Annotated in this window: 112 protein-coding genes, 1 tRNA gene, 1 pseudogene, 1 riboswitch and 1 other annotated feature (2 of these 116 running past the window's edge); of the genes and pseudogenes, 98 read left to right on the plus strand and 16 right to left on the minus strand. The window is 46.9% G+C overall.

All coding sequences use genetic code 11. The annotated features are described in order from the left end of the window. From OCV70_RS05690 to OCV70_RS05730, 9 genes are all read left to right on the plus strand, one after another. A protein-coding gene (locus OCV70_RS05690) for a peptide chain release factor 3 (protein ID WP_262579356.1) crosses the window boundary here: on the plus strand, window positions 1-871 show its 3' portion. The gene continues 719 nt to the left of window position 1, outside the view; only the last 871 of its 1,590 coding nucleotides appear in the window; its start codon lies off the left edge, out of view; it ends in the stop codon at window positions 869-871. A gap of 107 nt (window positions 872-978) precedes the next feature. Then, complete coding sequence (locus OCV70_RS05695; RefSeq protein ID WP_021924457.1) at window positions 979-1,365, plus strand: Asp23/Gls24 family envelope stress response protein; 387 nt, start codon at window positions 979-981, stop codon at window positions 1,363-1,365. Between the two features lie 104 nt (window positions 1,366-1,469). Beyond that, window positions 1,470-2,027, plus strand: a complete 558-nt coding sequence (gene nusB, locus OCV70_RS05700) for a transcription antitermination factor NusB (RefSeq protein ID WP_173766435.1) — start codon at window positions 1,470-1,472, stop codon at window positions 2,025-2,027. Continuing rightward, complete coding sequence (xseA, locus tag OCV70_RS05705) at window positions 2,020-3,234, plus strand: exodeoxyribonuclease VII large subunit (RefSeq protein WP_173766437.1); 1,215 nt, start codon at window positions 2,020-2,022, stop codon at window positions 3,232-3,234. The genes nusB and xseA overlap by 8 nt, the downstream gene beginning before the upstream one ends. Then, the gene (gene xseB, locus OCV70_RS05710; protein WP_021924454.1) at window positions 3,227-3,451 is read left to right on the plus strand and encodes an exodeoxyribonuclease VII small subunit; all 225 of its coding nucleotides are present in this window, start codon (window positions 3,227-3,229) and stop codon (window positions 3,449-3,451) included. Before xseA ends, xseB begins: the two co-directional genes overlap by 8 nt. Then, window positions 3,435-4,331, plus strand: a complete 897-nt coding sequence (locus OCV70_RS05715) for a polyprenyl synthetase family protein (RefSeq protein WP_173766439.1) — start codon at window positions 3,435-3,437, stop codon at window positions 4,329-4,331. Before xseB ends, OCV70_RS05715 begins: the two co-directional genes overlap by 17 nt. Window positions 4,332-4,344: 13 nt before the next feature. Further along, entirely contained in the window at window positions 4,345-6,207 is a 1,863-nt protein-coding gene (gene dxs, locus OCV70_RS05720; protein ID WP_195587499.1) for a 1-deoxy-D-xylulose-5-phosphate synthase, read from the plus strand. A gap of 4 nt (window positions 6,208-6,211) precedes the next feature. Next, entirely contained in the window at window positions 6,212-7,039 is an 828-nt protein-coding gene (locus OCV70_RS05725; RefSeq protein ID WP_117851578.1) for a TlyA family RNA methyltransferase, read from the plus strand. 8 nt (window positions 7,040-7,047) lie between these two features. Further along, on the plus strand, window positions 7,048-7,926 hold the full coding sequence (locus OCV70_RS05730) for an NAD(+)/NADH kinase (RefSeq protein WP_021924450.1): 879 nt from the start codon (window positions 7,048-7,050) through the stop codon (window positions 7,924-7,926). Here the strand turns inward: OCV70_RS05730 and OCV70_RS20110 are convergent. Continuing rightward, the gene (locus tag OCV70_RS20110; RefSeq protein WP_416795303.1) at window positions 7,817-8,095 is read right to left on the minus strand and encodes a DUF6783 domain-containing protein; all 279 of its coding nucleotides are present in this window, start codon (window positions 8,093-8,095) and stop codon (window positions 7,817-7,819) included. The two genes, OCV70_RS05730 and OCV70_RS20110, sit on opposite strands and share 110 nt — an antisense overlap. On the opposite strand from OCV70_RS20110, the gene argR reads away from it, so the two are divergent. After that, window positions 8,058-8,513 carry an arginine repressor gene (gene argR, locus OCV70_RS05735; protein WP_021924449.1) on the plus strand — a complete coding sequence of 152 codons (456 nt, stop codon included), beginning with the start codon at window positions 8,058-8,060 and terminating at the stop codon, window positions 8,511-8,513. The two genes, OCV70_RS20110 and argR, sit on opposite strands and share 38 nt — an antisense overlap. Before the next feature lie 174 nt (window positions 8,514-8,687). Beyond that, complete coding sequence (gene recN, locus OCV70_RS05740) at window positions 8,688-10,370, plus strand: DNA repair protein RecN (protein ID WP_173766445.1); 1,683 nt, start codon at window positions 8,688-8,690, stop codon at window positions 10,368-10,370. A gap of 356 nt (window positions 10,371-10,726) precedes the next feature. On the opposite strand, the gene spoIVB is transcribed toward recN, so the two are convergent. Then, window positions 10,727-11,941: a SpoIVB peptidase gene (spoIVB, locus tag OCV70_RS05745; protein WP_173766447.1), complete on the minus strand. Its 1,215-nt coding sequence runs from the start codon at window positions 11,939-11,941 to the stop codon at window positions 10,727-10,729. A gap of 538 nt (window positions 11,942-12,479) precedes the next feature. Between spoIVB and spo0A the strand changes: the two genes are divergently transcribed. The 10 genes from spo0A (at window position 12,480) to xerD (ending at window position 22,891) form a co-directional block, all read left to right on the plus strand. Next, window positions 12,480-13,286 (plus strand): sporulation transcription factor Spo0A, encoded by an 807-nt coding sequence (gene spo0A, locus OCV70_RS05750; protein WP_021924445.1) that lies wholly within the window; start codon window positions 12,480-12,482, stop codon window positions 13,284-13,286. Between the two features lie 65 nt (window positions 13,287-13,351). Next, complete coding sequence (gene glgA, locus OCV70_RS05755) at window positions 13,352-14,797, plus strand: glycogen synthase GlgA (RefSeq protein WP_021924444.1); 1,446 nt, start codon at window positions 13,352-13,354, stop codon at window positions 14,795-14,797. A 240-nt stretch (window positions 14,798-15,037) separates the two neighbouring features. After that, window positions 15,038-15,223 (plus strand): hypothetical protein, encoded by a 186-nt coding sequence (locus tag OCV70_RS05760; RefSeq protein WP_195587497.1) that lies wholly within the window; start codon window positions 15,038-15,040, stop codon window positions 15,221-15,223. Between the two features lie 12 nt (window positions 15,224-15,235). Further along, window positions 15,236-15,484, plus strand: coding sequence for a spore coat protein (locus OCV70_RS05765; RefSeq protein ID WP_021924442.1), 249 nt, complete (start codon window positions 15,236-15,238; stop codon window positions 15,482-15,484). 696 nt (window positions 15,485-16,180) lie between these two features. After that, window positions 16,181-17,257: a recombinase RecA gene (recA, locus tag OCV70_RS05770; protein WP_021924441.1), complete on the plus strand. Its 1,077-nt coding sequence runs from the start codon at window positions 16,181-16,183 to the stop codon at window positions 17,255-17,257. Continuing rightward, window positions 17,258-17,761: a regulatory protein RecX gene (locus OCV70_RS05775; RefSeq protein ID WP_243000206.1), complete on the plus strand. Its 504-nt coding sequence runs from the start codon at window positions 17,258-17,260 to the stop codon at window positions 17,759-17,761. It begins immediately after the preceding gene. A 697-nt stretch (window positions 17,762-18,458) separates the two neighbouring features. Further along, on the plus strand, window positions 18,459-19,061 hold the full coding sequence (locus OCV70_RS05780; protein ID WP_117851589.1) for a site-specific integrase: 603 nt from the start codon (window positions 18,459-18,461) through the stop codon (window positions 19,059-19,061). Window positions 19,062-19,354: 293 nt separating this feature from the next. After that, on the plus strand, window positions 19,355-20,899 hold the full coding sequence (rny, locus tag OCV70_RS05785) for a ribonuclease Y (RefSeq protein WP_408610292.1): 1,545 nt from the start codon (window positions 19,355-19,357) through the stop codon (window positions 20,897-20,899). A 187-nt stretch (window positions 20,900-21,086) separates the two neighbouring features. Further along, a complete protein-coding gene (locus OCV70_RS05790; protein ID WP_173766830.1) occupies window positions 21,087-21,686 on the plus strand; it encodes a hypothetical protein in 600 nt (199 codons plus the stop codon). A 323-nt stretch (window positions 21,687-22,009) separates the two neighbouring features. Next, window positions 22,010-22,891 carry a site-specific tyrosine recombinase XerD gene (xerD, locus tag OCV70_RS05795; protein WP_021925503.1) on the plus strand — a complete coding sequence of 294 codons (882 nt, stop codon included), beginning with the start codon at window positions 22,010-22,012 and terminating at the stop codon, window positions 22,889-22,891. Here the strand turns inward: xerD and OCV70_RS20115 are convergent. The 3 genes from OCV70_RS20115 to OCV70_RS05805 form a co-directional block, all read right to left on the minus strand. Further along, entirely contained in the window at window positions 22,845-22,946 is a 102-nt protein-coding gene (locus tag OCV70_RS20115; RefSeq protein ID WP_416795304.1) for a DUF6783 domain-containing protein, read from the minus strand. The genes xerD and OCV70_RS20115 overlap by 47 nt on opposite strands. Before the next feature lie 195 nt (window positions 22,947-23,141). Continuing rightward, window positions 23,142-24,173 (minus strand): 3-deoxy-7-phosphoheptulonate synthase, encoded by a 1,032-nt coding sequence (locus tag OCV70_RS05800; protein WP_021925504.1) that lies wholly within the window; start codon window positions 24,171-24,173, stop codon window positions 23,142-23,144. A gap of 91 nt (window positions 24,174-24,264) precedes the next feature. Then, window positions 24,265-25,608, minus strand: a complete 1,344-nt coding sequence (locus OCV70_RS05805) for a polysaccharide biosynthesis protein (protein ID WP_021925505.1) — start codon at window positions 25,606-25,608, stop codon at window positions 24,265-24,267. 197 nt (window positions 25,609-25,805) lie between these two features. Between OCV70_RS05805 and nifS the strand changes: the two genes are divergently transcribed. The 3 genes from nifS to OCV70_RS05820 all read left to right on the plus strand — a co-directional run bounded on the left by nifS (window position 25,806) and on the right by OCV70_RS05820 (window position 30,300). Continuing rightward, complete coding sequence (nifS, locus tag OCV70_RS05810) at window positions 25,806-26,993, plus strand: cysteine desulfurase NifS (protein WP_021925506.1); 1,188 nt, start codon at window positions 25,806-25,808, stop codon at window positions 26,991-26,993. A 28-nt stretch (window positions 26,994-27,021) separates the two neighbouring features. Further along, window positions 27,022-27,468 (plus strand): Fe-S cluster assembly scaffold protein NifU, encoded by a 447-nt coding sequence (gene nifU / locus OCV70_RS05815; protein WP_117851605.1) that lies wholly within the window; start codon window positions 27,022-27,024, stop codon window positions 27,466-27,468. A 255-nt stretch (window positions 27,469-27,723) separates the two neighbouring features. Continuing rightward, on the plus strand, window positions 27,724-30,300 hold the full coding sequence (locus tag OCV70_RS05820) for a cation-translocating P-type ATPase (RefSeq protein WP_243000207.1): 2,577 nt from the start codon (window positions 27,724-27,726) through the stop codon (window positions 30,298-30,300). A gap of 145 nt (window positions 30,301-30,445) precedes the next feature. On the opposite strand, the gene OCV70_RS05825 is transcribed toward OCV70_RS05820, so the two are convergent. Next, window positions 30,446-31,279, minus strand: a complete 834-nt coding sequence (locus tag OCV70_RS05825; protein WP_021925495.1) for a histidinol-phosphatase HisJ family protein — start codon at window positions 31,277-31,279, stop codon at window positions 30,446-30,448. A gap of 287 nt (window positions 31,280-31,566) precedes the next feature. Here OCV70_RS05825 and gap point away from each other — a divergent pair, with 287 nt between their 5' ends. The 4 genes from gap to OCV70_RS05845 all read left to right on the plus strand — a co-directional run bounded on the left by gap (window position 31,567) and on the right by OCV70_RS05845 (window position 36,989). Continuing rightward, window positions 31,567-32,586: a type I glyceraldehyde-3-phosphate dehydrogenase gene (gap, locus tag OCV70_RS05830; protein ID WP_117851616.1), complete on the plus strand. Its 1,020-nt coding sequence runs from the start codon at window positions 31,567-31,569 to the stop codon at window positions 32,584-32,586. A 146-nt stretch (window positions 32,587-32,732) separates the two neighbouring features. Beyond that, window positions 32,733-33,926, plus strand: a complete 1,194-nt coding sequence (locus tag OCV70_RS05835) for a phosphoglycerate kinase (protein ID WP_195588231.1) — start codon at window positions 32,733-32,735, stop codon at window positions 33,924-33,926. Between the two features lie 147 nt (window positions 33,927-34,073). Next, on the plus strand, window positions 34,074-34,826 hold the full coding sequence (gene tpiA, locus OCV70_RS05840; protein ID WP_117851624.1) for a triose-phosphate isomerase: 753 nt from the start codon (window positions 34,074-34,076) through the stop codon (window positions 34,824-34,826). A gap of 354 nt (window positions 34,827-35,180) precedes the next feature. Then, a complete protein-coding gene (locus tag OCV70_RS05845; protein WP_195588230.1) occupies window positions 35,181-36,989 on the plus strand; it encodes a Na/Pi cotransporter family protein in 1,809 nt (602 codons plus the stop codon). A gap of 187 nt (window positions 36,990-37,176) precedes the next feature. Here the strand turns inward: OCV70_RS05845 and OCV70_RS05850 are convergent, their stop codons facing one another. After that, window positions 37,177-37,479: a helix-turn-helix domain-containing protein gene (locus tag OCV70_RS05850; protein WP_173766838.1), complete on the minus strand. Its 303-nt coding sequence runs from the start codon at window positions 37,477-37,479 to the stop codon at window positions 37,177-37,179. 179 nt (window positions 37,480-37,658) lie between these two features. Here OCV70_RS05850 and OCV70_RS05855 point away from each other — a divergent pair, with 179 nt between their 5' ends. The 6 genes from OCV70_RS05855 to OCV70_RS05880 all read left to right on the plus strand — a co-directional run bounded on the left by OCV70_RS05855 (window position 37,659) and on the right by OCV70_RS05880 (window position 45,208). Continuing rightward, window positions 37,659-37,871, plus strand: coding sequence for a hypothetical protein (locus OCV70_RS05855; RefSeq protein WP_173766840.1), 213 nt, complete (start codon window positions 37,659-37,661; stop codon window positions 37,869-37,871). A gap of 173 nt (window positions 37,872-38,044) precedes the next feature. Further along, on the plus strand, window positions 38,045-39,346 hold the full coding sequence (locus OCV70_RS05860) for a homoserine dehydrogenase (RefSeq protein ID WP_195588229.1): 1,302 nt from the start codon (window positions 38,045-38,047) through the stop codon (window positions 39,344-39,346). 133 nt (window positions 39,347-39,479) lie between these two features. Continuing rightward, entirely contained in the window at window positions 39,480-41,021 is a 1,542-nt protein-coding gene (gpmI, locus tag OCV70_RS05865) for a 2,3-bisphosphoglycerate-independent phosphoglycerate mutase (protein ID WP_173766843.1), read from the plus strand. A 210-nt stretch (window positions 41,022-41,231) separates the two neighbouring features. Beyond that, window positions 41,232-42,572, plus strand: coding sequence for an MATE family efflux transporter (locus OCV70_RS05870; protein WP_173766845.1), 1,341 nt, complete (start codon window positions 41,232-41,234; stop codon window positions 42,570-42,572). Window positions 42,573-42,908: 336 nt separating this feature from the next. Further along, complete coding sequence (locus tag OCV70_RS05875) at window positions 42,909-44,879, plus strand: L,D-transpeptidase family protein (RefSeq protein WP_021926876.1); 1,971 nt, start codon at window positions 42,909-42,911, stop codon at window positions 44,877-44,879. 32 nt (window positions 44,880-44,911) lie between these two features. Next, a complete protein-coding gene (locus tag OCV70_RS05880; RefSeq protein ID WP_021926875.1) occupies window positions 44,912-45,208 on the plus strand; it encodes a DUF3784 domain-containing protein in 297 nt (98 codons plus the stop codon). Window positions 45,209-45,422: 214 nt separating this feature from the next. On the opposite strand, the gene OCV70_RS05885 is transcribed toward OCV70_RS05880, so the two are convergent. Beyond that, a complete protein-coding gene (locus OCV70_RS05885; protein ID WP_021926874.1) occupies window positions 45,423-46,037 on the minus strand; it encodes an HAD family hydrolase in 615 nt (204 codons plus the stop codon). Between the two features lie 208 nt (window positions 46,038-46,245). On the opposite strand from OCV70_RS05885, the gene sfsA reads away from it, so the two are divergent. Genes sfsA through OCV70_RS05900 form a run of 3 tightly spaced genes read left to right on the plus strand, consistent with a single transcriptional unit; the run spans window position 46,246 to window position 49,038 of the window. Beyond that, window positions 46,246-46,935, plus strand: a complete 690-nt coding sequence (gene sfsA, locus OCV70_RS05890; protein WP_021926873.1) for a DNA/RNA nuclease SfsA — start codon at window positions 46,246-46,248, stop codon at window positions 46,933-46,935. A gap of 34 nt (window positions 46,936-46,969) precedes the next feature. Further along, window positions 46,970-48,025: an A/G-specific adenine glycosylase gene (gene mutY / locus OCV70_RS05895; protein WP_021926872.1), complete on the plus strand. Its 1,056-nt coding sequence runs from the start codon at window positions 46,970-46,972 to the stop codon at window positions 48,023-48,025. Beyond that, window positions 48,022-49,038 (plus strand): glycosyltransferase family 2 protein, encoded by a 1,017-nt coding sequence (locus OCV70_RS05900; RefSeq protein ID WP_021926871.1) that lies wholly within the window; start codon window positions 48,022-48,024, stop codon window positions 49,036-49,038. The genes mutY and OCV70_RS05900 overlap by 4 nt, the downstream gene beginning before the upstream one ends. 101 nt (window positions 49,039-49,139) lie before the next feature. Here OCV70_RS05900 and OCV70_RS05905 read toward each other — a convergent pair whose 3' ends face one another. Both OCV70_RS05905 and OCV70_RS05910 read right to left on the minus strand, forming a co-directional pair. Beyond that, window positions 49,140-49,829 carry a phosphatase PAP2 family protein gene (locus tag OCV70_RS05905; RefSeq protein WP_021926870.1) on the minus strand — a complete coding sequence of 230 codons (690 nt, stop codon included), beginning with the start codon at window positions 49,827-49,829 and terminating at the stop codon, window positions 49,140-49,142. Between the two features lie 30 nt (window positions 49,830-49,859). Beyond that, on the minus strand, window positions 49,860-50,792 hold the full coding sequence (locus tag OCV70_RS05910) for a diacylglycerol/lipid kinase family protein (protein WP_173766847.1): 933 nt from the start codon (window positions 50,790-50,792) through the stop codon (window positions 49,860-49,862). A 175-nt stretch (window positions 50,793-50,967) separates the two neighbouring features. Here OCV70_RS05910 and OCV70_RS05915 point away from each other — a divergent pair, with 175 nt between their 5' ends. From OCV70_RS05915 to OCV70_RS20120, 9 genes are all read left to right on the plus strand, one after another. Beyond that, window positions 50,968-53,157: a DNA topoisomerase III gene (locus OCV70_RS05915; protein ID WP_173766849.1), complete on the plus strand. Its 2,190-nt coding sequence runs from the start codon at window positions 50,968-50,970 to the stop codon at window positions 53,155-53,157. A gap of 245 nt (window positions 53,158-53,402) precedes the next feature. Then, window positions 53,403-54,074 (plus strand): YkgJ family cysteine cluster protein, encoded by a 672-nt coding sequence (locus OCV70_RS05920; protein WP_173766851.1) that lies wholly within the window; start codon window positions 53,403-53,405, stop codon window positions 54,072-54,074. Window positions 54,075-54,528: 454 nt separating this feature from the next. Further along, the gene (locus OCV70_RS05925; RefSeq protein WP_173766853.1) at window positions 54,529-56,013 is read left to right on the plus strand and encodes an AAA family ATPase; all 1,485 of its coding nucleotides are present in this window, start codon (window positions 54,529-54,531) and stop codon (window positions 56,011-56,013) included. A 23-nt stretch (window positions 56,014-56,036) separates the two neighbouring features. Beyond that, on the plus strand, window positions 56,037-56,543 hold the full coding sequence (locus tag OCV70_RS05930; protein WP_021926865.1) for an NUDIX hydrolase: 507 nt from the start codon (window positions 56,037-56,039) through the stop codon (window positions 56,541-56,543). A gap of 132 nt (window positions 56,544-56,675) precedes the next feature. After that, a riboswitch (TPP riboswitch) is annotated at window positions 56,676-56,782 on the plus strand. 146 nt (window positions 56,783-56,928) lie between these two features. After that, window positions 56,929-57,225, plus strand: a complete 297-nt coding sequence (locus OCV70_RS05935; protein WP_021926864.1) for a thiamine-binding protein — start codon at window positions 56,929-56,931, stop codon at window positions 57,223-57,225. Then, window positions 57,194-57,976, plus strand: a complete 783-nt coding sequence (locus tag OCV70_RS05940) for an ABC transporter permease (protein ID WP_021926863.1) — start codon at window positions 57,194-57,196, stop codon at window positions 57,974-57,976. Before OCV70_RS05935 ends, OCV70_RS05940 begins: the two co-directional genes overlap by 32 nt. Beyond that, complete coding sequence (locus tag OCV70_RS05945) at window positions 57,969-58,976, plus strand: ABC transporter substrate-binding protein (protein ID WP_262579368.1); 1,008 nt, start codon at window positions 57,969-57,971, stop codon at window positions 58,974-58,976. The genes OCV70_RS05940 and OCV70_RS05945 overlap by 8 nt, the downstream gene beginning before the upstream one ends. A gap of 84 nt (window positions 58,977-59,060) precedes the next feature. Next, a complete protein-coding gene (locus tag OCV70_RS05950) occupies window positions 59,061-59,813 on the plus strand; it encodes an ABC transporter ATP-binding protein (RefSeq protein WP_262579370.1) in 753 nt (250 codons plus the stop codon). 73 nt (window positions 59,814-59,886) lie between these two features. After that, window positions 59,887-60,018 (plus strand): DUF6783 domain-containing protein, encoded by a 132-nt coding sequence (locus OCV70_RS20120; RefSeq protein ID WP_416795305.1) that lies wholly within the window; start codon window positions 59,887-59,889, stop codon window positions 60,016-60,018. A gap of 10 nt (window positions 60,019-60,028) precedes the next feature. On the opposite strand, the gene OCV70_RS05955 is transcribed toward OCV70_RS20120, so the two are convergent. After that, on the minus strand, window positions 60,029-60,490 hold the full coding sequence (locus tag OCV70_RS05955) for a TspO/MBR family protein (RefSeq protein WP_262579372.1): 462 nt from the start codon (window positions 60,488-60,490) through the stop codon (window positions 60,029-60,031). Between the two features lie 380 nt (window positions 60,491-60,870). Here OCV70_RS05955 and OCV70_RS05960 point away from each other — a divergent pair, with 380 nt between their 5' ends. The 24 genes from OCV70_RS05960 (at window position 60,871) to OCV70_RS06075 (ending at window position 82,599) form a co-directional block, all read left to right on the plus strand. Continuing rightward, window positions 60,871-62,235 (plus strand): MFS transporter, encoded by a 1,365-nt coding sequence (locus tag OCV70_RS05960; protein ID WP_262579374.1) that lies wholly within the window; start codon window positions 60,871-60,873, stop codon window positions 62,233-62,235. Window positions 62,236-62,252: 17 nt separating this feature from the next. Beyond that, a complete protein-coding gene (locus tag OCV70_RS05965) occupies window positions 62,253-63,269 on the plus strand; it encodes an alpha/beta fold hydrolase (protein ID WP_262579376.1) in 1,017 nt (338 codons plus the stop codon). Between the two features lie 250 nt (window positions 63,270-63,519). Further along, window positions 63,520-64,023: a gamma carbonic anhydrase family protein gene (locus OCV70_RS05970; protein WP_262579378.1), complete on the plus strand. Its 504-nt coding sequence runs from the start codon at window positions 63,520-63,522 to the stop codon at window positions 64,021-64,023. A 446-nt stretch (window positions 64,024-64,469) separates the two neighbouring features. Next, window positions 64,470-65,918: a ParB/RepB/Spo0J family partition protein gene (locus tag OCV70_RS05975; RefSeq protein WP_262579380.1), complete on the plus strand. Its 1,449-nt coding sequence runs from the start codon at window positions 64,470-64,472 to the stop codon at window positions 65,916-65,918. Between the two features lie 283 nt (window positions 65,919-66,201). After that, window positions 66,202-66,543 carry a DUF7768 domain-containing protein gene (locus OCV70_RS05980; RefSeq protein WP_262579381.1) on the plus strand — a complete coding sequence of 114 codons (342 nt, stop codon included), beginning with the start codon at window positions 66,202-66,204 and terminating at the stop codon, window positions 66,541-66,543. Next, window positions 66,543-67,256: an antirestriction protein ArdA gene (locus OCV70_RS05985; protein ID WP_262579383.1), complete on the plus strand. Its 714-nt coding sequence runs from the start codon at window positions 66,543-66,545 to the stop codon at window positions 67,254-67,256. The genes OCV70_RS05980 and OCV70_RS05985 overlap by 1 nt, the downstream gene beginning before the upstream one ends. 133 nt (window positions 67,257-67,389) lie before the next feature. After that, entirely contained in the window at window positions 67,390-67,779 is a 390-nt protein-coding gene (locus OCV70_RS05990) for a PcfB family protein (RefSeq protein WP_470255697.1), read from the plus strand. Further along, window positions 67,766-69,601: a VirD4-like conjugal transfer protein, CD1115 family gene (locus tag OCV70_RS05995; RefSeq protein ID WP_262579387.1), complete on the plus strand. Its 1,836-nt coding sequence runs from the start codon at window positions 67,766-67,768 to the stop codon at window positions 69,599-69,601. The genes OCV70_RS05990 and OCV70_RS05995 overlap by 14 nt, the downstream gene beginning before the upstream one ends. A gap of 95 nt (window positions 69,602-69,696) precedes the next feature. Next, window positions 69,697-69,909 carry a Maff2 family protein gene (locus OCV70_RS06000; RefSeq protein ID WP_117471222.1) on the plus strand — a complete coding sequence of 71 codons (213 nt, stop codon included), beginning with the start codon at window positions 69,697-69,699 and terminating at the stop codon, window positions 69,907-69,909. Between the two features lie 11 nt (window positions 69,910-69,920). Beyond that, entirely contained in the window at window positions 69,921-70,787 is an 867-nt protein-coding gene (locus OCV70_RS06005) for a VirB6/TrbL-like conjugal transfer protein, CD1112 family (RefSeq protein ID WP_262579388.1), read from the plus strand. Window positions 70,788-70,802: 15 nt separating this feature from the next. Next, window positions 70,803-71,534: a septation protein SpoVG family protein gene (locus OCV70_RS06010; RefSeq protein ID WP_003020333.1), complete on the plus strand. Its 732-nt coding sequence runs from the start codon at window positions 70,803-70,805 to the stop codon at window positions 71,532-71,534. Then, window positions 71,524-72,303: a DNA-methyltransferase gene (locus tag OCV70_RS06015; RefSeq protein ID WP_262579395.1), complete on the plus strand. Its 780-nt coding sequence runs from the start codon at window positions 71,524-71,526 to the stop codon at window positions 72,301-72,303. Before OCV70_RS06010 ends, OCV70_RS06015 begins: the two co-directional genes overlap by 11 nt. 2 nt (window positions 72,304-72,305) lie before the next feature. Next, complete coding sequence (locus tag OCV70_RS06020) at window positions 72,306-72,875, plus strand: MT-A70 family methyltransferase (protein ID WP_262579455.1); 570 nt, start codon at window positions 72,306-72,308, stop codon at window positions 72,873-72,875. Between the two features lie 3 nt (window positions 72,876-72,878). Next, entirely contained in the window at window positions 72,879-73,268 is a 390-nt protein-coding gene (locus tag OCV70_RS06025; protein ID WP_173865444.1) for a PrgI family protein, read from the plus strand. Further along, a complete protein-coding gene (locus OCV70_RS06030) occupies window positions 73,225-75,585 on the plus strand; it encodes a VirB4-like conjugal transfer ATPase, CD1110 family (protein WP_330385688.1) in 2,361 nt (786 codons plus the stop codon). The genes OCV70_RS06025 and OCV70_RS06030 overlap by 44 nt, the downstream gene beginning before the upstream one ends. Further along, window positions 75,566-77,284: a C40 family peptidase gene (locus tag OCV70_RS06035; RefSeq protein ID WP_262579403.1), complete on the plus strand. Its 1,719-nt coding sequence runs from the start codon at window positions 75,566-75,568 to the stop codon at window positions 77,282-77,284. The genes OCV70_RS06030 and OCV70_RS06035 overlap by 20 nt, the downstream gene beginning before the upstream one ends. Before the next feature lie 14 nt (window positions 77,285-77,298). Further along, window positions 77,299-77,553, plus strand: coding sequence for a DUF4315 family protein (locus tag OCV70_RS06040; RefSeq protein ID WP_014080213.1), 255 nt, complete (start codon window positions 77,299-77,301; stop codon window positions 77,551-77,553). A gap of 2 nt (window positions 77,554-77,555) precedes the next feature. After that, window positions 77,556-78,305, plus strand: coding sequence for a DUF4366 domain-containing protein (locus OCV70_RS06045; RefSeq protein WP_014080212.1), 750 nt, complete (start codon window positions 77,556-77,558; stop codon window positions 78,303-78,305). Window positions 78,306-78,482: 177 nt separating this feature from the next. Further along, window positions 78,483-78,836: a cysteine-rich VLP domain-containing protein gene (locus OCV70_RS06050; RefSeq protein WP_173687167.1), complete on the plus strand. Its 354-nt coding sequence runs from the start codon at window positions 78,483-78,485 to the stop codon at window positions 78,834-78,836. A gap of 179 nt (window positions 78,837-79,015) precedes the next feature. Further along, the gene (locus OCV70_RS06055; protein WP_207697792.1) at window positions 79,016-79,975 is read left to right on the plus strand and encodes a hypothetical protein; all 960 of its coding nucleotides are present in this window, start codon (window positions 79,016-79,018) and stop codon (window positions 79,973-79,975) included. 13 nt (window positions 79,976-79,988) lie between these two features. Next, entirely contained in the window at window positions 79,989-80,573 is a 585-nt protein-coding gene (locus OCV70_RS06060; protein WP_262579407.1) for a defense against restriction DarA-related protein, read from the plus strand. A 12-nt stretch (window positions 80,574-80,585) separates the two neighbouring features. Next, window positions 80,586-80,750: a hypothetical protein gene (locus tag OCV70_RS06065; protein ID WP_014080207.1), complete on the plus strand. Its 165-nt coding sequence runs from the start codon at window positions 80,586-80,588 to the stop codon at window positions 80,748-80,750. Next, the gene (locus tag OCV70_RS06070) at window positions 80,747-81,094 is read left to right on the plus strand and encodes a plasmid mobilization protein (RefSeq protein WP_003020363.1); all 348 of its coding nucleotides are present in this window, start codon (window positions 80,747-80,749) and stop codon (window positions 81,092-81,094) included. Before OCV70_RS06065 ends, OCV70_RS06070 begins: the two co-directional genes overlap by 4 nt. Window positions 81,095-81,252: 158 nt before the next feature. Then, window positions 81,253-82,599: a relaxase/mobilization nuclease domain-containing protein gene (locus OCV70_RS06075; RefSeq protein ID WP_262579457.1), complete on the plus strand. Its 1,347-nt coding sequence runs from the start codon at window positions 81,253-81,255 to the stop codon at window positions 82,597-82,599. A gap of 202 nt (window positions 82,600-82,801) precedes the next feature. Here OCV70_RS06075 and OCV70_RS06080 read toward each other — a convergent pair whose 3' ends face one another. Beyond that, a complete protein-coding gene (locus tag OCV70_RS06080; RefSeq protein WP_054754179.1) occupies window positions 82,802-83,161 on the minus strand; it encodes a helix-turn-helix domain-containing protein in 360 nt (119 codons plus the stop codon). A gap of 151 nt (window positions 83,162-83,312) precedes the next feature. Between OCV70_RS06080 and OCV70_RS06090 the strand changes: the two genes are divergently transcribed. The 21 genes and pseudogenes from OCV70_RS06090 to OCV70_RS06190 all read left to right on the plus strand — a co-directional run bounded on the left by OCV70_RS06090 (window position 83,313) and on the right by OCV70_RS06190 (window position 104,548). Then, window positions 83,313-84,260, plus strand: coding sequence for a sigma-70 family RNA polymerase sigma factor (locus tag OCV70_RS06090; protein ID WP_317259453.1), 948 nt, complete (start codon window positions 83,313-83,315; stop codon window positions 84,258-84,260). A gap of 77 nt (window positions 84,261-84,337) precedes the next feature. After that, window positions 84,338-84,976, plus strand: a complete 639-nt coding sequence (locus tag OCV70_RS06095; protein ID WP_262579410.1) for a DNA alkylation repair protein — start codon at window positions 84,338-84,340, stop codon at window positions 84,974-84,976. 506 nt (window positions 84,977-85,482) lie between these two features. Beyond that, the gene (locus tag OCV70_RS06100; protein ID WP_262579411.1) at window positions 85,483-85,884 is read left to right on the plus strand and encodes a sigma factor-like helix-turn-helix DNA-binding protein; all 402 of its coding nucleotides are present in this window, start codon (window positions 85,483-85,485) and stop codon (window positions 85,882-85,884) included. 116 nt (window positions 85,885-86,000) lie between these two features. Further along, on the plus strand, window positions 86,001-86,294 hold the full coding sequence (locus tag OCV70_RS06105; RefSeq protein WP_262579413.1) for a hypothetical protein: 294 nt from the start codon (window positions 86,001-86,003) through the stop codon (window positions 86,292-86,294). Continuing rightward, a complete protein-coding gene (locus tag OCV70_RS06110; protein WP_262579414.1) occupies window positions 86,266-88,677 on the plus strand; it encodes an AAA family ATPase in 2,412 nt (803 codons plus the stop codon). Before OCV70_RS06105 ends, OCV70_RS06110 begins: the two co-directional genes overlap by 29 nt. A gap of 246 nt (window positions 88,678-88,923) precedes the next feature. Continuing rightward, window positions 88,924-89,724, plus strand: coding sequence for an MBL fold metallo-hydrolase (locus OCV70_RS06115; RefSeq protein WP_262579416.1), 801 nt, complete (start codon window positions 88,924-88,926; stop codon window positions 89,722-89,724). A gap of 32 nt (window positions 89,725-89,756) precedes the next feature. Then, complete coding sequence (locus OCV70_RS06120) at window positions 89,757-90,581, plus strand: sugar nucleotide-binding protein (RefSeq protein WP_262579417.1); 825 nt, start codon at window positions 89,757-89,759, stop codon at window positions 90,579-90,581. Window positions 90,582-90,743: 162 nt separating this feature from the next. After that, window positions 90,744-90,971 (plus strand): hypothetical protein, encoded by a 228-nt coding sequence (locus tag OCV70_RS06125; protein WP_262579418.1) that lies wholly within the window; start codon window positions 90,744-90,746, stop codon window positions 90,969-90,971. A gap of 66 nt (window positions 90,972-91,037) precedes the next feature. Then, entirely contained in the window at window positions 91,038-93,431 is a 2,394-nt protein-coding gene (locus tag OCV70_RS06130) for an AAA family ATPase (RefSeq protein ID WP_262579419.1), read from the plus strand. Next, window positions 93,428-94,480, plus strand: coding sequence for a 5-methylcytosine-specific restriction endonuclease system specificity protein McrC (gene mcrC, locus OCV70_RS06135; protein WP_262579420.1), 1,053 nt, complete (start codon window positions 93,428-93,430; stop codon window positions 94,478-94,480). Before OCV70_RS06130 ends, mcrC begins: the two co-directional genes overlap by 4 nt. Beyond that, window positions 94,477-95,073 carry a class I SAM-dependent methyltransferase gene (locus OCV70_RS06140; RefSeq protein WP_262579422.1) on the plus strand — a complete coding sequence of 199 codons (597 nt, stop codon included), beginning with the start codon at window positions 94,477-94,479 and terminating at the stop codon, window positions 95,071-95,073. The genes mcrC and OCV70_RS06140 overlap by 4 nt, the downstream gene beginning before the upstream one ends. Before the next feature lie 40 nt (window positions 95,074-95,113). Further along, window positions 95,114-95,422: a helix-turn-helix domain-containing protein gene (locus tag OCV70_RS06145; protein WP_021925057.1), complete on the plus strand. Its 309-nt coding sequence runs from the start codon at window positions 95,114-95,116 to the stop codon at window positions 95,420-95,422. Window positions 95,423-95,514: 92 nt separating this feature from the next. Continuing rightward, entirely contained in the window at window positions 95,515-95,664 is a 150-nt protein-coding gene (locus OCV70_RS06150) for a hypothetical protein (protein ID WP_021925058.1), read from the plus strand. Then, window positions 95,610-95,954, plus strand: coding sequence for a hypothetical protein (locus OCV70_RS06155; protein ID WP_021925059.1), 345 nt, complete (start codon window positions 95,610-95,612; stop codon window positions 95,952-95,954). Before OCV70_RS06150 ends, OCV70_RS06155 begins: the two co-directional genes overlap by 55 nt. Window positions 95,955-96,053: 99 nt before the next feature. Further along, a tRNA-Ser gene (locus OCV70_RS06160) sits at window positions 96,054-96,127 on the plus strand. Between the two features lie 393 nt (window positions 96,128-96,520). Next, window positions 96,521-97,081 (plus strand): annotated as a pseudogene (locus OCV70_RS06165) (HAD hydrolase-like protein); the annotation flags it as partial. Window positions 97,082-97,208: 127 nt separating this feature from the next. Next, window positions 97,209-98,912, plus strand: a complete 1,704-nt coding sequence (locus OCV70_RS06170) for a hypothetical protein (protein WP_262579424.1) — start codon at window positions 97,209-97,211, stop codon at window positions 98,910-98,912. A gap of 386 nt (window positions 98,913-99,298) precedes the next feature. Beyond that, window positions 99,299-99,775, plus strand: a complete 477-nt coding sequence (locus tag OCV70_RS06175; protein WP_173765590.1) for a low molecular weight protein-tyrosine-phosphatase — start codon at window positions 99,299-99,301, stop codon at window positions 99,773-99,775. A 228-nt stretch (window positions 99,776-100,003) separates the two neighbouring features. Beyond that, window positions 100,004-100,281, plus strand: a binding site (T-box leader). A 154-nt stretch (window positions 100,282-100,435) separates the two neighbouring features. After that, entirely contained in the window at window positions 100,436-101,386 is a 951-nt protein-coding gene (locus tag OCV70_RS06180) for a bile acid:sodium symporter family protein (RefSeq protein WP_021925063.1), read from the plus strand. A gap of 291 nt (window positions 101,387-101,677) precedes the next feature. Further along, window positions 101,678-103,282 carry a phosphoenolpyruvate carboxykinase (ATP) gene (gene pckA, locus OCV70_RS06185; protein ID WP_117854402.1) on the plus strand — a complete coding sequence of 535 codons (1,605 nt, stop codon included), beginning with the start codon at window positions 101,678-101,680 and terminating at the stop codon, window positions 103,280-103,282. A 276-nt stretch (window positions 103,283-103,558) separates the two neighbouring features. Beyond that, window positions 103,559-104,548 (plus strand): DUF5688 family protein, encoded by a 990-nt coding sequence (locus OCV70_RS06190; protein WP_021925532.1) that lies wholly within the window; start codon window positions 103,559-103,561, stop codon window positions 104,546-104,548. 117 nt (window positions 104,549-104,665) lie between these two features. On the opposite strand, the gene OCV70_RS06195 is transcribed toward OCV70_RS06190, so the two are convergent. From OCV70_RS06195 to OCV70_RS06205, 3 genes are all read right to left on the minus strand, one after another. Beyond that, complete coding sequence (locus OCV70_RS06195; protein ID WP_021925533.1) at window positions 104,666-105,460, minus strand: ABC transporter ATP-binding protein; 795 nt, start codon at window positions 105,458-105,460, stop codon at window positions 104,666-104,668. Continuing rightward, window positions 105,453-106,379, minus strand: a complete 927-nt coding sequence (locus tag OCV70_RS06200; RefSeq protein WP_021925534.1) for an ABC transporter permease — start codon at window positions 106,377-106,379, stop codon at window positions 105,453-105,455. Before OCV70_RS06200 ends, OCV70_RS06195 begins: the two co-directional genes overlap by 8 nt. 187 nt (window positions 106,380-106,566) lie before the next feature. After that, window positions 106,567-107,544: an ABC transporter substrate-binding protein gene (locus tag OCV70_RS06205; RefSeq protein ID WP_021925535.1), complete on the minus strand. Its 978-nt coding sequence runs from the start codon at window positions 107,542-107,544 to the stop codon at window positions 106,567-106,569. A 146-nt stretch (window positions 107,545-107,690) separates the two neighbouring features. Between OCV70_RS06205 and OCV70_RS06210 the strand changes: the two genes are divergently transcribed. Continuing rightward, window positions 107,691-108,455 carry an N-acetylmuramoyl-L-alanine amidase gene (locus tag OCV70_RS06210; protein ID WP_173765582.1) on the plus strand — a complete coding sequence of 255 codons (765 nt, stop codon included), beginning with the start codon at window positions 107,691-107,693 and terminating at the stop codon, window positions 108,453-108,455. A 153-nt stretch (window positions 108,456-108,608) separates the two neighbouring features. Further along, window positions 108,609-109,211: a YdcF family protein gene (locus tag OCV70_RS06215; protein ID WP_173765580.1), complete on the plus strand. Its 603-nt coding sequence runs from the start codon at window positions 108,609-108,611 to the stop codon at window positions 109,209-109,211. 104 nt (window positions 109,212-109,315) lie between these two features. Here the strand turns inward: OCV70_RS06215 and OCV70_RS06220 are convergent, their stop codons facing one another. Beyond that, window positions 109,316-110,602, minus strand: coding sequence for an HlyC/CorC family transporter (locus OCV70_RS06220; protein ID WP_173765578.1), 1,287 nt, complete (start codon window positions 110,600-110,602; stop codon window positions 109,316-109,318). Window positions 110,603-110,982: 380 nt separating this feature from the next. Here OCV70_RS06220 and OCV70_RS06225 point away from each other — a divergent pair, with 380 nt between their 5' ends. The 5 genes from OCV70_RS06225 to secD form a co-directional block, all read left to right on the plus strand. Beyond that, a complete protein-coding gene (locus OCV70_RS06225; protein WP_173765576.1) occupies window positions 110,983-113,028 on the plus strand; it encodes a hypothetical protein in 2,046 nt (681 codons plus the stop codon). Window positions 113,029-113,103: 75 nt separating this feature from the next. Then, the gene (locus tag OCV70_RS06230) at window positions 113,104-113,454 is read left to right on the plus strand and encodes a TIGR04086 family membrane protein (protein ID WP_173765574.1); all 351 of its coding nucleotides are present in this window, start codon (window positions 113,104-113,106) and stop codon (window positions 113,452-113,454) included. A gap of 71 nt (window positions 113,455-113,525) precedes the next feature. Beyond that, window positions 113,526-113,666 (plus strand): six-cysteine ranthipeptide SCIFF, encoded by a 141-nt coding sequence (scfA, locus tag OCV70_RS06235; protein WP_021926839.1) that lies wholly within the window; start codon window positions 113,526-113,528, stop codon window positions 113,664-113,666. Between the two features lie 102 nt (window positions 113,667-113,768). Further along, window positions 113,769-115,136 (plus strand): thioether cross-link-forming SCIFF peptide maturase, encoded by a 1,368-nt coding sequence (scfB, locus tag OCV70_RS06240; RefSeq protein WP_021926840.1) that lies wholly within the window; start codon window positions 113,769-113,771, stop codon window positions 115,134-115,136. A gap of 72 nt (window positions 115,137-115,208) precedes the next feature. Then, window positions 115,209-115,343, plus strand: partial view of a protein translocase subunit SecD gene (gene secD, locus OCV70_RS06245; RefSeq protein ID WP_173765572.1) — the start only. 2,289 nt of this gene lie beyond the right edge of the window; 135 of the gene's 2,424 nt are visible here — the first part of the coding sequence; it begins with the start codon at window positions 115,209-115,211; its stop codon lies off the right edge, out of view.

The raw sequence follows: 115,343 nt of genomic DNA on the forward strand, positions 1-115,343 counted from the left end.
TCAGGAGATGGTAAGTAAAGGAGAACTGACTCCTGTATTCTTTGGATCAGCTCTTACCAACTTTGGTGTGGAGACTTTCCTGGAGCATTTCCTGAAAATGACCACATCCCCTCTTCCAAGAATGGCAGACTGCGGCCTTGTAGATCCTATGAGCGATGATTTCTCCGCTTTTGTATTTAAGATTCAGGCCAATATGAACAAGGCACACCGTGACCGAATTGCCTTTATGCGTATCTGCTCCGGCAAATTTGACGCTTCCCAGGAGGTTTACCATGTGCAAGGCGAGAAGAAGATGAGACTTCTCCAGCCCCAGCAGATGATGGCAGAATCCCGCCATGTGGTAGATGAAGCTTATGCAGGAGATATTATCGGTGTCTTTGACCCGGGTATTTTTTCCATTGGTGATACCATCTGTGCACCGGGAAATAAATTTGCTTTCGAGGGAATCCCGACTTTCGCACCGGAGCATTTTGCAAGGGTAAGACTTCTGGATACCATGAAGAGAAAGCAGTTTGTAAAGGGCATCAACCAGATTGCGCAGGAAGGTGCCATCCAGATTTTCCAGGAGCTTTACGGAAATATGGAAGAGATCATTGTGGGCGTTGTAGGTGTGCTTCAGTTTGATGTTTTGAAATATCGTCTGGAAAATGAGTATAACGTGGAGATCCGCCTGGAGAACCTGCCTTATGAGCATATCAGATGGATCGCAAACAAAGAGAAAGTCAATGTGGACAAGATCGCGGGAACCTCTGATATGAAGAAGGTTACCGACCTGAAGGGCAATCCGCTGCTTCTGTTTGTCAATGCATGGAGCGTGGGCATGACAGAGGATCGAAATCCAGACTTAATATTAACAGAATTCAGTAAATAACTCTTTTCATTTTTGCGGCATTTTGCTATAATAGGAATACTTAGATGGTTCGCAGCTGTGGATGTGTGAAGCAGCTGCGATGGATTAAACCTAGGAGGTTTTGAAATATGGCAGAGAAGAGAACAACATATAAGATACAGGATCTTGAGGGAATCGGCGAGGTTCAGATCGCAGATGAGGTGGTTACTATTATTGCCGGACTTGCAGCTACAGAGGTAGACGGCGTTGCTTCCATGGCAGGCAACATTACCAATGAGCTGGTAAGCAAGCTTGGAATGAAGAATCTTTCCAAGGGCGTGAAGGTAGAAGTTCTGGACGGCGTTGTAACCGTTGATCTGACACTGAACATTGAGTACGGCATGAACATCCTCGAGACCAGCAAGAAGGTCCAGGAGAAAGTCAAGGCAGCCATTGAGAACATGACCGGCCTTGAAGTGGCAGACGTCAATATTCATATTGCAAGCGTAGATATGGAGAACGAAAAAGGAAAGTAAACCTTTCCTTTTTTTACTATGACTTTCATAGTAAAAAAAATAAAAATGTCTGCGTCAGCAGACATTACCCTGTAATTATCCGGGAGTCATAAATAGGAGGAACCATGAGAAGAAGGGAACAGAGAGAACACATTTTCAAGCTGCTTTTTATGAGCGAATTCAATTCACAGAAAGAGATGGAAGAGCAGCTTGCTTTATACTTTGCTGATATTGAGAATCTGGAAGAGAAGGATAAGGAATACATCAGCAAAAAATATATGAGCATTATGAACCATACCGATGAGCTGGATGCCAAGTTAAACGGCATCAGCATGGGATGGAAGACCAGCCGTATGAACCGCGTAGACCTTACCGTGCTTCGTCTGGCTGTCTATGAGCTGGAATATGAGAAAGAAGAAGTGCCTGTAGGAGTTGCCATCAATGAGGCAGTAGAGCTGGCCAAATGCTTCGGCTCCGAGGAGTCTGGCGCATTCGTAAACGGTATCCTTGGCAAGATCGCCAATCCGGATAAGAAGGTTGCTGCAAAGAAATCCCCAGCTAAATCCCAGGAGAAATCCCCTGCAAGACCGAAGTCCGGCTTCAAGGTGAAGGATCCGTCCAAGACCATCGTTGTCGTGAACTCCAATGTGAGATCCAAGGCACCGGAAAATAAGAATGAATAATGTATATTCTGTAGCGCAGGTAAACCGTTATGTAAAGAACATGTTTACCCAGGACTATTTTTTACAGAATATTTATGTAAAAGGCGAGGTATCCAACTGCAAATACCACACAAGCGGCCACATCTATTTTTCCCTGAAGGACGAAAGCGGCACCTTAAGCTGTGTTATGTTCGCAGGCTCCCGTAAGGGACTGGCCTTCCGCATGAAAGATGGGGACAAGGTTGTGGCAGGCGGCAGAGTGGATGTGTATGAGAGAGACGGACGCTACCAGTTTTATGCCAGGGAGATTACCCTGGAAGGGGCTGGTGCCCTCTATGAGCGTTTTCTTGCCCTGAAGCAGGAGTTAGAAGATATGGGCATGTTTGCACAGGAATACAAGCAGCCTATTCCGGAATTTGCCAGCAGGGTGGGAGTGGTTACTTCCCCTACAGGTGCAGCCATCCGGGACATTGCCAATGTTTCCACCCGGCGCAATCCATTTGTCCAGACTATTCTTTATCCTGCACTTGTGCAGGGGGAGGGGGCGGCTGCCAGTATTGTAAAGGGAATCCAGATGCTGGATGAAGCCGGCGTGGATGTGATCATTGTAGGCCGGGGCGGCGGTTCCATTGAGGACTTGTGGGCTTTTAATGAGGAAGAGGTGGCAAGGGCAATCTTTGAATGCCGTACGCCAGTGATCTCCGCAGTGGGTCACGAGACCGATTTTACCATTTCGGATTTTGTGGCGGATCTTCGTGCACCCACTCCGTCAGCAGCGGCTGAACTTGCTTATTTTGACTGCAGAAGCTTTCTGGATGCCATGCAGGGCTACCAGGAGCGAATCGAACGTGCTATATGGAACCGGATCGATGTGAACCGGGCGAAGGTGGAGCGTTACCAGACACGCCTTCAGTACCTGAATCCGGAGAGCAGGTTAAGAGACCAACAGCAGTATGCGGCGGACATGCAGGAGCGGATTTCCTCTGCTATGGAACAGAAGATAAAGGATAAAAGACACAGACTGTCTCTGTATCTGGAACGGTTTTACGGACTTTCCCCACTTCGCAAGCTGAATCAGGGCTACTCCTATGTTTCAGATGAGAAGGGAAAGACCGTCACATCTGTTTCCCAGGTAAAACAAGGGGATAGTCTGCTGGTTTATGTGACAGACGGCACCATCCGTGCCGCTGTTCAGGATACAAGAAAGGAGGAGCGGGACGATGGCTGAGAACCAAAAAGAAGAGAAAACTCTGGAGGAGGCATTTTCAGAGCTGGATGTTCTGGCTGACAAGCTGGAAGACCGTGAGACCTCTCTGGAGGATTCCTTCCGGCTTTACAAGCAGGGAATGGGGCTTCTGAAATTTTGCAATGACAAACTTGACACTGTGGAAAAGAAAATGCTTCAGATGAATGAGGATGGTAGCCTTGGTGAATTTTCAAGATGAATTAAAGAAAAGAACAGAAGAGATCGAAGCTGTGTTAAAGTCCTATCTTCCTAGGGAGGAGGGCTTTGCCAAAACTATGGCACAGGCCATGAATTACAGTGTACTGGCAGGAGGCAAGCGTCTTCGCCCTATGCTGATCCTGGAGACCTGCAGAATGTTTGGCGGTGAGGACAAGCTGGCTTATCCTTTTATGGCGGCTATGGAGATGATCCACACCCATTCCCTGGTCCATGATGACCTGCCTGCTCTTGACAATGACGATTACCGCAGGGGGCGTCTGACCACCCACAAGGTTTACGGGGAAGCAATGGGCGTTTTAAGCGGCGTGGCACTTCTGAACTATGCCTATGAGGTGATGCTGACCGCTTTTGATCTGGCTGAGGACGAGAAGGCCAGAGCGCGTGTGATCAACGCGCTGAAGGTAATGTCCCACAAGACCGGACTTTACGGAATGCTGGGCGGCCAGAGCGTGGACGTGGAAAATGACGGCAAGCCTATGAGCCGTGAAATGATCAACTATATTTACGAGAACAAAACTTCTGCCCTGATCGAAGGATCCATGATGGCAGGCGCCATTCTTGGCGGCGCTTCAGCAGAAGAAGTGGCTGTGGTGGAAAAGGCAGCTTCCGGAATTGGACTTGCATTTCAGATCCAGGACGATATCCTGGATGTGACAAGCACTGCCGAGGAGCTTGGAAAGCCTATCCACAGCGATGAGAAGAACCATAAGACCACTTACGTGACCCTGATGGGAATCGAGAAGGCGTCACAGCAGGTGGCAGAGCTGTCAGAGGAAGCGGTGAAGCTTCTGGAAGGGCTGAATAAGAAAAATGAATTCCTGTTTACCCTGGTGAAGGAGCTGGTGGGACGCAGGAAGTGAAAGAAGGATACAAATGATTCTGGAGAAAATAAAAAAGCCCAACGATATTCACAAGATTCCTCTGGCGGAATTTCCGCAGCTGGCTGATGAAATACGAAGCTTTTTGATTGAATCCGTCAGCAGGACAGGAGGACATCTGGCATCCAATCTTGGCGTGGTAGAGCTTACACTGGCACTGCATAATGTACTGGATTTTCCAGATGACAAGCTGATCTGGGATGTGGGGCACCAGGCTTACACTCACAAGATCCTCACTGGCCGCAAGGACGAATTTGAGACTCTGCGCAAGGAAGGCGGCTTAAGCGGTTTTCCAAAGCGTGGAGAGAGCAGCTGTGATTCCTTTGATGCAGGGCACAGCTCAGATTCCATTTCCGCAGGCCTCGGCTATGTGAGAGCCAGGGATATTCTGGGTGAGAAATACCATGTGGTTTCTGTGATCGGAGACGGAGCCCTTACCGGCGGAATGGCATATGAAGCCCTTAATAACGCAGCGGAGCTGGAGACGAACTTTATCATTATCCTGAATGATAACAATATGTCCATTTCCCCCAATGTAGGCGGAATGTCCCACTATCTTAGCGCCATCCGTACCGCAGAGGCGTACACCGGAATGAAAATGAGCGTTAACAAGGCTGTGAAGAAGATTCCACATGTGGGAACTGCCATGGTGGATGCCGTGCGAAGAACCAAAAGCAGCATCAAGCAGTTGTTTATCCCGGGAATGCTTTTTGAGAATATGGGCCTTACCTATTTAGGACCTGTAGACGGGCACAATATGCGCCAGATGATGCGTCTTTTCAATGAAGCCAAGCGTGTGAAAGGACCGGTTGTGGTTCATGTGCTTACAGAAAAAGGCCGGGGCTATGAGCCGGCCAGACGCAATCCGGATATGTTCCACGGAATCGGGCCTTTTGATTTGAAGACAGGCAGACCTACGGAGCAGAAGTCCTGTCCGGGATATACAGATGTGTTTTCTGAGGCGCTTTGCCAGGAGGCAGAGGAAGAGAAGAAACTGGCTGCCATCACAGCAGCCATGCCGGGAGGAACCGGGCTTAAGAAGTTTTCCCAGAGGTATCCGGACCGTTTCTTTGATGTGGGAATTGCGGAGGAGCATGCGGTTTCCTTTGCCGCAGGACTTGCCCTTGGGGGCGTGGTTCCGGTTGTGGCAATTTATTCCTCCTTTTTGCAGCGCGCTGTAGATCAGATGCTTCATGATGTGTGCATGCAGAAGCTCCATGTGATTTTCGCAGTGGACAGAGCGGGACTGGTAGGGGCTGATGGAGAGACCCATCAGGGGAATTTTGATATTTCCTATCTTGGCATGATGCCGGGAATGACGGTCATGGCGCCAAAGAACGACTGGGAGTTAAGGGAAATGCTGCATTTTGCAGTGAAGGCCGAAGGCCCGGTGGCAATCCGCTATCCAAGAGGAAATGCGTACCAGGGAATGAAGGAGCATCAGGCTCCCATCTGCCTTGGCAAAAGCGAGGTTTTAAGAAATGGAAGCCAGATCGCGGTTCTGGCCATTGGAAGCATGGTGGAGGTCTGTCAGAAGGTCTGCGAGAATCTCAGAAACGCAGGCAGTGATCCGACCTTTGTGAACGTGCGGTTTGTGAAGCCTATGGACACAGAGCTTTTGGATCAGCTGGCGAAGAACCATGATCTGATCGTAACCGTAGAGGAGAATGTGCAAAACGGCGGATTCGGGGAACATGTATGCAGCTATATGGAAGAACACCATCCAGACTGCCATGTGCTGCCAGTGGCAATCCCGGATCGTTTTGTTGCCCACGGCGGCGTTGACAGCCTGAGAAAGCAGCTTGGGCTTTGTCCGTTTGCCATTACCGAAAGAATTAAGAATTACCGGAAGGAATAAGAGAATGAAGAAAAGATTGGATATGATGCTTGTGGAACGCGCTCTTGCACCTTCCAGAGAAAAAGCAAAAGCATACATTATGGCCGGACAGGTTTATGTGGACGGCCAGAAAGAAGATAAAGCAGGCTCCATGTTTGCAGATACCGTAAAGGTAGAGGTCAGGGGCAATACCCTTCCCTATGTCAGCCGCGGCGGTCTGAAGCTTGAGAAGGCCATGAACGAATTTGATGTGAGCCTGTCCGGCAAGGTCTGTATGGACGTTGGTGCATCCACCGGCGGCTTTACAGACTGCATGCTCCAGAACGGCGGCGTCAAGGTGTATTCTATTGATGTGGGATACGGACAGTTAGACTGGAAGCTTCGCAATGACCCAAGAGTGATCTGCATGGAGAAAACAAACATCCGTTACGTAGTGCCGGAGGACATTCAGGAAAGACCTGCTTTTTCCTCCATCGACGTTTCCTTTATCTCCCTGACCAAGGTACTGCTCCCTGTGAGAAATCTGCTTACCGAGGACGGCGAGATCGTCTGCCTGATCAAGCCCCAGTTTGAGGCTGGCAGGGAAAAGGTTGGCAAAAAAGGGGTTGTCCGCGACCCTGCCGTTCATGAGGAAGTCATCGAGAAGGTAAGGGATTACGCCATGAGCATTGCCCTTGAGCCATGTCACCTTTCTTTTTCCCCGATCAAGGGACCGGAGGGAAATATTGAATACCTTCTTCATCTGAAGAAAAGACCGGAAGGAACCCAGGTTCCGGACAGCCTGACTGTGAAGGTGGAGGATGTGGTCGCACAGGCTCACGGAGCACTGGACAAACCGGGAGCAGCGAACTAAAACCAGTTATGAATAACTTTTATATTATAACCAACAGTGAAAAAGATAATAATCTGGAATTTACCGATCATGTGGTAGATTACCTTGGAAAACGGGGCGAACACTGTGAAGTGCAGCTTGCCGGACGGCAGGAGGAAGGTCCGTTCCACTATACAGACCCCAGGAAAATCCCGGAGGAAACACAGTGTATTATTGTGCTTGGCGGTGACGGAACTCTTCTGCAGGCCGCCAGGGATATTCAGGCAGCCCATGATGAGAAGCGCAGCCAGATTCCTCTTCTGGGTGTGAACCTGGGCCATCTTGGCTTTCTGGCAGAGGTGGACCGGCAGTCTGTATACCAGGCACTGGATAAACTGATCGCAGATATTTATGAGGTGGAGGAGCGGATGATGCTGTCTGGTACGGTATACCGGAATGGGGAAGCCATCGGGGAAGACATTGCCTTAAATGACATTGTTATTTCCAGGGAAGGCTCTCTTCGTGTGGTAAGGTTCAAGAACTTCGTCAATGATGAGTATCTGAATTCCTACAACGCAGACGGCATTATTATTTCCACACCTACAGGCTCCACAGGATACAGCCTTTCTGTAGGCGGTCCCATTGTTTCCCCAAGCGGGGAGATGACCATTATGACGCCCATTGCACCCCACACCCTGAACACCAGAAGCATTGTTTTTCCGGCGGAGGATGTGATCACAGTGGAGATGGGCGAGGGACGCCACAATGACTGCGAGAAAGGACTGGCATCTTTTGATGGGGATTCCGAGATTCCCATGATCACAGGAGACAGGATCGTGATCCGCAAGGCTGAGGTGAAGACCAGGATTCTGAAGCTGAATCACCTGAGTTTTGTTGAGGTGCTGCGCCAGAAGATGAGGGACAGCTGATCAGAGTGTGCCCCAAAATCATTCCCGCAATCTGCACGCCCCACTTTGCGGTATATGGCAGAACGGATATCATTTTGAGACAATTGCAGATCATCTGAGAATTGGACGGATATCTGCAGGGAGGTTGAGACGTGAAATTAGCAAGACATGAAAAGATTATCGAACTGATTCAGGAATATGACATAGATACACAGGAAGAGCTTGCAGCCAGATTAAATGAAGCCGGTTTTAAGGTGACACAGGCAACGGTTTCACGGGATATCCGTGCCCTGAAAATGACCAAGGTTGCAGGAAAGGACGGGAAATCCCGTTATGCGATCCTGCAGGACACACAGCCAGGACTGGGAGACCAGTACACAAGGGTGCTTAACGATGCCATTGTCTCCATTGACGTGGGACAGAATCTTGTGGTGATCAAGACCGTTACCGGAATGGCAATGGGAGTTGCCACTGCCCTGGATGCCCTGAAGTGGCCGGAAATCCTGGGCTGCATCGCAGGAGATGACACCATCATGTGCGCCTGCAAAAGCACCGAGCTGGCCGAAGGCGTTATGGAGAAGCTTGGCGGTATTTTGAACAGAAGATAAAAAGGGACGATTTGGTCAAAAGAGTTTGGAACGTTTCCGCAAAAAATAAATCGGGCAGGAATTTCCTGCTCGATTGTTGTCTGAAAAAAGCATTATCTGAAACAGCTGCCGCCGATTGTTTTTGAGGGTTTGGCTTTGGCAGCATAATATGAGCGAATCGTAAGGAGGTCAGCTTTGTTAGTACATTTACACGTAAAAAACCTTGCACTCATAGATGAAATTGAAGTGGAATTCGGGCCTGGACTTAATATCCTCACTGGTGAGACCGGTGCTGGTAAGTCCATTCTTCTTGGTTCCATGCAGCTGATCCTGGGAGGAAAGACATCCAGAAGCATGATCAGGGAAAATGCTCCCTATGCGCTGGTGGAGCTTTTGTTCCAGGTGGAGAATACGAAAGCAAAGGAGGCGCTTGCCGCACTGGATATTTACCCGGAGGACGGACAGGTATTGATGTCCCGGAAGATCATGGACGGCAGGAGCATCAATAAGATAAATGGGGAGACAAGTACGGTAAGCCAGATGAAGGCTGCAGCGGCATGTCTTCTTGACATTCACGGACAGCATGAGCACCAGTCCCTTCTTTACGAGGAGAAGCAGCTGGAGATTCTGGATGCCTACGGCCGTGAGAGGATTTTCCCGGAAAAAGAAAAGGTGAAGGAAGCCTATCAGGAATACCGGAAGTGCCAGGCAGAGTTGAAATCCCTTGATATGGACGAGGAGCAGAAGAACCGGGAGATGGCTTTTCTGGAATTTGAGATTAATGAGATCGAGAAAGCAGCCCTGGTTCCGGGGGAAGATGAGGAACTGGAGAAGCAGTACCGGAAGCTTTCCAATGGACGGAGAATTATCGATTCCCTCCAGAGTGCCCACGCCCTTACCGGGTATGACGGTCAGGGAGCGGGAGAAGCTGTGGGAGAGGCTCTTCGTGAGCTTTCCAGAGTGACGGAGTATGATGATCAGCTGGAATCCCTTTCCCAGACTTTAAGCGAGGTGGACGGGCTTCTCAACGACTTTAACAGGGAACTGTCCTCTTATATGGATGATATGACTTTTGACGAATCTGTTTTTTATGAGACAGAGCGCCGTCTGGATCTGATCAATGGCCTAAAAGCAAAATACGGACAGCGGATCGAGGAAATCCAGGAATACCAGAAAAAGCAGCAGGAGAAGCTGACGAAGCTTCAGAAATATGAGGAAATTTTTGAGGCAGCCAAGGCGGAATTAGTTAAGGCCGAGAAGAAGCTGGAAGCAGCCTGCGGCCGTCTTTCTGAAGTGCGAAGGGAATACAGCCATCAGTTGGAGGAAAAGGTGATCCAGGGCCTGAAAGATTTGAATTTCCTGGATGTGCAGTTTGCCATCACCTTTGCCAGAAGAAGCAGCTTCACAGACAACGGTTTCGATGAGATTCAGTATGAGATTTCTACCAACCCAGGGGAGACCTTGAAGCCTCTTGGCAAGATCGTATCCGGCGGTGAGCTTTCCAGAATCATGCTGGCGTTGAAGGCAATCCTTGCCGACCGTGACCAGATTGAGACTCTGATCTTCGATGAGATCGACACCGGAATCAGCGGCCGCACCGCCCAGAAGGTATCCGAGAAAATGGCAGTGATTGGCCACCACCATCAGGTGCTCTGCATCACCCACCTGCCCCAGATCGCAGCCATGGCAGATTCCCATTTCGAAATCGAGAAGCAGGTAGAAGGCACCAAGACCACCACCCAGATACATACCCTGGACCAGGAGTCCTCCATCCGCGAACTGGCCCGCCTGTTAGGCGGCGCCCAGATCACCGACGCCGTCCTCGAGAACGCAAGAGAGATGAAAAAGCTGGCAGGAGAGTGCAAGGCAGGTCTGTAGAAATACAGAACTCTTTTCATATTGGAACAGACAGAGATACTTGCAAAATGCAGGTATCTCTATTTTTTTACTTATTTTTCAGAAGAATTTTTGCAGCGGTCGGTTTCTCTTTTTATGACATAAAAGGTTACATGTGCTTCTTCGTCTGTCAGCGGGATGTTAACCCGGTCTGGGTAGCCATCCTGGACGGCGGCGAGAGCCTGTTCTTCTCCCATTACGATCCGAAGACCGTGGAGTGGTTTATGTCCATTCTGTAAAAAGATAATGGAATAAGGTTCCTATGAAATTAGGCCCGCCAGCCTGGAGTGTGCGAAACAAACTTCGGGCTGGCGGGCTTTTACTGTTTTTTTGAGCATTTATGTGTCCAGCATATTTTCAATAAAAATCCCATATCCGCTTGCCGCATCCTGAACGAAAACGTGTGTGATGGCGCCCACTACCTTGCCGTTTTGCAGCACCGGGCTGCCGGACATTCCCTGGACGATGCCGCCGGTGGTGTCGATAAGCTCAGGGTCTGTTACCTGGATTACGAAGCTTTTGTTGGAGTCCTCGTGGTTCATATCGATTCGGGTGATTTTGGCGTCATATTCCTTCACGCCGTCACCTACGTTGCACAGGATAGAGGCAGGACCGACTTGAAGTTCCTGCTTGTATCCGATTTTCATTTTTCTCAAAGCGATTGACTGCTGGGAATCACTGCCGAAATTCCCCGTAAAATTTCCATAAATTCCATTCTCAATATTAGAGTTAATTGTCCCGATCACATTATCATTCCGATACCGTATCAGCCCAGAAAGCTCTCCGGGCTTTCCCTTGGCACCTTTTTGCACTCCGAGAATCTGCGCGCAGTAAAGCTTTCCGCCCTTAATAGAAAGAAGATTCCCGGTATCCACATCACTGATCCCATGTCCCAGTGCACCGAATTTTCCATTCTCTGTAACAAAAGTCAAAGTTCCGATTCCCTGGGTATCATCCCGTACCCAGATGCCGAGCTTGTATTTGCCCGAAGAATCCTGCACAGGCGTGAGAGACACCGGAACCAGGCTGTTTTCCCTTCGGATACTCACCGTAACCGCGCTGCCGTCCAGATCCTTCAGATCGTCGATCAGGTCCTGCTTGCAGGATATTTTCTGCTGGTTCAGGGCAACAATATAGTCACCAGGCTTCAGAAGATTTTTCGCAGGATCCTGAATCTGTCCGTCGCTGGAAAGAATTTCCCCGGTGTCGATCACCAGCACGCCCGAGGTTTCCATGTAAATTCCCACGCTGCTCCCGCTGACCAGAATGCTGTCCGCCTCCGTGGGTGTCACTTTGATATCCTTAAAATGTATTTTCCCCAAAAGCGTGCAGGGCAGCTGATAGCTTCCTTCTCCCGACACCGTAATGGTATCCCCGAAAGAAACAAAAGGGATCCCGGAAAGACTGGAAAAATCCAGTCCCGAATTTCTGTCAATGTGGATTTCATCCGGAATTTTCCGGTCCAGATAACGATAGCCGAGAAATACCACTGCAAGAAGATCCAGGACCAGACAAAACAGGATAAAATGTCTGTATTTTCGTTTCTGGTTCATGTCTGTCACATCCTTTTCTTTTGTTTGTCAGATCAAATGAAGTTAGGGTCAAAAGGTCTTTTGTCCTTAACTTGATATCTGCTTCTTCGATTCTTTTTTAGTATGTGGGAAAATCATAATTTCAGTCTTGTATTTTTATGAACGGATTCCATTTCTTTCAATCATAAAATGCGAAAAATGACAAACAAAGGTTAAAATGAGACACTGTGGGGAATGCTGTCACATTATAAAATTTAATTGGGAAAATGCCTTTTTTCTGTCTGGAAAATGAGCAAAAAACCTCGAAACAAATCGAACGAAAATCCAGTAAAATCGGCAGTTTCGGCTTGATTTCCCCATGGCTGTTCCACTATAATAGACGTTGTTACAGCAAAGGAAAATTTTTCTGAAAAATGTGCAAGAGCAAACAGGGCCCAGATGTTTTGTACAAGCAATCATAGGATGCCGGACTGGTAGAAAGTGACTTTTTACCCCGGCATCAATATATCTCCGACAGAAGCCTGTTGGAGGATTTTCGAAATAGGAGGAGAATAGCCTCATGGAAAAATTGAATGTGGCAATCGCAGACGACAATGAGAAAATGGTGGAAGTACTAAGCAGGATCATTGATCAGGACGAGGATCTGAAGCTGGTTGGAAAAGCACATAACGGAGAAGAAATCTGTAATATTATAAAAGAAAAGCAGCCGGACGTGGTTGTTCTGGATATTATCATGCCCAAGCTGGACGGGCTTTCTGTAATGGAACGGTTAAGTCATGACGACAATCTGAAAAAGGTTCCCTCTTTTATCGTAGTTTCTGCTGTGGGACAGGAACGGATCACAGAGGATGCTTTTGATCTTGGGGCGGACTATTTTATGCTGAAGCCCTTTGACAACAAAATGCTTCTGAACCGGATCAAGCACATCCGCCGGGCTGGAGAACGCCGGATGAAGGAAGTGAACCGCCCCAGAAAAAGAGAAGAGGAAGGTACATACAATCCCGGAAATCTGGAAACGGACGTGACGGACATTATACATGAGATCGGAGTTCCCGCCCATATCAAAGGCTATCAGTATCTGCGGGATGCCATTATTTTATCCGTAAATGATATGGAAATGCTGAACTCCATTACCAAAATTCTCTATCCCACCATAGCCAAGCGTCACCAGACCACCCCAAGCCGTGTGGAGCGTGCCATCCGCCACGCCATCGAGGTAGCCTGGAGCCGGGGAAAAATGGACACCATTGACCAGTTATTTGGCTACACAGTAAGTAATGGGAAGGGAAAACCTACTAATTCTGAATTTATTGCCCTGATTGCGGATAAAATCCGGCTGGAATATAAAAATCGTTCTTTCCAATAGGAGGAAAATAGGGTATAATGTAATCTATAAGAAGCTATTTGCTATTACTAAGGAGGGTTTTTTGAATGAAAAGAATTCTTTTTGCAACATCAGAAGCAGTGCCTTTTATTAAAACCGGGGGATTAGCTGACGTTGCTGGCTCACTTCCGAAATGCTTTGATAAACGCTATTTTGACATTCGCGTAATTTTACCGAAATATGCCTGCATGAAACAGGAGTGGAAGGACAAAATGGAATATGTCACACACTTCTACATGGATCTGGGCTACAAGAACTGCTATGTAGGTGTTCTACAGATGGAATATGACGGTATCCAGTTCTACTTTATAGATAATGAATATTATTTCAGCGGCCCGAAGCCGTATGACAGCGCTCCGTGGGATCTGGAGAAATTCGCATTCTTCTCCAAGGCAGTGCTCTCCGTACTTCCGGTGATCGGCTTCCGTCCTGATATTATCCACTGCCATGACTGGCAGACAGGCCTTGTTCCTGTTTACCTCCATGACAGCTTCCAGCAGAATCAGTTCTTCTGGGGAATCAAGACCATTATGACCATCCACAATCTGAAATTCCAGGGCGTGTATGATGTGAAGACCATCAAGGAGATTACCGGACTTTCCGATTATTACTTTACACCGGATAAGCTTGAGGCATACAAGGACGGCAATTTCCTCAAAGGCGGTATCGTATTTGCGGATGCGGTTACCACTGTAAGCAATACCTACGCAGATGAGATCAAGACACCGTTCTACGGCGAGGGACTGGACGGACTGCTCCGCGCACGTTCCAACAGCCTTAGAGGTATTGTAAACGGTATTGACTACACAGATTTTAACCCGGAGACAGACCGCAATCTGACTGCATGCTACAATGCAGCTACCTTCCGCAAGGAGAAAGTGAAGAACAAGATCCAGCTTCAGAGGGATTTAGGCCTTGAGGAAGATCCGAAGGCCATGATGATCGGTATCGTTTCCCGTCTGACAGACCAGAAGGGATTTGACCTGATCGCCTATATTATGGATGAGCTTTGCCAGGATTCCGTACAGATCGTGGCACTTGGTACAGGTGATGAGCGTTATGAGAATATGTTCCGTCACTTTGACTGGAAGTATCATGGCAAGGTATCTGCACAGATTTATTATGATGAGAGCATGTCCCACAGAATCTATGCAGCTTCCGATGCGTTCCTGATGCCGTCTCTGTTTGAGCCATGCGGCTTAAGCCAGCTGATGAGCCTTCGTTACGGAACACTTCCAATCGTCAGAGAGACAGGCGGTCTGAAGGATACTGTAGAGCCGTATAATGAGTTTGAGGGAACCGGAACCGGCTTTTCCTTCAGCAATTATAATGCACATGAGATGCTTACTACAATCCGCTATGCAGAGCGTATTTTCTATGATAAGAAGCGCGAATGGAATAAGATGGTGGATCGTGCAATGGCAAAAGACTTCTCATGGGGTAATTCCGCACGTCAGTACGAAGAGATGTACAACTGGCTCATCGGAGAATAAAATCTGTACCAATGAAATTTCTGGAAGCAGATCCGGTACATAATAAGATGAAAAATCGGACATATTACCTTTTGTAAGGTGTCCGGCTCAGGATACAGGAGAATGGATTTTCTCCTGTATTTTGTTTATAAGGGTTTGGGAAAAGGTCATGAAGGAACTGTACTTACATGGGCAATTTATGGCTTTGGTTTTACCTTGCCTGCCGGGCATTGAGAAAATCATGAACAGGAGGCGGAGTATATGAACGAGATTTCAGAACTGGATCTGCAGAATTTAAGACACCTGATCGGTGGCTTTGACACCACCCACTGTAAAATGGATGAGTATGCCAGACAGGCGACAGACGCTCAGGTAAAGCAGTTTTTCCAGAAGTCTGCCCAGTCCGCGGCAGACTACAAAAACCAGCTGATGCAGTATTTACAGTAGGAGGTGGCACACATGAATGAGAAAGTAATGGTAGCAGATACCCTTGCGGGAATCAACGGCGAGCTGACCCGCTACGGGGAAATGATCCCGCAGACCGAGAATCCCCAGCTGAAACAGACTCTGAAGCAGATGAGAAACCAGTGTGAGATGTCCCAGGAGGAGATTTACCAGATCGCTCGCGCAAGAGGCTATTACGTGCCGGCGGCGCAGGCTGCAAGGGAAGAAGTAGATCATGTGAGAAGTGTTCTGGAGCGTGGTTGAAAAAGGGAACTGTTGTGATGTGAATCACAGATGACGCATCCGTTTATGAGGAAAGCTCACCAAACGGTTATGTATCCGGGATTACGGAGGAAAAAACTCTTGTAATTCCGGATACTTTGCTATATAGTAGAGTTACTGACAGGCAAGGCGGCAATCAGGCCGCGCAGAATCATTTCAGAAATACAGGAAGTCTGGTACATGATTTGGGAAAATGTGTACAGATTCCGGCATACATAAGAAGTTCACACCCGAATTCCGGGAAGATTCCAACAGGGGAAGAGATTGATAATTGAATTACGTAAGTGTTTGGCAGGCGGTAAGGTCCGTATTTTAGCAGTGCATGATTTAGGCACATGGCGAAGTGGGGTCAAGTGCCTGAAGCTGGCAGGCGAAAGGGGGGCTACTGTTCATAGGTAATATTCCGCGAGGTGTTTTTTGTGAACAAAGTTCACAGAAAACCCGAGGATTGCGGCGCGAAGCGTGTTACTGGGCACGGAGTGAACAGTAACCAAGGGGGAAAATAACGGACAGAAATTTACGGAAACGCTTGACAAGAGAATGGATTTAAGATACTATGTACTACAGAAAGAAACGAACATAGGTTCGTATTTTTGAAAAAGAGATATTTATACAGTCCGTTTAATGGTTACAGCATCTGGGACTGTACTGATTATTAAGAACAGGAGAATTGAGATCATGATAAATGAAGAGAAGAGAAAAGCCCTGGAAGCAGCGCTGGGACAGATTGAGAAGCAGTATGGCAAGGGCTCTGTCATGAAGCTGGGAGAATCCAGTGCCAACATGCAGGTAGAGACCGTTCCCACAGGTTCCTTAAGCCTTGACATTGCTCTTGGCGTAGGCGGTGTGCCCAAGGGACGTATTGTAGAGATTTATGGACCAGAGTCCAGCGGTAAGACCACAGTTGCCCTTCACATGGTAGCTGAGGTGCAGAAGCGCGGCGGAATCGCAGGCTTCATTGATGCGGAGCATGCCCTGGATCCTGTATATGCCAAGAATATCGGCGTAGACATTGACAACCTTTATATTTCCCAGCCGGATAATGGCGAGCAGGCACTTGAGATCGCAGAGACCATGGTGCGTTCCGGTGCTGTTGACATTATCATCGTGGACTCTGTTGCAGCCCTGGTTCCAAAGGCTGAGATCGACGGAGACATGGGAGACAGCCACGTAGGCCTGCAGGCACGTCTGATGTCCCAGGCACTTCGTAAGCTGACTGCCATCATCAGCAAGTCCAACTGCGTTGTGATCTTTATCAACCAGCTTCGTGAGAAGGTGGGCGTTATGTTCGGTAACCCGGAGACCACCACCGGCGGACGTGCCCTGAAGTTCTACTCCTCCGTGCGTCTTGATGTGCGCCGGGTAGAGACCCTGAAGCAGGGCGGTGAGATGGTTGGTAACCACACCAGAATCAAGGTAGTGAAGAATAAAGTAGCTCCGCCATTTAAGCAGGCAGAATTTGACATTATGTTCGGTACTGGAATCTCTAAGGAAGGCGATATCCTTGACCTTGCCGCTGAGAATTCCATTGTGAACAAGAGCGGTGCATGGTACGCTTACGAGGGCAATAAGATCGGCCAGGGCCGTGAGAATGCCAAGCTGTTCCTGAAGGAGCACCCGGAGATCTGCGATGAGATTGAGCGCAAGGTGCGCATTCATTATAACCTGCTTCCAGGTGAGGAAGAGGAACAGCAGGAGACGAAGACTGCTGAAGCAGCATTGACAGCTGATGCTCCTGAGGAAGAAGAGGAATAAATGATGGCGTCTGTATCTGAAGAGCAGAAGAATGCCAGAAGGAAGGCAATGCTTCTCTTAGAACATATGGACCGCACAGAGAAAGGCCTGTCTGACCGGCTGCGTCAGGCAGGCTTTTCAGCAGAAGCTACAGAGGATGCCATGGAATATGTGCGCTCCTACGGCTATCTCAATGACCTGCGGTATGCCGAGAACTACATTTCCTTTCGGATGGGCACCAAGAGCCGCCAGAAGATCCTCCAGGAGCTCTCTGGTAAAGGAGTTGACCGTGCCACAGCCCTTGCAGCCTGGGAGGCAGCTGCCGAAGTGGAACAGCCCGACGAGCTGGCCGTCCTTCGCGCCACTGTCCAGAAGAAATGCCAGCCAGACTCCGCATTGGATGAGAAAGCCATGCGAAGGCTTCAAGGCTTTTTGCTCCGCAGAGGCTTTTCCTACGGAGACATCTCCCACGTACTGGATGAGATGCACATTACTTGTGAGAGAAATTCCTTTTTGTCAGAATGAGAGTTTTAAATCTTTTATTTTTATGGGCTCTTGGGAATGTGATGAAACTTGACGAAATTTAAATTCTCTTTTTCTGTAGAAAAGTGTTATATTTCTATGGAAAGGACTGGAAAGCCTTGATTTTACAGCGTTTCCAGACATGAAAGAAACCAAATAAATATAGTTTTATGACATTTTTATGACAAACAGCGGAAATTTTCTTGGATTTCAAGCAAGTTGGTATATTGATTTCAAGATTTGCATATGCTATAATGCCATTAGGCAAAAGAAATGATGAGTCCATGTGGACAAAAAGAGTGAAGCCCTCAGTACCGCGAATACTGGGGGCTTCTTCTTGTTTATTTATAGTAGACAAGAAAAGAAATGATGATTTCCATATGGACTACACCTCCTCCCGTTGTCGGGTATCGGGTGGACAACATAGTTAGTATAGCATGGGTTAGAACAAAATGAAATAAAAAGATAAAAATAATATAATTGATATTTAAATAATTAATTTTTAGTATTTAGCCATTTTACAAAACATTTCATGAAATTATAAGATAGTGAGTAATTATATTTTTCTGCAATTTTAGGAATCTGTAAAATCATATCATCTGGCGTTCCCCATCCCAATATATATTCATTTCTTGAAAAATGTTTTATTTCGTCTAGTTTGTATTGCACAATCTTTATTAATCTTTGATATTATCCTGTCATTGTATTTGCACTATCCACAGGACTGCGTATTGGAGAAATTTGTGGGCTGCGTTGGGAAGATGTTGACTTAAAGGGGAGTGTGATACATGTAAGGCAGCAGTTAATATATAAGAATCTGGGCGAAGGTCAAAAGTATTATATCCATCCACTGAAAACAGAGACAAGCAAACGTGATATTCCACTGACAGAAACGGCGCGAAAAAGCCTGATAAAGCAAAGGGAGCTTGATTTTATTCTTGGCAGACGTTCAAAGGAAAAGTCCCTGGAGGGGAAAAGAAATTTTGTTTTTATTAATTCTGTGGGAAAGCAGTTTACGCCGCAGAGTTTGGATCATCCACTTATCAATATAGTGAATACCTATAATAAACGAGAGTGTGTGATAGCAGAAGGAGAATGTAGGGAGCCTATTTTATTGCCGCACATAACAGCTCATATATTGAGACACACAGCCTGTACACGTCTTGCCGAAGCTGGGATTGATCCAAAAGCGTTACAGGTTATTATGGGACATTCTGACATTGCAACGACAATGGATATTTACAATCATGCGGACTATGAGCGTATTCAGAATGAAATGAAAAAAGCAGAAAATATTATCTGAAAATCAAGGCCACTTTCCTTTTATTGGGCGGTGGCTTTTTTATGACAAAAATTATGACAAATTTTATGACATTTGAAAGAAAAAAGACGAAAATAGACGACAGATTAATTTTTATCCAAACCGCGAAAACCCTTGATTTATAGGCTTTTTGAGCTGTGATGAAACTTGACGAAATATAAATTTCATTTTTCTGTAGAAAAACTTGACATAATTCTAAAAAAAAGATAAACTTGTATTGTTGTGATTGCACAATGAAAACTAAATATTGAGGAGGTGCTCCTGTGACAACAATTATTGTTGCAGTTGTCGCTGTAGTAGCCACTCTACTGATTGCGGTTCCTATTACTAGTAAAGTTTCTGTGGATAATAAGGTTAAGAAAGACGCAGAAACGATTGGGTCAGCTGAAGAAAAGGCCAGAGGCATCATTGATGAAGCTTTAAAGGCGGCCGAAACAAAGAAACGTGAAACTTTATTGGAAGTAAAGGAAGAATCTCTCCGCACTAAAAATGAACTGGAGAAGGAAACCAAGGAACGTAGAAACGAACTGCAGAAATATGAGAAGCGTGTCTTAGCGAAGGAAGAAACCGTCGATAAGAAGGCTGAGGCAGTTGAGAAGCGCGAAGCAGAGTGTACAGCGAGATTTGCTGAATTGCAAAAGAAAGAAAGAAGAGTAGACGAGCTTGAGCTGAAAGGAGTACAGGAACTGGAACGTGTTTCCGGTTTAACCTCCGAACAGGCAAAAGAAGAATTGCTCAGATCTGTAGAAGACGATGTAAAGGTTGATGTTGCCAAGCTTTACAAAGAACTTGAGAATCAGGCGAAGGAAGAAGCAGGAAAAAAAGCCAAAGAGTATGTGGTAAATGCCATTCAGAAATGTGCGGTAGACCACGTTGCCGAAACTACTATTTCCGTAGTACAGCTTCCAAGCGATGAGATGAAGGGACGTATTATCGGCCGTGAGGGACGTAATATTCGTACCATGGAGACTTTGACAGGTGTAGATCTTATTATTGACGATACTCCTGAAGCAGTTGTCCTCTCATCCTTTGATCCTATCAGACGTGAGGTGGCACGAGTAGCTCTTGAGAAGCTGATCGTAGATGGACGTATCCATCCTGCCAGAATCGAAGAAATGGTTGAGAAAGCGCAGAAGGAAGTTGAAAACCAGATCCGTGAGGATGGTGAGAATGCAGCTATGGATGTTGGTGTTCACGGTATTCATCCAGAACTTCTGAAACTCCTTGGCCGTATGAAATTCCGTTCAAGCTATGGACAGAATGCATTGAAGCACTCCATCGAGGTTGCGCAGCTTTCCGGCTTGCTTGCAGGAGAGATTGGCGTAGACGTACGTATGGCGAAACGTGCAGGCTTGCTTCATGATATTGGTAAGTCTATTGATCATGAGGTTGAAGGATCTCACATTGAAATTGGTGTAAACCTTTGCAAGAAGTATAAGGAAACCCCGCTTGTTATTAATGCAGTAGCAGCACATCATGGTGATGTGGAGCCGGAGAGCCTTATCGCCTGCATCGTACAGGCTGCAGATGCGATTTCCGCAGCGCGTCCAGGTGCCAGAAGAGAGACACTGGAGACTTATACCAACAGACTGAAACAGCTTGAGGACATTACAAACCAGTTCAAGGGTGTAGAGAAATCCTTTGCGATCCAGGCTGGTAGAGAAATCCGTGTGATGGTAGTTCCTGAGCATGTGAACGATTCTGAGATGGTACTTCTCGCAAGAGACATAGCGAAGCAGATTGAGGCTGAGCTTGAGTATCCGGGCCAGATCAAGGTCAATGTGATCCGCGAGAGCAGAGCCGTTGATTATGCCAAATAATCGGAGTTAATTTACATTAAAAAGCAAAGAGACCGCTTCCGCATTTTTCATGAAATATGAGAAATGCGGAGGCGGTTTTTTATTATGAAAATTCTGTACGGCAGCTGTGGAAACAGCATAGGCGTGGAACAGCTGACTTTTTTCATAATTAAAACAAAGTCGGCGTAGAATGGTACAGGGTGAAGCTATGGAAAAATTACTTTGCATCAAAACGAAAACCACTTTTCCGGGAATGGCCCTGCTGCTCTTTGGATTTCTGGCAGGAATGATAATTCCCAATCTTGTTTATCGGTTTACCTGGAAGCAGCAGGCTTTTTCCGCGGTTTATCTGCTTGGCACCTATGGACGGACTGCCGCATATGGAAAAGAATATCTGTACCAGATCATTGGGATGCGGGGCGGGATGTTTCTCCTTACACTGCTGTGCGGATTTACAGTGTTTGGGGTGCCCCTTGCAGTGCTGTCCATGATTTTTACGGGGCTTGGCCTTGGAATGGTATTTGTCATGTCTATCCTGCAGTTTGGATTGGCAGGTGGAGCCGTGGCAGCGGGGCTTTTGCTTCCCCAGTATCTCATCTATATTCCCGTGTGGATGAAAGTCTACGGGATGGTTTACAAAGAATCCAGGGCAATCTGGCGCAATCATGGGATTTTTCCGGGAAAAGTAAGCAGCTATTTTTTGAATTCCCTTCTGTGGACAGCCATATTCGGGCTTGGAATCCTTCTGGAATGGTACATAAATCCCTGGATTTTGCGGCAAATCCTTGGATTTATAAATTTTTTTTAGACAAAATTCGAGAAAAAACAACAAGATATAGTGCTGGTTACCATAAGATTAACATTATTTTGTAAAATAACTGAAAAAAGCCCAATTTTAAGCGGTTTCGGCGCGAAAAAAAGGTTTGATTTTATGTCAATTACAAAGTATAATACAGGTACATTTTAAATTATTGTGGGTGACTAGCCCATATCTTAGAGCGTGAAAAAAGAATACGCATAAAATGCGATGAATAATGATGGAGCGGGCAGTCGGAGAACTGAGGCTGTATCTATCATTTATTTGGATTTATGAAGCGAAATTCAGAACAGAAGAGACAGGAAGTAAACAGTATGGAACAGGAAATACGCGAATTTATTGATTATTTACATAATACGAAGAAGACATCCCAGAATACGGAGGTTTCCTATCAGCGTGACCTGACTAAGATGGCAGCGTACCTGCAGAAGAAGGGCATTGCTGCTGTGGAAGAGGTGCGGGAATTTGACCTTATGGGATATATGGATTATATGGAGAAAGAAAATTTCGCGTCCTCCACTATTTCCAGAAGCGTTGCTTCCATGCGTGCGTTTTTCCAGCATATGTTCGCCCTGCGAAGAATCGATGAGAACCCTGCAGACAATCTGAAATCTCCCAAGGTGGAGAAGAAGCTTCCTGAGATTCTCAGCATCCAGGAGGTAGACAATCTCCTGAAGCAGCCAGACCTGACTACGCCAAAAGGCATTCGTGACAAGGCAATGCTGGAGCTTCTTTATGCCACAGGCATGCGCGTCAGCGAACTGATCCATCTGGAAGTGAGCGATGTGAATCTTCAGATGGGCTATGTAGTATGTCAGGAGAATAAAGAGCGCATTATCCCCGTCGGCAATGTGAGCAAGGAAGCCCTTGATCTGTACCTGGACAAGGGACGGGATGTATTTGTGAAGGATGACAACGAGAATGCTTTATTTACCAACTGCTCCGGCAAGGCCATGAGCCGCCAGGGTTTCTGGAAAATGCTTAAGGGCTATGCAGAAGAAGCTGGAATCCACAGAGACATTACACCCCACACCCTGCGGCATTCCTTCGCCGTACATATGCTCCAGAACGGTGCGGACATCAGAAGCGTCCAGGAAATGCTTGGCCACTCCGATATTTCCACCACACAGGTTTACCTCAGCATGAACATTAACAGGATGAGAGATGTGTACATGAAAGCACATCCGAGACACTAGAGCATGTTTGAAAAAGGCTTTCTGCAAGATGTACGCCCCACTTTGCGGGAATGATTTTTCAAACACGCTCTAGGATATAGAATAAGAGCGAAAAGACTGTCCGGGAAAGTATTCTGGGCAGTTTTAAGGAAGTCACGCCCAAAAATGAAACCCCATAAAAAAATCTCCTGGATTCCCAAAATCAGAATCCAGGAGATTTTTCTCTAATCAGATAGAACAAACAGAAATCACTCTGCCAGATACACCTTTATCAGCACATCTCAGCAATAGTATACAGCAGCTTCTCAGACTCATCCCATCCAAGGCATGCATCTGTAATAGATTTGCCATATACATGGTTCGGGCCGATCTTCTGGTTGCCTGGCTCGATGTAGCTCTCGATCATAAGCCCCTTAACCAGACCATGTACATCAGAATCAACCTGACGGCTGTGAAGCACTTCCTTGGCAATACGGATCTGCTGCTCATACTGCTTGTTGGAGTTGGAGTGGTTGGTATCTACGATAGTAGCCATGTTCTTGAGATTCTTAGCAGAATATTTCTCAAAAAGAAGGCGAAGGTCTTCGTAATGATAGTTCGGAATGGCCTCTCCGTGCTTATTTACCGCACCGCGAAGAATGGTATGTGTAAGCTCATTACCTGTAGTTTCAACTTCCCATCCTCTGTAGATGAAAGTATGGCTTCCCTGAGCTGCCACAACAGAGTTCAGCATAACGCTGTAATCTCCACTGGTAGGGTTCTTCATTCCTGCCGGAACGTCCATACCGCTGACAGTCAGACGGTGCTGCTGGTCCTCAACAGAACGTGCACCAACTGCTACGTAGGAAAGAAGGTCGGAAAGGTAGCGCCAGTTCTCCGGATAAAGCATCTCATCTGCGCAGGTAAACTCGCTCTCCTCAATAGCGCGGATGTGCATCTTACGGATGGCAACAAGTCCGGCAAGCATATTCGGCTTTTTCTCCGGGTCTGGCTGATGAACCATACCCTTATAGCCCTCTCCGGTAGTACGCGGTTTATTCGTATAAACTCGTGGAATGATTAAAACTTTATCCGCGATCTTGTCCTGAACTTTGCGAAGTCTCAGCAGATAATCGCATACAGCATCTTCATTATCTGCAGAGCAGGGACCGATGATTGCAAGAAATTTATCGGATTTTCCAGTGAATACGTCACGAATCTCCTGATCACGTTTCTCTTTCAGTGCCTTGATCTTTGCATCAATGGGATATTGGTTGCGGATCTCGTCGGGTGTCGGAAGCTTTTTGATGAATTCAAATCCCATGGTATTTTCTCCTTTTATCGGCAAAATTTGCTTTCGTTTCAATATTATAGACTATGAACCGAAAAATGTCGATAGGCAAATTTCGTGAAAATCAGTCCGATAACTTCATTCTGTTTAGATAAATAAAATGAAGCAGGGTAAGAATTAGCTGGGAAATCAGCATTCCATAAAAATATCCACGGATTCCCATGCTGGGAACGGAAAGGATCACAAAGCCAATGCGGATGCACACTCCCGCAACATTGTGGAAAAGACAGGCATCTGGTCTGCCAAGCCCGTTCATAATGCTTTCCAGGGTGGTGTTGGTATAAAGAAACGGGCAGATAAACGCCAGCGTTTTTATGTACACTCCCGCAGTCTCACTGTGAAACAGAAAAATTCCAAGCGGCTTTCCAAAAAGAAAGAAAAACAAAGTGCAGAAAGCCCCGAAGAAAAAACAGGTTCCAAGTGTGCGCCAGATCACATAGCGAATCCTTTTTTCATAGCCAAGTGCCTGAAGTCCTGCCACAGAGGGCATCAGCATTACAGAAGCGGAATTGGTGATAGTAGCGGGAAACAGAATCAAAGGCAGAGCCATTCCCGTGAAAATCCCGTACACAGCCAGCGCATCTGTCTGCGTCATTCCCGCCAGAAGCAGCTGTTGGGGAATGAGAACCATTTCAATGCCGGAAAGCACCGTAAGCAGCAGCCTGTTTGCAGAATGAGGCACCGCAATCTCTCCAATTTCCTTTAAAGAAGAAAGAACAGAGCCAGGATTTCTGGGCTGCCTCCATAATCCCGAAAGAGGATGATAATTTTCCCGGGAAAAATCCACGCCCAGTGCTAAAAAGCAGGCAGCAGTTGCCGCAATCTCGCTAAAAAGCGCACCGCCAGCTGCAATCATGGGAGTGATTTCTTTTCCACCAGATAGAAGTACCAGGTAGATCATATAGGTGCTGCCAATCCGGGAAGTCTGCTCCAAAAGCTGGATAAAGGCTGGAAGTCCGGTTTTTTTTCTGGCATAATAAAAGCTGTTGACGCATGAATGCAGGGCACTCAGGGGAAAACTAAAAGAGAGAATGCGAAGCAAAGAAGCAGTTCTTGCTTCCTTCAAAAGCTCCCCCGCAATAAAATCCGCATTCAGGTACACCCCTGCCGACAAAAGAAGGGAAACAGCCCCGGAAAGAAACATTCCAAGAAGCAGTGTATTTCGCGATTCTTTTTCTTTTTCAAGGGCAGTAAAGGAGGCGCACAGCCTGGAAATGGCAGCCTGGATTCCCATTCCCGCTGCAGCCAGGATGATCCCGTGAACGGGAAGGGTAAGCTGGTAAATTCCAACTCCCTGTGCACCAATAGTATGAGAAAGGAATATTCTATAGAAGAAACCCATGATCCGGCTGGCAAGGCCAGTAAAGGTAAGGATCAGGGTTCCCCTGAAAAAAAGCTTATCAGACATGATGATCAGACCACTATCTTTTTAGATAATCTATGCCCAAATGTGCCTTGACAGAACTGTTATTATCTGGTAAAGTGGACTAGAAATCCAAGCGAATTACTAGGAAATAAAAAAGTACCTAAGGAGATAGATGAAAAAAGCCTTTTTCCGGGGTTCTTTCATATCGAATTGATACCAATAAACCAGGAGGAAGAAAAATGGGAAAAATGATTTATCTGGATAATGCGGCTACCACCAAGACCGCTCCGGAAGTTGTAGAAGCAATGCTTCCTTATTTTACTGAAATGTATGGAAATCCATCCAGCATTTATGATTTCGCATCCAAGAGCAAGGAAGGCGTTACCAAGGCAAGAGGCCAGATCGCAGACGCACTTGGAGCTAAGAGAGAAGAAATTTATTTCACAGCTGGCGGTTCAGAGGCTGACAACTGGGCACTGAAAGCCACTTTTGAAGCATATAAATCCAAAGGAAATCACATCATCACCACCAAGATCGAGCATCATGCAATCCTTCATACCTGCGAGTATCTGGAGAAAGAGCGCGGAGCCAAGATCACATACGTGGATGTAGATGAGAACGGTATTGTGAAGCTGGATGAGCTTGAGAAAGCCATCACACCTGAGACCATCCTGATCTCCGTTATGTTTGCAAACAACGAGATCGGTTCCATCCAGCCGATCAAGGAAATCGGAGCCATCGCCAAAGAGCACGGAATCCTTTTCCACACAGATGCCGTGCAGGCTTTTGGACAGGTGCCGATCAATGTAGATGAGTTAGGCATCGACATGCTCAGCTCCAGCGGACATAAGCTGAACGGACCGAAAGGAATCGGCTTCCTTTACATTCGCAAGGGCGTTAAGATCCGTTCCTTCGTACACGGCGGAGCACAGGAGAGAAAGCGCCGCGCAGGTACAGAGAACGTTCCGGGAATCGTAGGCTACGGTGCAGCTGCAGAGCGTGCCATCCGCACTATGGAAGAGCGTACCGCTAAAGAGATCCAGGTAAGAGATCATTTCATCGACAGAATCATGAAAGAGATTCCATATGTGAAATTAAACGGTCATCCTACCAAACGTCTTCCAAACAACGTAAACGTAAGCTTCCAGTTCATCGAAGGAGAGTCCATGCTGCTTATGCTTGACAACTATGGCGTCTGTGCATCCAGCGGTTCCGCCTGTACATCAGGTTCCCTGGATCCGTCCCATGTACTTCTGGCAATCGGACTGCCTCACGAGATCGCACATGGTTCCCTGCGTATGACATTAAGCGAAGAGACCACCATGGAAGACGCTGATTTCGTAGTAGATAAGCTGAAAGAAATCGTAAGCGGCTTAAGAGCAATGTCTCCATTATATGAAGATTTTATTAAAAAACAGAAAAATTGATTAAAACACTTGCCAGGAGGAAAAAAAGATGTATAGTGAGAAAGTAATGGATCATTTCCAGCATCCACGTAATGTTGGAGAAATAGAGAATGCAAGCGGTGTCGGTACAGTAGGAAATGCCAAATGCGGCGATATTATGAGAATTTTCCTTGATATCGATGATGAGACACATATTATCAGAGACTGCAAATTCAAAACCTTCGGCTGCGGTGCTGCAGTAGCAACCAGCAGCATGGCTACTGAGATGGTCAAAGGCAAAACCATCGAGGAAGCTATGAAGCTTACCAACAAGGCAGTTATGGAAGCTCTTGACGGACTTCCGCCAGTAAAGGTACACTGCTCCCTTCTTGCAGAAGAGGCTGTACATGCTGCACTGTGGGACTATGCACAGAAGCACCACATTGAGATCGAGGGTCTGAAGAAACCGAAGTCTGACATTCACGAAGGTGAAGAGGACGAGGCAGAAGAGTATTAATTGCGGTTGGAAACAGCGCGAATAGCAGCTGTTGCTTGTCGTCATCGATAAAAAGAATATTTTTACAGGAAACCGAATCCATAAGCAGATTTATTTCGTTACAGATAAATGAGTGGTAAAGATGAGGCAGACCCGTAAAGAGAATTCATCAGGGCGGATGTTATCATCTGCCCTGATTTTGTATACCGGGAAGGCATCCGGCATACAGGAAATTCCATATGGAATTTCCTGGAAATCCTTGAAGAAAATACAAGAATGAAGGAAGTAACGATGACAGGACTTACAAACGAACAGGTACAACAAAGAATCGAAGAAGGAAAAGTCAATGCCAACGAGAATCCCAATACCAGAAGCTACAAGCAGATCGTAAGGGAGAATGTACTTACATTTTTCAACTTTCTGAATCTTGCACTTATGGTAATGGTTCTGCTGGTAGGATCCTATAAGAATTCCATGTTCATGGGCATTATTGTGATCAATACCGTGATCGGAATCATCCAGGAGGTCCGTGCCAAGAAGACCCTGGACAAGCTTGCGATTCTCACAGAGAGCAAGGCTGTGGTACTGCGTGAAGGGAAGAAGTGGACCATCTCCACAGAAAAGCTGGTATTGGATGACATCCTGTTTCTGAAGACAGGTGACCAGGTGCCGGCGGATGCCAAGGTGCTGGAAGGAAGCATTGAGGTCAACGAATCCCTTCTGACAGGAGAATCCGACAATCTTCAGAAGATTGAAGGAGACGAGCTTTTTTCCGGAAGCTTTGTCACATCCGGAGAGGCATGCTGCCAGGTAATCCATGTTGGCAAGGACAATTACGCCTCCCAGATCACCAGCGAAGCCAAGGAATTCAAGCGTCACAATTCGGAACTGCGTAATTCCTTGAATGCTATTCTGAAGACCATCAGTGTGATCATTGTTCCTATGGGACTTCTGCTGTTTTACAAGCAGTATTATGTTGCCGGGAATGGAATTCGGGACGCTGTTGTAAATATGGTGGCAGCGGTTTTGGGAATGATCCCGGAGGGACTGGTGCTGCTTACCAGTGTGGCTTTGACCCTGGGAGCTCTTGCCCTGACCCGGAAGAACACCCTGGTGCAGGAATTATATTGTATTGAAACTCTGGCAAGAGTGGATACCCTTTGCCTGGATAAGACGGGTACGATCACCGCAGGAACCATGTGTGTGGAGCAAGTGCAGCCTTATGTGGAAGGGATGGAGAGGAAAGCTGCGGCACAGAGAAATGCGGATGCAGCCGGGGCGTTTAATGAGGCAAATATATCGGATGCAGAGGGGAAGCCTGATGCTGGATGTCAGCCAGAACTGGCAGCTGCGGAAGCAGGAATTACATCGGAAGAGGCTCCTCAGTCTGGAACCGCTTTGCAGGCAGTGGAGACTCCCCAGCCAGAGATGACCATGAACGAGATCGAGCGCGTCATGGCGAACATGATGTCTGTGCTGAAGGACAAGAATGCCACCGCAGATGCCCTCCACAAGCGTTTCTCCAGAAGAACGGACATGACCGTAGACCACTGCATCCCGTTCTCATCTGACCGTAAATACAGCGGTGTAGCTTTCAAAGAAAAGGGAACTTACCTGATGGGCGCTGCCCAGTTCCTTTTCCCGGAAGGAAACGAAGACCTGATCCGCCAGTGCGCTGCATATGGAAAAGAAGGCCTGCGTGTTCTGGTACTGGCCCACAGCCCGAACCTGAATCAGGAGAATGAGCTGCCTGCTGGCCTGAAGCCGGTAGCGCTGTTTATGATCACCGATATTATCCGAGACAATGCTCCTGAGACGCTTGCATTTTTCAAAGACCAGGGCGTGGACTTGAAAGTAATTTCCGGTGATGATCCTGTGACCGTTTCCGCCATTGCGAAAAAAGCCGGTCTGGAAAATGCAGACCGCTATATTGATGCCACAACCATTACCACACCGGAGGATATGGAGCGTGCCGTTGCAGAGTGTTCTGTATTCGGTCGTGTGACTCCGCAGCAGAAGAAGGAAATGGTGCTCGCCCTTCAGAAACAGAAGCATACCGTTGCCATGACAGGCGATGGCGTCAACGATGTTCTGGCACTGAAAGAAGCGGACTGTAGTGTGGTTATGGCAGAGGGAAGCGACGCTGCCAAGAACATTGCCAACGTGGTGCTGATGGATTCCAACTTTGCGGCTATGCCGGAGATCGTGAACCAGGGCCGCCGCGTTGTCAACAACATCCGTACTGCGGCATCCATGTTCCTGATCAAGACTATTTTTTCCGCACTGCTTTGCCTGATCACTATTTTCTGGGGCGAGAGCTATCCCTTCGAGCCTATCCAGATGTCCCTGATCAGTGCCTGTGCAGTGGGAATTCCCACCTTCCTTCTGGCTCAGGAAAACAACTTCAACAAGATTGAAAGCGGCTTCCTGCGCTACGTATTTATGAATGCATTCCCTGCAGCAGTGACCATCACAGGCTGTGTATTCACCATCATGCTGGTCTGCCAGAATGTGTACCACAGCAACGTCATGCTTAGCACCGCATGTTTCCTGGTAACCGGCTGGAACTACATGGCAGCCCTTAAGACCGTGTATGCGCCCCTTAGCCGATACCGCAAGATTATTATCTACGGCATGCAGTTTATTTTCTTCTTTGCAGCCGTATGCGTGCAGAACCTGCTGGCACTTGGCTCCCTGGAATTCGGAATGATCATCCTGGTATTCATACTGATGACTTTCTCCCCGGTCGTGATCGAAGTTATCACCGAATGGTGCCGCTCTCTGTATGACAAGGCACATGAGCGGGAAAAGAAAGGGTTTATTGCACTGTTTCTGGAAAAAGTGCAGAAATAATTACTGTAAAAGTCCCGGATGACAGCTAAGAATAAGTTCTGGGCAATAGCCTGGATTACGAATATGTAAAAAAAGAAGTCGCGGGGTGCGGCTTCTTTTTTCATACGCATTCTGTGGCAAACATCAAACATTTTGCAGAAAGCATTCACAGCCTGATAAATTCCGGTTTCCTCTCTTTAAAAACCGTATAATATTCAAACCCGCATTCTTTCAGCACCTGCGCAGCCCTGTCAAAGTCATACCCAATTTTCTCCGGTGCATGGGCGTCAGCACCGATGGTGATGATTTCACCACCCAGCTCTTTATATCGGCGGATAATGGCAGTGCAGGGATTCGGTTCTCCAAGGCCATAGTGGTAGCCTCCGGTATTCACCTCAAGTCCCACATTTTTCTCAATCAGCTTTTTCAGGATCGCTTCCAAAATATCCTGGTATTTCTCATAAGAATAGAAACGGTTCTGGTTCGGACCGTAACGGACAATGTAATCCAGATGCCCGTAAGTATCCACCTCATCAAAAGCAGAAAGATTTTCCAGAATGGATTCGAAATATTCCCTGTAAGCCTGTTCTTCCTCCCTGCCCTGGAAAAATTCCGGGTAATAGGGATCTGCGCCGTGAACCAGATGGGAGGAACCGATCACGAAATCAAAAGGATATTTCCTCAAAAGATTGTGAAAATATTCGCCAAGATGAAGCTGCAGGCCGATCTCAATTCCAAAACGGATGCTGATCTGATCCTTATAAGCTTCCTTTAGCTCCATAAGCCGCTTATAGTAAGCCGGAAGATCAAGGGAGAATTCCAGGTCATCGGGAGTGGGGGGATAGTCCGGGTCCAGATGCTCGGTGAAACAGATCCCTTCAAGACCAAGTGCGATGGATCTGCGTATCATATCCTCAGTGGGAGTGTCAGAATCAGCGGAAAATGATGAGTGCATGTGGCAGTCCCACAAAATCGACGGAGATTTTTGCTGTATGTTCATGATGTCCTCCTTGAATTTGTAAAAAATAGGCTCCCTTTCTGTATGAAAAAAGGAAAAAAAGTGCGGATAAAAGCGGCCCCAGTGTCATAAAAGGGACACTGCCGGACCATTTAAAAGGAGTATACCATATTAGGGGATATTTGTGGCAATTTGCCTGTTATTTTTTTGAAAATGGACTTGAATTTTTGTTCAGAATTAGGTACAATACGCTATAGGTTGATGTTTCTTTCACAAAGATTGAAGCATTCACATAATTTTTACCATTTAATTCATAGGAGGAATTTATCATGGCAGTAAAAGTTGCAATTAATGGTTTTGGACGTATTGGACGTCTTGCATTCCGTCAGATGTTTGGTGCAGAAGGATTTGAGATCGTTGCTATCAACGACTTAACATCTCCTAAAATGCTCGCTCACTTATTAAAATATGACTCAACTCAGGGAAGATACGCTCTTGCAGATACAGTTGTAGCTGGCGAGGATTCCATCACAGTTGACGGAAAAGAAATCAAAATTTATGCAAAAGCTAACGCTGCTGAGCTTCCATGGGGAGAGATCGGTGTAGACGTAGTTCTTGAGTGTACTGGATTCTATACATCCAAAGACAAAGCTCAGGCTCATATCGATGCAGGTGCTAAACACGTTATCATTTCCGCTCCGGCTGGAAACGACCTTAAGACAATCGTTTACAATGTAAACCATGAGACTCTTACAAAAGAGGATCACATCATTTCCGCAGCTTCCTGTACAACAAACTGCTTAGCTCCAATGGCTAAAGCTCTTAATGACCTTGCTGCAATCAAATCCGGTATCATGTGCACAATCCACGCTTACACAGGCGATCAGATGACACTTGACGGACCGCAGAGAAAAGGCGATCTGAGAAGATCCCGTGCAGCTGCAGTTAACATCGTTCCGAACAGCACAGGTGCTGCTAAAGCAATCGGTCTTGTTATCCCAGAACTGAACGGAAAACTTATCGGTTCCGCACAGCGTGTTCCAACCCCAACAGGTTCTACAACAATCCTTACAGCAGTTGTTGAAGGAAATGTTACAAAAGAGCAGATCAACGCAGCTATGAAAGCAGCTTCCAACGAGTCCTTCGGATACAACGAGGACGAGATCGTTTCCAGCGATATCGTTGGTATGAGATTTGGTTCCCTGTTCGATGCTACTCAGACAATGGTTCTTCCACTTGAGAATGGCACAACAGAGGTTCAGGTTGTTTCCTGGTATGACAATGAGAACTCCTACACAAGCCAGATGGTTCGTACAATCAAACACTTTGGCAAACTTCTGAACGCTTAATCAGAAGACGAGTAGGGTTCGGATGCTGACAGGCTGCCTACGCGGTTCTGCAGTATATGAATAAGACTCAGAGAAGGGTCCGGTCTGAATAGGACCGGACCCTTTTGTCTGTATAAAGTTAATTTATAATAAGGAGGCATAACAAGATGCTGAATAAAAAATCTGTTGATGACATCAACGTAAAAGGCAAAAAAGTCCTCGTAAGATGCGACTTTAATGTACCTCTGCAGGACGGCAAAATTACAGATGAGAACCGTCTGGTAGCAGCTCTTCCTACAATCAAGAAGCTGATCGCAGATGGTGGAAAGATTATACTTTGCTCCCACCTTGGAAAACCGAAGGGAGAGCCGAAGCCTGAGTTATCTCTTGCACCTGTTGCAAAACGTCTCACAGAGCTTCTCGGACAGGAAGTTAAATTCGCTGCTGATCCGGAAGTTGTAGGACCAAACGCAAAAGCTGCAGTAGCAGAGATGAAAGACGGAGATGTTATTCTTCTTGAGAATACACGTTACCGTGCAGAAGAGACTAAGAACGGTGATGAGTTCAGCAAGGAACTTGCTTCTCTTTGCGATGTATTTGTAAACGACGCATTCGGTACCGCTCACAGAGCACACTGCTCTAACGTTGGCGTTACCAAATATGTAGATACAGCTGTTGTTGGATATCTGATGCAGAAAGAAATCGATTTCCTCGGAAACGCTGTAAACAACCCGGAGAGACCATTCGTTGCAATCCTTGGCGGAGCTAAGGTTTCCAGCAAGATCTCTGTTATCAACAACCTTCTTGACAAGGTTGATACTCTGATCATCGGCGGCGGAATGTCCTACACATTCTCCAAGGCACTTGGCGGACACATCGGAACCTCTCTTTGCGAGGATGATTATCTTCAGTATGCATTAGACATGATGAAGAAAGCAGAGGATAAGGGCGTTAAGCTTCTTCTTCCTGTAGATAACAGAATCGGTGACAACTTCTCCAACGACTGCAATATCCAGGTTGTAAAACGTGGTGAGATTCCGGACGGATGGGAAGGAATGGATATCGGACCAGAGACAGAGAAGATTTTCGCTGACGCTGTGAAAGATGCTAAGACTGTTGTTTGGAACGGACCGATGGGCTGCTTCGAGATGCCGAACTTTGCTCATGGTACAGAAGCTGTTGCTAAGGCACTTGCTGATACAGACGCTACAACCATCATCGGCGGCGGTGATTCTGCAGCAGCAGTTAATATCCTTGGCTATGGCGACAAGATGACCCACATCTCCACAGGTGGCGGTGCATCCCTTGAGTTCCTGGAAGGAAAAGAGCTTCCGGGTGTAGCAGCAGCTAATGATAAATAGGCACCCCATACTTAATGAGGGCAAGCCACAGGCGCAGACCGAATTTAGTATGAAAGCCCACCTGACCACTTAATGAAAGCGAACCGAAGGTGAAGCTTGAATTTAGTGCACATGGTGATTCCGAAAAATAAAGGAGATTATATAATAATGTCTAGAAAGAAAATTATTGCCGGAAACTGGAAAATGAACATGACTCCAAGTGAGGCAGTTAAATTAGTAGAAACCTTAAAACCATTAGTAGCAAACGAAGACGTTGACGTAGTATTCTGCGTACCGGCTATCGATATCCTTCCAGTTGTTGAGGCTGCAAAAGGATCCAACATCCAGGTTGGTGCTGAGAACATGTACTTCGAGGAGAAAGGTGCTTTCACAGGCGAGATTTCCCCGAACATGCTCACAGATGCTGGTGTTAAATATGTAGTTCTCGGACATTCCGAGAGAAGAGAGTACTTCGCTGAGACAAGTGAGACCGTAAACAAGAAAATGCTTAAAGCATTCGAGCACGGCATCACTCCGATCATGTGCTGTGGTGAGACTCTTGCTCAGAGAGAGCAGGGCGTAACTATGGACTTCATCCGTCAGCAGGTTAAAGTTGGTTTCCAGAATGTTACAGCTGATCAGGCTAAAACAGCCGTTATCGCTTACGAGCCAATCTGGGCTATCGGAACCGGTAAAACAGCTACAACTGAGCAGGCTCAGGAAGTTTGCGCAGGAATCCGTGCTTGCATCGCTGAAATCTACGATGAGGCTACAGCAGCTGCAATCCGCATCCAGTACGGCGGATCTGTAAACGCTAAAACTGCTCCGGAATTATTTGCTCAGGCAGATATCGACGGCGGTCTTGTTGGCGGTGCTTCCCTCAAAGCTGAGTTCGGCGACATCGTAAACTACAACAAATAACCTAGATTCGTATCTCTTTAAATAATAGTAAGATATCTATATCTTACAAGTGTCCAAGCGTTGAAGACGCCATAATTCGCTATTCCGGTTCTGCCGGGAGCGTTTTATGGCGTTTTTGTTTTGATACAGTAAGGAACTTTTAGCTAATTTTACCCAAAATACATTTTTTCCAGGCATAAAAAATTACGCTTTAAGATCAATCCAATATTGTAATCAGCTTATGATTATGGCATAATAGTTAAGGATATGTAAAAATTGAGAAAAATCCACGTTAATAGAAAACAAAATACTTGAGAAGAAAGGTCGCACTCATGCGAAGGAGCAGAGAGGGAAGCGACAACAGAGGAGTAAAACATGGCAATTTTTTCAATGGTTTTATCTTTGCTATGCGGAGTATCGTTTTTCTTATTTGGAATGTCATTGATGGGAGACGGACTGAAATCCGTTGCCGGCAATAAGCTGGAAGCTTTCCTTTACAAGATGACAAATACCCCGCTGAAGGGTGTTGCACTTGGAACCGGTGTTACAAGTGTGATCCAGTCTTCATCTGCCACAACGGTTATGGTTATCGGTTTTGTAAACTCCGGTATGATGAAGCTGAAACAGGCAATTGGTATTATCATGGGCGCAAATATCGGAACCAGTATCACAGGATGGATTTTGTGTCTGTCCTACATCCAGGGCTCCGGTGGAATTGCAAGCATCCTTTCCACAGCTACTATCTCAGCAGTCGTAGCTGTGATCGGTATTATTCTTCGTACATTCTGTAAGAGATCCGTACACAGAAATATCGGAAATATTATGCTGGGCTTTGCCATTTTGATGAACGGAATGCAGATGATGAGCGGTGCCGTTTCCCCGCTTCGTGAAAGCCCTGTCTTCATCAACATGCTGACAATGTTTTCCAACCCCATTGCAGGTATCCTGGTAGGTATTGCGTTTACCGCAGTGCTCCAGAGTGCATCCGCTACCGTCGGTGTGCTCCAGGCACTTTCCGTAACCGGAATCCTTACCTTTGCAAGTGCATTTCCAATCGTTCTTGGTATCGGCGTTGGAGCTGCCTGTCCAGTACTGATCTCCGCAGTTGGAGCCAACAAGAATGGTAAAAGAACTGCCCTTGTATATCTGCTGAACGACCTGTTTGGCCTGATCCTGTGGTCCATTATTTTCTACACAGCGAATGCCATCGTTCACTTTGGATTTATGGATATGATCATGTCGCCTGTATTCATTGCCCTTCTGAATACGGTATTCCGTGTGGCAACTGTCGTTGTACTGTTCCCATTCATACCGAAGATCGAGCAGCTTGTATGCTACCTGGTAAAGGACAGTGCAGAGGAGCTGGAAGACGAGGCAGACTTCGATCTTCTGGAAGAGCGTCTGCTTAACTATCCTGCACTTGCTATTGGCCAGTGCCATCGTGCAATGAACGGCATGGCGAAGAAGCTTCGGAAGAATGTGAACAGAGCCATGAACCTTCTGAACGATTACCAGCAGGATAAATACGATAAGGTACAGCGGAAAGAAGACCTGATCGACAAATATGAGAGCCGTCTTGGGGAATACCTGATTCAGCTTACCAAGCGTGAGATGAACACAGCCCAGACTCGTCAGACCTCCCTTTATCTGCATACCATCAATGACTTTGAGCGAATCGGAGACCATGCTTCCTATATCGCGCATATGTCTAATGAAATGCATGATAACCACACTACCTTCTCTCAGACCGCATGGGATGAGCTGAATGTAGTTATGGACGCAGTCCGTGAGGAAATCAATATCACCTGCACTGCTTTCATGAATGATGACAAGGAAGCCGCACAGCGCGTTGCGCCTCTTGGCGTGGTAATCACCAGACTTTGCGATGAGCTGAAAATGCGCCATGCAGAGCGTCTCAGCCAGGGCAAATGCGGTCTGGAAGAGGGAACTGTATTCAGTGATATCCTGAACAGCTTCGGCCGTATTGCGTCCCATTGTGCAAGTGCCATGACCGCGCTTATGAAGAGTGATGATGAAACGACAGATATTCACATCCATAACTCCAAGATTTATCCCACTGACAGCCTTGAATACTACAGCTATTTCAAGGAATACAGACAGAAATACGACATTGGACCGGAAGTTGAGCACAAGCTCAGCATGGAACCGGAAGAAGTAGAATAAGCATACGAAATACAAAACACCGTCAGAGAAATGACCGGATAGAACCGGGAAATTTCTGGCGGTGTTTTTATATAACAACGTAAAAGGAAAAGTACAAACTGTTCTACAAAAGAATACAATAACAAATATCTGTGTATATAAAAATCATACACATTTTTGGATGATCGGCGTTATGTTCTCGAATATTTTATTTTTCGGAAGGCGTCTCCCCGTACTCTTTTTTCCTAGAAGCCCGGCTGTGATCGGCAGCCGCCGCTTTCCTCTGCATTTTTACATATTGCGTGTACTGCTCATCCGGCACATGCTCCACAATATCCTCAATGTTGCATTCCAGAATGGTGCAGATACGGTCAAGGGTAAAAATCTCAATGTTCTCATTCTTGCGGAACTTATGCAGCAGACTTTTGCTCACCTCGTAATACGTATAAAGGTCATACTGGGAAATATGACGTTCTTCCATGGTTTTCCACAACCTGTCATATTTTATCATGATCAAACCCCATAACTGCGATTGTTCAAAGCAGCAGTCAGGCAGCGAACAAACCCGAATCTGCAGCCAGGATCTACTCCTATTTATGAACAATTTGTACTTGATATATGTCTATTATCGGGGTAAAATTAAAAATATCATAGGGTCGTTATAAAGACCCTAAAAGGGAGGGAGAAGCATTGAAGAAAGTATTGGAGACGGGAATTGAAGTGGTGTTTGCAGGACTTCTGGCAGGATGCCTGTTTTACTGTATGGTAGCCGGAGCTGGAACAACTGCGTATGTGATCCTGGCAGCCATTTTGTCCATAGCCATTTCCGTAACCCTATGTGCCGGATTTCACTATATCAGGAAGCTGAAGAAGCAGCTGGAGGAGCTGGAAGAGAAGCAATAACCGGAAAACACATCGTTACTTCTGTTTTTTCTCCGAATCCCCATCTTGACAAATTCCACATTCTGCCATAGTATAGGAATCACACAGTGAAATGTTAATGTACGAAAGACAACTGTCTTTTTCACGCTGACGTTTAATGATTACAGAATCCTATATAAAGAAGGGAGTTCCCCATGGAAGAAAAAGTGATAAAAGCGGCCCTTTTGGGGCTTGGAACAGTTGGAACCGGAGTTTACAAGGTTCTGAAAGGCCAGGAAGAGGAGATGACAACCAAGATCGGCTGCAAGGTCAAGATCCGTAAGATCCTGGTTCGAAATCTGGAAAAGGCAGCTGCGAAGGTAGACGATCCTGCAATGCTTACAAACAGCTGGGAAGAGATCAAGCAGGATCCTTCTATTGACATTGTGATTGAGTTGATCGGCGGAATTGAGCCCGCACGTACTTATATCCTGGACGCTCTTCATGCAGGCAAGCATGTGGTAACGGCCAATAAGGATCTGATCGCAGTCCATGGAAAAGAGCTTCTGGACGCAGCTAAAGCTTCCCATGTGGATCTGCTTTTTGAGGCAGCTGTGGCAGGCGGAATCCCCATTATCCGTCCTCTGAAGCAGTGTCTTGCAGGCAATCATATGAGTGAGGTTATGGGAATTGTAAACGGAACCACCAACTTCATTCTCACCAAAATGTCCCAGGACAACATGGAATTTAAGGATGCCCTGGCACTTGCCGCCAAGCTTGGATATGCAGAGGCAGATCCGACAGCAGATATTGACGGATTGGATGCAGGTCGTAAGGTGGCCATTCTTGCCAGCGTAGCTTTTAATTCCAGAGTGGTATTTGATGACGTTTATATTGAAGGAATCACCAAGATTTCCGCCAAGGATATTCGCTATGCCAAAGAAATGGGCTGTGCTATCAAGCTTCTTGGCGTTGCACGCAACACAGACACCGGGGTAGAGGCTTACGTTTGCCCGATGCTGATTCCAAACGACCATCCGCTTGCAACGGTAAATGATTCCTATAATGCAGTTTTTGTTCACGGTGACGCGGTAGAGGACGCTATGTTCTTCGGCAGAGGTGCTGGTGAGCTTCCCACAGCCAGTGCTGTAGTGGGCGATATTTTCGACATTGTAAGAAATATAGTGGCAAATTGCTGCGGACGCATTGGATGTACCTGCTATAAACAGCTTCCTGTAAAAAGAATGGAAGATACTTACAACCGTTATTTCCTTCGCCTCCATGTGGAGGATCGCTGCGGTGTGCTTGCTGAGATGACAGAGGTTTTTGCCAAATATCACGTAAGCATTGCCCAGATCATCCAGCGCGACAGCCAGAGCCAGGACGACCATCTTGCAGAGGTTGTTGTGATCACAGCCAAGGTACGGGAAGGCGATTTCAAGACCGCAGTCCAGGAACTTTCCAATAAATCCTCTGTAAAGCGTATTTCCAAGACAATCCGCGTTTACGGAAAATAAAATTTTGAAAAATTGTGATTGAAAAATTCCAGATTTTTGATACTATATATAAGGAGTAACAAACAAAAGAAAAGCTGCTGTTTCCCAGGGGATCAGCAGCCGGGAAATTTTTAATCGCATAAAGGAGAACATTATGAGCAAGAAACCAACGGTTTTAATGATTCTTGATGGATACGGCCTGAATGACAGACATGACGCTAACGCTGTTTATGAAGCAAATACCCCTGTCATGGACAAGCTGATGGCTGAGTATCCTTTTGTAAAAGGTAACGCAAGCGGACTGGCTGTAGGTCTTCCAGAGGGCCAGATGGGTAACTCTGAGGTAGGACATATGAACATGGGCGCAGGCCGTATCGTATACCAGGAGCTTACCAGAATCACCAAAGAGATCCAGGACGGTGATTTCTTTAAGAATGAGGCACTTCTTACAGCAATGAAGAATGCCAAAGAAAATGATTCTGCAATTCATTTTATGGGACTTCTTTCTGATGGAGGTGTTCACAGCCACATCACCCATCTTTTCGGACTTCTTCAGATGGCGAAGAATGAAGGACTTAAGAAAGTTTACGTACACTGCTTCCTTGACGGCCGTGACACACCTCCGGCATCCGGAAAAGGATATATCCAGCAGCTTCAGGCAAAGATGGATGAGCTTGGCGTAGGTGAGATTGGTGTTGTTTCCGGACGTTACTATGCAATGGACCGTGACAACCGCTGGGATCGTGTTGAGCTTGCTTACAACGCACTTACCAAGGGCGAGGGCGTTAAGGGAACAGATGCAGCTGAGGCTGTACAGGCTTCCTATGATGACGGCAAGACAGACGAGTTCGTTCTTCCGACTGTAATCGAGAAGGACGGCAAGCCGGTAGCTGTTGTTTCTGATAAGGACTCTGTTGTATTCTTCAACTTCCGTCCTGACCGTGCACGTGAGATCACCAGAGCTTTCTGCGATGATGCTTTCACAGGCTTTGCAAGAGAGAAGAGACTGGACCTCACATATGTATGCTTCACAGATTATGACGATACCATCGGCAATAAGCTGGTAGCATTCCACAAGGTTCAGCTTCACAACACATTCGGCGAGTACCTTGCAGCTCACAACATGACTCAGGCACGTATCGCTGAGACTGAGAAATATGCGCACGTAACCTTCTTCTTCAACGGCGGCGTTGAGGAGCCGAACAAGGGAGAGGACAGAATCCTTGTGAAGTCCCCGAAGGTTCCGACCTATGACCTTCAGCCTGAGATGAGCGCTCCAGAGGTTTGTGAGAAGCTTGTAGCAGCAATTAAATCTGAGAAATACGACGTGATCATCATCAACTTCGCGAACCCGGATATGGTTGGACATACTGGTGTTGAGGCAGCAGCAATCAAGGCTGTTGAGGCTGTTGATGAGTGCGTAGGCAAGGCTGTTGAGGCTCTCAAAGAGGTTGACGGACAGATGTTCATCTGTGCTGACCACGGTAATGCAGAGCAGCTGGTTGACTATGAGACAGGCGAGCCATACACTGCTCATACCACCAACCCGGTTCCATTCATTCTTGTAAACGCAGATCCGAAATACACACTTCGTGAGAACGGATGCCTTGCAGACATCATCCCGACCCTGATCCAGCTTATGGGCATGGAGCAGCCGACAGAGATGACAGGCAAGTCTCTTCTTGTTGAGAAATAAATAAAATTGCAGCAGCTGTCCAGATGCTGGACAGTTATGGAATATTGTGTGAAAACAGGGTGCAGCTTCCTATAGGGGCTGCACCTTTTTGTCCTCAAAAAGCATCCTGGAAAAATTTTTAAATTTCTTAAAATAGGGGCTTGAAAGTAAGTGGTATTTCGCCTATAATCGCTCTCAAACGATATTTTTTCTTATGGAGGAAAACTTAAAATGCAGACAGATATGACTGTGGGAAAGCCCATGAAAATGCTGCTGAATTTCACCATTCCTGTTTTTATCGGTAATGTATTTCAGCAGCTTTACAGTATGGCGGATGCGGTTATAGTAGGAAAGTTTGTAGGTACCAAGGGATTGGCGGCGGTAGGAGCCACAGGTACCATCACCTTTCTGATCATTGGTTTTCTGATGGGACTGACCACAGGATTTACCGTACTTACCTCCCAGAAATTTGGGGCAGGAAGAATGGATGAGATGCGGAAGACAGTTGGCAATGCAGCCATTCTTTCCGCCGTGATCGCGGTGATCATGACGGCGGTCAGCATGCTGGGAATGCACAGACTGCTGGTTTTCATGCATACACCGGAGGATATTTTTGACGGGGCATATGGCTACATTATGATCATCTGTGCCGGAATTTTTACCCAGGTGCTCTACAACCTGGTGTCCAGTGTCCTCAGGGCTCTTGGCAACAGCAAGACACCGCTGTATTTCCTGATTTTGGCAGCAGGCCTTAATATTGTATTGGACCTTGTGTTCATTATCTTTTTCCACTGGGGTGCGCCGGGAGCTGCATGGGCAACGGTTATTTCCCAGGGAGTGTCCGGACTTCTCTGCCTGGTCTACATCTGGAAAGCTGTTCCGGAGCTTCGCATGAAAAGAGAAGACTGGCATTTTAACAAAGACATTGCCGCGAAGCAGATCAGCGTGGGAATCCCAATGGGCCTTCAGTATTCCATTACAGCCATTGGAACCATGATGGTACAGAGCTCCCTGAATATTCTGGGATCTTATGCAGTCGCAGCCTTTACCGCCGGAAACAAGATCGAGTGTATTTTCACACAGGCATTTGTTGCCATTGGAACTACAATCTCTACATACAATGCACAGAATATTGGAGCCGGAAAGCTGGACCGTGTACGTCAGGGCTTTAGGGCGACGGACGTAATCGGATGCGCGTATGCGGTAATTGCAGGCTTCATTCTTTTCTTCGCAGGCAAATACTTCTCTTATCTGTTTATTTCAGATAATGCAGATGTGGTCATTCCTATGGTGGATACCTACCTCCGGTGCGTGGGAATGTTCCTGGTTCCGCTGTATGTGGTAAACTGCTACCGCAACGGCTTCCAGGGAATGGGCTACGGCCTTCTGCCTATGCTTTCCGGTGTGGCTGAGCTTGTAGGAAGAGGCGTGATGGCTGTTATTGCAGCGAATAAAAAGAGCTACACCATGGCGTGCATGGCAAGTCCGTTTGCATGGGTGGTTGCCACCGTGCTTCTGATTGTTCTTTACTTCTATGTGATGAAGGATATGAAGAAAAAACTGTGCCTGTAAGGTTAGACGTTTCATTACAGTGTGCTGCCGGGTACAGAGCGCGAATCGTGCCTGTAAATCTGGAAACACAGGAAAAATAAGGATTACAGGCATACATACAGAATATAATAAGATAGATGTGTCAGATGGAATTTTGTAACATTTTTCCATTTGGCACATTTTTTCTGTCTTTGGGGAAGAATATTTCTTTTACGTTGCAAAAGTTTGTGTAAAAGACAGAGGAAATATACATTTTAAGATGCAATTTGGAAAATATATGTTATAATAGAATAAGGTTTCGCTGTGAAGCGGCGGGACTTTGTTACAACGGTGTTTTTTTAGAGGAGAAATTTATACATGAGTAAGGACGAAAAGCGTACTCAGAGAGGCCCGGGAGGTTTCGAAGATAAAATAGATGCCGCCATGGCAGACCTGGAAGTGGATCTGGATGATGAGTTCCATGGGGCAGATTTTTTTGATGAAGAGGATACGCAGTCATCTGAGGATGGGGATTTCGATTCCTGGGATGACACAGATGAGGCCGATGATCAGGAGGACTCCGCAGAAGAGGATTACGAGGAAGAATATCCGGAGGAAGAGGAATACGATTCGGAGTATTCAGATGAATTTGAGGAGGAGTCTGAAGCGGACGATGACGAGGAGGAGTCTGAAGAGTTTGATGAGGAAGATGATTCCTATGATGATGAATCAGATGTCCCACAGGAGCGTGAGCTTCAGGTAGAAGAATTTTCCACAAGGTCCGGTCGGAAGAGAAGCCGCAGGGAGAAGAAAGAAAGTACTCAGAAACAGAGCGCCCGCCCCGCATCTCGTTCCGCTAGACCTACCAAGATTGCCTATGTTCCTATTTCTGAAGAAGAGCTGGACGAGAAAATCGTTCCCATCCAGAAAAAGAAGCATAAAGGCCTGAAGGTGACCGGAATTATTGCGGCCATTCTCGCAGTGACAGCAGGCTGTGCATATGGTGCAGTGACCTATTATTATGCGGACCGCTTTTTCGAAGGAACCTATATCAATGGGATCGACTGTTCCAACAAGACTGCCTATGAGGTGGAGCAGGCAATTGCCAGCACAGTGGAGGCTTATTCCATTGAGGTAACTTCCAGAAATCAGGATCCTCAGACTATCAGCGGAAGCCAAATTGGCTACCAGTACATGTCTGACGGTGAGGTACTGAACCTTCTGAAGCAGCAGAAGCCTTATGAGTGGGTGCGCGGCTTTATGGAGACAAGAAGCTACAACACACAGGAGAATGTAACCTTTGATAAGACTCTTCTCCAGAATGAGGTGAAAGCCCTGAACTGTGCCCAGCCGGAGAATCAGGTGGAGCCGGAGAATGCCTATGTGGCAATGAATGGGGATGAATTTACCATTGTTCCGGAGACTGAGGGAAGCAAGCTGAAGGTGAAGGAAGCCTATAAGGCATTAGATGCAGCCATTTCCGGCAGCCAGACCAGCATTGATCTTGGCAGCACGCCGGATGTGTATGCAGTGGCAGCCGTGACCAGTGAGGATTCCACGCTTCAGGCAACAAGAGATGCTTATAACAACTACACCAAGGCGAGCATCACCTACACTTTTGGTGATCAGACGGTGACCCTTGACGGAAGCACACTGAAGAACTGGCTGCAGTTTGACGAGAAGGGACAGCTGGTACAGGATGACGCATCCTTTACCCAGCATGTGAAGGACTTCGTGGCACAGCTGGCAAGCGAGCACAATACGGTAGGAACTACCCGTTCTTTCAATACCACAAGCGGCAGAACCGTTTCTGTATATGGTTCTGCATACGGCTGGAAGATTGACCAGGACGCAGAGGCTGCACAGCTGACGGAAGAAATCCGTACTGGAACACAGACTACCCGTGAGCCTGTTTATTCCATGAGAGCCAATGCCTACGGCTACAATGATATTGGAAGCACTTATATTGAGGTGGATCTGAGCAGCCAGCACATGTATTATTACCAGGGTGGCAGCATCATTTTTGATTCTGACATTGTTTCCGGTGATATCCGTTACGATGACAGAGCAACCCCTCCGGGAATTTTCACCCTGTATTACAAGAAGAGCCCGGATGTGCTCCGCGGTGCGAAGAAGCCGGACGGCACTTATGAATATGAGACTTCGGTTACCTACTGGATGCCGTTCAATGGAGGAATCGGCTTCCACGATGCTACCTGGCAGGCTTACTTCGGAGGAGACCGCTACACCTATGCAGGCTCCCACGGATGTATCAACATGCCGCTGGATGCAGCAGCAACCTTATACAGCATTATTGATACCAATGTGCCGATTGTTTGCTTTTACTAATTGATAACAAAAGAAGTGGAGAATAAGTTACTATGAATATGGATTCCTTTGATTTGATCCTGACTGTAGCAGCTCTTGTAATGGGAGTAATGCTTCTTACCGGTCATGGAGATATTCTGATGAAAGGCGGAAATGCCGCCGAGCGTAAGAGACTTTACGACGAGAAAAAGATTCAGCTGATTTCCGGTGTGACATTACTCATTTTCGGAGTTCTCACCGGACTGGATATGCTGATCAAGAGCTATGTGTATGATATTATTTACCTGGTACTGGTAATTGTCATCTTCATCGCTATGGTAGTTCTGATTCGTAAGAAATGTAAGAAATAAAACGTAAAAGCGCCTGCATCTCGGGAAAAGTTGGATGCAGGCGCTTGTTCTTTTGTAGAAAGTACAGTTGTCCATAGTCATGATAGATAGTGGAAAGCAACGAAAGAGTACTTCAGCCAGAAATACTTTTTTCAAAAAGTAGTGATGAAAATGGAAACTTTGTTAGAAGTATCCTTTGGCAAAAAAATTGCAAGCTGACATTATTCTGGAAAAATCAGAATAATGTCAGCAGATCCATCGGCTTCTCAATCACATAATCCGGTGTATCCACCTGCCCAAAGCCATAAGAGGCAAATACAAATGGCACTTCCGCCTCCTGACAGGCCTGGTAATCCCCGAAGGTATCACCCACATAGACAGGTGCCTTCAGCTCATATTTTTTCGCAATTGTCTGGATATTGGCAGCCTTAGCCTCGCCTGTATCCCCCGGGCAGAGATGTCCTGTGAAATACTTTCCAAGCCCTGTTTTTTCAAATACAAGCTCAATATATCCAGCCTGGCAGTTGCTGACCACAAAAAGTGGATAGCGCTTGCTCAGTTCCCTCAGGGTATCTTCAAGCCCTTCATAAACCGGCGCCCCTTTTTCTCTCAAAAGTTCATGCTCTGCATGGCAGCAAAGGTCAATGATCCGAAGCTGCTCAGCCTCTGTCTGATCGGGAAGAATCGCTTTCGCAATATCCGGAAGCAGTCTTCCGAAAAGCCCCTTCAGCTGATCTGCCGTCACCCGGATGTCAATCTTTTCTTTCTCCAAAACTTCATTCCAGGCCTGCGCCACAACATCTGTGGAATTCCATATAGTACCGTCAACGTCAAAAATAATACTGTCCATTAGAGGTCTTTAGTCCTTTCTGGTGTTTTTACACTGATTTCATTTTATATAGGAAGTTTAAAAAATGCAATGTTTTTATTTAGATAATTTTTAGCTGGCTTTTTGCGGATTTTATGTTATGATAAGAAAGTCAGTTACTGTTTTTGACCTGTTGGTCAGTTTTTTGGCAGGATCAGATTACATGTCAGACAGTAACGCGAGGTGAATCATGAAATACGAAAATATTACAGAAGGCCGTTTTCTTGACCGTCCCAATCGGTTTATTGCCCATGTGGAGATTGGCGGGCAGATCGAGACGGTTCATGTAAAGAACACAGGCAGATGTAAGGAGCTTCTGGTCCCAGGGGCGCAGGTCTTTTTGGAAAAGAGCGGCAACCCGGCGAGAAAGACAGCTTACGATCTGGTCTGCGTCAATAAAAGCGGACGCCTGATCAACATGGATTCCCAGATTCCCAATAAAGCAGCGCTGGAATGGGTAAAGGCAGGTTATCTTTTCCCGGAAGAGGTTCAGGTGACGCCTGAGAAAACCTACGGCAATTCCAGGTTTGACCTTTACGCCTGCTCGGACAGAAGAAAGGCTTTCATCGAAGTGAAGGGAGTAACTCTGGAAGCTGATAACGTAGCGCGTTTCCCAGATGCGCCTACCGCAAGAGGCGTGAAGCATGTAGAAGAGCTGATTCGCTGCATGGAAGACGGCTACGAGGCATATCTTCTTCTGGTAATCCAGATGAAAGGAGTCACAAGGTTCGAGCCTAACTGGGATACCCACCGTGAATTCGGGGAAACCTTACAAAAGGCGCAGAAAGCAGGCGTGCACATTCTTGCTTACGACTGTCTGGTAGAACCGGACCGCATGGAGATCCAGGACCCTGTGCCTGTCCGTTTGGAAAGAGATTAGTGCCATTCTATGGCAGTAATTTGGAGGAAATAAAATGACAGATGAGTTTATACAGCCTCTTCTTGGGTGGTACGATGAGAACAAGCGGATTCTGCCCTGGCGTGATCAGCATAACGCTTATTACACCTGGGTGTCCGAGATCATGCTCCAGCAAACCCGTGTGGAAGCTGTAAAGCCCTATTTTGAACGATTTATCCGGGAGCTTCCTGACATACCAGCCCTGGCAGCCTGTCCCCAGGAGAAGCTTCTCAAGCTGTGGGAAGGCCTTGGCTATTACAGCCGCGTCCGCAACATGCAGCTGGCAGCCCAGGAGATGGTAGAAAAATATAATGGCAAACTTCCTGAAGACTTTTCCCTTCTTATCTCGTTAAAGGGGATAGGGAGTTATACAGCGGGGGCCATTGCCTCCATTGCCTACGGCATTCCCGTGCCGGCTGTAGATGGAAATGTTTTCCGCGTGGTAACCAGAATGACAGAGGATTCCGAGGACATTACGAAGCCAGCCTTTCGTAAGAAAACAGAAAAAGCGCTCCAGGAAATTATTCCTGTGGATCGTCCAGGAGATTTCAATCAGGCTATGATGGAACTTGGGGCAGTGGTGTGCGTCCCCAACGGACAGCCCAAATGTCTGATTTGTCCAGTGCGGGATTACTGCCTTGCAGGACTTCACGGAACCATGGAAAAATATCCGGTAAAGGCCCCGAAGAAGCCCCGAGTCATAGAAGAGCGCACAGTCCTTGTGATCCAGGATGGAAACTGTACCGCAATCCGCAAACGCCCTTCCAAAGGCCTTCTTGCCGGATTATACGAGCTTCCCAACACAGAAGGCTACTTAAGCCGTGAGGAAGCCCTGGACTATGTAAAAGACCTTGGCACAGAGCCCTTATATATAGAAGAATTGCCAGATGCCAAGCACATTTTTTCCCACATTGAGTGGCGAATGAAGGCATACCTGATCCGTGTGTCATCCTTAGAACAGACACACGCCCCAGGCATTCTTTTTGCAGATAAAAAAGAATCAGAGAGAAACTACGCCATCCCTTCCGCGTTTGGCGCATATGCGAAGTACATGAAGGAGGAAATTCAATGAAATTACTTAGTATAGCAATTCCATGCTACAATTCCGAAGCTTATATGGAGAAATGTATCCAGTCTCTTCTTCCGGGAGGAGACGAAGTAGAGATTCTTGTAATCGATGACGGTTCCAAGGACAGAACTGCAGAGATCGCAGATCAGTATCAGGAGAAATATCCGAACATCGTCCGCTCCATCCATCAGCCAAACCTTGGCCACGGCGGCGCCGTAAACACCGGTATCCACAATGCCCAGGGTCTCTATTTCAAGGTAGTAGACAGCGATGACTGGGTAAACGAGGAATCCTACAAAGAAATCCTGAAAACTCTGGAGGACCTAGTAAAGGGCTCAAAGACCGTAGACCTTCTCATCAGCAACTTTGTATATGAGAAGCAGGGCGCAGCCCGCAAGAAGGTCATGCAGTACCGCCATTGCCTGCCAGTGAACCATATCTTCACCTGGAACGAAGTAGGACATATGCCTAAAGGAAAATATCTTCTCATGCATTCCATGATCTACCGTACCCAGTTGCTCCTTGAGTGCAATCTGACTTTGCCAGAGCACACTTTCTATGTAGACAATATTTTTGCATTTGATCCACTTCCATATGTACAGAACATGTACTACCTGGATACCAATTTCTACCGCTACTTCATCGGACGTGACGACCAGTCTGTCAATGAGGCTGTTATGATCCGCAGAATCGACCAGCAGCTGCGCGTAAACAAGCTGATGGTCAATTCCTACACAAGCTGCGGCAGCATGAACAAGCGGGCAAGAGCCTACATGATCAGCTACCTGGACATCATCACCACCATTTCCTCCATCATGCTGATCCGCTCCGGCACCAAAGAAGCCCTCGATAAGAAAAAAGAGCTTCTCGAGTACATCCGCTCCACCAACCGTGTCCTCTACGGAAAACTTCGCCACAGCCTTATGGGCAACTTCATGAATCTCCCAGGCCGCGGCGGCCGCCGTGTCTCCGTAGCCGCCTACAAGATCTGTCAGAAGTTCTACGGCTTTAATTAACAATCCCCAGGGCGCTCGCTTCAGCGAAGCGCCCGTTTTTAGTTAATAGGACAAAAAAAGACGCGCCCTCCAATTCCTGGAGGTTCGCGTCTTTCTCATCTTTAGTAGCGTTTCCCGCGTTTATTCCGTCCAAATCTCTCTACAGCCACATCCCGTGCTTCTTCCCCCGCCTTCTGCGGATAAAAAAACAAATACCCAAACAGCGCCAATGTAGCCCCACAGCAAACATCAATCACAGAATGCTGCTTCAAAAACATAGTAGACATGATGATCAGCAAGGTCAGAACCAAAGAACCATACCGAATGACCTTCTTATCCCGAAGCGCCTCACAATTAGTCAGTGACATATGAATCGCCAGAGAGTTAAACACATGGATACTAGGAAGCACATTGGTCGGCGTATCCGTGCGATACAGCCACCGAACCGCGTCCGTAAACACATTCTCCCTAGGAAACTCCAACGGTCTTAAATGCAGCACATTGGGATACACATAAGACACGATCAGGAAAATGGTCATACCCATCATCATGTTGAAAACCAACTGATAATATTCTTTCTTATTCTTGTTCTTGAAGATGAAGTATAAAACTGTGACAACCTGATATGGAAACCATAACAGATAAGGGACAATAAAATACTCGCAAAATGGTATGTAATCATCAAAAACAGTGTCAATTGCATGGAATCCACGTACCGGTCTGTGCTCCAGATACCCGAAAAACATCAGGTAAACAATTGCATATACAAGTATGATCAGACCATGCTTATATTTCTTAATAAATTGTGCCAAGTCTTTCACTCCTTTTTCAAATCGTGGAGATTATACCACAGGTAAAATGATTTTTAAAGGCTTTTTTTCAATAGAAACTGTTAAATCCTGGCGGATTCCGCCGGATTCCCCATCAATATGGACGGGAAGAGCATTCTCGCTGTGAATATGAATGTCCCTGCAGGTCATAATATGTATCCCTTTAATTCCCGTATGCTTTCCGAAAAAAGCAGTAGGCAGGCAGAACAGAAGCTTCAGCTTCCCAACGCCCTCCACCAGGATCATATCCAGCTGTCCGTCATCCGGCCGTGCATCCGGGCAGAACTTAAACCCGCCGCCCTCATATCTCTGATTCATAACTGCCGTAAAATATACGTGATCATAGGAAAAAGTATTCTCCCCATCCAATGTAACCGTCATTTTCCCCGGAGAAATAAAAATCAGCTGCTTTAAGGCAATAAAAAGATAGATCAGCTTTCCCAGTCCAAGACGATTGAACACCTTCTTAAGGGGAGTAGCAAGCACTTCCTGGCAGACTCCCGCGTCATATCCGATTCCTGTGCTGATGCCGAAATGGGACTTCTTTTCCCCGCAGATCAGATAAGGAACATCCATAGGAGCAATGCGCTCTGCCTTTAAAATATACTCAAGAGATTCCATAGGATCAAAAGGCAGTTCCATGCTTCTGCAAAAATCATTGCCCGAGCCTGTGGGAATGTAGCCGAAAACCACCCGGTCAAAATCTGTGATCCCGGTAAGCACCTCCTGAATGGTGCCGTCCCCTCCAATTGCGATCATATAGACGGGCTCAGAATCGATCCCAAGTAAAGATGCCTCAGAAGCAATCTTTGTAGCATGTCCGGAATATCTTGTAAGGCAGTACTGGAAAGAAATTCCCCGAAGCAATAACTGCTGGTGGAGCTGGTCCCAGATGATACGTCCCCTGCCGGAGTGGGAATTTGGATTAACGATAAAATAATACATAATGTCTCCCTGTGTCGCTTTCTGGTTTCATAATAACATTGGACAGGCCGTATTACAAATTAATTTTGAAAAAATATCGTTAAAATTTTCTAAAGTATGTTATACTGTTTCTTATGACTTTCTTATGAAGGACTTAAGATTTTCCCTGATAGAATTTGATTTAGGAGTAAGGAATATGAAATCACTGGTAATCGCAGAGAAGCCGTCTGTTGCAAGAGACATTGCCCGCGTCCTTGGGGCAAATCAGAAAAACGGCGGCGTTCTGGAAGGAAAGAAATATGTAGTCACCTGGGCACTTGGCCATCTTATCACCCTGGCGGACCCGGAAGAATACGATAAGAAATACGAGAAATGGGAAATGTCCACCCTTCCCATGATGCCAAAAGACATGAAGCTGGTAGTGATCCGCCAGACCGGAAAGCAGTTTTCCGTGGTGAAAACCCAGCTTTTCCGAAAAGATATTGAAGAAATCATCATTGCCACAGATGCCGGCCGTGAGGGCGAGCTGGTTGCCCGCTGGATCCTGGAAAAAGCTGGCTGTCACAAGCCTATTAAGAGACTGTGGATCTCTTCTGTCACAGACAAGGCCATCAAGGAAGGCTTTGCCAATTTAAAGGACGGACACGCCTACGACAACCTTTACCGCGCCGCTGTTGCAAGAGCAGAGGCTGACTGGCTGGTGGGCATGAACGGCACAAGAGCGCTGACCTGCAAATACAACGCCCAGCTTTCCTGCGGCCGTGTGCAGACTCCCACCCTTGCCATGATCGCCAGAAGAGAAGAGGAAATCCGCCAGTTTACCCCAAAGGAATACTACGGCGTTTCCGTGGAAACCCAGGATGTGAAATGGACCTGGCGGGATGAAAAAACAAAAAGCTTCCGCACTTTTTCTAGGGAAAAGGCAGAAGAAATCCGCAGGAAAACCGAGACTGCCAGTCTGGAAGTGACCAGAATCGAGGAAAAAACCAAAAAGTCCATGGCTCCCGGTCTGTACGACCTGACCACTCTTCAAAGAGAAGCCAACCAGAAATATGGTTTTTCCGCAAAAGAAACATTGAACATTATGCAGCGTCTTTACGAGAATCACAAGGTGCTCACCTATCCGAGAACCGACTCCAGATACATTGGAAAAGACATTGTCCCCACCATCAGGGAAAGACTGAAAGCCTGCGGAATCGGTCCTTACCGGAAGCTTGCAGGGGCGCTGATGAACAAACCCGTACAGGCGAATTCCAGCTTTGTGGATGACAAGAAGGTCAGCGACCATCATGCGATCATCCCAACAGAGCAGTTTGTGCAGCTGGATCACATGACAAACGAGGAACGGAAGATTTACGACATGGTTGTGCGCCGCTTCCTTGCCGTTTTGTATCCGCCATTTGAGTACCAGCAGGTAACAATGGAAGCAAAAGCAGCCGGGGAAACCTTTGCAGCCAGCGGCAAAGTGGTAAAAAGCCAGGGCTGGAAAGAGGTTTACGAGGGCGGTGATCAGGAGGAAAGCGAGGAAGACGAGGAGAAATTAAAGGACCAGCGCCTTCCCAAAATGCAGACAGGCCAGAAGCTGAAGGTTCTGCGTGCTGCGCTGAACACCGGTAAAACCAAGCCGCCTGCACGCTTTACAGAAGCAACTCTTCTTGCAGCCATGGAAAATCCGGTGAAATTTATGGAGACCCGTGACAAAGAAGCGGTGAAAACCATCGGCGAGACAGGCGGCCTTGGCACGGTTGCCACAAGAGCGGATATTATAGAGAAGCTTTTCCACTCCTTTATGATGGAGAAAAAAGGCAATGAGATCCACATTACATCAAAGGCCAAACAGCTTCTGGAATTGGTTCCCGAAGATCTGAAGAAGCCGGAACTGACTGCAGACTGGGAAATGAAGCTGTCCCAGATTGCAAAAGGCAAGATCCGCCAGGGCGATTTCCTGCACGAAATCCGGGACTACACCTGCGAAATCGTGGACGAGATCAAGTCAGGAGAGGGCACTTTCCGCCACGACAATCTCACCAACAAGGTCTGCCCACGCTGCGGCAAAAAGCTTCTGGCTGTGAACGGCAAAAACAGCAAAATGCTGGTCTGCCAGGATCGTGAGTGCGGCTACCGTGAGACCATTTCCCGTACCACCAATGCCCGCTGCCCCAAATGCCACAAGCGCATGGAAATGTACGTAAAAGGCAAGGAAGAGACCTTCATCTGCGCCTGCGGCTACAAGGAAAAACTGTCTGCCTTCCAGGCAAGACGCAAGAAGGAGGGCGCAGGAGTTGGCAAACGGGATGTGCAGAACTATCTGCGCAGGCAGCAAAAAGAGGCCAATGAGCCTGTAAACAACGCATTTGCCCAGGCCCTGTCCGGGATTAAACTGTAAGCTTTAGAAGGATATGAGTGTCAAAAGGTCTTTTGCCACTCATTTGATACCCCGGATTGCGGCCCAGCTACGCTGCTCCCGCAATCCTCCAAATATTCGAAATCCGCTGATTTACTGCGTAAATCGCTGCTTTCTCATATTTGGCGTGTCCCAAGTTCAAAAGCCTTATCGTGCAAGCACGAACGGCTTTTTGACCTTTTGACACTGGTATCATTAGAATTATATAAAGAAAGAGGAATTTGCATATGCGCCGAGAAGTATCTTTGGAGGAGATTTCCGACGGAAGACTTTATGAATTAAATGATATGGTAAAGGCAGACTGCCAGGACTGCGCTGGCTGCCACGACTGCTGCGAGGGAATGGGAGACTCCGTAGTGTTAGACCCTATGGATGTGTACCGTTTAAGCCAGGGCCTTGGAAAAAGCCCTACAGAGCTGGTAAGCGCCGGATGGATCCAGTTTGACGCCATGGACGGAAACATCCTTCCCCACCTTTGCATGACCGGGAAAAACGAAAGCTGCGTGTTTCTAAACGACCAGGGAAGATGCCGGATTCACAGTGTCCGTCCTGGATTTTGCAGGCTTTTCCCGTTGGGACGCTACTATGAAAACGGAAGCTTCAAGTATTTTCTGCAGATCCATGAATGCAAGAAGACCAACCGGAGCAAGATCAAGGTAAAAAAATGGATCGACACCCCGGAGCTTCGCAAATACGAGAAGTTCGTAGCAGACTGGCATTACTTCCTGCTTGATGTGCAGGAGGTGCTTTACGGTGCCGCAGATGCCCAGCTGATCAAGAATCTGAACCTTTATGTGGTGAACCGTTTCTACCTGAAGCCTTATGAAAAAAATCAGGATTTCTATGAGCAGTTTGAAGAGCGGCTGAAAGAGGGCAGGCAGCTTCTAAGCCTTGCCTGAAGGCAGGGGACTGCCCCTGACACCAGAAAAAGAAAAGAGTATAGAAAAACTCCCGGAACTCTCACGAGAACCGGGGGTCTTTTATTTTTAGTTTGCAGTATTCCATTAGAAGCTTTGGGAGGGACTATGGTATCTGCGCACTAAAAATTCAATCTATAACAAATTATAAGATATAAGCAACATAATAGAAAGCTGTCCAAATACTAGAATACACGAAAAATTCCGTTTTGGCAAGTGTTTTTTGTAAAATTTGATACAAAATTTTATGTAAATTTTACAGAATCTGCAAATAAAATTACACAGCCTATTATAACACAGCAAAAAGGCGTTTTGTAAAAATCCTTTTTCAAACATGTTCTGGACATTGGAGGAAAATGTTGCTATAGTTAGGAGAGAAATCAGGGAAAAACATTATTATACCTGATCTTATTTAAAAACGAAAGAGGACACAGCCATGCCAGTATTTGATTTCAGCGGCGCTTCTGCAAGCAAAGCAGAGGCCAAATGCACCTATACCACTTTTCAAAGCAATAATACCACACCATCTGCAGACCAGCCCATTATGGTGCTTGATAATAAAGAAAGACACTGGAAGCATCATTCCTGCGGCGTTTTCACCAATCCGGTGAACCGCACTGCCTTTGAATTTAAGGAAGAGGACGGCACCTTCACAGCCGATGTGCTGAAAATCGATTCCAGATTTACCAGCCTTCTGAAATGGCTTGGAGACAGCCGCATCAATGTGCGCCTGTCAGGAGCGAATACAGAGGACGGCTATGCTGTGTACCGCATCAGAGAGACTGCCTTTGGGGGCGGCACCAAGCTTTCCGCAGAGGACGGCTTTCTGCAGTTTATGATCGAGCGTCTCCTTGAGAGCAATGCACCTGCAGAAGCAGAGGAGGACGAGAATCAGGAGGAAACAGGGGATGAGATGAAGCTTACCAGCCTTCAGAGCATCACCGATTTTATGACCTGCGCAGGCAAAACCCTGCCGGATAACATCCGCCTGTGGACCAGAAGAAACCTGGCAGTGGCAAGATCCAGCGAGGTTTCCCAGGAAGAGCGCCATCACGCACAGAGAGCTCTTTCCATTATGCTGAACATCCAGTGGAAAAACAATTACTTCGAAGCCATCGACCCGGTGGAAGCAAGAAGAATCCTGGACGAAGAGCTTTACGGAATGGAGCGTGTGAAACAGCGTATCATCGAGACCATTATCCAGATCAACCGTACCCATACCCTGCCTGCTTACGGACTTCTTCTCATCGGACCTGCAGGTACCGGTAAATCCCAGATCGCCTATGCGGTAGCAAGAATCCTGAAGCTTCCGTGGACGACTCTGGACATGAGCTCCATCAACGATTCCAAGCAGCTGACAGGTAGCCCTCGTATTTATGCAAACGCTAAACCTGGAATTATCATGGATGCATTTTCCATGGCAGGAGCCTCCAACCTGGTATTTATCATCAACGAGCTTGACAAGGCAAACTCCGGACATGGCAACGGAAACCCGGCAGACGTGCTTCTTACCCTTCTGGACAACCTTGGATTTACAGACAACTATATGGAATGTATGATTCCAACCGGCGGTGTTTACCCTATTGCCACAGCCAATGATCGTGACCAGATCAGTGCGCCGCTGATGTCCAGATTTGCCGTGATCGACATTCCGGACTACACAGCAGAAGAGAAGAAAGTAATCTTCTCCAGATTCTCCCTGCCCAAGGTTCTGAAAAGAATGCATATGGAAGAGGGCGAGTGCATTATCACAGATGACGCTCTGGATGCCATTGTTGCCCGCTATTCCAATACCACCGGTATCCGTGACCTGGAGCAGGCAGCCGAGCACATTGCCGCCAACGCCCTGTACCAGATCGAGGTCAACCATGTGGATAAGGTGGAATATACAAGAGAGATGGTTGAGGAACTGCTGAAGTAAAAAACATAACAGGAGTAACAAAAATGGAATTCTGGGATATTTATGACATTAATAAAAGACCTACAGGCCGCACCATGAAGCGCAACGACTGGTGCTTAAAGGACGGAGAGTACCATCTCACCGTCCTCGGAGTAGTTGCAAGACCGGACGGCACCTTCCTGATCACCAAGCGCGTCATGACCAAAGCATGGGCGCCAGGCTGGTGGGAAGTATCCGGCGGCGCAGCCCAGGCAGGAGAATCCTCCTATGACGCAGTTCTCCGCGAGGTGAAAGAAGAGACAGGCCTTGACGTAAGCAGTGCACAGGGCGGCTATCTTTTCACATACAAAAGAGAAAACCCGGGTGAGGGAGACAATTACTTTGTAGACGTATACCGCTTTGTCATGGACGTACAGGAAGAAGACCTGCACCTTCAGGAAGAGGAAACAGACGGCCACATGTTCGCCACATTGGAGCAGATCAAAGCCTTTGCCGCAGAAGGAAAATTCCTTCACTACGACAGCATCCAGGCCGCTTTTCAAGGGTTATAAGCAATGGCCGTGCGCCCTACGGCTGCAAATTTTGGAAATAAATAATGTTAAAATTATGTAAGAAAACAGCCGGAAATGAAATAGCCGCTTGTAATTTCAAGAAAGATATATTATAATTAGCACCGAAATCTGAATAAAAACCAGGGGAGTTTCGATTGAGAAGCTGAGAGTAAGGTAGCCCTTAGACCCTTTTAACCTGTTGGATCATGCCAGTGTAGGAAGTGTTGAAGATGTATTTTAGAGCATTTGCGTGATTGCAGATGCTCTTTTTTCTTTTGCAGATTCATAAAAAGATGGTTCTTATTCGATTGATAAAAAATCCCAGGCCCGGAACCCTTTCAAATCAGCTTCGGAGATCTGGCACATATTAAAGGAGGAAACAAAAATGAACGCAAGTGTAGCAATTCAGGTACTGCCAAATGTACAGGATGACGAAGAAGTAATCCGCATTGTAGACGAGGTAATCGCCTACATCAAATCCACAGGACTTAACTGTTATGTAGGACCTTTCGAGACAACCATCGAGGGTGACTACGATCAGCTTATGGACATTGTAAAAGAGTGCCAGCACGTAGCAGAGCGCGCAGGCTGCAAGGCTATGAACGTCTATGTAAAGATCTCTTACAAACCAGAAGGGGATGTGCTTACCATTGAAAAGAAAGTTACCAAACATCACCAGTAAGATTCCCCCTGTCGTTGCAATGGCGGCAATCCTGCTTCTCTGGGAGCTGGTAAGCATCTCCGGATTAGTTCCGTCCTACATGCTTCCCTCCCCGGTTGCAGTGTGCAAGGCGCTGATCGGCGACCTTCCCACTATTTTATTCCATGCGAAATTTACCCTTTTGGAATCCTTCTACGGACTTCTCATTGGAATCGCTCTGGCATTTATTTTCGCAACTGTGATGGACCGTTTCCGGGTAATGGATCAGGCTTTTTATCCGATTATGATCATTACCCAGACCATTCCCACCATCGCCATCGCGCCGATCCTGGTGTTGTGGATGGGCTTTGGAATGGCACCAAAGATCACCTTAGTCGTGATCACCACCTTTTTCCCCATCACCATCGGGCTTCTGGACGGCTACAAGAGTGTAGACCCGGATGCCATCCGCCTGATGAAAGCAATGGGCGCCGGCAGAATGCAGATTTTCCGCCATGTGAAATTCCCCTCTGCCCTGCCCCAGTTCTTTTCCGGGCTGAAGATCTCCGCATCCTACGCCGTAGTAGGTGCCGTAGTATCTGAGTGGCTGGGAGGCTTTAACGGTCTTGGTGTTTACATGACAAGGGTAAAAAAGGCATACGCGTTTGACAAAATGTTTGCAGTTATTATTTTCATTGTGATCATCAGTTTGCTGCTGCTTTTCATAGTAAATGTGGCAAGCCGCATCGCAATGCCCTGGCTGCAGGTTGAAAAGGAGAAAAATCATGAATAAGAATCTGAAAAAAGCCGTTGCATCCGCTGCAGCGCTGACAATGGTATTTGCAGTTCCTACAGGTGTTTACGCAGCAGATGGCGAGAATGAGAAAATCACATTCTGCCTGGACTGGACACCGAACACCAACCACACAGGACTTTATGTAGCACTTGCAAAAGGCTATTATGAAGACGCAGGACTTGACGTAGAGATCGTACAGCCGCCGGAAAACGGTGCAGCACTGATGTGCGCAGCCGGACAGGCCCAGTTCGCAATCGAGGCACAGGATACTATGGCAGCTTCCCTGGCACTTGATGAGCCTCTTGGAATTACAGCAGTGGCAGCTGTGATCCAGCACAACACCTCCGGAATCCTTTCAAGAGCAGGAGACGGAATCGACACACCAGCCGGACTGACTGGCAAAACTTATTCCACATGGGACTCTCCAATCGAGCTTGCCATGCTGGAAAATGTAGTAAACAGCGACGGAGGGGATTTTGACCAGGTTACCCTGATCCCCAACGACATCACAGATGAGCCGGCAGCACTTGCAGCCCATCAGACAGACGCCATCTGGGTATTCCAAGGCTGGGGCGGCGTGAACGCAGAGGTAGAAGGCGTAGACTGCGATTACTTCGCATTCTCCGATATCAATCCTGTATTTGACTACTACACACCGGTTATTATCGCTAACAACGATTTCCTCAGCGAGAACCCGGATCAGGCGAAAGCATTTATGGAAGCAACTGCAAAGGGCTATGAGTTTGCAGCAGAAAATCCGGACGAGGCAGCACAGATCCTCATCGACGGCGACAACACAGGCTCCCTCAAAGACGCAGAGGAGCTGGTAAAGAAGAGCCAGGAATTCCTTTCCGCAAAATACATTGACGATGCAGACAGCTGGGGCGTGATCGATCCTGAGAGATGGAACGCATTCTACAAATGGCTGTATGAGAATCAGCTTTGCGAAAAAGACCTGACAGACGTAGGATTTTCCAACGACTATCTGCCGCAGTAAATGAGGAGAACAGTGCCATGGCTTATGCGAAAGCTGTGGAGACTGTGCAGATGAAATAGAAAGTTATACAGTAGGGAATATAGAATGTCATCAGAAAACAGTAAATCATTACTAAGAGCAGAACATATTTCAAAAGCATACGGTGAAAAACAGGTCCTGAAGGACATTTCCATTCATCTGGAACAGGGCGAGCTGGTATCCCTTCTGGGAGTCAGCGGCTCCGGAAAGACCACTTTGTTTCACATTCTTTCCGGCCTTGTAAACCCAGATGCGGGAAAAGTATACCTCCGCGATCAGGATGTAACCTCCGCCCCCGGAAGCATCAGCTACATGCTGCAGAAGGATCTCCTCCTTCCTCACAAGAAGGTAATTGACAATGTGGCACTTCCCCTTCTTCTGAAGGGAATGAAGAAGCAGGAAGCCAGGGAGAAAGCCAATCCCTTATTTGCGGAATTTGGCCTTGAGGGCACCCAGCTTCAGTATCCAAGCCAGCTCTCTGGCGGAATGCGCCAGCGTGCAGCCCTGCTTCGGACCTATTTAAGCTCCAGCGGTGTTGCCCTTCTGGACGAGCCATTCAGCGCACTGGACACTCTGACTAAGGCCAGCGTGCACAAATGGTATCTGGATATTATGCAGCACATTGATCTGTCCACCTTGTTTATTACCCATGACATTGACGAGGCTATTTTGCTGTCCGACAGAATCTACATTCTGAACGGGACTCCCGGAACCATCAAGGAAGAAATCATGATCCGGGAGAAAAAGCCAAGGGCAGAGGACTTCTCGCTGTCAGAAGAATTTTTGGAATATAAGAGACAAATTATTAGTAAGCTTTGACAGAAGATGTGTGCAGAGGTTTTTGCAGCATCTGTGAAAAAAATTCAAAAGGCCGCTATGCATATTCAGTATAATCCGAAATGCACAGCGGTCTTTTTCTGATTGGGAAAAATTTTCCACAAATTGTAATATGCATCTTGTAGAAAGCCTTTTTCAAACAAGCTCTGGCGGATACATGCCGAGCATTTTATTATCTGCTGGATGATCATAGTACATCAGTTTAGAAAATACACTCCCAGATTCAAGTACCCTGCAAACGTCACCCACGCCAGATAAGGCAGCATCAGATTTGCCGCCTCAGGGGACACCGCACCGAAAGATTTTATAGTGGCGAAAATCAGCAGCCACAACGCCGCCAGCCAGAAAAAGGAAAACAGATACCAGCCGCAGTTAAAGAACCAGATCGACCACAGAAAGTTAAAAAACAGCTGCAAAATGTAAAAAAACAAATCATTGTTGGTGCATTTCCCAGAATTTGCCACCAGGTAAGCGGCGAATCCCATCAGCAGATAAAGAATGGTCCACACCACCGGAAACACCCATCCCGGCGGGGAAAGGGGCGGCTGGCAAAGGTCCGCGTAGGCCTCCATAGACCCGGTAGTCAGAAGCGCTGCAAATGCTCCCACTGCCAGTGGAAATAAAAGAAAAGGAAGAATATTTTTTATCTGGGTATTCATTGAAAAACTCCGTTTACCGGTAAAATTAATTCATTATATGCTTCTGGCCATGGACGAAATACCGATTGCTTTTATTGGATATCAAAATATGATGATGTTAGGGTCAAAAGGTCTTTTGCCCCTAACTTGATATCCACGAATTGCTCCGCTGCAAAGCAGCTCCCGCAATTCTCGAATATTCGGAATCCGCTGATTTACTATGTAAATCGCTACTTCCTCATGTTCGGCGGGTCCCAAGTTCAAAAGCCTTATCATGCAGGCATGAACGGCTTTTTGACCTTTTGACCCTGATATCAAAATATACAATAAGTACGAAAATGTAATTGCATAGCGGAATATATTGTGCAATAATTATAAAAATGAGCGCAAGGAGGAACAAAATGAAGAAATTAACAACAGGAAAAATCTGGCAGTTTGCAGCTGGACAATTTGGCTGGGCAATGCTGTCGGGAATCATTTCCAACTGGCTGGTGTATTTTTATCAGCCAGATGAGACTGCCATCAGTCAGGGACAAACTGTATTTATTCCTCAGGGGCTGGTGGTACTTGGCATTTTTACCATAATTGGAGGAATCACAGCTTTCGGAAGGATTTTTGACGCATTTACAGACCCTATGATCGCGTCTTTATCAGACCGGTGTACATCAAAAAATGGGCGAAGAATCCCATTCCTGAAATGGGCATCTCTTCCGCTGGCACTTTCCACCGTATTGGTATTCTGGTCTCCGCTAAATCAGAACAGCTGGATCAATGCTGCCTTTTTGCTGGCAATGATCCTGGCATATTATCTTTCCATTACTGCATATTGTACGCCATATAATGCGCTGATTCCGGAACTGGGACATACTCAGCAGGAACGACTTAATATTTCTACCGTTATTTCTTTTACTTTCATTGCAGGAACAGCAGTAGCATATCTGGCGCCCACCATCTGGGGTGTATTTATCCCGGTTTTTGGAAGAGTAGGCGCAATTCAGGTGACATTTACAATAATGGCAGCTGTGGCATTTATATGCATGCTGGTACCGGTGTTCACCATCCGGGAAAAAGACTATGTGGATACAGTTCCATCTAAGGAATCTGCTTTTGGCTCACTTACTGCTACCTTCAAAAATGGAGAATTTAGAAAATTTGTAGCATCTGATATTTTTTATTGGATCGCGCTTACCATGTTTCAGACAGGACTTCCCTTTTTTGTTACCAGCCTTCTGAAGCTTCCGGAGACTATGACAACCCTGTACTTTGTTGGAATGACAGCTTTGTCTCTGGTCTTTTACATTCCGGTAAATAAATTGACACCAAAGCTTGGAAAGAAAAAGATGATTTTGTTTGCATTTGCGGTATTTTCCGCTGCTTATTTCTATACTGGATTTATGGGAAAAATGCCTTTTATTCCAGCTTCCGTGCAGGGACTGATCCTGACTGTTTGTGCGGCACTTCCTATGGCAATTTTTGGAATTCTTCCACAGGCTGTTGTAGCAGACATTGCTCAAAGTGATTCTATTACAACGGGAAGCAATCGCGAAGGAATGTTTTATGCAGCAAGAACATTTGCGTTTAAGCTTGGACAAAGCATTTCCATGTTGATTTTTACGGCAGTTTCCACAATTGGAACAGGAAACGGAACCGGTTATCGGATTGCTGCCTTTGGTGCTGCAGCTTTTTGCTGTGCAGGAGGAATTATACTGGTGTTCTACAACGAAAAGAAGATTAACAAAATTATAAGAATCCAAAACCAAAAATAACAGCAGGAGCAGCCAATATGGAAATAATACATGAAAATGAATATTTATACAGGATGAACAAAGAGGCAGAGCCGTATCTTGAACTGCACCGTCAGGAAAAATATGTCTCAAATGCCGAAAATTTCATTCGAGGCAAAAATAAGGATTTTTCAGGAAAAATACACATACAGTATTATCTGGCAAAAAATCCCAGGGGTGTCATTGTGATCAGTCACGGTTTTACAGAAGGTTCGCCGAAATATGATGAGATGATTTATTACTTTCTGAAGGCTGGGTATCATGTGTATATGCCAGAACATATGGGGCATGGGTTGAGCTATCGGCTGACGGCAGATCCGTCTCTTGTGCATGTGGATATCTGGAAAAGGTATGTGCGGGATTTTTTGAAAGTATGCCGTGAAATAAAAGGAACACATCCGGATTTACCCCTGATTCTTTTTGCCCATTCTATGGGAGGGGCAATTGGTGGGATTTCGGCATCCTGGGAGCCTGGACTGTTTCAGAAAATCATATTAAGTTCGCCTATGATCCGTCCTCTTACAGGAAAGGTGCCCTGGCCGCTTGTAGTTTTGATTGCACATTTTGAATGCTTTTTCGGAAAGGCTCAAAAGTATGTGGCAGGGCAAAAAATCTATGATGGAGGGGAAAGCTTTGAAACCTGTGCCGGAACCTCGGAATCAAGATTTGAAAGATATGATAAAATTCGCAGGGCGCACAAGGAACTGCAGACCTGTGCGGCATCCTATGGCTGGCTTTTGGCGGCTATAAAAATGAGTTGGTATCTGCAGATTTGGGGGTGGAAAAAAATAAAGGTACCTGTACTTTTCTTTCAGGCAGAAAATGACGATTTTGTATCTGTGCGCGCACTGAAAAGATTTGCAGGAAAAGTGAAGCAGCAAGGCAGCAGCTCCTGTAAATATATTTATATGCCTGGAACAAAACATGAAATCTACTGCAGCGATGACTCCTCTATGGAGAAATATCTGAAACAGATCTTCCGCTTTTTAGAAATAGATGCACAGGAAATTTATTGACAGGCCTTTTTAAACGGGAAGACAATACTGAGAGCATAAAGAAATATACAATCTCTTTTCAGTATGCTAAGATTAGAGAAAATGTAGAAGTATTGTTGTCAATATAAGGGGCTTTTTGGTACTTTTGGTATTGGTATAATCTCAATGTTTACTACGAGCTATTAGTTTCGCTTAGTAATGAAAAATTGAGAAGAATGGAATTCTCCCAATGTTAAGAAAGAACCGAGATACGAGCAGAATGAGGTAAAAAATGAGCTATAGAAATGTGAAAATAGAGAAAAGCGCGAGAATCGCCAAGCAGTCCATCATCCTTGGAGACGTAACCATCGGCCGCGACAGCTGCGTCCTGTATTACGCCGTCATACGCGGCGACGACGCCCCCGTCACCATCGGCGCAGAAACCAACATCCAGGAAAACTGCACCATCCACGTAAGCCACAACATGCCCGTCCACATCGGAAACAACGTCACCATCGGCCACAACGCCGTCATCCACGGCTGCACCATCGGCGACCGCACCCTAATCGGAATGGGCACCATCATCCTAGACGGCGCCAAAATCGGCACCGACTGCATCATCGGCGCCGGCAGCCTCGTCACCAAGAATACTGTAATTCCAGACGGTTCCCTGGTAATGGGAAGCCCCGCGAAGATTAAGCGGAATCTTACGTGGGAGGAGAAACTGGGGATTGTGGAGAATAGTAAGGAGTATGTGACAGTGAGTGAGGAAATGTGGGAGCAGGGAGTGCTGTAAAACTGATGCGCGGCACAAATAGATAAAACTTATGGAGTAGAAACAAATGGGGGAGAATTTTTGTGCAGTTGATTGTGAAAACAGCCTTTTTCTGTCATATTCATAATATTAGAAATGGTTGAAGTTTTGTGGAGGAGCGTATGGATTTTAGGAAAATTATTGAAAATACAGTAGTTCCGATGAATTTTTCAACGGAAGAAAAAATTGCTTGTTATGATGGCGTTATTAGATATGATTACTTCCTATTAGGAACACTGTAAATACAAGGCTTTTCGGAGCCTACAAACCAGAAAAAATAATATTTGATCTATCACATTACGCAAAAAGCCGTCCGGCATGAAAAACGGGCGGCTTTTTTGCGTGGATAGACGGAAAGGAGGCACAAAAATAACTACAAAATTTTAGCGTTCAAATTTGTGCAACTTTAACGAAAAGGAGGATCGTAAATGGCCGATGAAAAATTGAATACGGGCCCTGCGGAGAATACTTTCCCGGAGGCTGCCGAGCCTATCACCACACCCGAACAGGCCGCAGCGTCTGAGCCCCAGCAGGAACAGACCGGGCCTGCCATACCTGAGCCCGGCGATGTGGTTGTGTCCTTTGACAAAATCAATGAGCTTATGGCAGAAAAGAGACAGAACGCCCGCGCCGAAGTCGAAAAGGCGGAAACCCCCGAAGCGCAGGAGGCGGCAGCCCCCGGAGAAACACCGCAGCCCGCCAACACGGAGGAACCGAAAAAGCCGCGCCGTGGCCGTCCGCCGAAAGCAGAAAAGGCCGCGACTGAAAATCAAAAATCGGAGAAATCGGCTGGGACCCGCAAGGGCCGCCCACCCAAGGCGGATAAGACGGCCCCTGACAAGCCCAAGCCGTCCAAACGAGACAAAGTGTCCCGAAGTGACGGAAAGGCTCCGGATGCCAAGGAGCCCATTAAGCCCGCACAGGATACGGCACCGAAGGAAACTGCTACTGCGGAACAGACGGCTCCCGAGCCGACCACACCGCCCCGCCCGGTTGAGGAAGGCAAGCTGGTTTATCTGAAACTTTCCGAGGTTCATCCGTTTCACACATTCCGTCCGCACCCCTTTAAGGTACGGGACGATGCGAAGATGCAGGAAATCGTTGCTTCTATCCGCGTAAACGGTGTAATGGTTCCCGGTCTTGCCCGTCCGGAGAAAGATGGAAACGGCTATGAAATTGTAGCGGGCCATCGCCGTACCCACGGCAGTGAGCTGGCTGGACTGGAGGAAATGCCCTTTATCGTCCGTGAAATGACCGACCACGAAGCGGTACAGGCCATGAAGGACAGCAACAAGCAGCGTGACGGGATGCTCCCCAGCGAATTGGCCGCGCTGCTGGAACTCGAGGTTGAGGACATCAAGCATCAGGGCGGGTGGCTGAAAGGTGTTGCGGAAGGCGATGTCGGGAAACGCTCGGTTGAGATTGTAGGCGAGGCGCATGAAATGAACTATAAAAAGGTCATGCGCTACTTGCGGCTCAACTCCCTTGTGCCGGAGCTTCTGGATAAGGTAGACGATAAAAAGATGGGCTTCATGCCTGCCGTGGAGCTTTCCTACATCAAACCGAAAAATCAGAGGCTTATTGCTGTTTCCATTGACGGGGAGCAGGCTTCGCCCTCGCTGGCCCAGGCCAAACGGCTCCGGGAGCTGGATAAAGAAGGCAAGCTCAACGGCGATGTCATTGACGGTATCTTATCAGAACAGAAAAAGGAGGATCGAGGCGTGATTATTTCTACTGCGGAACTGGAAAAGTATTTTGGCAAGGAGGTCACTCCCGCCAAAATGAAAGAACAGATTATGTCCCTGCTGGATGACTGGAAAGAAAAGCAGCCGCCGGAGCTGGCAAAAGCCCCAAAAAAGCAGGAACTTGACAAGTAACAACTTCGAGACACTTTGTCCCGAGGGTTCCGCCCTCGCGCAGAGGCTCTGGTGGTATATATCCCCCGTCGCCGCCTGTTTTTTAGTACAGCCGGGAGTGGGCCGTCAAGGGTGCAGCGCACCGCCGTTTTCGGCGGCTCGCCCTTGACGGTCTGCCCCGGCTGTGCTATTTCCCCGGCAAGCGGCGGGGGTATATCCTCCAGAGCCGTCCCCTTTCCCAAGACTGGGAAAGGGCGTGGGGTTTGGGTTGAACCTTCTTATTAAAATATCGGAGGTATGAACGATGAAACGACCCCTTGCTTATATTACCGCTGCATGGCTCGGCGGCGATAGCGAAAACGCAGAACTGACGGCGCAGTATTGCCGCACCGTGTATGAGGCAGGCTTTTCTCCTATTTGCCCGCCTTTGTACTTGCCCCTGTTTCTTAACGATGCCGTTCCCGAGGAGCATAAAAGCGGCATCGACATGAGCCGTGACCTGCTCCGCCGTTCTCATGTGCTGGTTGTCTGCGGGCACAGTATGACCGAAGCCATGAAAAATGATATTGCCGTGGCCCAGCGGCTGGGAATTACGGCAACAACCCTTGAGGGCATCCTGACCGTCAAGGGACAGGGCCGCCGCTAATGGCAACCCTGTTTGAAGCCTACGTTACCAACGCCGGAAAGTACAGCGAGGGCCAGCTTGTGGGTGAAACACTGAAATTTCCCACAACCGCCCAGGAGGTGGAGGCTCTCTTGAAACGGATCGGCGTGGATGGCGTCCGCTATCAGGAAATTTTTATTACCTCTTTCGATGGGGATGTGCTGGGGCTCTATGACCATTTGAGCGAGTATGAAAATCTGGACGAGCTTAATCATCTGGCCTGCCTGCTTTCCGAGCTTACCTCATCGGAGCTGGAAACACTGGAGGCCGTCCTCGACAGTGGCGATCACTGTTCTTCGGTGCGGGACATCATCAATCTGACACAAAATCTGGACTGTTACGGCTTTTACCCCGGCGTATCCGATGAGGAAACGCTGGGACGTATTTATGTGGACGATCTGGAAATGTTGGATGTGCCGGATCAGGTAAAACCGTATTTCGATTATGAGGCGTATGGCCGGGATGCCTGCATCCACGAAAACGGCCATTTTGCCCCGGGCGGCTATGTTGTCAAAGAAAGCGATCATTTCGTGGAAGTGTATCATGGCTTGCAGGATATTCCCAAGGAGCATAAGGTGTTCTCTTTCCCGAAGCTCTCTATCTGGGAGCAAATGGCCGCTTATCAGGAAATCATAGACGGTTCTTCTTTGGAGGGCTACCGTCAAATGCAGAAAAAAGACCGTGGGGATCGGTGATGGCACTTCGAGACAAATTGTCCCAAGGAAGGAGGCGGTGTAACTGATTGATGAAGATATTTCCCGGCGCACGATAGCCATATCTGTAAAAACAACCAAGCTGACGGCGCGGGGACTGGCGTATGTGCTGGGCATGGTGGGTCGGAAGATCCGCAAGGCATACCGTGGGCGGCAAGTACCTCATGGCAAACAAAGTGTGCGAAAGCTCATGGCCCACGGCACAGCCACAAACAGCATTGAGCTATCCGGGGATGCCAAGTCCTTTGACCGCGTGGCCCGGAAATGGAATGTGGACTATGCGTTCTATAAAACCGGGCCGGACAAATACCTGTTGTTTTTCAAGGCTGGACAGGCAGACGCAATGACCGCCTGCTTTTCCGAGTACTCCCGGAAGGTGTTAAGCAAAGCAAAATCGAACCGTGTTCCCATCCGGGAACAACTGAAACAGGCGGCAGATCAGCTTCCCAAAGAAAAGCCGAAACAAAAAGAACGTGCAAAGGAGGTGGCCCATGAGGACAGATAAGATCAGAAAATATCTCATTCCAAACATTCCCTATCTGTTCATCCTGTGGGCGTTCATCAAGCTGGGAACGGCCTACCGGCTGGCGGAGGGTAACGATTTTGCACATAAGCTCATCGGGCTGGGCCAGACGATTGGCCCGGCCTTTGCTGACTTTGCACCCGGTCTTGCTCCGCTGGATTGGCTTGTCGGTATTGTAGGTGCAGTTGGTTTCCGGCTGCTGATCTATTTCAAAAGCAAGAACGCTAAGAAGTTCCGGCGGGATGCAGAATACGGCAGCGCCCGGTGGGGAACGGAAAAAGACATCAAACCGTTTGTCGATCCGAAGTTTGAAAACAACGTGATTTTGACCGGGACGGAGTTCCTCACGATGAACACCCGCCCGAAAATCCCCGCAAATGCCAGAAACTTGAATTGCTGCATTATCGGCTCGTCCGGCTCCGGCAAAACCCGCTTCTGGCTCACGCCCCAGCTTTTACAGGCTCATTCCTCTTATGTGGTGGTCGATCCGAAAGGCGGTGTGCTGGGACAGGTCGGGGGTTTCCTGCAAAAACGCGGGTACAAAATCAAGGTATTCAACAGCATAGATTTTTCAAAATCCATGCACTATAACCCGCTGGCGTATATCCGCAACGAGGCCGATATTCTGAAATTCGTGGATGCCCTGATTTCCAACACCAAGGGCGAAGGCAAGGAAGGCGATCCATTCTGGACGAAATCGGAAACGCTTTTGTACTGTGCTCTGATCGCCTACATCATTTTCGAGGGGCCTGCCGAGGATCGGAACATGAATACCCTTGTGGATATGATTTCCGGCATGGAGGTCAAGGAGGATGACGAGGATTTTATGAACGCGGTGGACTATATGTTTGCCGGGCTCGAAAAGCGTAAGCCGGATTGCTTCGCGGTCAAACAGTATAAAAAGTACAAATTGGCCAGCGGCAAGACGGCAAAAAGCATTTTGATTTCCTGCGGTGCGCGACTGGCTCCCTTTGACATCCCGCAGCTTCGTGAGGTCATGGCCTATGACGAATTGGAGCTTGACCGTATCGGAGATCGGAAAACGGCGGTATTCTTCATTATTTCCGATACCACGCAGACCTACAACTTTTTAGTGGCGCTTGCTTTTTCGCAGATGTTCAACCTCCTGTGTGAACGGGCGGACAATGTTCACGGTGGCCGCCTGCCGCACCATGTACGGGTGTTGTGGGATGAGGCAGCCAACACGGGACAGGTGCCCCAGCTCGAAAAGCTGGTCGCGGTTATCCGCTCCCGCGAGGTGAGTCTTTGCCTGCTGTATCAGCAGTTGGCACAGTGCAAGGCTATTTACGATAAACACGCCGAGACAATCCTCGGCAACATGGACAGCGTGGTGTTCCTCGGTGGCCGCGAAGCCAGCACCATCAAGGAAATATCCGAAAACTGGCTGGGAAAGGCCACAATCAGTATGCAGACCGACAGCCGTTCCCGTGGCCAGTCGGAAAGCTACAGTCAAAATACCCAGCGGCTGGGCCGGGAACTGATGACCCCAGCCGAACTTGCAACCATGCCGGGAGACAAATGTATTTTACAGCTTCGGGGCCTGCCCCCGTTCTTCTCTCCCAAGTACGATCTGAAACGGCATCCGAACTACCGTTATACAGCGGAGGCCGATAAACAGAAAAACGCTTTTGATCTCGACAGGCTCATTAACCGCCGCAGGCGGCCCGGGCTGAACGAGGTGTGTACGATGTATGAGGTGGCTGTGCCGGACGATGCACTCACGGAAGAGGACGAGGACATCCTCAACTATGATGACATCGACGATCCAGACGCCTTTGCATAAACGCTTCGAGACAAAGTGTCCCGAAGTTTGTAACCTGCCGCCTGTATGGGCGGCTTTTTTGTTACCGGAAAAATCCCGGAGAAATGGAGGCTTATATGGCATTTTTCTCATCTGCAATCGACACTTTACAGACCCTCGTTATTGCTCTCGGTGCTGGCCTTGGCGTGTGGGGCGTGGTTAATCTGCTGGAGGGCTACGGCTCGGATAACCCGGGCTCCAAGTCCCAGGGCATGAAGCAGCTCATGGCGGGCGGCGGCATCATCCTCATTGGCACCACGCTGATCCCTCTGCTGTCCGGCCTGTTTTAAGGTAGGCGCTTATGGATTTTCTCACCGACTGGCTCACAAACTGGCTCAAAGAGCTTCTGATTGGCGGGATCATGGGGAACCTCGAAGGTCTTTTTGATACTATCAATACCCAAGTCGGAGAGATTGCGGCACAGGTAGGGACTACCCCGGCGGCGTGGCACGCCGGGGTTTTCTCCCTGATCCGACAGCTTTCCGAAACGGTGATCCTGCCGATTGCCGGAATGGTGCTGACCTTTGTTGCCACTTATGAGCTCATACAGATGCTTTTGGAAAAGAACAATATGCACGAGGTTGACGTTGCGAACCTCTATAAATGGATGTTCAAAACAGCCTGTGCAATCTTAATCCTGTCAAATACATTCAATATCGTCATGGCTGTGTTCGATGTGTCGCAGAGCGTTATCGCGCAGGCAGGCGGGCTCATTCAAGGCTCTACCGATGTTTCGGCGGATATGCTTGCCGAACTTGAGACCTCGCTGGAGGCGATGGACTTGGGGCCGCTTTTGGGGCTGTGGCTACAGTCTGCGCTCATTGGATTTACGATGAAGGCGATGGGGATTATCATTTTCGTTTTGGTGTATGGCAGGATGCTGGAAATCTATCTGCTGACCAGTCTGGCCCCCATCCCCGTTGCTACGCTTTCCAACCGGGAGCTTGGCAGCACCGGGCAAAACTACATCAAGTCTCTGTTTGCCGTGGGCTTTCAAGGGCTGCTGATCCTTGTATGTGTTGCAATTTACGCGGTGCTCATTCAAGGCATCGCAACAAGCGGCGATCCCATCGGGGCGATTTGGGGAACTGTGGGCTACACGGTTTTGCTTTGCTTCATGCTCTTTAAGACCGGGAGCATTGCCCAGCGTATCTTTGGCGCTCATTAACAGGAGGATGTGCTTATGCCGAGAAGATACGGGGCGGATGGAACGCGCTTATGGAATGGAAAAACGCCGGAGGAGTTTACTGAAGCGGACGCTTACCGCTTTATGGCGGAAACGGAGGCCGTCCTGCAAAGAAAAGAGCTGATGGACGACCCCGCCCAGCCTGCTCCGGCAAGCGGAAAGGAGGAATTTTATCTGAGTAAGAAAGACGATGTATTGCTGACCCCGGAGCAGATTGCTGCGGAGGAGCGGCGCTGGCTGTTTGATGCTCCCATCGCGGAGCTTGCGGAAGTCAAGGGCGTTAGCATTGACGAGGCAGTAAAAATGCGGACAGATGCTGTCTTGCAGGAGGCGGTTGTTCCGATCACGGTATCTGTTCGCCCGATTGAGCCGCAGGGAAAGTTGATCGGCTTCGCCAGCGTCAATTTTGGCGGTGTGGTCATCGATGATTTTAAGGTTGTGGACGGGAAAAACGGGATTTTCCTCGGTGCTCCCTCTAAGCCCGATCCTGCCAGCCGGACGGGATACCGGGCTACGGTTCGGATTCCTGACCGCGCCACACAGGAACGGATCAACGCGGCTGGTGTGGAGGCGTATCATGCGGCGGTGGAACAGCTTGTTGCACGGGCCCAGGCGGTACGGCCTGCCCCGATCAAGGAGCAGATGGCCGAGGCCGCGAAACAAGCTGGAAAAGAAAATGCCGCCCGTCCTGCGCCTGCCAAGGCAAAGGAGGCCCGTAATGACCGATAGCCGCACTTTGGGACAAAGTGTCCCGAAGGAGGGTTTGTTTCTCATGGACGGCATCGAGGGTCTGCGCTCCCTGCCGAAGCATAGCGTGGATATGCTGCTGACCGATCCGCCCTACGGCACAACCCGGAATTATTGGGATGTGCCCCTGCCGCTCCCGGAACTGTGGGAGGCGGTGAAATGGGCGGTCAAGCCGAATGGTGCGGTGCTGTTCTTCGCACAGTGCCCCTTTGACAAGGTGCTGGGCGCATCCAACCTCGCCATGCTCCGCTATGAGTGGATTTGGTACAAGGAGCGCGGAACAGGTTTTCTCAATGCAAACCGGGCTCCACTGAAAAAGTCCGAGAATATCTTGGTGTTTTACCAGAAGTCCCCGGTCTACAATCCGCAGTTTACTTATGGCAAGCCTTATACCCGCGTACATTCCCGAAGCGGTACAAGCTCCAACTATGGAAAATTTGAACGGCAAGGCTCGGAGTCCAACGATGGCCGCCGCTATCCCGGAAATGTACTTTTTGTGCCTACGGTGTCCGGCGGCATCCACCCCACGCAGAAGCCCGTGGAGCTCTGCGAGTATTTGATCCGCACCTATACCCACCCCGGCGAACTGGTCGCGGACATTTGCGTTGGCTCCGGCACAACCGCGATTGCAGCCATCAACACAGAACGCCGCTTTGTATGCTTTGAAACGGCCCCGGCCTTTTATGCCGCTGCCAGTGAGCGCATCCGTGCGGCGCAGGCAGTAAAAAGCTCCGGCGAGAAAGGAGTGTAATTATCCAGCAGTATTCTATCATTTACGCCGATCCCCCTTGGCGCTACTCGGCTAAGAAAGTACAGGGCGCGGCGGAAAAACATTATCCCACTATGAGCATTGAGGAGTTATGTGCGTTGCCTGTGGCTGATCTTGCAGCCCCGGACAGCGCACTCTTTTTATGGGCCACTTTCCCGCAGCTCCCGGAGGCGCTCCGGCTGATCGAGGCTTGGGGCTTCACCTACAAAAGCGTTGCTTTCGTCTGGCTGAAAAAGAACAAGAAGGCGGATAGCTGGTTTTACGGCCTTGGCTTCTGGACAAGGGGCAATGCAGAAATCTGCCTGCTGGCAACCAAGGGACATCCAAAGCGGCAGGCTGCCAACATTCATCAATTCATCATTTCCCCGATTGAAGCCCATAGCAAAAAGCCGGACGAGGCCCGCGTCAAAATCATTTCCCTGATGGGCGATCTGCCCCGCGTGGAGCTCTTTGCCAGGCAGACCCCGCCCGGCTGGGCTGTATGGGGAAATGAAGTAACACCAACCATCCCGGACTTTGGGACACATTGTCCCGAAGTACAGAAAGGAGTGTAATCTATGCCCTATGTAAACGTACCAAACGATTTATCCAAAATCAAAACAAAGATGGCTTTCAACCTCACCAAACGCCAGCTTGTCTGCTTCGGCAGCGCGGGCGCAGTGGGGATTCCGGCCTATCTGCTGACCCGTGGCACCCTCGGCAATACCGGGGCGATGTTTCTCATGCTGGGAATTATGCTCCCGGCGTTCCTGCTGGCCATGTATGAAAAGGACGGCTTGCCCTTTGAAAAAGTTGTGCGAAACATTATCCGGGCTAAGTGTCTAAGGCCGGGGATCAGGGCCTACCGAACCGAAAACATTTATGCGCCCTTTGCCGGGCCGGGCGCTGGAAAGGAGGATGTGATTGAAAAACACAAAGAAGAAAAACGGAGCCGCCGCCAAGGGTAAAGGCCGGGCGGCCCTGTCTGCCCAGCAGACAATCCCGTATCTGTCCATGCACCCGGACGGTGTGTGCAAGATCCCGGGTGGGCTCTATACAAAAACCGTGGAATATGAGGACATCAATTACTCCGTGGCATCCACCGAGGATCAGACTGCCATATTCAGCGGATGGAGCTCATTTCTTAACTACTTTGACAGTTCGCTGCCGTTCCAGCTTTCCTTTATCAATCGCCGTTCCCATTCCCGCAGCCGCTATCAAGTCAATATCCCGAAAGCGGATGACAACTATAACAGCGTCCGGGATGAGTTTACCGGGATGCTGAAAAATCAGATTGCCAAAAGCAATAACGGCATTGAACGCTCAAAATACATCACCTTTGGCATACCCGCCGAGGGGATTGCGGAGGCTCGGCCCCGTCTGGAGCGTGTGGAGGCTGATGTCATGGGAAACTTTAAGCGGCTGGGCGTTCCCTCGGAGCCTATGGACGGGCGGGCCCGCCTTGCGCTGCTTCATAGCCAGATGCATCCGGGGAGCCGCGAGGCGTTCCGCTTTTCGTGGAAAGACATCCCACAGACCGGGCTTGGCACAAAAGACTTTATTGCCCCGGACAGTCTCGACTTCCGCCAGTCCCGCACATTCCGTATCGGCCAGTATTGGGGCGCGGTGTCCTACTTGCAGATTATGGCATCGGAGCTTTCGGATAAGCTGCTGGCGGAAATCTTGGAGCTGGATGCGGAAATGACCGTGACCATGCACATTCAGACCGTGGATCAGCTCAAGGCAATTAAGACCATCAAGGGGAAAATCTCGGACATCGGAAAAATGAAAGTGGAGGAACAGAGAAAGGCTGTGCGCTCCGGCTATGACCCGGATATTCTTCCCCCTGACCTGATTACATTCAGCAAGGACGCAGCGGAACTTCTGGCTGATTTGCAATCCCGCAATGAGCGAATGTTTCTGCTGACCTTTACGGTGGTAAACCTTGCTCCTAACCGCCAGCGGCTGGAAAACGATGTGTTTACCGTGGGCGGTATCGCGCAGAAATACAACTGCGCTCTGCGCCGTCTGGACTGGCAACAGGAACAGGGCTTTGTTTCCTCGTTGGCCCTTGGTTACAACGAGGTAGAAATCCAGCGCGGTATGACCACCAGCTCCACAGCCATCTTTATTCCTTTTATGACAAGGGAGCTCCGCATGGCTGGGCAGGCCCTCTACTATGGCATGAACGCACTTTCTCACAATGTCATCATGGCTGACCGCAAAAAGCTGAAATCGGCAAACGGGATGTATTTGGGCTCTACGGGCTCCGGCAAGAGCTTTGCCGCAAAGCGTGAGCTTTTGAATGTGTTTCTCACCATCCCGCAGGATCGGATCATCGTGGTTGACCCGATGGGCGAATACGCTCCACTGGTGCGAAGGCTGGGCGGCCAGGTGATCGAGATTGCCCCGGACAGCCCGCACCACCTCAATCCGATGGATGTGGAGCTCAATATGGCCGCCGGAGAAAGCCCGCTTTCCATGAAGGCGGATTTTCTTTTGTCCCTATGCGAGCTGGTGGTCGGCGGCAAGGAAGGCTTGCAGCCCATTGAAAAGACGGTCATTGACCGCTGTGTGCGTTTGGTGTACCGGGAACAGGCGCTCGGACTGGAAACTGCAAAAACACCGCTGTTACAGGATTTGTACGAAGAGCTCTTACGCCAGCCGGAGCCCGAAGCCCGGCGCGTGGCAACTGCCTTAGAGCTTTATTGCACAGGCTCCCTCAATCTCTTTAACCATCCTACCAACGTCAAGACGGACAGCCGTGTGGTGTGCATCGTTCTGAAAAACATGGGCGAAAACCTTAGAAAGATTGCAATGCACATCACAAATGAGTTTGTTTCGCAGGCGGTGGATCAGAACTTCCACGAGGGTGCGGCGACTTGGTGCTACTTTGACGAGTTTCATATCCTGCTCCGCGATCCGCTGACAGCCAGCTACTTTGTGGCAGTCTGGAAAATGCTGCGTAAAAAAGGATGTGTGCCGTCTGCTTTGACGCAGAACGTCAAAGACCTTTTGGCCAGCCGGGAAATCGAGAGCATTCTGGACAACACGGATTTTATGATTCTGCTTTCGCAGGCGCAGAGTGACCGTACCATTCTGGCAAAACAGCTCGGTATTTCCGAGCATCAGCTTTCCTATATCACACACAGCAATTCCGGCGAGGGGCTGTTGTTCTATGGAAATGTAACCATTCCGTTTGTGGATCGGTTCCCTCGCGGAGAAATCTATGACCTGCTGACTACACGCCCGGAGGATATGAAGAATGAAACGAAAAACGAATAAGACCAAGGAGGAGGCTTGGTCGCAGACCGCCCACGCCCCTGACGGGGAACAGCCCGGGCCGGAGGCTTCCGACACTTCGGGACAAAGTGTCCCGAAGTCCAAGTTCCGCAAAAAGAGCCAGCAGGAACAGGCTGCGGCGGCAAAGCTCCGCATGGAGTCCCAAGGCGAAAAACTGGAACAGGCCCGGGAGAAGCTGGAAAAGCAAAAGCCGCCGAAAAAGCCCGGCCCGGTAAAACGCATAGGCCGTGTTGCCAGTGGTTCCGTTCACAGCTTCGTGCATGGCAAGATTTTTGAAGTGGAACAGGAAAATGTCGGCACGGAAGGCGCACACCGTTCTGAGCTTGTGGGAGAAACCGCGCTACGGCATGGCTCTCGCTTTGTGCGCCGTAAAGTCCGGGAACATCCGGCAAAAGTGGTACGCAAGGCCGAGGCCCGCTATACCAAGTACACGGCGAACTACCATTTTCACACCACCGCACAGGAGCACCCGGAGCTGACGAAAAATGCCCTTACCCGCTACTGGCAGAAGCAAGGGCTCCGCAGGCAATACCGCAAGCAGGCAAAGGAGGCTGCAAAGCAGAGCGCGGCTGCGGCTGGGAAAACTGCCACAGCCACAGAACGCCTGACTGCCCGGGCAGTGGAATTTGTCAAAAGTCATCCCGCAGGTGCCGTGATTGCGGTGCTCTGTGTGTTACTCCTGTTTGCTATGCAGTCCTGTTCCTCTACCATGCTTATGCTGGGGAACGCCGGGGCCGGTGCATTAGGAGCCAGCACCTATCCTTGCGAGGATCGTGATATGCTGGCCGCCGAAGCCGCCTATTGTGTGCTGGAAGATGATTTGCAGCATTATCTGGACACCTATGAAAGCACCCATGACTATGACGAATACCACTTCGATCTGGACGAAATCGAACATGACCCCTATGTGCTGCTTTCTCTTTTGTGTGCGCTCCATGAGGGACAATGGACAATAGAGGAAGTCCAGGGAACGCTGCAAATGCTGTTTGACCGCCAGTACATTCTCACGGAGGATGTGGTGGTGGAAACCCGGTATCGCACAGAAACCGACACATGGACGGACGAGGACGGCAACTCCCATACAGACACCTATCAGGTGCCTTACGACTATTACATCTGTACGGTCACGCTGGAGAACTTTAATTTATCCCATGTACCCGTGTATGTCATGGGCGAGGATCAGCTTTCCCGGTATGCCATCTATATGGCAACACTGGGAAACCGCCCCGATCTGTTCCCGGATTCTCCCTATGTGAACAAGTATATTACCGGGAAACCCGGTGACTACGAGGTGCCAGGAGAATATCTGGACGATGAAACCTTTGCCGCGATGCTTGCCGAGGCGCAGAAATACATCGGCTATCCCTATGTGTGGGGCGGCAGTTCTCCGGCTACTTCCTTTGATTGCTCGGGCTATGTTTCATGGGTCATCAATCACTCCGGCTGGAATGTTGGCAGGCTGGGAGCCCAGGGGCTCTATAACATCTGTACGCCGACCAGCTCTCCCAAACCCGGTGATCTGGTGTTCTTCAAAGGCACCTATGACACGCCGGGCGTGAGCCATTGCGGGATTTATGTCGGTGACGGGAAAATGCTGCATTGCGGAGATCCCATCGGCTACGCAAATTTGAATACAAGCTACTGGCAATCTCATTTTTACGCCTACGGGCGTTTACCGTGACAGGAGGTTTTGAAATGGCAACTACCAAAAGCATGAAAATTCAGGCCGAGATTGATAAGGTCAAGGCCAAAATCAGTGAACAGCAGGCCCGGCTCAAGGAGCTGGAGCAAAAAAAGCTGGAGGCGGAAAACAGCGAGATCGTGGACATTGTGCGCGGTATGAGCATTTCCCTTACGGAGCTCCCGCTGCTGTTTGAAAAGCTGAAGGACGGAGGTACTTTGGGACAAAGTGTCCCGAAGTCCGAAGAAGAAAAGAAGGAGGAAAACTGAATATGAAACACTTTCGTATGTTGGCGGCGGGGCTTTGCTCCGCCGTTCTTTTATGCGGCTTTGCAATCCCGGCCTATGCCTATTCGGACGGCGGGAATGAGGAACCGCCTGTTGTGGAAGAAACTCCGGCCCCGGAGCCAGCGCCTACCATTACCCCGGGCGAGGGCTTTTCGGAGGATGGAAACCTTGTGACCCGCGATCTGCTCTACGATGCCGCAACCAACAAACAGTTCATCACGGTGGAAACCAGCGGCGGCAACACCTTTTACATTGTCATTGACTATGACAAGCCTGTGGACGAGGACGGCGAACAGTATCACACCTACTTTTTGAACATGGTGGATGAAGCCGATCTGCTGGCGGCACTGGAGGCCGCTGGCGGAGAACTTCCGGCCTGCTCCTGCACAGAAAAATGTGCGCCCGGAGCCATCCATACGGATTGCGAGGTCTGCGCGGTCAATATGACCGAGTGTGCTGGCACAGCTCCCGAACCCGCTCCGGTGACGGAACCTGCGGAGGAGCCGGAACCCGAGCCCCAGCAGAAAAGTAATACCGGGACGCTTCTGCTGATTTTGGCTGTGGCTGTTCTGGGCAGCGGTGCAGGCTGGTACTTCAAAATTTACCGCCCGAAGCATGAAAAAGCTGCTGTACCCGAAGAGGATTACAGCGAGGAACTGGCTGATTATGACGATCCCGAGGACGATGGGCCGCCTTGGGACGAGGACGATACCGAAAGCGAGGATAATGAATGAGATTTACCAACAACCCCTATGAGGGATTTATGAAAGAAAAAAGCTACTTTAAGGGTGTGCCGCCCAGCCTGCCGCCGAAGGGCTCCCGTTGTGACGGCTGCCCTTACTGGCGCGGGATCGGCTGCGTGTTCTGCTACCGGGAGCAACTCAAACCACCGGGCAACGGGAGGTGATGCTGTGGGCCGAGAACTGACCCGGACAGAAAAAACGGCAATCCGCAGGCTGGTATCAAAATGGTGTGCCAACTATGACCGGGACTGCGGCTGCCTGCCGCTGGATTGCGAGTGCTATATGTTTGGGAAATGCTGGACGGGGGCTTATTGCCGCTACTTCCGCGAGGCAGTTCTGCCCCTTGATCCGGCGCTGGAGGCTGCGCTGCTGGCAGAAGGGCCAAGGCCGGATTTCAAGGCTTGCCCGGTATGCGGCAGAGCCGTGGCTCCTGATGGACGGCAAACCTATTGTTCGGCGGCCTGTGCAAAGGCGGCACACCGCAGACAGCAGCGGGAATATATGCGAAAAAAGCGGGGCTGATGTGTTGACAATTAGGACACCCCAAACCCGCCTGTGACAAGGCTTTTTAAGGCCCTTTTCTGCGGGAGGCGTATGTTTCTACGTCCGCCCCTGTTTCCGTGAGATGCTGTCAACATTTTAGCTGCCGGGGCTTTGGGACAATTTGTCCCAAAGTTCCGGCTTTTGTGGAAGGAGGTACTATGCCGAAATATTATCCGATCAATGAAGAAGCCGCAAAGCGGGCAAAGGATATGAACAGCTTTTCCGACTATCAGCCGGGCTCCGCTACGACGAGCTACCGGGCAATGGTCGATGAAGCGTATGCAGCGGCGGAACGCCAGAAAGCCCGTGTCGATCCCATGTACCACGATAAGATTGACGCTCTGGTGGATCGCTATGCCCGGAAACTTGCGGAAAATCTGAATGAACGCAATGTGATTGATGCCCGGGTGCCCTCTATTCTGATCTCCGGGGGCGGCAATTTCCCTGTGACAAAAAAGCACAAGCAGAACGCCGCCCGGGATCGCAACTATGGAGAGTATGCGGAGATTTCAAAGCTGCTTGATAAAATCCGCTCTGTTGGAATGGGTGGGATCAGCGCGGATGACGATCTGGCCGTGGAAAAGCTGACAAAAAAGCTGGAGGGGCTGGAGTCCCTGCAGGCCACCATGAAGGCGGTCAATGCGTATTTTCGGAAACACAAAACGCTGGACGGCTGCCCGGAGCTTACGCCGGAGCAGGCCGAAAAGCTCAAAGCAGATATGGCGCAGTCATGGCACTTGGACAAAAGCAAGCCATACCCCGCCTATCTGCTTTCCAACAACAACGCCAATATCCGCCGTGTACGCCAGCGCATTGAGGAACTGAGCAGCCGCTCCGAGTTTGCAGGCTGGACATTCCCCGGAGGCGAGGCAAAAATCAACGAGGCTGAAAATCGTTTGCAGCTTATTTTTGAGGAAAAGCCCGATGCCAATCAGCGGCAGGAACTGAAAAGCAACGGCTTTAAGTGGGCTCCCAGCCAAGGGGCATGGCAGCGGCAGCTTAACCAGAACGCCATCCGTGCTGCGGCCCGGATAGACTTTCTGCGGCCCGAGGACGGTACAAGCCCCTATCAGCTCCAGCCGTTTGTGAAAAGAGAAAACAAAGAAATGTCTCGATGATGGGAGGTGTACTATGGACAAAAATCAAGGCTACGCCATTTTGAAGGCGGTCATGCTGGAAAATGGACGAGGATTTGCATTGGGCGAACATCCCACCGCGCCATCCCGCTATGTCACATGGGCCTGCTATGATGACAAGGACGGCCAGCGGCAGTATGAATGGGGTCACTATGGAAATGACCGCACCGCGATGGAACAGGATTTCACAGACCGGGTGCAGGACTATCAGCGTATTTATAACGTCGGGATCAGGCAGACCGAGGCTCCCGGCCTTTACAAGTATTATTCGACCCAGCGGCCTGTGGACATCGGGACATTCCCGAAGCCGCCTTATAACAAGCCGGATGAAATCTTCAATTACGATCAGCGCATCCCGGTGGAAAATGGCTCGTTCTTGGCTTGGGGCTATCTTACCTATACCCGCCCGCTAACGGAAAAACAGGCATCCGACTATGAGCTGCGTCCTGCGCCTGATAATCCCGACAGGCCCCGTCCGATTGCCGATCAGATGAAAAATGCTGCAAAGTTGGCGGAGGCAGATCGCGGCTCAGAGGCTCCGGCTCCCCAGCGTAGGCAGTCTGACCGTGGCGATAGATAAGGAGGTGCGTATATGGAAAAGAAACGTGAACAGGAATTGTCTGTACTGGAGGTGCTGCGCCTGCACCGTGAATTTCATTTGCCGCACCCTGTTCCGGCAGACGAACAGGAAAAGCCGCTGGATAAGGTAAAGGAGCCGCCCCGCGCCTGCCGCAGCCGGGAGCGTGAGGAGCGATGACAAAAAAGCGCCGCCGTCCGATCCATCTTCATGTGATGGTGTCGGAGGCGGAGCAGGCCCTGATTCAAGAACGTATGGCGGAGGCTGGCATCCGTAATATGGGAGCCTATATGCGGAAAATGGCCCTGAGTGGGTATGTGCTTCATGTTGACCTTTCGCCTGTTCGTGAGCTGGTTTCGCTCCAGCGGCGCTGCTCCAACAATCTGAACCAAGTGGCAATTCAAGCCAACACCTACGGCGCAATTTATCCCGAAGAACTCGCGGCCTTGCAGCGGGACTATGCCGCTTTGTGGGGGCCGCTGTCTGATCTCTTGAAACAGCTCTCCGCGCTGGTAGAGCTCTGATCCATCCGGGGAGTGGTTGATACCGCTCCCCGGCTTTTTCTACTTCGGGACAAAGTGTCCCAAAGTAAAAATACTGTTTGCCGGAAGGAGGGATTTTTACGGCGACCACCTACATCCGCCCTTATAAAACAGCGGCGGGAAAAAGTGCAATTCAAACGATGGAGGATCGTTTCACCTATGGCCTGAACCCGGAAAAGCTGGGAGCCGTATCTTCCTATCTCTGCGATCCGAACACGGCTCCCGCCGAGTTTCTTCTGGTAAAAAGTCAATACCTTGCAGAGACAGGCCGGGCCGTATCTCGCGGGGCACTGTTCTTTCAGATCCGGCAGGCGTTCCTGCCCGGGGAGGTTACGGCGGAAGAAGCAAACCGTATCGGCTATGAAACGGCGATGCGCTGGACAAAGGGAAAGTATCAGTTTTTTGTCTGCACCCACACAGACAAGGGCCACATCCACAATCATATTTATTTCAATGCGACGGCCTTTGATCGCTCCCGGAAATTTCATAATTTCATTGGTTCGTCCTTTGCCCTGCGGCGGCTCTCTGACCGCGTGTGCATCGAACATGAGCTGTCGGTTATCCAAAACCCGCGCCAGCACAGCAAGGGCCGCTTTCTTCACTATGGCCAGTGGATCGGGAAAAAGCCGCCCTCTGCCAAGCAGCGGGTGCGGCTGGCTGTTCTCGCCGCTTTGGAGAAAAAGCCCACGGACTTTGCCGACTTTCTTCGTCTCATGGATGAGTCCGGCTTTGCCGTAAAACAGGGGCGCGGCGGTGTTATCTCATTCCTTGCGCCCGGGCAAGAAAAATCAACCCGGCTCCGAGCTTCTACACTTGGAGCCGGATTTGACCCGGAGGACATCAAGGCAGTAATTGCCGGGGAACGTCCACTCCCCGAGTTGTCCGAGGAGCCCACGGTTCCGCCACGGCGAGTTAATCTCATCATCGACATTCAAGAGCGTATGGCCCAGGGCAAAGGCCCGGCCTATGAACGATGGGCCAAGGTCTACAACCTAAAACAAATGGCCGCCGCGCTCCAGTATTTGCAGGAGCATCATCTGACAGACTATGCGGCACTGACGGCCAGCACCGAGGCTGCGGTGGATCACTTTCACAAGCTGTCTGACGAGCTCCGCACAACGGAGGAGGCTCTTTCCAAAACCTCGGAGCTGATGGCTGCCACGGTGGACTATGCCAAGACCCGCCCGGTGTTCGATGGGTACAAGGCTGCGCGGTACAGCAAAAAGTATCTGGCCCAGCATGAAGCAGAGCTTGCCACTTACCGGACGGCAAAGGATACCATGAACACCATACTGAACGGCGCAAAGCTCCCTAAGATTGAAGCACTAAAAAAATCCCGCCGTGAGTTGGCAGGACAGAAAAAAGAGCTTTATGCAGAATACCGGGAGGCCCAGCAGCAAATGCGAGAGGCCGTGGCAATAAAAGCGAACATTGATCATCTGCTCGGCATAACAGACGAGCGTGAAAATAAGGCCCAGGAACGATAGTGACGGGCCGCAGACTACGGTGCAGCGCACCGGGACTTTGGGACAATTTGTCCCGAAGTACAGCGGGCTTGGGGAGCTCCCCAACAAGCATTTTTGCGGGCCCTGCGCCCTGCAAAAATTTCGGAGTGTGGCCACACCCGAATTGCTTGCCAAAACGCGCAACCCGCAACATGGCGCAAAAAAACGGAGGTTACGCTTTCTTTTACGTTTCCTCCGTTTCTTTCGATGCTTTCATCGCTTGGATTGTAGCTTCAACGATTTTCAATTCTCTTTCGTCCAAGGCGTTCAACATGGCATCAATCCGCTTTCTACACTCGCTCCCGCTATTCTGGGACGGGTAAAAGTATTGATCCACCGATATATCAAACATTGTGACCATCTGATAAAAGGTGTTGAAGCTTGGATGCTGGCCGTCATTTTCGTTATACATAATGGTACGCGGAGCGCGGTCGACAATATAGGCCAGTTGCTCCTGCGTCATGCCGCTGGCTTCTCTTGCCCGCTTGATGGCAAGCCCTATATCGTGAAAATCAAAGCGTCTTTCATCTCGTTCTATCTTCATAACATCACCTGATATGATTTTACATTTCATGTGATATTATTTGAACGACTGTGTATTTCATACTACTGACTATTTAACTTCATATTAGCATGATTGAAATTATTCGTTTGACCGTATATAATTATTCATGATTGATTTTTGGAGGTGGAATATGGATTTTATTTCGGTACAAGATGCTGCAAAGAATTGGGGAATTTCAGAACGCCGCATACAGAAATTATGCGAAGAAAATCGTATAGAGGGTGCCGTAAAGTTTAGTAGACTGTGGCTCATACCTCGAAATGCTCAAAAGCCCTCTGATCGCCGTCGCAAAGAATTGCCCAAAATTGAAAATATCATTGAAAGTTATGGGCAATATGTTTACAATTTGGCGTTAAAATTATCGGCTAACCCCGAATATGCAGATGACCTAACGCAAGAAACTTTTATTAAAGCGTGGCTCCACATAAAGGAGCTTAGAAGTCCAGAAGCGATCAAGAAGTGGCTTCGGGTAATTTGTATCAACGAGTTTCGTATGTCATTACGCAAACAACAACGAGAAAATAATGTTGAATACTTTGAAAGTATTGAAGAATTAGAACGGGATGGTAAGTTATTAGTTACTCCTCCATCTATTCAGTTGGATGAAGTAGAAGCAAATGAAGAAGTGATAAAACTGCGCGACGGGTGCTTTTTAGCTATGACAAGAAAGTTGTCGCTTAATCAAAGAATAGCTTTTTCCTTAGTTGATATGTTTGGCTTATCAATAAAAGAAGTGAGCGAAATATTAGATATTACTCCTAAAGCTGTCAAGGGATTATTATATCGTGCAAGGTTAAATTTGGAGTCATTTTTTCAAGGGCATTGTAGTTTTTTAGATATAAATAACCCATGCACCTGCAAGGAATGGATTGAATTTATGAATACAAGAAATTCAATCCAGAAAAAAATGAGGCAATCCCTCACTGTGTTAAACTACAAGCAAAATGGTTATGTTCAAAATACAAAGACTACGCAAATGATATTGCATTATTATCATAACATTCCTGATCAAAGGCCAAGTCAAAAGTGGTTTGATGGGATTATATTGCTTGTAAAAAAATTTTATGGAAATTGTTAGTGAGGCCGAGTCTTTGCCTTCGTTTGAGCATCTATTATTATGAAACTAAAAATTCAAGATTGCAGAAAGGCTTTTTTATGGATAAGGGATACTTACAACACTTAGTTGACACAATCACTGACAAAGACAATTTGAAAAAGGTTAAGGAAGAAGCTCTTAAATTAAGTAGATCCTATTCACCCGATGAATATATCCAAATAGCTTCGGAATTGTATTGCTCAGAATATTTTCAAATTCAAGAAATCGGTGTGCTCCTATATGGTTATGCAAGTTCAATGCGCCCAACTGCATTAAAGTTTTTGAGCGAAACTGTAAGTACACATCCGAGTTGGAAAGTCCAAGAAGTTTTGGCTATGGCTTTTGATATATATTGTTCTACAAACGGATATAAAAACTCTTTGCCAACTATTAAAGAATGGTTGCAAGATAGTCGCCCTAATGTCCGCCGAGCTGTTTCGGAGGGACTTCGTATATGGACAAACCGCGATTATTTTAGAGAAAATCCTCAAATTGCAATTTCCCTCCTATCCGATTTGAAAGCAGATAACAGCGAATATGTCCGAAAATCAGCAGGGAACGCACTAAGAGATATAAGCAAGAAATTTCCTAGACTTATAAAAGAAGAAATCTCTACTTGGGATGTTTCGGACAAAAAAGTGGCACAGGTTTATAAGTTGGCGTATAGATACATAGCAGAGAAAAGTGTTGATAGATAGTCACAACGGCAATAGAGTCAAACCAAACATATAGAAGTACAACCGCTCAACGGGATAATAAAAAAACCGTTGTTTCGGCGGCTGAGTTTCTATGCGCCAAAACAAAATACAGTAGCCTTACGGCGGTTTTGAAATAGCAATTTCAAGCCGCCGTTTTCTTTTCAAATAGCAGAAATACGGAGGGTGTATTAAAGTCACCTTTTTTTAAGACACGGCGGTTCCCGGGAGGTATTGCCGTGTTCATTTTATTATTTCATTGTTCGCGTGATCTGCACCAGCTAAAAAAAGCGTAGCCCCTCCATCGGAGCAGTCCGGCTTTGAATATGAAATTAAACAGTACATAACCGATAATACTTTTTCGTGCGCTTGTGCGGCCTTGTGTCGCGCAGGCGCATTTTGCTTTCCAGACTTCGAGGCAAAGTGTCCCGAGGTGCGGTGCCGTTCTCCGCCGTTACTCCATTCCGTTTCCGACCAACCCCGAACAAACTGAAATGGAGGATTTTACGATGACTACTATCAATTTGAAAGATTTTTATTATTGGTACACGCAGGATCAGCTTATCGAAGTTTCTGACGAGGTGGCCGAGGTATTCAAGGCCGATGCCCGCTATGAAATGGCCTACCAGCGGCGGCTCTCCCGGCACAAGGCGCAGTATTCTCTGGACTGCGATGACGGGATTGAATATTCCGCTTGCCTGCATGAGCCGACCCCGCAGGAGCTCCTTGAACGAATGGAAACCTTTCTTCGTCTGTGGAACACTCTCAATTCTCTGCCGGAGATCCAAGGCCGCAGAATTGACGCACATATCATTCTTGGCAAGTCGATTAAGGAAATTGCCGAGGCCGAGGGCGTACATGAGGAGTCTATTCGCCAGTCGATCAAGCGTGGCCTTGAGCGCATAAAGTAAGTATATTCGTTGCCTTTGGCTCTGAAAATAGAAAAGTATTAAGAAAAATTAAATATAATATTATTGAGATTATTCTTTGTAAAGATAGAGATATAGATCGTGAAGAAGAAAGCTCCTTGAATATTACGAGGAAAATTATTCTTCCATATGATATAGATGACGCTGGGACTGTAGAAATTCCAGATGAAGAAGCTGTAGAAATACCATTTTATATGATTCCTACCAGTGATTTTTCCTTGAATAAAAGGAAGATAGAAGCACTTGAAAAATGTATGCCCGAAAAAGGATTAGAAGTTCTTTTTCAAGAGAAGAAAAGTGGTAGAGGTAATAAAGAGACGTTTGAATCAAAAACCTATGAGAAAATTGAGGAGTGGTTGAAACATGTTTATCAAGAGCGTGAAAATAACTAATTTCCGGGGACTTCGTGAGGCAAATTTTCAATTTGATGAGTACCCGTTTGTTTTGTTGGCAGCTCCAAATGGAATTGGAAAAACATCTGTTATAGATGCTATTGAATGGTGTCTTACTGGTAGTATTGGACGATTAAAGAATTCTTATGATTTAAGAAGTACTAATGACGCAGAGCGAAAAATTAATGTGAATGGTATTTTAAAGTATAAAAATGCAGTTCCAGAGGATTTAGTTTCAGTCGAAGTGTGTATAAAACAAGGAGATGAAGAGCACAAAATATGTAGAAGCCAGAAAAAGGATGAACTAGGATGTTCTGGAAAAGGCACGAAGCTTCAAATTGATGGCAAAAAACATGAAGAAGACGATTGGCTGGATATATGTATAAATCATAATTTTTATAATTTCCATTTTTGCGATATTCAGAAATCACTTGGAATTCAAAATGAAAAGCGTTCATCATTATCTGAAATGTTTAAAGAGTTTGTTACGGACTATTCTGATGAAGAGCGTGTTGCAGAAAATCTTAAATTATTTCAAAGAGATGCAGAGCTCAAAATTGAGGAAAAAGAGAAAGAGAAGAAGAATGCTGAGAGTGAAAAAAGTTCAATTGAAGGGAAATTGAATTCTTTTGAGAAGAAAATTGCTTTTCAGGAATATCCAGGTATTGCCATGTATGAAGGCGAAAGCGTGGATCTACAGGGAAAAGATCAAAAGTTTCTTCGTGAACAGCAAAAAGTTATTTATGCATGTGGCTATTCTTATGTCAGCAATATTTTGAAAAATCTGATTGAAAATCAGAAAAATGAAGAGTTGTGTAAAAATCTGGATAGTTTAATCCAGGGGCTTCAGGAGAACAATGATGATATTCTTGAAGCTATAAAAATTGGTTTGTATAAAGAAACTACCTGTATTACTGAGCTTGAGGATAAGATTGAAGAATATAGTGCTATTACCTTAAACAGAAATTCAATTTTGGAGAAAGGACCGATTCTTTTAACATTAAAAAACAATGATTTTACAGAGGAGTATTTTGAACAGAAAAAGAAGAAAATACAGGATCTGGAGAATAAAATAAAAATTCTGGATGAATCTATACAAAGCGTTTCTGAAGGAAATGAGATCATAGAAGTTTTGACAGAATTAATAGATAAAAAGCAAGGTTTACTAGAATACCGTAATATGAAGTTAAAAGAAGATGGTAAAGCAAGATGTCCTGTTTGTGGTTCAGAGAAGTTTACTGAAATTGGACAGGAGCAGATCCTGAAAGAAGCATATGATTATTTGAAAGCAAGTAAAATTAGCGTCAGTGAGAAAACAGAGGAAAGAAAAAATAAGAGAGAAGAGCGTGACGAATTAAAAGATGAATTAATTTCAAAAGGAAAGCAGGTATTGGAAGCAGAGATTCAGAAACAGAACGAATCAAAAGAAAAACTCTTGAAAATTCAAAAATCTACAAAAGATTTCTTTGCTTTGCAAAAGAAAGTTTCCGCTGTGTTAAAGGATACAAATGATGTTTCTTGGTGGAGTAATATTGCAAATTTAATTAGTAAAAAGGAGATGCTAGAAGTAAAACAAAGTCCAAAAGAGGAATTGAATAAAAGGAAAAGTGAGGCATATGATATTCTTGCTGTGTTAAATTTTAAAACGGAGTTGGTGGATACAGACCAAGCAGTGCTGAATAAAATTAGTATTGAGGCGGAAAAGGCGCCAAAGATATTGAAATTTACTAAAATGTTGTTGATTGGTAAAATGAATGCCCTTTCTTATAGAATTCAGAATCAGGAGATTGCGGAGTTAGATAAAAAGTTGAAAAACTCTCAAAATGCCATTGAAAGGATAAATAAAGAAATTCATCAGATTGAAAAGGTGAAAGATTGGGCAATTAGTCATGAAAAGAGAATCAGAAACCTGGTTGCAGAACTGATTCAGCAGGAGTATGAGAGTGTTGGACCAAATCTCTATAAGTTTTATAAGAAATTGTCCAGGATCAATACAATACAGAATATTAAGATAACGCCAGATGGAAAAGAAAATCAAGTTTCATTAACGGATGAAACAGGCAAACATGTAGTGAATATTTTAAGTAATGGGCAGTTAAGTGTTTTTATTCTTGCTTATTTTTTTGCAGGTATTGTTTCTAGGGGAAATAAAGAAAATTTTAAAATTTATTTTATTGATGATCTTACTGCTTGTATGGATGATGTTAACATGCTTTCATTTCTGGATTTATTGAAGTATCTTTTGAAAGATAAAGAAGGACCCATTGATCAATTGTTCTTTGTAACCTGTGATGATCGTATTGAAAGGCTTCTCTGCTATAAGATGGAAGGATGTGATATTCCATATATAAAATTGTCAGAGAAGAATTTTCCAAAGTATTAAGCCAATTTATTGTATTTATGAATAAGGTGAGGCATTAACTTTTCCGCTTGCACCATCTAAGGGTTCATAGTATCATATATCTTATAAAAAGATGATGATTCTATGAATCCTTTTTACTGCTTATAATCAATATTTATGAGAAAATTTATGCAAATCTAAGTGAAAATGCTTTTGGGTAAATGCTTATATTGCTTATGAATTAGATGAAGTATAAAGCGCAAATTTACTACATCAGGAGACCCACCCATGACCCTCACAATCCTAGGCACCGGCAACGCAGTAACAACCGAGTGCTACAACACCTGCTTCGTCCTGCACGAAAGCAATCAATATTTCCTGGTAGATGGCGGCGGAGGAAGCCAGATCCTTCACCAGTTGAAACATACCGGAATCGACTGGAAAAAGATAAGAACTATTTTTGTAACGCACAAGCATCTCGATCATATTACCGGAATAATCTGGATGATTCGTATGATCTGTCAGTCCATGAAGCAGGATGAATACGAAGGCGAAGCAGTCATATATGCACATGATGAAGTGATTGCCTTGCTCCAGGAGTTTTCCGAAAAACTGCTGCAAAAGAAAGACACAGAGTTTATTGGAAAGCGTCTTCATCTGATATCTGTGGCAGATGGCGAGTCCAAGGAAATTTTGAACAAAAAAGTTACCTTTTTCGATATACAGTCAACGAAGGCCAGGCAGTTTGGCTTTTGCATGGAATTGGGAAATGGGGAGAAATTTACATGCTGCGGAGATGAACCGTACCATCCCTGTGAGGAAAAATATGCGAAAAACAGTACATGGCTTTTGCATGAAGCGTTTTGTCTGAGCAGTCAGGCGGAGATTTTCCATCCATATGAGAAACACCATTCAACAGTGAAGGATGCCTGCGAACTGGCAGAAAAGCTTCATGTGAAAAATCTGCTGCTGTATCATACAGAAGATAAAAATATTGCGCACCGAAAAGAGCTTTATGGAAGTGAGGGCAGAAACTATTTTTACGGAAATCTTCTGATCCCGGATGATCTGGAATCATTTTCTATTTAATTTTCAAAGAACAGCAAAAGGGGAGCATGAAAATGAAACTGCTTATTACAGGAACAACAGGATTTGTAGGACATAAAATCATGGAGTCATATGCCCAGGCAGCCGCTGCACCATCTCTTCGGAATGCAACCCAGGAGATGATAAAGCGGATGGTAGAGGAAAGTGAAGCGGACGTGGTGATTCATACTGCAGCCATTTCTGATATTGGAATCTGTCAGAAAAATCCGGAAGCATCGTATTTTGCAAATGTGCAGATTCCGGTGTATCTGGCTCATGCATGCAAAGACAGAAAATTGATCTGCTTCAGCTCCGATCAGGTGTACAGTGCCTGCGAAGAGGAGGGACCATATGTAGAAGAAGTGGTAAAGCCGGGAAATATTTATGCAGAACATAAGCTGGAGATGGAGGAGCGGGTGCTGGATTTGGTTCCTTCTGCCGTGATGCTGCGGGCGGAGTGGATGTATGACTATGTTTCAAAGAAGCCGAATTATTTTCTGAATATGATACATGCGAAGCAGCAGGCGGCGTTTAGTACCAGACAGTTTCGCGGAATTACCTATCTGAAGGAAGTGGTTGAAAACATGGATCATGTGATGGCTTTGCCGGGAGGCGCGTATAATTTTGGAAGCGAGACCACCCAGTCCATGTATGAGATCACAGAACAGTTTTTAGATTTGCTTGGAAACCAGGTGGCGATTCAGGATGCTCCGCCAAGACATAATTTGTGGATGAATTGCGAAAAGGCGAGAAAATATGGTGTGGAATTCAGTGATGTTTTTGATGGGCTGAAGAGATGCCTGAGGGATTATGAAAGGACGAATAAGACGCTTAGGGAAGGGAATTCTAATGAAAAATAATGAATAAACCTTTTGATTGCAGTGGGTTCGTACATACAGGAAGATGATTATTTTGAGTTCCAGCATAAGAAAGTCACAAAACAGGTGGTATTTTGTAGTATGTGGGTGGTTGAACACTGAATCGACTTATTACTTTTAAAAGAGCATATGAGGTGGAAAACAATGGTAGATAAGAAACAATTGGAAGAGGTTTATAAGCAAAATTTGGAAAATGATATCATTAATGCAATTTCCGGAATAAAAGGGATTGATTTGCGGAAGGCATTTGATATTTATTATTCCAGTAAACTTGCTGAACAAATTTCAAATGACAGTTATGGAATAGAAAATATGGATGCAAAATATCTGGCGAAAGATTTGATTGAGAATGAGCCAGATATTTTTGAATAAATATCACGCTCTAGATGATGGAAGTGTAAATTTAGATATCTATATGAAAATTAAGGAGATTCACCAATGTTCAATAATTCCTACCTAACCGATGCCATTGCCTGCTACAAGAAGGATTTCATCCAAATGCAGTGGCCGAATGAAAAGTACAAATGGGAGGCTGTGAAGTGTTTTCAGGATAACTGGGATGTGAATGCGGCTGATTTTTCGGATATGCTTACACGTTCGCTGGCAAAGACTTATAATCTGTTGGTTTCTATGAATAATTTTCCAGGAAAAATGATTGAAGGTTTTGCAAAAGCAGCACCGGAGGAAGTGCGGGCGATGTATCTCGCACTTTTTGATGAGACTCAGGATGTGATTTCCAGAATTCTTGCGTTTAAGGATCAGGCGGGAATTTTGCTTGAGAAATATGGAAATGGTGCAGCGCAGCATTACCAGTACGAAAATGCCATCACCACCTACCTGTGGCTCAGATATCCGGACAAATATTACATTTACAAATACAGTGAAGTGAAAAACGCCGCAGCAGAATTAGGCTGTGATCTTAGTTTCCGAAAGGGTCATTACGGGGAAAATCTGCGGAACTTTTATGCCTTTTACAATGCGCTGTGCGAAGAACTGAAAAAAGAGGACGAGCTGAGAAGGATGCTGAAGTCTCAGCTGACAGAAACCTGCTATCCGGATCCGGAACTTAGGACGCTGACAATGGATCTTGGCTTTTATATCAGCCGATTTTACAGCCAACGAAACCGTGCATCTGCAGATGAGTGGTGGCCCAAAGCTGAAGACTACGATCCCGGCATAACGGTGCAGGAGTGGAAATGCTTGCTGGCTGACGAGGAAGTTTTTAACGAGAGCAGTCTTGAAATTATGAAGCGCATGCTGGATTATGGCGGCAAAGCTACTTGCACCCAGCTTTCCGTGAAATACGGAGAAAGCCCTAATTTTTATAATGCCGGGTCTTCTGCTCTTGCAAAGCGCATTACTGAGAAAACAGGATGTCCGGTCTGGCAGCAGGATGGCAGTACGAAATGGTGGCCCACTCTATATATAGGAAAAAAAGCAGGCACAGATGAAGAGGGCGTATATATCTGGAAGCTGCGGGAGGAACTGGAAGCAGCATTGAAAGAAACAGATTTGTCCCAGATTTCATTGTATGTTGTTTCCCAGGAAGAGGACGAGCCGCATTATTGGTGGCTGAATGCCAATCCAAACATCTGGAGTTTTTCGGATCTTGCTGTGGGAGAGGTGCAGTCCTACACCCTTTACAACGAGAACGGCAATAAGCGCCGCATTTTTCAGAATTTCCTGGACGCCAAAGCTGGGAATTTCATCATCGGTTACGAATCCTATCCAGTGAAACAGGTGGTGGCGATTTGCAAAGTAACCGCAGAGCAGGATGGAGAGCAGATCTATTTTGAAAAAGTTGAGGGACTTTCTGCGCCTATTGATTATTTGACTTTGAAGGCCTGCCCGGAGCTTGCGCGAATGGAGTACTTTGTCAATCAGCAGGGAAGCCTGTTTAAGCTTACCAAAGGAGAATTTGATTTTATTATGGATATGATTCGTGAGAACAATCCGTCTGCATTTTCCGGGCAAAGGACAGAGCCGTATACAAAAGAAAATTTCCTGGAAGAGGTATATATGACGGAGGCGAAATACAACCGTCTTGTGTCCGTGCTTTTGAGAAAAAAGAACATCATCCTTCAGGGAGCCCCTGGCGTGGGAAAAACCTTTGCCGCAAAAAGATTGGCCTATTCGATCATGGGAGAAAAGGACGAGAGCCGGGTGGAATTTGTACAGTTCCACCAGAATTATTCCTATGAAGATTTTATTATGGGATATAAGCCGGAAGGGGATTCTTTTGCGCTGAAATATGGGATTTTCTATCGGTTTTGCCAGAAGGCTGCAAACAACCCGGACAAGGATTATTTTTTCATTATTGACGAAATCAATCGTGGAAATATGAGCAAGATTTTTGGGGAACTTCTCATGCTGATTGAGAAGGATTACCGGGGAACCAAGACGGCGCTGGCGTACAATGGCCTAAGTTTTTCGGTTCCGGAGCGTGTACATATTATTGGAATGATGAATACGGCGGACCGGAGTCTTGCCATGATTGATTATGCTCTGCGGAGAAGATTCAGCTTTTTTGAGATGGAGCCGGGATTTGAGTCAGAAGGCTTCGTGAAATATCAGAACGCTCTGAACAGTGAATTGTTTGACTCCTTGATTGGCAAAATAACAGAACTGAACAAAGAAATCACAGCAGACAGATCTCTAGGAAAAGGCTTCTGCATCGGACACAGTTATTTTTGCGGCATGAAGACGTGCACGGCAGAAAAACTGCTTGAAATCGTGGATTTTGATGTTCTTCCCATGCTGGAAGAGTACTGGTTTGACGACCTGGATAAAGTACAGCGCTGGGAAAATATTCTCCATGGGGTATTTCAATGACGAGAGATAAAAGTATTCTCATAAAAAATATTTATTATATGCTGTCCTACGCTTTTCAAACGCTGAACCAGTCTAATTATGAGGAGATTGCGGCAGAGAAGTTTGAGGATATGCAGAATCTTTTTGCCGCAATTCTGGCGAAGGGCATTGGTTTTCAGCTGAAGCAGGGCCTGTATCGGGAATACCGGAACTGTCAGGAGGATTTGTCTGTCATGCGGGGAAAAATCAATATGCAGGGAACCATCCGGAACAAAATGTCCAGAAGGCAGTTGCTGGCCTGCGAGTTTGACGAGCTTTCCGAAAACAATCTGCTGAACCAGATTTTGAAATCAACGGTTTTGCTTCTTTTGAAGCACGGGAATGTGAAAGCGAGATATAAGGATGATCTGAAAAAGAAAATGCTGATTTTCTCTGCTGTGGATACGCTGGAATTAACATCTGTCCGCTGGTCTGCCATACGGTTTGGGCGGAACAATCAGAATTACCGGATGCTGATCAGTATCTGTCAGCTGCTTGCAGAGGGCTTGCTGCTTACCACCGAGCAGGGAGAATACAGGTTGGCTGCTTTTCTTGATGAGCAGAGAATGTGCCGCCTTTATGAGAAATTTATCCTGGAATATTACAGAAAGCATTTTCCCCAGCTGTCCGTAACTGCGTCCCAGATTCCCTGGGCGCTGGACGATGGAAGCGGTACCATGCTTCCCGTCATGCAAAGCGACATCACTCTGCAGCTTGGCAGCAGCGTATTGATCATTGACGCAAAATATTATTCCCATACCACACAGGAGCATTACGGCAGACATACACTGCATTCTGGCAACCTTTATCAGATTTTTACTTATGTGAAAAACAAAGATTACGCTTTTGGCGAAACACCCCACAAGGTTTCCGGCCTTCTTCTCTACGCCAAAACAGAAGACCAAATCCATCCTGACCAAACTTACCAGATGCATGGAAATGAGATTGGGGTGAAAACATTGGATTTGAATTTGCCCTTTGAGGGGATTCGGAAGCAGTTGGATGGGATTGTAAGGGAGATGATGTTATGAACCAAAATGAAAATCAGTGGGACAAGCTGTTAAAAATAAAAACCACCGGCCGGGATGATTCCCGCGCGGATCAATACCGCTATCCCTATGAACCGACACCGTACTGTGTGTTGGAACGGCTTGCGAACAGCGGCTTGATCAGCAAGAAAAATGTGGTATTGGACTACGGAACCGGGAAAGGCAGAGTCTGCTTTTTCCTTTCTTATCAGACAAGATGCAGCTCAATCGGCGTAGAATACGACGACAGAATTTTCGCTGGCGCCAGAGCCAATCAGGAACAGGCCGTATCTGGGAAAAGGACTTCCTTCGAACTGACAAGTGCCGAAGAATACCCAGTGCCAACTTCCATAGATCGCTGCTACTTCTTCAACCCCTTTTCCATAGAAATCCTCCGAAAAGTCCTGTCCCGAATCTACGAATCCTACTACGAAAACCAAAGGGAAATCCTGCTGTTTTTTTATTATCCCTCAGAAGAATACATCAGCTGCCTGATGACAGAAGAGCTGTTGCTGTTTTTTGATGAGATCGATACGGAGGATTTGTTTGAGGGGAACAATAACAGGGAAAGGATTGTGGTGTTTACAGTGGGGTAAAATTTAAAATCATGAAATAAGAGAGAAAGGTGGGCTAAGAATGATTCCGTTAATTGACAAAAAGCAAACTGGAATTAATTTGCGCAGAATTATGGATGAATGCGGTTTTACAGTAAAAGATGTTCAGCAGTATTTGAGATTGGGTAGTATTCAAAGTGTGTATCACTGGTTAAATGGGATCAGTATGCCATCTGTAGATAATTTGTATGCGCTTAGTTATCTGTTTCAGGTTTCAGTGGATGACATGCTGTGCGGAAGCAGAAAGAGAATTCTTACAGCAGAAAATCAAGTACAGTTAAAGCGAATGCGTATTTATTATGGCAAAATAAAAGCAATTGAGGCAGCGTAGAATTATACTACAAGTACAATGACAAAAGAGAAATTCTCCTGTAAAATTATTTTCAGAAAGCGACTTGGAAATAAACTATGGGAGGATTTTTTATGGGAGAAACAATGCTGGTGACACAGGCTTTGGACGAGAGGGACCTGTTAGTAAAAAAGATAACAGATAAGATTGAAAAAGCAAGCTTCGTGGCATGGATTCCTATGATGGAGATGCTGATTTTGAAGGGAAGCTTCAGGAGAAGTTAAACAATGAATATAATGAGCGGGTACGTTTTTGTGATATGAAGAATAGTCAGCTTCAGTCCACTGCAGAGAATATGCGTTTAAGTATTCTGGGGCGTGATAGTAAGGGGAAAGATGAGAAGCCATTAGGCGTTGTAGATGCGTATGTAAGGGAGAATACCGCTGAACTTGTTGATCCGCTGGATGTGAAGAAGAAATTAGGAATGCTTGAAGAAAAGCGAAACATTCTGCTTACAGAATTGGATACGCAGATTAAAGTGTCGAATGCGACTACTTTTATTGAAATTGCATAACTGCATTGTCTGCATTACGAAAAATCCTGAACTCAGTTTCCCTGTAACAGGGTTATGTTACAAGAATATACCAATTCTGATGAAAATTTGGGTACTCAATTAGTAAGTGGCGCAGTTGGTAGCGCACATGGCTGCTAACCATGATGTCGCGGGTTCGAATCCTGCCTTCGAAAATTGGGGTTATTAATATGATGTTGCAGAACATCTCCAATTGTGAATCATTTTGGGTTATGTTTGAACGGTTAATTCTGAATGGTCAACGATTTTGTTCTTAAACCGTTTTTAATAAATTGACAACTTTACTTTAGGCATAGAAATGTGCCGAAATCCATGAACAAGGTTAAGGTGTTAAACTGATTGACCAGGGATAAGCCTAATGGCTGTAATGCAGGCAGAATAATATATGAAATTGTGGAACAATATGATAAGGTGCTTGCAGAGATGCAGGCGTTTTTTATATAAGTGGATAAGAATACATGCTTTGTATGGTATTAATGAGGAAAGTAACTGTGATAGTTGACAAAAACATAAATTGTGAACTTCCTAAAAATTTTCCCCTAAACACAACAGCTGCTTTTTTAAAAGAACAGGCAGCGGGCTGTTCCGCATTTGTAATTGGAGAAGCGGGTTTATTAAATGCCCTTTATGATGTTGGCATAACAATGAATGATGTAAACCCGGATTATGTTATTGTTGGAGAGGGCCGTTCCTATTCGCTGGATACCTTGACTCAGGCAACAAATCTGGTTTTAAAGGGAGCTAAGCTGATCGGGGCAAATTCAGATGTTTCAGGCCCAATTGAGAACGGTATTGCCCCTGCATGCCGGGCGTTGATCGCACCTATCGAAATGGCAACTGGTACAAAGGCATATTTTTGCGGAAAGCCTAATCCACTGATGATGCGAACAGGATTAAATATGCTTGGTTGTCACTCAGCAGAGGCTGTCATGGTTGGTGACAGAATGGATACAGATGTGATTTCAGGAATGGAAAGCGGTATGTCTACTGTGCTTGTTCTTTCCGGATGTTCGACAAAGGATACACTTAAAATGTATGCATATCGTCCAACTATGGTTTTAAATGGAGTGGGAGATATTCCTGCCAGGGCAAAGTCAAAAGCAGAGTAATATCAGATGGGGAAGCGTTCTTTTAATCTTTGACCACGAAACCCAATGACAACTGTAATGAACAATGCTATAGTATGTTTATAAGGAGTTTTTTGCATGGAAAATAAGATTACTATGGAGAATACAAATGAATTTACCAACTTTTTTAAGAAAATCAGATGAACTTACACAACAGCTATCAAAGGACCAGTTGCTTGCTGTTATCCATGAAATTGCCAGAACATTACCGGAGCATAAAAGAGAAAGCTTTTTGGATACTTTGACAGCAGCTTCCCAAACCACTGCCACGGACTCCCCCAAAACAACTTGTGACGATCATCAGCAGCTGCTTATAGAGCTGAAACATAATCAGGATGTATTAGCAGAAATCAATAACGGTATCCGATGCCTCGATAGCGAATATAACGAAGAATGGGATGACTGGTATAACAGTGATGCGGATGAAGTTCTTTTTTCAGATTCCATGGGTGTTTTATCTGAAATTGAAGACGCGATCAAGCTGATTCATAAATGTATTGATCTGGCAGTATATAAAGAAGGCTGCGAACTAGCCGAAACACTGTCTGTGCTGGAGATCACTGCAAAAGGAGATTATGAGGATTTTTGCGGTGAACCTCTTGGCATAAACGACCTTTATGAACACGAACTTTTGTCTGGTTCTATGAAAAAAACAGTTCGTGAATGCTTGTATCTGGAATACCAGGGAAATAGATTGGAAGATCGTGCAGAAGAACTGCTTTGCATGATCCATAATTTTCAGTGTTACTCTGTGCGGCTGGAAGATGTTCTCCAGACAGGAAACTTTGAATTACCTGAGTTTGAGCAGTTCCTTCCGCTTTGGATTGAATACCTGGGGACCCACAGCGGCATGGGTGTAAAAATACTTTTGAAAGAAGCCCAGTCTATGCTTCAGGATGAACAGCAGATTCTCGATACAGCCAGAAAATATGCAAATACCTGTCCTGAGTTATATAAGCAGATCTTGGAGCAAAACTCTGATCCTGATAAAAATCAGCGTATGATGAGTATTGGTATAGAAGCATTGGAAAGGATTTCCGAAAACACAAAAGTCCGAAGCGAAATAGCTCTGCTTACAGCTAAATATGCATATGAAAATAATCAGGAATCAGTATGCGAATATTGCTGGCTGGAAGCATTCCGCTCTAATCCGTCGTTTGTTCATTACCTTCGTCTGCGCTTTTGCGGAGACAATTGGGAAAACAACAAACGACAGGCAGCAAAAATCTGCCAGGGTCTATATAAAACGGATAATGAATTATATTTTATGCTTCTTTTCTGGAATAAAGAATTTGTTACTGTAATGACCCAGGGCATGAGTGTAAGAGAATCACTTGGCTGGTCATTTACCTTTATGAAGGAGGGCATCACCAGCTTTTTACTTCTGTTATATCAGGGAACAGATTTGCCTGCAGGATTATCCTGTTTATTAAACTATGTACAGCAAAAATATGGATTTACGGCAGAAGAATTTTATAAAGGAACCGGACATACCTGCGCAAAGAACAGTACTGAGTTATTGTGGGAAATCATCTGCAAATGGAAACAGGAGGTAAAGATTTCGAACGAAGACAGAATACGTTGGATGAATAAAATTAACCAGCTTATTTCCCTGCGGGTAGATGGAATCATGACTGCCAACAGAAGAAAATACTACCATGAATGTGCTGCGTTTATTTCTGCTTATGGTGAAGTAAAGGAGTCTCATGGAATTATCGGTGAAAAAAATACATTTATGGCAGAATATCGCAAACGATATCCAAGACGGAGTGCATTTATACAGGAATTGGTGAAATTTGGATATGTGAAATGATTGGGTTCCCCATTTCCTATAACACTCATGTAATGTGCCAATGACATAATCAGCCAGCACCTTCTGATTCCAAAGGGATAAAGCATTCGGTTCGTTTTTTATATACTCAGAAACTGAAGACAACAGTAAGGAACAATGCTATAATTCATTAGTAAAGTATTCTTTTCATCTGGTGAAATTGTTATAAATGGAAGTCATGATACATGTGCTTTTGACAATACTCATGACATTTCAGAAGCTATTTTTGAAAAAAAGCATTCTTTTAAAGCCTTCTTTCGGAGGCTTTTTAAAGAAATATCCAGTAAAAACAAATATCCGTTAGGAAAGCGTATATTTAGATTATTCAATGTAAGAAACACAATGAGATAAGATAGGAGCAAAAATATATGATACGAGTACTTTTCGTTTGTTTAGGCAACATTTGCCGCAGTCCTATGGCAGAATTTATTATGAAATCAATTATTTCCGAACGCGGTTTGTCAGACAGATTTTATATTGCATCCGCAGCCACCAGCACGGAAGAAATCTGGAACGGAGTGGGGAATCCGGTTTATCCTCCGGCGAAACGGGAGCTGGCGAAGCATGGGATTTCCTGCGAGGGAAAAAGAGCAGTGCAGATCACCAAGGCGGACTATGGGAAATATGATTACATTCTGGGGATGGAAGAGCGCAATATCCGAAATATCCTGCGGATTGTAGGAAAGGACCCGGAGCACAAAGTAAAGCTTTTGCTGGATTATTCCGATCATCCCAGAGACATTGCAGATCCCTGGTATACCGGGAACTTTGAGTCTACTTATCGGGATGTGGTGGAAGGATGCGAGGGATTTCTCTTATATTTGGAACGAGAGGGAAGAATATAATAAGATAATGTAACAGAACTGTGGCAGGTGAGGAAAAAGATGCAATGTATTATAAATAATGGGAAAAGCAACAAAGTGAAAAACAGAAGTGCAATAATTATGAAGGCAATACCGAACTTCAGAAATACTGCACAAAATAAAAACGCCAACTTGTATAATTTGTCCAACTTTTTTCGCTGCCCCTCTTGACATTTCCACTTCACCGTACTACAATAACCTCAATCTAAGAATTTCGCAATGACGAGGAAGAGTAGCAAGAAGGGGAATCCACAGAGAGCCATCGGTGGTGAGAGATGGCGAGGAAGCTTTTGTGAAAATCACCTCTGAGCTTTCGGACTGAAAAATAGTACCTATCTGCTGATGAGCATAGAAGCGCAGTATCTATTCGAGTAAGTTCGGACGGTTAACAGTCGTTATCCTGTTTCTCATTTTATAGGATGAGTAGTGAGTGGCTGCATGGCAGCAATAAGAGTGGTACCGCAGAGGATTTTGCCTTTGTCTCTTAACTGGAGACAGAGGCTTTTTTATTATCCGCTTGTGCCAGAAACGCGGAGCTGTTGACACTGCCTCTCACACAGAGGAAATACCATCATGTGAAATCCCTTGGAAAATCAAGGAAGACAGCAACACTGCCTTCAAAATCACGAAGGAGAAACCAAAATGGAAACACTGAAAAAAATCACAAACTTTGTCAGCAAGTACATGGCAGTGATCGTAATCGCAGTTGCCGCACTTGCACTCTTTGCACCGAACACGGTTAGCTTCATCAAGACCAGCTACGTCAACACCCTGCTTGGAATCGTAATGTTCGGTATGGGACTTACCCTGAAGCCAAACGACTTCAAGGTTGTATTCAGCCGTCCAAAAGATGTGATCATCGGCTGTATCGCACAGTTTACCGTAATGCCGCTGTTAGCTTTTGCTCTTACAAAAGTATTTCAGCTTCCGGCAGAGCTTGCCATCGGCGTAATCCTGGTAGGAACCTGCCCTGGCGGAACATCCTCCAACGTTATGACCTATCTGTCCAAAGGAGATGTGGCATTGTCCGTTGGTATGACTGCAGTATCCACAGTGCTTGCTCCGTTTTTAACACCTCTTCTTACCTATTTATATGCAGGCCAGAAGGTAAACGTAGACATGTTCAGCATGTTCCTTTCCATTGTAAAGGTAGTAATCGTTCCAATCGTACTTGGATTTGTGATCAACCATTTCTTCAAGAAATTTACAGAAAAAGTAGTAGAGATCCTTCCGCTGATCTCCACCACAGCCATCGTGGCCATCGTAGCAGCTGTTGTATCCGCAAACTCTGCTAAGCTGATGACATCCGGACTTCTCATCGTAGCAGTTGTTATCCTGCATAACCTGCTTGGATATGGTGTTGGCTACGGAATCGGCCGTGCATTAAAGCTGGATACTACAAAATGCCGTGCAATCTCTATCGAGGTCGGCATGCAGAACTCCGGACTTGCAACCTCCCTTGCAACCACACATTTTGCACAGTATCCGCTGGCAACCATCCCAGGAGCTGTATTCAGTGTATGGCATAATATTTCCGGTGCAGTTCTTGCAAATATTTATGCACGCAGCGCAAAAGACGGACAGACAAAATAAAACATTCCACAAGGCCCTGGGGGATTTTCCCTGGGGCCCCTTCTATGTTGATAAAACTTTAACAAAATTTCAAAAATCAGAAAAATTGTGTTGATTTTATCCACCAGATATGTATAATATATGATAAGGAAAAAGGAATCCACCCGGTTCCATTCCTTAGGTTTTGTACCATAGAAGCTGGTGGCGCAAGTAATATTTTCGATAAGGTATTATGGTGAAACAGCGTGTATCAGCCATAGAATCTGCATTCGCAGATGAATTCCATTTTAGAGAAAAGAGGTTAAGTGTAAGATGGCAAAAATTGATTTAACAAAGTATGGTATTACCGGAACTACAGAAATTGTTTACAACCCCTCTTATGAAATGTTATTTGAAGAGGAGACCAAACCAGGTCTTGAGGGCTTTGAAAAAGGACAGGTCAGCGAGCTTGGCGCTGTTAACGTTATGACAGGTATTTATACCGGACGTTCTCCTAAAGACAAATATATCGTAATGGATGAGAATTCCAAAGACACCGTATGGTGGACATCTGACGAATATAAGAACGACAACCATCCTGCAACACAGGAAGCTTGGGCAGCAGTGAAAGAGATCGCTAAGAAAGAGCTCTCCAACAAGAGACTTTTCGTAGTAGATGCATTCTGCGGCGCTAACAAAGATACCCGTATGGCAATCCGTTTCATCGTTGAGGTTGCTTGGCAGGCACACTTTGTAACAAACATGTTCATCCAGCCTACAGAGGAAGAACTCAAAGACTTCGAGCCAGATTTCGTTGTTTACAACGCTTCCAAGGCTAAAGTTGAGAACTACAAGGAATTAGGCCTTAACTCTGAGACAGCTGTAATGTTCAACATCACAAGCCGTGAGCAGGTTATCGTAAATACATGGTACGGCGGAGAGATGAAGAAAGGTATGTTCTCCATGATGAACTACTATCTGCCGCTTAAGGGCATCGCTTCCATGCACTGCTCTGCAAACACAGATATGAACGGTGAGAACACCGCTATCTTCTTCGGCCTTTCCGGAACAGGTAAGACTACACTTTCCACAGATCCTAAGAGACTTCTCATCGGTGATGACGAGCACGGCTGGGACGACAACGGAGTATTCAACTTCGAGGGCGGCTGCTATGCTAAGGTTATCAACCTTGACAAGGATTCTGAGCCGGATATCTACAATGCAATCAAGAGAAACGCTCTTCTTGAGAACGTTACACTTGACGGTGAAGGCAAGATTGATTTCGCTGATAAGAGCGTTACAGAGAACACTCGTGTATCTTATCCGATCAACCACATTGAGAAGATCGTTCGCCCGATCTCTTCCGCACCGGCTGCTAAGAACGTTATCTTCCTTTCCGCAGATGCATTCGGAGTACTTCCTCCAGTATCTATCCTGACACCAGAGCAGACTCAGTACTACTTCCTGTCTGGATTCACAGCTAAACTTGCTGGTACAGAGCGTGGAATCACAGAGCCTACACCTACATTCTCAGCTTGCTTCGGACAGGCATTCCTTGAGCTGCATCCGACCAAATATGCTGAAGAACTCGTTAAGAAAATGGAGAAGAGCGGAGCAAAAGCATACCTGGTTAACACAGGATGGAACGGAACCGGAAAACGTATCTCCATCAAAGATACCCGTGGTATCATCGATGGAATCCTCAGCGGCGCTATCTTAACAGCTCCGACTAAGAAGATCCCATTCTTCAACTTTGAGGTTCCTACAGAGCTTACAGGCGTTGACACAGGCATCCTTGATCCTCGTGACACATACGCTGACGCTTCTGAGTGGGAAGTAAAAGCAAAAGACCTTGCAGACCGTTTCGTTAAGAACTTCAAGAAATACGAAGGAAATGAAGCTGGTAAAGCGCTTGTTGCTGCTGGTCCTCAGGCTTAATCTAACTTTATAAGATTGAATGATTTCGGGTCTGCCGTGTATGCGGCAGGCCCGTTTTTGTGGAAAATTTCGCTGTATTCTGTCGATGAAAACTACTTTACAAATCTGCTCATTTCTTATATACTATCCATACAGCAACTCAAAGGGAAGCAATTCACAGCTTCCATCTTTTTTTCATAAGCAGGCCGTCTGCAATGCACAGCAGGGCCAGCGATCATCAGGGCGTTTCGCCCCTTTTATTTCAAAGCGATATTTTCAAGCAGAAAGGAACTGAATATGAGCAAAGAGTATGATGCATTTGTGGAGAATCTGCGCCAGCTGTTACTAGAACGTTTGGGGCTGAAAGAAGAACAGATTTTTTTCAAGGAGCAGGATGAACAGGGGATGACGCCTAGCGGTGACCGGCTGTTTGTGGAATGCCATGCTTCCCCGGCAGGAAAAGAAGTGTGCGGAATCCATACGGAAGAGCTTTTTGATGACTATGAGGACGGTGTGTCTCTGGAGAAAATTGCAGACACAGTGGAAAAAGAAATCCGCAAACTGAGAAATGCCGGATTTTTTGAGAAAACCCAAAATCTGAACAATTACGAGAAGGTGAAAAATGACCTTTTCATCCGGCTTTTGAACCGGAAGAAGCACAAGAAAGAGCTTTCGAAAGCGGTATACCGGGTAATCGGGGACATTGCCCTGGTATTGTACATGCAGGTAGGAGAGGTGAAAGGATGCACCACCAGCATGAAAATACGCCGTGATTGTCTGGATAACTGGGGGCTTGACGAGAAAACGGTTTTTGAGGCGGCTCTTTTGAATACATATTTTATTTCCCCGCCCAGAATTTTCCTGTGGGAAAAACTGATCGGAAACCCGGAGTACAACGGAGAATGCTTTATGGATCTGAACCAGGAATTTGAATTGCGAAGAGAGAATGTGGGAAACTGTCTCAGCACAGTAAGAAGGACAAACGGAGCGGTAGCGGTGTTTTTACCAGGCGTGGCAAAAAGACTGGCGGAATTGATGAAAGGAGACTTTTATCTGGTGTTTACCAGTATTCATGAGGTGATGGTCCACAGCGTGCGTATGGCCTATCCAGAGGATCTGCAGGAGGTTCTTAGGGACACATTACGGGAGGCTACGCCGGAGGAGGATTTTCTCACAGATAAGGTATATCGGTACTGCCAGGAAACCGGGGATTTTATGGTGTATAAGGGAACTGTGTTTCTGCAGGTGGGAGGCCCCCACGAAGAGGACGAGAAGGAGACAAAGTAAAGCGTCTATCACCTGGGAAAGCTTTTAAGGGCAAAAAACTGCCGCCAGAACCAGAAGTCTGACGGCAGTTTCCAGAAATTTTAGGAAATACAGGTTTTTTTCCGGAAAGTGTTCTGCTTATCCAAGAATTGCGGAGTCATTGGAGAATTCCTCTCCGCTGGCTTCCTCGAATTTATCCAGAAGCTGTTTCACGGTAAGCTTTTTCTTTTCTTCACCCTGGATGTCGAGAACGATTTTTCCGTTCATCATCATGATCAGACGGTTGCCGTGGGCGATGGCGTCCTTCATATTGTGGGTGATCATCAGTGTGGTAAGGTGATCGCGGTTGACAATTTTGTCTGTAATGTCCAGAACCTTTGCTGCTGTTTTCGGGTCAAGGGCTGCAGTGTGCTCATCCAGAAGGAGAAGCTTCGGTTTCTGAAGGGTAGCCATCAGAAGGGTAAGCGCCTGTCTCTGGCCTCCGGAGAGAAGACCTACCTTGGAAGTCAGACGATCCTCAAGACCAAGGTTCAGGATTTTCAGAAGCTCTTTGTACTCAGCACGCTCTGCCTTTGTGATTCCGGGGCGGAGAAGCCTTGTTTTGCCGCGGCGCTTGGCAAGAGCTAAGTTCTCTTCAATTCCCATGGTAGCAGCAGTTCCGGTCATAGGATCCTGGAATACACGTCCAAGATATGCGGCTCTTTTGTACTCGGAAAGCTTGGTAACATCTGTTCCGTCAATGATGATCTGGCCCTCGTCTACCGGCCATACACCTGCAACTGCGTTCAGCATTGTGGATTTTCCGGCTCCGTTGCCGCCGATTACGGTAACGAAATCACCTTCATTGAGCTTCAGGGAAAGACCGTTTAAGGCTACCTTCTCGTTGATGGTTCCCGGATTAAAGGTTTTGTATATGTTTTTGATCTCAAGCATTGTTCTTACCTCCACGTTTTGCTGGTTTTGCGAAATATTTTCCCTTCCAGTAAGGTACTGCCAGGAATACAGCAACTACAAGTGCGGACAGCATTTTCAGAAGGTCTGTGTCGATACCCATCCAGATTACAGTCTGAAGTACCAGATAGTAGAGAATGGAACCGAATGCTACGGACAGAAGGCGGAGTGCGAAGTTGCGGAAAATGCGGCTGAAAATCGCCTCGCCGATAATAACGGCAGCAAGTCCGATTACGATCGCACCACGTCCCATGTTTACGTCTGCGAAGCCCTGGTACTGAGCCAGAAGAGCACTGGATAAAGCAACAAGTCCGTTGGAAACCATAAGGCCAAGAACCTTGCAGAAATCTGTGTTGATACCCTGTGCACGGGACATGTTAGGGTTGCATCCTGTTGCACGAAGGGAGCAGCCAAGCTCGGTTCCGAAGAACCAGTACAAAATAGCGATGATCACTACAATAAACAGTGCAACGATCAGAATGGTGTTCTGGGTGATCGGCACGTTTTTGATTCGTCTTAGGGAGATCAGGATCGGATACTTGTCAACGTTGATGGCCTGGTTTGCTTTTCCCATGATCTTCAGGTTAATGGAGTAAAGGGAAAGCTGGGTCAGGATTCCGGCAAGGATGGCTGGGATTCCCATAAAGGTGTGGAAAATACCAGTGACAAGTCCGGCCAGCATACCGGCTAAGGTTGCTGCCAGAAGAGATACCCATACGTTATGTCCGCTGATCATCATCATGACACAGACAGCACCTCCTGTACACATGGTACCGTCTACGGTCAGATCGGCGATGTCCAGAACACGGAAAGTAAGGTATACACCGATTGCCATAATACCCCAGATCAGTCCCTGGGCAGCGGCACCTGGAAGTGCCATTATTAAGTTTGCGATTTGCATGTTTTTTTCCTCCTGCATGCCAAGCTGCGGCAGCGCTGCGGCGCAATACAGCTGATTTTTATTTAAGGACAAGTCTGTTTAGAAACGACACAAACAGCGAGAGAGGATTCCCTTCCCGCTGTCTGTGTTTATGCTGTCTGAAACAGCTAAATGTCCAAATAATCTGTCAAATCAATATGAATATGTATTATTCAGCGTCTGCACCGATTGCAACGTAATCATCCGGAACTTCGATTCCAAGCTCTGCGCAGATGTCTGCGTTGTACTCTTTTGTGAAGTTAGGTGCGTACTCGATTGGCATTGTAGAAATGTCTTCGCCGTCTTTTAAGATCTTAACTGCCATTTCTCCAGTTGCTTTTCCAAGGTCATAGTAGCTGATGGAAAGAGTAGCAACACCGCATCCGGAGCAGATTCCCTCTTCACCTGCGATTACCGGAACCTTTGCCGGAAGGCAGATGTTGTTGATCAGCTCGGTGTTGGAAGCTGCTGTGTTGTCTGTTGGAACATAGATGACATCGCTGTCTGCAACTGCGTTTGTTACAACAGAGGAGATATCGTTGGAATCAGAGAATGCGTAGTATTCGCAGGTGTATCCAAGATCCTCAAGTGCAGCCTTAACAGTGTCTACCTGGTACTGGGAGTTCGGCTCAGCGGAGCAGTAGAGAAGTCCTACGTTCTTTGCATCTGGGAAGAGCTCGTTAAGCATTGCTGCCTGATCCTCAAGTGGAGCAAGGTCTGATGTACCGGAAATATTTCCGCCTACAGTGCCGTCGAAATCAGTAAGATCAAGAGCTACGCCATACTCTGTTACTGCGGTGCCAAGGATCGGGATATCGCTTGTTCCTGCTGCTGCAGCCTGAAGAGAAGCAGTAGCGTTTGCAAGGATCAGGTCTACATTGCTGGATACGAAGTTGTTGATGATGGTGCTGCAGGTAGCGGAATCGCCCTGTGCATTCTGCTCATCAAATGTAACGTTCTCCTCGCCGAGACCTTCTTTGACTGCATCCTTGAAGCCTTCAGTTGCGGCGTCAAGTGCTTCATGCTGAACCAGCTGGCAGATACCGATATTGTATGTCTGCTGTTCTTCAGCGTGTACGGTTACTGTACCTGCAAGACCTGCTACCATAGCTCCGGTCATAATTACGGATAAAACCTTTCTTTTCATAATTTGTTTCCTCCTTAAAAACATTTTCGTAGTTTAAAGTACTGTCTGCACAAAATAATACCGCTTTAAAGCGTAAAAGTCAAGTAGCTTTTGGCAGTTTTTTACATATTCTAATAGAGAAAGAGTGTAAGGAAGGTCATTTTGACATGCCATATTCCATTATGATAGATGCCGGGCACGGCGGATCGGATCCGGGAGCTGTATATAAAGGCCGCAGGGAAAAGGATGACAATCTCATCCTTGCCATGGCTGTTGGGAAAATTCTTTCCGAAAATGGGATAAAGGTGCTGTATACCAGAACTACGGATGATTACATTTCCCCCTTTGAGAGGGCAAGACTTGCCAATGAGGCGAAGGTGGATTATTTCATTTCCTTTCATCGGAACAGCAGCCCGGAGGTGAATCAGTACAATGGAGTGGAGGTGCTGGTTTACGACAAATCCGGTGTGAAATATGAGATGGCACAGAATATTGTAGGTGCCCTTGGAGAACTGGGCTTTCGGGAAATCGGGGTTCAGGCAAGACCGGGACTTGTAGTGCTGCGAAAAACCAAGATGCCGGCTCTTCTGATTGAAACCGGGTTTATCAATTCTGATGAGGACAATCAGCTTTATGATGAGAAGCAGGAGGAGATTGCCCAGGCGATTGCCGGCGCCATTCTTGGAACTTTGGATCAGCAGCAGGGAGAGGAGCCTTTGTATTACCGGGGGCAGACCGGTATTTTCCGCAAACGGGAAAACGCGGACCGCATGCTGTATATGCTGCAGGAAAAAGGATATCCAGCGTATATTCTGCAGGATGGGGAATTCTATAAAGTGCAGGTCGGGGCTTTCGTGCAGTTGGACAATGCGATCCGCATGGAACAGCAGCTGCGGGATGATGGCTACAGCACCCTGATCGTGACAAAATAAGACGGGAGAGATTTCCTGGGTGGAAAAATAGCTGGAAAAACATTATAATGCAGATAACAACATGCACAGGCTTTTAAATTAGGAATGGATGCATGATCAGATATGTCTGTTTCGTTGGTAAAAGCTGGCAGGAGCTATGAAAGGAACAAAAGAATGGATTACAGTGAATTTCTAAGAACAGCAGAGAATTTTGTATTTGCAGAGGATCAGCCTGAGAAGGCGGATATTATTTTTGTGCCGGGAAACGGGTTTCCCCAGATGGCTGAGCGTGCGGCGCAGTTATATAAAGAAGGCTATGCTCCTTATATTCTGCCCAGCGGAAGATACAGCATTACCCTGGGGAAATTTGTGGGAGTGCAGTCTCACCAGGAAATTTATGACGGAGAATATGAGACGGAATGGGAATTCTTAAAGAGCGTTCTTATGAAGAACGGTGTTCCGGAAGAGGCAATCCTGCGGGAAGACCAGGCAACCTTTACCTATGAAAATGCCATTTATTCCAGACAGGTGACAGACAGGGCGGGAATTCAGGTGAATAAGGCAATTTTGTGCTGCAAGACCTATCATGCCAGACGCTCTCTGATGTATTATCAGATCCTGTACCCGGAGGCGAAGATTCTGGTCTGCCCGGCCTGCCCGGATGGAATCACCAGGGAAAACTGGCGGGAAACGGAAGTCGGGGTGGAAGCCGTCACTGGAGAAATTGACCGGATCGTGAAACAGTTCTGCCTGATGCTGGGAGATAAGGGGCGTTAAAATGTGATTTCGAAAACAAAAATCCGAATCCCCATTTTAATCGAAAGGGGTTCGGATTTTTTGCATTTTAAATATATAATTGTGGATCGTGTATCGGGATATGATCAGTCTTCTTGGTTCTCATCGGTCTTTTTGCGTTCCGGCAGCCAGATATGAACCAGCTCAATGCGGTTCTTGTCGAGGGCTTCTACAACCAGCCGCATACCGTCTTCCAGAGTGACGGATTCGCCTTCACGGGGCAGGCAGTCCAGCTGCTCGATAATGTAGCCGCCGACGGAATCATAGTCTTCCGATTCCAGTTTGGTTCCAAGGGCTTCGTTCAGGTCGCTTAACTTGGCAGAACCAAGCACCTGATATTCTCTTCCAGGCTGGATTTCACAGATCGGCTCTTCTTCATCCTCGTCATACTCATCCCGGATCTCCCCAACAATTTCTTCCAGCAGGTCCTCCAATGTGACCAGTCCGGCTGTGGAACCATATTCATCCAGTACAATGGCAAGGTTCACGGAAGCCTTGCGCATCTCCATCATCAGATCTGTGGTATGCTTATATTCATAGGTAAAATAAGGCTCACGGAGAATTTTCCGGATGGAAAACTGCTCATTCTCCGGGTAGAGAAGCAGATCCTTGATGTTGATAATCCCGATTACATTGTCTGTATTGTCCTCATAAACCGGGAAACGGGTGTGCATGTCTTCCTTGAAAATATCCATCAGCTCCTGGTAAGTGGAGTTTACCTCAATAAAGGTCATGTCAATTCTGGGAATCATCACATCCTTGGCGGCAGAGTCACCGAAATCAAACACATTGTAGATCATCTGCTTTTCTTCCCGCTCGATCACGCCGTTTTCCTGGCCTACATTTACCATGGAACGAAGCTCGTGCTCGGTGATGGTGTCCCTCTTGGCATTGGGATCAACACGGAGAACAAAAAGAATGCCGTTGGCTAATTTCCCTACAATGTAGATGACAGGGGTGAGCACCACCATCAGTGCATAAATCGGTCTTGCATAGGTAAGTGCCAGGTCATCGGCTTTAAGGGTGGCAATGGTCTTGGGGGTGATCTCGCCGAAAAGCAGCACTAGCAGAGTCATAACACCTGTGGCGACACCGATGTACATGCTTCCGAACACCTTCATAGTAAAGGTAGTGGCAAGGGAAGATGCCGCAATGTTTACAATATTGTTACCAATTAATATGGTGCTGAGCATCTTGTTGGAGTTGGAAATAACCTTCTCTAACGTAATGGCCCGCTTGTTCCCCTGCTCTGCAAGGGAATGGATCCGAATGCGGTTGGCAGCTGTCATAGACGTCTCCGCAGAGGAAAAGAAGGCGGACAGCAACACCAGAATCAGTATGGTGACCGCCTGTATAGGGACACTTGAATCCAAACTATATTCACTCCTTTTTGATATAATAAGAAAAATATACATGATTCAGTGGGAAAAAGCAAGGAAAAAATGTTGGCAATAAATGACTTTAGGAAAACATCCGGACTGGAAGACAAACGAAAAAGCCAGCTTTAACAAAATGTAAAAGTATATGTAAAAAAGTAGAATTTAGGGGTGTCGAAAAAACGGGAACTGTGTTATAATTCGATTTGGTAAAAAATAAAATAAAATGTTACAAAACATTTACAAAAGAGTAAAGATTTGATATAGTATAAATATGGGCGCAAAAAAACATAAATGTTCTGCCGGATCAGGCAGAAACACACCGTTCCATTGATGATAAATATAATTTTATATATACATACAACAGAGGTGCCAGGATGAAGAAGAAAAAAAACGTTATGTACAGAAAAAGTGTATCACTACTTGCAGCAGCTGCCATGACAGCAGTGCTGATGACCGGACAGGTTTATCCGGTCCTTGCAGAAATTGGAAATATTGAAGCGAATCTTGAGACATCCAGTCTTATTCCAGATAATGTAACCATTGACCAGCCGGCAGCCCTTTCTCAGGTGGCACTGCCAAAGAGCGACTACGGAACTCTTTCCTGGGCAGATGGAACCTTCGTACCGGATAAGAGAGTGCAGGCCTGCGAAGTAATCTTTAAGCCGGCTGAGAATGTAGATCTTTCTTATCTTCCGGGATGGGATGCCCAGAAGAAGGTTGTCAAAGGCACCGTCAATGTTGTGGTAAGCAGTCTGGAGGATACCGCTGATGATACTCAGGCTTCATCAGACACGGCAGAGACTCCGTCTGCCGGGGAATCCCAGGAGAATGGTTCTTCTGATACCCAGGCTCCGGCAGAAAATGCAGGAGAAACCCAGAACCCGGAGGAAGCAGCCCCTGCGGAAACACCGACAGAGACTCCAGCAGAGACTCCGTCCCAGGAGCCAGCGGCAGAGAACCCGGATGTTCCGGCAGCTTCCGACAGTACAGAGGATACCGGGAACTCCGACAAAGCTGACCAGCCGGAGAACGCTGATACCGCAGAGGAGGCAGGAAATACCGCAGACGATCTTTTAAAGGATGCGCCTGTTACAGAAGCTCCGTCCGCTGCAGATGCAATCCTGCCAGATGAGACAGAAGCTGACAATGCACTGACAGCTGCTTCCGGTGAAGAGACCAAAGAGGACACCTCCGCTAAGATTACAGAAGCAGCTGAAGAAGACAGCACACCGGATCAGGCCGAAGAACCTGCAGCTTCCGAGGTGCCGGCAGAGGATACCGCCCAGAATGAAAGCGCAGGCGGAATGCTGAACGATAAATTCGGAGCCCTTATGCCAGGAGCAACTGTGCTGGATGAAGTGGAGCCATCTGAGAATACGGACGAAGCTACAGAGGAAGATACTTCTTCCGATGAGAAAAATATTTTTGACAATCCGGCAGATTTCACTGTTTCTGACACGAGACCGAATACCGCAGAGGACGATCTGACAGAGGAAGAGCAGGCTGCAAGAGCCGCAGAGAACCATACCTGCGAGGGCATTACCGTATCTGGCATTGACCTTCCGTGGTATGTACAGTTCCAGGTGGAAAGCGGCGAGAGCTACGAATTCAAGAACGAAGAGAAAGCCAATATTTTCCAGTCCTATGAGTTTAAATTATGGGATCTGAAGAACAATACCGAGTACGAGATCCCGGATGGCCAGTATGTAAGTGTTACCATTCCGGTAAAAGAGGGCTATGAGTATTCCATCGAGCATCTGCTTGCCAACGGTGCAACAGAGACAATCGTTCCAAGCGTGAATGGAAGCACAATGGTATTCAGTACCCATTCCTTCAGCCCATTTGGAATTGCAGGCTTCCGCCCGATCATCGGAGATGAGATCGCCAACGGCGCTTACGGAGATAACGGAACTCCGACTCCCACACCTACCGTGACTATCAGCGGAACACCGACACCATCCCCATCCGTTACCGGAACCGCAGGTGCAGGAACTGGTGGAACAAGCGGAACGACTGGTACAAACGGAACCACAGGAACCGGCACTGATGGAACAGCCGGAACCGGAACAGACAGCAGCAATGGCGGTTCAGCATCCAGTACAATTGGCACAGCTGATAATTCCGGAAATACCAGCACATCTGGAAACACAGGAAATACTTCCGATGCAAACAGCACTTCCGGAAATAGTGGAAACAGCAGCACAGGAACTGGCGGAACCTCTTCTGCAAACGGAAGCAGTTCCAGCAATGGAAACAGCCAGTCCTCCGACAGCACTGCAAACAATAACGGACAGAGCCAGACATCCAACGCAGTTAAAACCGGTGATGAGACTACAGTCCTTCCATTTGTCCTTCTGCTGATGACAGCAGCTGGAATGGTGGCAGCCGTATTTGGCATCCGCAGAAAAGAAAATGAATAAAAAGAAAATGAATAAGCTTACAGGCGAATAACCACAGCAGCCCTCCCATATATTCCATATAGGAGGGCTGTTTTTATGAAAGTAAGAGCGATTTTGAGATCACTGCTTTTTTCTTATGCAGTAACAGGAATTTCCCTGCTGCTTCTGGCGTTTCTTCTGTTTCAGTTTGACTTGGGGGAAAAGCCGGTATCCGCCGGGATTGTGGCGGTGTATATCCTGTCCTGTCTGCTTGGAGGCTTTATGGCAGGCAAAATCATAAGAAAGGACAAATATCTCTGGGGAATCCTGGTAGGAGTCTTTTATTACCTTCTTCTGATTACGGTCTCCTTTGCGGTAAAAGGCAAATGGGATATGAGCCTGATGCACGCTGTGACCACATTTTTCATGTGTCTTGGGGGCGGCGCACTGGGAGGAATGCTTTCGTGAAAAAAATACTTTAAAAATAAAAAAAGATATGATATACTAGGCGAAGATAATATACATAAGGAGGCTATATCATGCAGCATATCAAAACATTAAATACAAAGAATCTGCAGAACACTGTAAAGAAGGGCGGATGCGGCGAGTGCCAGACATCATGTCAGTCCGCATGCAAGACATCCTGTACAGTAGGAAACCAGAGCTGCGAGAACAAATAAGTAGGAGACATTTCTATTTAAAGCAGCTGGAAACGTATGTAAGCAGCGGTGTAACAGCCGCTGCTTATTCATGCAATAGGAAAAATGAAAGGATATAATAACATGAGTCTGATTCACCGTTATCAGAACAATGGCTATAACATTGTGCTGGACATTAACAGCGGATGTATCCATGTTGTGGACGAGGTCACCTATGAAGTGCTTCCTTATATGGAAGAAGGCCTTGACGCAGCAGCCATTGTAGGAAAACTGGGAAATCAGTTTTCAGAGGAAGATATTAGGACATCAGTGGCAGAATGTGAGAAGCTGAGGGAAGAAGGCATGCTTTTCACAAAGGATGTATACGAGAATGCCATTGATGCATTTACAAAGAACCGTCAGACAGTGGTGAAAGCCCTCTGCCTGCACATTGCACATGACTGTAATCTTGCCTGCCGCTACTGCTTTGCAGAAGAAGGGGAATATCACGGAAGACGTGCCCTTATGTCTTTTGAGGTGGGCAAGAAGGCATTGGATTTCCTTATCGCCAATTCGGGCTCCAGACACAATCTGGAGGTTGACTTTTTCGGCGGCGAGCCGCTTATGAACTGGCAGGTTGTAAAAGACCTGGTAGCATATGGCCGCGAGCAGGAGAAAATCCATAATAAGAAATTCCGCTTTACCCTTACCACCAACGGTGTCTTGCTCAACGATGAGGTAATGGAATTCTGTAACAAAGAAATGGGAAATGTGGTCCTCAGTGTTGACGGCCGCAAGGAGGTTCATGATTTCATGCGCCCGTTCCGCAAAGGTGCCGGCAGCTATGATCTTATTATGCCTAAGTTCCAGAAGTTTGCAGAATCCAGAAATCAGGACAAGTATTATGTAAGAGGAACCTTTACTCATCATAATCTTGATTTCTCCAAGGATGTGCTTCATCTTGCAGATCTTGGCTTCAAGCAGATTTCTGTGGAACCGGTGGTAGCTGATCCTGCAGAGGAATACGCACTTCGTGAGGAGGACCTGCCGAAGATTATGGAAGAATATGACCTCCTTGCCAAAGAGATGATCAAACGCGAGAAGGAAGGCAAAGGCTTTAACTTCTTCCACTTTATGATTGATCTTACCGGTGGTCCGTGTGTATATAAGAGACTTTCCGGATGCGGAAGCGGTACAGAGTATCTTGCTGTAACTCCGTGGGGAGATTTTTATCCTTGTCATCAGTTTGTTGGTGAAGAAGAATATCTGATGGGAAATGTAGACGATGGACTGGTAAGGACAGACATCCAGAAGGAATTTGGCGGATGCAATGTTTATACCAAGCCAGCCTGCAAGGAATGCTTTGCAAGATTCTACTGCAGCGGCGGGTGTGCAGCCAACGGATATCATGCTCATCAGGATATCAGAAGTAATTATGAAATCGGATGTGAACTCCAGAGGAAGCGTGTGGAGTGCGCCATCATGATAAAAGCCGCACTGGCAGAAGACTGATAGCTCTTCGCCAGCTGCGAAGATTTCTGTCAGCCCTGCTTTTGCGAAAAACCAAAAAGAAGGGACAGAACAATGAAAAAATCAAGAGGAATCTTAGTCCTGATTCTGACTGCCATCATCACAGTGTTTTGCTGCTTTACAGCCGCAGTAGGCATCGGTCCTACAGGAACCGGAGCTGCGAAGAACATTAAGACCGGACTTGATCTG

The sequence above is a fragment of the Blautia acetigignens genome (assembly GCF_025566865.1).
Classification (GTDB): Bacteria; Bacillota; Clostridia; order Lachnospirales; family Lachnospiraceae; genus Blautia_A; species Blautia_A acetigignens.

Excerpts from the sequence above, each read along its gene's own strand:
- OCV70_RS05835 (WP_195588231.1), top strand. The coding sequence starts at position 32,733 with ATGCTGAATAAAAAATCTGTTGATGACATCAACGTAAAAGGCAAAAAA.
- OCV70_RS05990 (WP_470255697.1), top strand. The coding sequence starts at position 67,390 with ATGGTGGGTCGGAAGATCCGCAAGGCATACCGTGGGCGGCAAGTACCT.
- OCV70_RS05860 (WP_195588229.1), top strand. The coding sequence starts at position 38,045 with ATGGAAGAAAAAGTGATAAAAGCGGCCCTTTTGGGGCTTGGAACAGTT.
- OCV70_RS06195 (WP_021925533.1), bottom strand. The coding sequence starts at position 105,460 with ATGCTTGAGATCAAAAACATATACAAAACCTTTAATCCGGGAACCATC.
- OCV70_RS06090 (WP_317259453.1), top strand. The coding sequence starts at position 83,313 with ATGGATTTTATTTCGGTACAAGATGCTGCAAAGAATTGGGGAATTTCA.
- tpiA (WP_117851624.1), top strand. The coding sequence starts at position 34,074 with ATGTCTAGAAAGAAAATTATTGCCGGAAACTGGAAAATGAACATGACT.
- OCV70_RS06125 (WP_262579418.1), top strand. The coding sequence starts at position 90,744 with ATGGTAGATAAGAAACAATTGGAAGAGGTTTATAAGCAAAATTTGGAA.
- OCV70_RS06080 (WP_054754179.1), bottom strand. The coding sequence starts at position 83,161 with ATGAAGATAGAACGAGATGAAAGACGCTTTGATTTTCACGATATAGGG.
- OCV70_RS06230 (WP_173765574.1), top strand. The coding sequence starts at position 113,104 with ATGAAAGTAAGAGCGATTTTGAGATCACTGCTTTTTTCTTATGCAGTA.
- OCV70_RS06205 (WP_021925535.1), bottom strand. The coding sequence starts at position 107,544 with ATGAAAAGAAAGGTTTTATCCGTAATTATGACCGGAGCTATGGTAGCA.
- glgA (WP_021924444.1), top strand. The coding sequence starts at position 13,352 with ATGAAAAGAATTCTTTTTGCAACATCAGAAGCAGTGCCTTTTATTAAA.
- OCV70_RS05775 (WP_243000206.1), top strand. The coding sequence starts at position 17,258 with ATGATGGCGTCTGTATCTGAAGAGCAGAAGAATGCCAGAAGGAAGGCA.
- OCV70_RS06000 (WP_117471222.1), top strand. The coding sequence starts at position 69,697 with ATGGCATTTTTCTCATCTGCAATCGACACTTTACAGACCCTCGTTATT.
- OCV70_RS06145 (WP_021925057.1), top strand. The coding sequence starts at position 95,114 with ATGATTCCGTTAATTGACAAAAAGCAAACTGGAATTAATTTGCGCAGA.
- OCV70_RS05765 (WP_021924442.1), top strand. The coding sequence starts at position 15,236 with ATGAATGAGAAAGTAATGGTAGCAGATACCCTTGCGGGAATCAACGGC.
- pckA (WP_117854402.1), top strand. The coding sequence starts at position 101,678 with ATGGCAAAAATTGATTTAACAAAGTATGGTATTACCGGAACTACAGAA.
- OCV70_RS05880 (WP_021926875.1), top strand. The coding sequence starts at position 44,912 with ATGAATATGGATTCCTTTGATTTGATCCTGACTGTAGCAGCTCTTGTA.
- OCV70_RS05850 (WP_173766838.1), bottom strand. The coding sequence starts at position 37,479 with ATGATAAAATATGACAGGTTGTGGAAAACCATGGAAGAACGTCATATT.
- xerD (WP_021925503.1), top strand. The coding sequence starts at position 22,010 with ATGGAACAGGAAATACGCGAATTTATTGATTATTTACATAATACGAAG.
- OCV70_RS05845 (WP_195588230.1), top strand. The coding sequence starts at position 35,181 with ATGGCAATTTTTTCAATGGTTTTATCTTTGCTATGCGGAGTATCGTTT.
- OCV70_RS06035 (WP_262579403.1), top strand. The coding sequence starts at position 75,566 with ATGAAACGAAAAACGAATAAGACCAAGGAGGAGGCTTGGTCGCAGACC.
- nusB (WP_173766435.1), top strand. The coding sequence starts at position 1,470 with ATGAGAAGAAGGGAACAGAGAGAACACATTTTCAAGCTGCTTTTTATG.
- OCV70_RS05960 (WP_262579374.1), top strand. The coding sequence starts at position 60,871 with ATGAAGAAATTAACAACAGGAAAAATCTGGCAGTTTGCAGCTGGACAA.
- xseA (WP_173766437.1), top strand. The coding sequence starts at position 2,020 with ATGAATAATGTATATTCTGTAGCGCAGGTAAACCGTTATGTAAAGAAC.
- OCV70_RS05985 (WP_262579383.1), top strand. The coding sequence starts at position 66,543 with ATGGCAACCCTGTTTGAAGCCTACGTTACCAACGCCGGAAAGTACAGC.
- OCV70_RS06045 (WP_014080212.1), top strand. The coding sequence starts at position 77,556 with ATGAAACACTTTCGTATGTTGGCGGCGGGGCTTTGCTCCGCCGTTCTT.
- dxs (WP_195587499.1), top strand. The coding sequence starts at position 4,345 with ATGATTCTGGAGAAAATAAAAAAGCCCAACGATATTCACAAGATTCCT.
- OCV70_RS06130 (WP_262579419.1), top strand. The coding sequence starts at position 91,038 with ATGTTCAATAATTCCTACCTAACCGATGCCATTGCCTGCTACAAGAAG.
- OCV70_RS06200 (WP_021925534.1), bottom strand. The coding sequence starts at position 106,379 with ATGCAAATCGCAAACTTAATAATGGCACTTCCAGGTGCCGCTGCCCAG.
- OCV70_RS05820 (WP_243000207.1), top strand. The coding sequence starts at position 27,724 with ATGAAGGAAGTAACGATGACAGGACTTACAAACGAACAGGTACAACAA.
- OCV70_RS06190 (WP_021925532.1), top strand. The coding sequence starts at position 103,559 with ATGAGCAAAGAGTATGATGCATTTGTGGAGAATCTGCGCCAGCTGTTA.
- mcrC (WP_262579420.1), top strand. The coding sequence starts at position 93,428 with ATGACGAGAGATAAAAGTATTCTCATAAAAAATATTTATTATATGCTG.
- OCV70_RS05980 (WP_262579381.1), top strand. The coding sequence starts at position 66,202 with ATGAAACGACCCCTTGCTTATATTACCGCTGCATGGCTCGGCGGCGAT.
- scfB (WP_021926840.1), top strand. The coding sequence starts at position 113,769 with ATGAGTCTGATTCACCGTTATCAGAACAATGGCTATAACATTGTGCTG.
- OCV70_RS05975 (WP_262579380.1), top strand. The coding sequence starts at position 64,470 with ATGGCCGATGAAAAATTGAATACGGGCCCTGCGGAGAATACTTTCCCG.
- OCV70_RS05970 (WP_262579378.1), top strand. The coding sequence starts at position 63,520 with ATGAGCTATAGAAATGTGAAAATAGAGAAAAGCGCGAGAATCGCCAAG.
- OCV70_RS05730 (WP_021924450.1), top strand. The coding sequence starts at position 7,048 with ATGAATAACTTTTATATTATAACCAACAGTGAAAAAGATAATAATCTG.
- OCV70_RS05935 (WP_021926864.1), top strand. The coding sequence starts at position 56,929 with ATGAACGCAAGTGTAGCAATTCAGGTACTGCCAAATGTACAGGATGAC.
- OCV70_RS05805 (WP_021925505.1), bottom strand. The coding sequence starts at position 25,608 with ATGTCTGATAAGCTTTTTTTCAGGGGAACCCTGATCCTTACCTTTACT.
- OCV70_RS05825 (WP_021925495.1), bottom strand. The coding sequence starts at position 31,279 with ATGAACATACAGCAAAAATCTCCGTCGATTTTGTGGGACTGCCACATG.
- mutY (WP_021926872.1), top strand. The coding sequence starts at position 46,970 with ATGACAGATGAGTTTATACAGCCTCTTCTTGGGTGGTACGATGAGAAC.
- OCV70_RS06005 (WP_262579388.1), top strand. The coding sequence starts at position 69,921 with ATGGATTTTCTCACCGACTGGCTCACAAACTGGCTCAAAGAGCTTCTG.
- OCV70_RS06120 (WP_262579417.1), top strand. The coding sequence starts at position 89,757 with ATGAAACTGCTTATTACAGGAACAACAGGATTTGTAGGACATAAAATC.
- recA (WP_021924441.1), top strand. The coding sequence starts at position 16,181 with ATGATAAATGAAGAGAAGAGAAAAGCCCTGGAAGCAGCGCTGGGACAG.
- OCV70_RS05760 (WP_195587497.1), top strand. The coding sequence starts at position 15,038 with ATGAACGAGATTTCAGAACTGGATCTGCAGAATTTAAGACACCTGATC.
- OCV70_RS05965 (WP_262579376.1), top strand. The coding sequence starts at position 62,253 with ATGGAAATAATACATGAAAATGAATATTTATACAGGATGAACAAAGAG.
- xseB (WP_021924454.1), top strand. The coding sequence starts at position 3,227 with ATGGCTGAGAACCAAAAAGAAGAGAAAACTCTGGAGGAGGCATTTTCA.
- OCV70_RS06210 (WP_173765582.1), top strand. The coding sequence starts at position 107,691 with ATGCCATATTCCATTATGATAGATGCCGGGCACGGCGGATCGGATCCG.
- nifS (WP_021925506.1), top strand. The coding sequence starts at position 25,806 with ATGGGAAAAATGATTTATCTGGATAATGCGGCTACCACCAAGACCGCT.
- spoIVB (WP_173766447.1), bottom strand. The coding sequence starts at position 11,941 with ATGAACCAGAAACGAAAATACAGACATTTTATCCTGTTTTGTCTGGTC.
- gap (WP_117851616.1), top strand. The coding sequence starts at position 31,567 with ATGGCAGTAAAAGTTGCAATTAATGGTTTTGGACGTATTGGACGTCTT.
- OCV70_RS05910 (WP_173766847.1), bottom strand. The coding sequence starts at position 50,792 with ATGTATTATTTTATCGTTAATCCAAATTCCCACTCCGGCAGGGGACGT.
- gpmI (WP_173766843.1), top strand. The coding sequence starts at position 39,480 with ATGAGCAAGAAACCAACGGTTTTAATGATTCTTGATGGATACGGCCTG.
- OCV70_RS06015 (WP_262579395.1), top strand. The coding sequence starts at position 71,524 with ATGACCGATAGCCGCACTTTGGGACAAAGTGTCCCGAAGGAGGGTTTG.
- OCV70_RS06010 (WP_003020333.1), top strand. The coding sequence starts at position 70,803 with ATGCCGAGAAGATACGGGGCGGATGGAACGCGCTTATGGAATGGAAAA.
- OCV70_RS06150 (WP_021925058.1), top strand. The coding sequence starts at position 95,515 with ATGGGAGAAACAATGCTGGTGACACAGGCTTTGGACGAGAGGGACCTG.
- OCV70_RS06180 (WP_021925063.1), top strand. The coding sequence starts at position 100,436 with ATGGAAACACTGAAAAAAATCACAAACTTTGTCAGCAAGTACATGGCA.
- OCV70_RS06155 (WP_021925059.1), top strand. The coding sequence starts at position 95,610 with ATGGATTCCTATGATGGAGATGCTGATTTTGAAGGGAAGCTTCAGGAG.
- OCV70_RS05790 (WP_173766830.1), top strand. The coding sequence starts at position 21,087 with ATGGAAAAATTACTTTGCATCAAAACGAAAACCACTTTTCCGGGAATG.
- OCV70_RS05995 (WP_262579387.1), top strand. The coding sequence starts at position 67,766 with ATGAGGACAGATAAGATCAGAAAATATCTCATTCCAAACATTCCCTAT.
- OCV70_RS06065 (WP_014080207.1), top strand. The coding sequence starts at position 80,586 with ATGGAAAAGAAACGTGAACAGGAATTGTCTGTACTGGAGGTGCTGCGC.
- OCV70_RS05870 (WP_173766845.1), top strand. The coding sequence starts at position 41,232 with ATGCAGACAGATATGACTGTGGGAAAGCCCATGAAAATGCTGCTGAAT.
- OCV70_RS05945 (WP_262579368.1), top strand. The coding sequence starts at position 57,969 with ATGAATAAGAATCTGAAAAAAGCCGTTGCATCCGCTGCAGCGCTGACA.
- OCV70_RS05920 (WP_173766851.1), top strand. The coding sequence starts at position 53,403 with ATGCGCCGAGAAGTATCTTTGGAGGAGATTTCCGACGGAAGACTTTAT.
- OCV70_RS05930 (WP_021926865.1), top strand. The coding sequence starts at position 56,037 with ATGGAATTCTGGGATATTTATGACATTAATAAAAGACCTACAGGCCGC.
- OCV70_RS06095 (WP_262579410.1), top strand. The coding sequence starts at position 84,338 with ATGGATAAGGGATACTTACAACACTTAGTTGACACAATCACTGACAAA.
- OCV70_RS05950 (WP_262579370.1), top strand. The coding sequence starts at position 59,061 with ATGTCATCAGAAAACAGTAAATCATTACTAAGAGCAGAACATATTTCA.
- OCV70_RS06175 (WP_173765590.1), top strand. The coding sequence starts at position 99,299 with ATGATACGAGTACTTTTCGTTTGTTTAGGCAACATTTGCCGCAGTCCT.
- OCV70_RS06070 (WP_003020363.1), top strand. The coding sequence starts at position 80,747 with ATGACAAAAAAGCGCCGCCGTCCGATCCATCTTCATGTGATGGTGTCG.
- OCV70_RS05875 (WP_021926876.1), top strand. The coding sequence starts at position 42,909 with ATGAGTAAGGACGAAAAGCGTACTCAGAGAGGCCCGGGAGGTTTCGAA.
- OCV70_RS06140 (WP_262579422.1), top strand. The coding sequence starts at position 94,477 with ATGAACCAAAATGAAAATCAGTGGGACAAGCTGTTAAAAATAAAAACC.
- spo0A (WP_021924445.1), top strand. The coding sequence starts at position 12,480 with ATGGAAAAATTGAATGTGGCAATCGCAGACGACAATGAGAAAATGGTG.
- OCV70_RS05800 (WP_021925504.1), bottom strand. The coding sequence starts at position 24,173 with ATGGGATTTGAATTCATCAAAAAGCTTCCGACACCCGACGAGATCCGC.
- scfA (WP_021926839.1), top strand. The coding sequence starts at position 113,526 with ATGCAGCATATCAAAACATTAAATACAAAGAATCTGCAGAACACTGTA.
- OCV70_RS06215 (WP_173765580.1), top strand. The coding sequence starts at position 108,609 with ATGGATTACAGTGAATTTCTAAGAACAGCAGAGAATTTTGTATTTGCA.
- OCV70_RS06225 (WP_173765576.1), top strand. The coding sequence starts at position 110,983 with ATGAAGAAGAAAAAAAACGTTATGTACAGAAAAAGTGTATCACTACTT.
- OCV70_RS05900 (WP_021926871.1), top strand. The coding sequence starts at position 48,022 with ATGAAATTACTTAGTATAGCAATTCCATGCTACAATTCCGAAGCTTAT.
- OCV70_RS06040 (WP_014080213.1), top strand. The coding sequence starts at position 77,299 with ATGGCAACTACCAAAAGCATGAAAATTCAGGCCGAGATTGATAAGGTC.
- OCV70_RS06100 (WP_262579411.1), top strand. The coding sequence starts at position 85,483 with ATGACTACTATCAATTTGAAAGATTTTTATTATTGGTACACGCAGGAT.
- OCV70_RS06060 (WP_262579407.1), top strand. The coding sequence starts at position 79,989 with ATGGACAAAAATCAAGGCTACGCCATTTTGAAGGCGGTCATGCTGGAA.
- OCV70_RS05885 (WP_021926874.1), bottom strand. The coding sequence starts at position 46,037 with ATGGACAGTATTATTTTTGACGTTGACGGTACTATATGGAATTCCACA.
- OCV70_RS06075 (WP_262579457.1), top strand. The coding sequence starts at position 81,253 with ATGGAGGATCGTTTCACCTATGGCCTGAACCCGGAAAAGCTGGGAGCC.
- OCV70_RS05955 (WP_262579372.1), bottom strand. The coding sequence starts at position 60,490 with ATGAATACCCAGATAAAAAATATTCTTCCTTTTCTTTTATTTCCACTG.
- OCV70_RS06170 (WP_262579424.1), top strand. The coding sequence starts at position 97,209 with ATGAATTTACCAACTTTTTTAAGAAAATCAGATGAACTTACACAACAG.
- OCV70_RS05915 (WP_173766849.1), top strand. The coding sequence starts at position 50,968 with ATGAAATCACTGGTAATCGCAGAGAAGCCGTCTGTTGCAAGAGACATT.
- nifU (WP_117851605.1), top strand. The coding sequence starts at position 27,022 with ATGTATAGTGAGAAAGTAATGGATCATTTCCAGCATCCACGTAATGTT.
- OCV70_RS05925 (WP_173766853.1), top strand. The coding sequence starts at position 54,529 with ATGCCAGTATTTGATTTCAGCGGCGCTTCTGCAAGCAAAGCAGAGGCC.
- OCV70_RS06025 (WP_173865444.1), top strand. The coding sequence starts at position 72,879 with ATGCCCTATGTAAACGTACCAAACGATTTATCCAAAATCAAAACAAAG.
- OCV70_RS06110 (WP_262579414.1), top strand. The coding sequence starts at position 86,266 with ATGTTTATCAAGAGCGTGAAAATAACTAATTTCCGGGGACTTCGTGAG.
- OCV70_RS05695 (WP_021924457.1), top strand. The coding sequence starts at position 979 with ATGGCAGAGAAGAGAACAACATATAAGATACAGGATCTTGAGGGAATC.
- OCV70_RS06055 (WP_207697792.1), top strand. The coding sequence starts at position 79,016 with ATGCCGAAATATTATCCGATCAATGAAGAAGCCGCAAAGCGGGCAAAG.
- OCV70_RS06115 (WP_262579416.1), top strand. The coding sequence starts at position 88,924 with ATGACCCTCACAATCCTAGGCACCGGCAACGCAGTAACAACCGAGTGC.
- sfsA (WP_021926873.1), top strand. The coding sequence starts at position 46,246 with ATGAAATACGAAAATATTACAGAAGGCCGTTTTCTTGACCGTCCCAAT.
- OCV70_RS05725 (WP_117851578.1), top strand. The coding sequence starts at position 6,212 with ATGAAGAAAAGATTGGATATGATGCTTGTGGAACGCGCTCTTGCACCT.